The sequence below is a fragment of the Methylomagnum ishizawai genome, from assembly GCF_900155475.1.
Lineage (GTDB): Bacteria > Pseudomonadota > Gammaproteobacteria > Methylococcales > Methylococcaceae > Methylomagnum > Methylomagnum ishizawai_A.
The window spans coordinates 3,497,173-3,609,536 of record NZ_FXAM01000001.1; the positions used below are offsets into that span (position 1 = coordinate 3,497,173).

Sequence of the window (112,364 nt, forward strand, 5' to 3'; positions counted from 1 at the left end):
AATCGGTGAAGCTCAGCAGTAGCGCCGCAATCACCGGCAGGAAAAAGAACACGGCGATGAGCGCCAAAGCCGGGCCGACAAACCAGACGGCGGGCGGAATGCGGAACCGCTTCATCGGGCCGGACGCTCCCGGTCCAGCAACCAGCGGCGCTTTTCCAAAATCCGGTCCACCTCGGCATCCAAACCGGCCAAAGCCGCGTCCGGGCTTAGTTCGCCGCGCACCGCCTTTTCGGCGTAATGCGCCAGCTTGCTGGCGATGCGCTCCCATTCCGGTAGCTTGGGCGTGGCGGCGACCCGCTCCAATTGCGCCTTGAATGCCTGGGCCTTATCGGAACCGGCCAATTCCGGCGCATCCCAGGCCGAACGCCGGGTCGGCAAATCGCCGGTCAGTCGGTAGAACGCCACCTGCCGTTCCGGGGTGGAGAGGAATTCGATCAAGCGGGCGGCTTCCGCCTTGTGGGTCGAGCCGTGCGCCAGGGCCAGACTCGCCCCGCCCGCCAGCGACAGGCCGGGATAAATATCATCCGGCGCGGGCAGCGGCGCGGTAGCCCATTGGTCTTGCATCGCTTCCGGCAAGCGCCGCCGGAATTCGCCGATATTCCATGGCCCGGTGATGTACATCGCGAAATAACCCCGTGCGAATTCCTGATAAAGATTGGCGATCTGGGCCTCGGCCACGGCGGGCGCATCGCCGCGCCGGAACAGGTCCAGATAAAAATCGAAAGCCCGCCGGAACTTGGGATTCTGGAAATCGCCATAACGCCCGCCGTCGCGCAGCAAACCCGCCCCCGCTTGCAAGCCGAGAATGGCCGGGATTTGCCATTCGTTCATGGGCAGCAACAAGGCGTAATGTTCGCCGCCGGGCAAGGCTTTGATGCGGGCCATCGCCGCCGACCATTCCCGCCAAGTGCGCGGCGGTTCGGCATAACCCGCCCGGGCCAAAATATCCTTGCGATAAAACAGCAGCCGCGTATCCACATACCAAGGCAGGGCGTAGAGCCGCCCGCCGATTTCATGGGTGGCGAGCAGCCCCGCGAAATAATCCGCCCGCGCCCGGATGGCTTCCGGCACCCGCCCGGCGTCCAAGGCGTCGATGGCCCGCAGCGCCACGAATTCCGGCACCCAGGTATTCCCGAGCTGGAACACATCCGGCATGGCCTCGCCCGCGTAGGCGGTCAGGAGCTTTTCATGGGCCGCGCTCCACGGGATGGGCTGGACCTCGACCCGCAGCCCCGGATTCAACCGCTCGAATTCCGGCAGCAGTTGCCGCACGGCCTCGCCCTCGCCGCCCATGGCCCAGAATTGCAGCCGCACCGGCCCGGCATCCTCGCCGCAGCCCGCCAGCGTGAGGCAGGCCAGCAGCGCGGCGAAGCCCGGCGCGGAGCGATGGCGGCGGAAACGGTTGGCGATACCCATGATGCGACGGCCCTGCGGTGAAGTGGCCGCCGATTGTACGGGGCAAGCCCCGGAGCCCCAAGCTGGCTTTGGGCAGCAAAGCAAGCTTGGGGCTCCAGCGTGACGAATTGAGCGCCCGGCCCGCATCCTCTATGCTTGCCCGACCCGCATATCGGGCGGGCGATGCAGTTATACGAGGCGAAGGCGCGGTGAAAACAACAGTGTGGGTCGGATTGATACTGGGATTATGGGCCGCGCTGGCCGGACCCGTGGGCGCGGACGGGACGGCCCCGGCGAATCCCGAAATCCCCCCCGGCGCGGAATTGGCTCCGCAAAAACAAGCTTGGGAACAATCGGTGGGAGGCGAAATGGCCGCACGTCCCTTGCTCAAGGCCCGGCTGGCGGGCTGGCCCCGTAGCTTGCGGGCCGCACCGCCCGCGCCCGACACCGACCCCCGGACCTTCCTCTTGAAACTCGCCGCCGACACCTGGCGCGGCCTCGACGCCTTCACCGACCTGGCCCACGGCCTGCCGCTGGACCGGGTCGAATTCGAGAACGGCGGCATCGCCCCGGAAACCACCCGCATCGGCGATTACACCAGTGTCACCAATATCGGCTTCCATTTCCTGGCCGTGGCCTCGGCCAACGAACTCAAGCTCATCGACCGGGAACAAGCCCTGACCCGGCTCAAAGCCACCCTGGCTTCGCTCGAACGCATGGAAAGCCATCGCGGCTTCTTCTTCAATTACTACAACACCACCACCCTGGAACGCACCAGCGATTTCATTTCCTTCGTCGATTCGTCCTGGCTGACGGCGGGCTTGATGGTGGCGCGGCAGGCGTTCCCGGAACTGGCGGAGCGCTGCTCCCGGCTGATCGCGCAAGGCGATTACGGTTTTTTCTACGACGAAAAATACCGGTTGATGTCGCACGGCTACCACGTCCCGCTCAAAACCCGCTCGGATTACCACTATGGCGTGTTCTATGCCGAATCGCGCCTTGGCAGCCTCATCGCCATCGCCCAGGGCGCGGTGCCGGAAGCCCATTGGTTCGCCATGTCCCGCACCTTCCCGCCGGACATCCAATGGCAAACCCGTCCGCCCCTGGGCCGCGTCGAATACGACGTGAATGGCTTCCGCTGGACCGGCGGGCATTACCATTGGCGCGGCCAGGACTACGTGCCGTCCTGGGGCGGCAGCCTGTTCGAGGCGCTAATGCCGCGCTTGGTGCTGGACGAAAGCCTATACGCCCCCGCCAGCCTGGGCCGCAACGGCGACATCCACACCGCCATCCACCGCCAATATGCCACGGAAGACCTAGGCTTTCCGGTGTGGGGCATGTCGCCGAGTTCCAATCCGGGGAATGGGCGCTACCAGGAATACGGCGTGAAACCGCTGGGCATCGCGGGCTATCCCTCCGGCGTGGTGACGCCGCACGCCGCCGCCTTGGCGCTGTTGGCCGAACCCGAGACGGCGACGGCGAACCTGCGGAAACTGGCCGCGCTGTATCCCATCTATGGCGATTTCGGCTTTTACGACGCGGTCGATCCCCAGAGCGGGGCGGTGGCCTATCACTATCTGTGTTTGAATCAGGCCATGATCCTGGTGGCCCTGGCCGATACCCTGGCCGACCACGCGATACAAAAGTTATTCGCGGCGGATGCGGGGGTAAAGAAGGTGTTGCCCTTGTTGGGGATCGAGCGCTTCGCGGGGCAGTGAAAATTTGGCATCGCAAGAGGTATTGACATGAGCGAAACAGAGCTTTTGCGTATCCGGCAAATCAAGGTCGATGGCTTATTCGGCTTGTATAACCATTGCATCGACCTGAATCTGGAAGAGCGGGTGACTATCCTGCACGGACCGAACGGGGTGGGGAAGACGGTTTTATTGCGGATGGTGAACTCGCTATTTAATCGGCCATGGGGAGGCTTGGCGGGTAATGAAGAAAAAAGCGTATTGGCAGAAATTCCATTTTCTGAGCTTTATATTCTTATGGAAGATGGCAGGGCAATAACTATCACCAATAAATCCAGCACTGATCTCAAAACAAATAAGGCGTGGAAATTCCGATTTTTTCTCACATCCAAGGATAGGAAAGTAATAGCCGAAGATGAATTGTTATTTGGCACGATAAAACGAGAACCGGCATGGCTGCGTAATTTTCGCAGCATGTTTAACGCTAATTTAATAGATACCCAACGATTGTCCCGTCTCGCGTTTGACGATTTTTCCACCAAAGCCAATGCCGTAACCGGAGGAAAAGGGCAATATGGTGCCCATAACGTTTTCCAGAACGCCGGCCCGGTCACCCTGATTGTTTCCGACACCTCTCCACCACCACCCAAGGGGTATATGCTTTCGACCGTGGTCGATTGTTCTGAGGATTTGCAACTTCGTATCCGCGATGCTCTTGCGAGTTATGGGCAGCAATCCCAAATTCTGGATCATACCTTTCCACGACGAGTACTGCGTTTTTCAGGCGATCTTTTGGACGTTGCAGAATTAAAAGCCAGTATGAATGTAATAGATAATAAACGGGAAGAATTTAGGAGGATCAATTTATTAGATGATAGCGAAACATCATCTTTCGACCTTTCCACGCTAAACGAGATTGAAGATACCGAAAGACGAGTGATGACGCTTTATGTGAAGGATACGGAAGCCAAGTTCAAAGCCCTTGAAGATATAGCCAATAGGATAATTGGGCTCTTAAATATATTAAACGCCAAATTTGTTCATAAGCAGATAAAAATCAAAAGGGAAATTGGATTTGTTGTCGAAGCACCAAGCGGGTTGGAATTCAATATAGAACACTTATCCTCTGGCGAGCAGCATGAAATGGTGTTGCATTACGATCTTCTATTTAAAGCCCAAAAAAATACCTTGGTACTCATCGACGAACCCGAACTTTCCCTCCATCTCGCTTGGCAAAAACGATTCCTCCCCGACCTTCTGGAAATCGTGAAAATCGCGAAAATCGACGTGCTATTAGCCACCCATTCCCCCTATATCGTCGGCGACCGCAGCGACTTGATGGTTTCTTTAGACGCGGAGGCGGTTGATGTTTCCGTCTAAAACCGCAGGGGAAATCGAGACGGAAATCCTAATGACGCGGCAGGTCCATAAAGGCAGCTTCCTCTTGGTCGAGGGGCCGGACGATTCCAAATTCTGGAAGACACGCATCAGCGACGAGGAATGTCAAATCGTACTGGCCGAAGGCAAGAACAACCTGCTCGGAGCCATCGAAAAACTCGATGCCCGTCGATTTTCCGGCGCTTTGGGCATTATCGACGACGACTGCGATAGCCTCGAAAGCTGGCGCTGCCCCTCTTGCAATTTATTGGTCACGGATGGGCGGGATTTGGAATGTATGCTGTTTTGCTCGCCCGCCTTGGAGCGGGTTCTAGCGGAATTAGCCGATCCTGCGAAAATCCAGCGCTTCGAGCAAAAATCCGGGGTATCAATTAGGGCAAGGCTAGTGGAAAACGGACTGGCTTTTGGGCGATTACGCTGGCTAGATAAACGGCAAAACTGGGGATTGGACTTCAGCAAAAAAATCACACCGAGCCGATTTATCGACCGCAAAACCTGGGTTGTTAAACGGACAGAGTTGTTGGATGCCACTTTTCAAGCGGCGGGTTTGAAGGATGCGGAGCAATTATGCGCCTTACTGGAGGCACTGCCCGCCGCCGATCCTTGGTTGATATGCCAAGGCCATGATTTGGTGGAAATCCTACGATTGGGTTTGCACGAAGAGGTATTTGGCACGCTTAAATCAAGCTATGGCAAAGACGACATCGCCCGGAATCTACGGCTGGCTTTCCATACCGCCGAACTCGCGCTGACCAAACTCTACCGGGATATCCGTGGCTGGGAACTCAACAATACCCCTTACCAAATTCTACCGGCGGTGGCATAGATTCCCATGGCCTCCGTCTCTTTTGAACACCTCGAAAAAACCTACCCCAACGGCTACCACGCCCTCCGCGATTTCACCCTGGATATCCCGGATGGCGAATTGATGGTGCTGGTCGGTCCTTCCGGCTGCGGCAAATCCACCTTGTTGCGCCTCCTGGCCGGGTTGGAAGACCTCAGTTCCGGCACGCTCAGAATCGGCGGGCGCATCGCCAACACCCTTTCCCCGCAGGAGCGCAACATCGCCATGGTGTTCCAGGATTACGCGCTCTATCCCACCATGACGGTGCGCGGCAACCTGGAATTCCCGCTCAAGATGCGCAAGCTGGGCCGGGAGGATATCCGCCGCCGGGTGGCCTGGGCGGTGGAATTGCTGGACCTGGGGGAAGTGCTGGAGCGCCTGCCCAAGCAACTTTCCGGCGGACAGCGGCAGCGGGTGGCGATGGGACGGGCCTTGGTGCGGGAGCCTTCGGTGTTCCTGCTGGACGAGCCTTTGTCGAACCTCGACGCCCAACTGCGCGGCCAAGTGCGCACCGAAATCGGCGAACTACAGCGGCGGATGGGCGCGACCATGCTCTATGTCACCCACGACCAAGTCGAGGCCATGACCTTGGGTCGCCGCATCGCCGTCCTGCACCAAGGCCGGATACAACAAGTCGCCGATCCCAAGACCTTGTACGAGCGGCCCGGAAATCCCTTCGTGGCGGGCTTCATCGGCAGTCCGCCCATGAACCTGTTCGCGGCGGTGCTGGAAGCGGAGGGATCGGGCCGGGCACGGTTGCGGGTGGCGGGCGGGGTGGTGGCGGTGGGCGTGGACATGGGCACGCACCCGGATGGGGCGGCGGTGCTGGCCGGGATACGCCCGGAAGCCATGCGCTTGGCCGAGCCGGAAGATATGGGATTCGCGGCGGTGGTGATGGGAACCGAATATCTGGGCCATGAAACCTTGCTGTATTTCCAACCCGGCCCGGAAACCCAGGTCTGGACGGCGCGGCTGCCGGGGATGTACGGGTTCGGGCCGGGCGACCGGGTGCGCTTGGTAATGGACGGATCGGCGGTGCGCTTGTTCTCACGGGAGGATTGAACGCGGCGGGGCGCGGTCCTGGCGGTATCCTATGCCGCAGGAACAACACTAAACTTGCCTCGTCCGACATCCCCAAAACTCCCTTCTGAAGAGGAACAGCGCATGACCCAAAACAAACTCCCCAAAATCGCGGTCGTCGGCGGCGGCGCGGGTGGCCTGGAACTGGCCACCCGGCTCGGCGGCGACCTGGGCCGCCGGGGCCAGGCCGAAATCACCCTGATCGACGCCACTCGCACCCATATCTGGAAACCCCTGCTGCACGAAGTCGCGGCCGGCACCCTCGATTCCCACGACGACGAACTCGACTACCTGGCCCAGGCCAACGCCAAGCATTTCCGCTTCGTGCTGGGCCGCATGGACGGCCTGGACCGCACCCGCAAGGAAATCCACCTCGCCCCCATGCACAACGCCGAGGGCCGGGAAATCATGCCGGCCCGGACCTACCCCTACGATTTCCTGGTCATCGCCGTGGGCAGCGTCTGCAACGATTTCGGCATCCCCGGCGTGGCCCGGCATTGCCTGTTCCTCGACACCACCGAGCAGGCCGAGCAATTCCAAATCCGGCTGATGGAAGCCTATCTCCACGCCCACGCCACCGGCGGCAGCCGGGGCGAGGGCGAACTGGACATCGCCATCGTCGGCGGCGGGGCTACGGGGATCGAGCTATCGGCCCAATTGCACCAGGCCACCCGCTTGCTCAACGCCTACGGACTCGACAACGTCCATCCCTCCGACATCAAAATCCATCTGATCGAAGCCTCGCCCAGCCTGCTCCCAGGACTGCCCGAACGCCTGTCGCGGGCCACCTTGCACCAGCTCGAAAGCCTGGGCGTGGAAGTGCTATTGGGCGAAAAAGTGGTGGAAGTGACGGAAGCGGGCGTCGCCACCCATTCGGGCCGGTTCATCCCGGCAGCGCTCAAGGTGTGGGCGGCGGGCATCAAGGCACCGGATTTCCTGCAAGGGCTGGACGGCCTGGAAACCAACCGCATCAACCAGATCAAGGTGCGGCCTACGCTCCAGACCACGGTGGACGATGCCGTGTACGCCATCGGCGATTGCGCCTCCTGCCCCTGGCCCGCCAAGAGCGATACCGCCACCGTGCCGCCCCGCGCCCAATCGGCCCACCAGATGGCGAGCCTGGTGCTGAAAAACCTGCGCCGCGCCCTGCGCGGCCAATCCCAGGCCGATTACCACTATCACGATTACGGCTCGCTGGTTTCCCTGGGCAAATACAGCACGGTGGGGAACCTGATGGGCAATCTGATGGGCACGGTGATGATCGAAGGCTTGATCGCCCGCTTGGTCTATCTGTCCTTGTACAAGATGCACCAGTGGGCGCTGTTCGGGACGCTGCGGGTGGGCCTGCTGATGGTGGCGAACTTCTTCCGGCGGCGCTTGCGGCCTAGGATCAAGCTGCACTGAGGGGGGTTCCGGGTTGGGATAGCAGGTTGCGGAGGCGTTCGGCCCTTGCGGTTTGGCCTAGCGCCTCGGCGGCTTCGAGGGCGGTTTTTAGGATGGCGATGCCTTTTTCCGGGTCGCCGCGTTGGCGGAGTAATTGGCCGTAGTGTTCGCCGACAGTAGCCAAGCCGTCGGGAACTTGGAGCCTCGTGAAGATTTCATATGCTTTCCCCAAATGCTCAAAGGCTTGACTAAACTGCTTCTGTTCCAACTCAATACCGGCGATTTTGAATAAAGTCACCGCCGTCGAACTTACATCGCCCAGGAGCTTGTAAATTGGAAGCTCTTCTTCCTCGCGGATACGCAACGCCTCATCCAACTGTCCCCGCGCTTGCAAAATATCCGCGACTCTTCCTTGAGTTACTGCCTGTGAACGAATATCACCTACAATAGCGAAAGTTGGAATTAAGTCATCATGGTATATATGTAACGCTCTTTCCATTTCACCTCGCATTAGCAAAATATCGGCAATTTTACCTTGTACCATTGCTTTTGAACGAACATCACCTAACCGCTCATAAACTGGAAGCTGTTCTTGCTGACGAATGCTTAACGCCTCGTTTAATTGTCCTTTTTCCTGAAGAATATCGGCTATTCGCCCCTGTACCACCGCCTTCTCACGCACGTCGCCCAGCCGCTCGTAGACCGGCAACTCCTCCTCACGAAGAATACGCAGCGCCTCGTCCAACTGCCCCCGTGCCTTCAGGATGTCAGCAATCCGTCCCTGCGTTATCGCCATCTCACGTGCATCTCCCCATTCTCGAAAACCCTCAAATACTAAATTCAGTTGACCTAGCGCTTCATCTAAATCACCAAATAATCCAAGTATTTCAGCACTTTCCGCTAATGCTTTAAAAACGCCTTTCTGGTCATCCGCATTTTGAAAAGCATTCGCCGCATAGCCAAAGACATTTAAAGCTTGAATCCACTCCCCAAGACTTCGATACAAATAGCCTAAGTTATTCCCCAAAATCCCGCGCTCAGAGCCGGAAAGCTCTTCGCCCTTGTACGCCAAGAAATCCCGGATTTCCCCAATCCGCTGCAATCGCTCATCCCGCGTGGCGCTCCCCAAATCCAGCGGCTCGGGCCAAGCCATACTTTCCAACTCGACCGGCCAGGAAAAATCCACCACCCCCGACCGCCATTCCCAAGCATCCGGCGCGGCTTGGGCGAACTCCCGGATTTGATGTTCCAACAGCCACAACACCAAAGGCCGCCGACACAACCGGGCAATCCAATCACGATGCACATTGAAGCCATACAACCGGGAATCGTCCTTCCCCTGCCCCAGCCACAAATCCAAGCCCACCAAATGCAGCGCCCCCGGCGCTTGGCCATGGTGCTCCAACCAGCGCTCGAACGCCGCGAAATCGGCGAAACCATTGGCGTCCAGCCGCTCATGGGCCGCTTCCCCCGCATCCTGCCGTAACCTCTCGATCAACTGGTCGCGATAAACGGGCCGGTTATAGCCAGCCAGCACCAGGGCGAAACGCCCAGCGGCACCTTCCAGCAGCCGCTTGAGCCGGGTCCATTCCCCCGCGTGTTCCGGCGGTGGCGTCACAGGTCCGAACAGGTCGGCGGCATTCATGGCGCGGCATAGGCGGGCAAGGTCCGCACCACTGGATGCGAACGCCGCCAAAAGCTGTTGTATTCCAACAATGCCCCGTAATACAGCAATTTGCCGACCCGCTCCCGGTCGTCCTCTGACAACCGCGAATCATCTTCCAAGCCATCCACCCGCCGCAGCAAGGCGAAGTCCTCGGCGGCGAGTTGATAACGGTAATCGGTGGCGTAGCGCTTGACGGCCCGCTCGGCGGCGGCACGGTCGAACAACTCGCCTTCCGCCTCGATGTAGGCGTAATTCAAAAGACGCAGCAAATGGCGCGGATTACCGCCGGAATAGCGGATGAAATAATCCAGCGTGGCGGGTACGTCGAACAATTCCGGCGCGGCCCGCTTCAACACCATCTCGCGCATGGCGGCATAGCCTTCCGGGTCGGGCCGGGCCTCGTCCAAGTCCACCTTCTCGCTCAGCTTGATCATGGGCAGATGGAACAGGTCAGTGTAGATGTTGAGCAGAAAGGTCCGGTGGTTGAACACCAGCGCAATCGGGGCGCAATAGATGAAATCGGCCTGGATTTGCTGCAACTGGTGGATGTTGTCGATGAAGAAGGCTTTGCTGTCCTCCCTCGATAGACGGTCGGTGCCATCGACCAGGAATAAGAGGCGGTCGCCCAGCCCGCGCCGCCCCAAAGCGCCCCGCGCCGCGACCAGCAAATCATTGAACGCCTTGGAGAAATCCGCATAACTGTTCTTGACCACGGTACGGAGTTCTTCCTTGTAGGTCGAATTGACCTTGAAAGAACTGGTCAGGCCGGAAAACAACTTGCTCAGGAAAGGAATACTGGCCTGGACTTCGGCACCAGACTTGATTTCAGCGGCTAATTCGCGAGTACGTTCATTCTTCTCGATCTTTTCGCTGAACCAGCCGGTCAGATTCCGCAAAAACACCAGATCGATCACGACGCCCTCATCCTCGATTCGGGCCAACAACTCCGCCGCCAAGGCCAGCAGGACATCTGGGTAACCCAGATTATGGGTATCCAACCGCTCCAGCGTGTCTAGCATGACCACGTAAAACTGGCCCGGCTCATGCAATTCGACCGCCAGCCGCCTGAGTTCGGTGCTTTTGCCGCAGCCGATGGGACCGCTATAAAGGAAGTAATTACCGCCGTTGGGATTGCCTCCCATCAAGGCGCGGATGATCTTGGTATGGTTGAAATTGCCCCGCGCCTTGGCGGTATCCACATAGCGCGGGTCGTCGTAGGCCAAGGGCTGGTCGAAGCGCAACTCCCGGTTGGCTGCGAGCAAGGTCCGGGGGGGTTGGTAAAGAGTGGGTGGGTTTGTCATTAAAACACCTTCCAAGGTGGGATTTTGGGCATAGTTTATCTTCACCCGCCCCTGTATCCGGCGAAAATCATGAATGACCGCCCCGCGCCCACGTATCCACGCTTACACCCCGCGCCAACCCCGCCCAAGGCTCCCGCCTTGATGGGTGTGCTATGCTATCGCCCCTTTTTCGGCAGGGCTCCGACCATGCGACTCCCCGACTTCCGTTCCTCCCGTGTGCTGGTGGCCGGCGACCTGATGCTGGACCGCTATTGGCACGGGGCCACCTCGCGCATTTCGCCGGAAGCCCCGGTGCCGGTGGTGCGGGTGGAAGGGATCGAGGAGCGGATCGGCGGCGCGGGCAACGTGGCCCTCAACATCGCCGCCCTGGGCGCGGGGGCCGAAGTCCTGGGCTATTGCGGCGCGGACGAGGCGGGTGCCCGCCTGACCGGCTTATTGGAACAAGCCGGGATCGACTGCCGGATCGAACGGGTGGCGGGCCTGCCCACCATCACCAAACTGCGCGTCCTCAGCCGCCACCAGCAATTGATCCGGCTGGACTTCGAGCAAGGTTTCCACGGCATCGATCCGGCGGCCTTGGCGGCACGCTTCGCCGCCCGCCTGCCGGAAGTCCAGGCCGTGGTGCTGTCCGACTACGGCAAAGGCACCCTGCACCACATCCGCCCCTTGATCGCAGCCGCCCGCGCCGCCGGGAAGCCCATCCTGATCGATCCCAAGGGCGGCGATTTCGACAAATACCGGGGCGCGACCCTCATCACCCCCAACCGCGCCGAATTCGAGGCCGTGGCCGGTCCCTGCCACGACGACGCCGAACTGGCCGCGAAAGCCCGGCATATGGCCGAGCGGCTCGACCTCGACGCGCTCTTGATTACCCGCGGCGAACAGGGCATGACCCTAGTCCAGCGCGACGCCCCCGACCTGCACCTGTCCGCCCACGCCAAGGAGGTCTACGACGTGACCGGCGCGGGCGATACCGTGATCGCCGTGCTGGCGGCGGGCCTCGCCGCCGGGATGACCCTGGCCGCAGCCACCCCGCTGGCCAACCTCGCGGCGGGCCTGGTGGTGGGCAAGCTCGGCACCGCCAGCGTCGGCCTGGAGGAATTGGCCCAAGCCCTGCCGGGCGGTCCCGCCCAGCGGCGCGGAGCCATCGCCCTGGCCGATCTCTTGCCGGTCCTCGACGCCGCCCGCCGCCAGGGCGAGAAGATCGTCGCCACCAACGGCTGTTTCGATATCCTCCATCCCGGCCATATCCGTTATCTACGGGAAGCCCGCGCCCTGGGCGACCGTTTGGTGGTATTGGTCAACAGCGATGCCTCGGTGCGCCGCCTCAAAGGCCCGGAACGCCCCATCCATCCCCTGGCCCACCGGATGGAAATGCTGGCCGCGCTGGCGGCGGTCGATTGGGTCGTGCCCTTCGAGGACGACACCCCCCGCGCCGCCATCGGCCACATCCTGCCCGACGTGCTGGTCAAGGGCGGCGACTACGCCGATATCAGCGCCATCGCCGGCCACGAACTGGTCTTGGCCCACGGCGGCGAGGTCAAACTGTTAAGCTTCATCGATGGCTATTCCACCACCCGCCTCATCGAAACCCTGCGCCAAGCCTGAACCCTGACCATGGCAGAACGTATCCGACGCAATCCGAATGCCTCCAGGGACGAGCAAGTCGAAGCCCTGAAACTCCCGCCCTTTTCCGTCAACGCCGAGCAAGGCGTCCTCGGCTCCCTGCTGCTGGACCGGCTGGCCTGGGACAAGGTGGCCGATATGCTGGTCGAGGACGATTTCTACCGCCACGACCATAAGCTGATTTTCCGGGCCATGAAGATGCTGGCGGAAAAGCAAGGCCCGACCGATGTCATCACCTTGGCGGAAACCCTGGAAAGCCTGGGCTGGCTGGACGAAAGCGGCGGCTTGAGCTATCTGGCCTCGCTGGCCAAGGAAACCCCCAGCGCCGCCAATATCTCGGCCTATGCCGAGATCGTCCGGGAAAAATCCATCCTCCGGCAATTGATCGCCTCGGGCGCGGAACTGGCCGACCTCGCCTATTTCCCGCAGGGCCGCACCACCCCGGAATTGATCGAGACGGCGGAGCGCACGGTGTTCCGCATCGCCGACCAATACCGGCGGCAAGGCACCGGCTTCAAGCCGATCCGGCCCCTGGTCACCGCCGCCGTGAACCGGGTGGAAGTGCTGTTCCACAGCCAAGGCCATATGACCGGGGTACCCAGCGGCTATACCGACCTCGATGACAAGACCTCCGGGTTCCAGCCGTCCGACCTCGTCATCGTGGCGGGCAGGCCATCGATGGGTAAGACCAGCTTCTGCATGAACATCGCCGAACACGTGGCGCTCAAGGAAAAACTGCCGGTGGCGGTGTTCAGCATGGAAATGCCCGCCGAGCAATTGGTGCTGCGCATGCTGTCCTCGCTGGCCCGCATCGACCAGAGCAAGGTCCGCACCGGCAAGATGGAACAGGACGATTGGCCGCGGCTGGGTTCCGCCATCAACATCCTGGCCGATGCCAAGTTGTTCATCGACGACACCCCGGCCATGACCCCGACCGAGGTCCGCGCCCGCTGCCGCCGCCTCGCCCGCGAGAACGGCGGCCAACTGGGCGTGGTGATCCTCGACTACCTGCAACTCATGCAATCGCCAGGCAGCGAAAGCCGGGTCAACGAGATTTCCGATATTTCCCGCTCGCTGAAAGGCATGGCGAAGGAACTCAATGTGCCGGTGATCGCGTTGTCGCAGCTCAACCGCAGCCTGGAGCAGCGGCCCAACAAGCGGCCCGTCATGTCAGATTTACGCGAATCGGGCGCAATTGAACAGGATGCGGATATCATCCTGTTCATATATAGGGACGAAGTGTATAACAACGACTCCCCGGACAAAGGCTCCGCCGAAATCATCATCGCCAAGCAGCGCAACGGTCCCATCGGCACCGTGAAGCTGACCTTCCTCGGCCAATACACCCGCTTCGAGAACCACGCCCCGACCGTGTATATCGGTGGGAACCCATCCGGCGGCGGCGGGGGCTATCCGCCCAACGGCGGGGGGGAATTCTGACCGTGAGCGGCTCCGCCCACGCCACCTTGAACCTCGCGGCGGTGGCCCGCAATCTGGCGCGGGTGCGCGGTTTCGCACCCGCCGCCAAGGTCATGGCGGTCATCAAGGCCGATGCCTATGGGCATGGGCTGGTCCGCATCGCCCGCAGCCTGCCCGACGCCGACGCCTTCGCCGTGGCCCGGTTGGACGAAGGCCTGGCGCTGCGGCAAGCCGGTATCGCGCAGCGCATCGCCGTGCTGCAAGGCTTCGCCAACGCACGGGAATTGGTGGCACACGCCCAGCACGGCCTGGAACCCATCATCCACGCGCCGCGCCAAATCGATCTACTGGAACAAACCCCATTGCCCGCGCCGCTGGCGGTCTGGGCCAAGCTCGATAGCGGGATGCACCGGCTGGGGCTGTTGCCGGAAGAATTCGACGCTTGCATGGCGCGGCTCCACGCCTGCCCCGCAGTGTCGAAACCCATCCCGGTCATGACCCACCTCGCCAACGCCGACATGTTGCAAGACCCCCTGACCGAACGGCAACTCGCCGTGTTCGGGCAAGCGTTGGACGGCTTGCGGCCCGAACGCGGCATCGGCAATTCGGCGGGGCTGATGGCCTGGACGGGCACACGGGTGGAATGGGTGCGGCCCGGCATCATGCTGTACGGGGTTTCGCCCTTCCCCTACCGTACCGGCCCGGACGACGGGCTCGAACCCGTCATGACCTTCCGCACCCGGTTGATCGCCATCAAACAACTCCGGGCGGGCGACGCCGTGGGTTATGGCGGCGATTGGATCTGCCCGCACCCGACCCGGCTCGGGGTCGCCGCCGTGGGCTATGGCGATGGCTATCCGCGCCATGCCCAGCCGGGCACGCCGGTCCTGGTACGGGGCCAACGGGTGCCGCTGATCGGCCGGGTGTCGATGGACATGATTACCCTGGACCTGACCGATTGCCCGGCGGCCCAGGTCGAGGACGAAGTGATCCTCTGGGGCGAAGACCTGCCGGTGGAGGAAGTCGCCCGCCACGCCGCCACCATCCCCTATGACCTGCTGTGCGGCATCACCCCGCGGGTGCAACGGATTGAAATCGGGCCGCGATCCCGCGATCCAAACCCCACGACATGAACCATAAGCGAGGAAACGAGGAATCCCGTATGAGCGTAGAACTGAACGAAACCCTGATCGAACACTTCCGCCGCCAGCTACAAGCGCGTTTCGACCAATTGCGGCAAGGCGTGCAGGAAGAAGTCTTGCGCAGCGACAGCGAGCATTTCACCGACGTGGCCGGGGAAGTCCACGACGAAGAAGAAGCTTCGGTGGCTTCGCTGGTGGTGGATTTGGAACTCGCCAACATCGACCGCCATGTGCATGAACTCCGGCAGGTCGAAGCCGCCTTGCTGCGGATAGGCCGGGGCGAATACGGCGCCTGCATCGATTGCGACCAGCCCATCCCGCCGGCCCGGTTGGCAGCCAACCCCACCGCCGAGCGCTGCATCGCCTGCCAGACCGATTTCGAGCGGGCAGAGTCCCTGCGGCAACAGCCCGCCGCTTCGAGGACTTTGTAGGCCGACAACCCCCGCTTCCCGCCGAAGCCGTGGCCTATCCGCCGCCGCGGCTTCAGCCCTCGAATCAATCCCCATCCGCCTGGGCTATCCCATCCAAAGCCACTACCGATCCAACTCGTTCAGGATTTCGGACAGCAGCCTATACGCGATGACGGGAACGACGTTGGCAGGCGGGGGTTTCCGGGGGTTGCGGTGGGCGATCCAATCCCGGTATTTCTTGACCTGCTTGGCCTGCCCAATCAAATCGGAACTCACCACCGTTTTGAAAATATCGAGTACCTCGTCGATCCGCCAGAATTCGATATCATCCTCGATCTTGGTGCGCATCCTGGCATTGACCGGGGAGGGTCTCGCGGAAAACGCCGCCCCGCTCTCGCGGCGCAGATAATCGAAAAGTTTCCGCTCGAAAACCGCCCACATCGACAGGATGACATAATTGTCGGCGTTGGCGCGGCTTGCGTCGATCAAAGCCCTTGCTTCCTGGGCCGTCGAACCCAGGAAGTTGGTATTTTTCAAGAAGGCGATATGGCTTTGATCGATGGAGCGCTTGGCTATTTTCAAGCAATCCAAATCCACTTGGTAAGATTGCCAAATCCGGTCCAGCGCCTCACTGCCGCTCATAATCGGCAACCTCGGACAATAGATCGAAAAACAGTTCCTGATCGAATCTATATCCCTTGCTCAATCTGCCATCGATCCAATACCAACCGGCCTCGTCTATGCCCTTGTAGAAATATACCGTCCTTGTGCTTTCGTGCTGACCATCACTTTTGGTTATAACGGCTTTCGGACCCCCCTGCCCCAGATAAACGATGCTCGCGCTGTCATAGGCACCCTTAATATCCACCCTGCCCTCAGCCCCCAAAACCCAGGCACCAACCGGCACGATTTCGGCGATAACCCCGCCTTGCGGAGTCCGCAAAACGATTTTTTCGGCTGGATAGGTACCGCAAGCCTCTTCCGTGATGGCAATCCCGCTTCTCACCGGATCGATCTGGGCGGCACGGCTCCAAACCTCGATGTCCATGAACAATTGCCCAACCTTGTGCAAAAACCCATCCCGCGTTTCGGCAATCCCGTTTTCCATAGTTTTCCCCTATTCCGGATTATAAATACCGCGCAATCAACCCATGCCGCGCATCCCGCGCCGAAAGGGGAATCCTGACTTCCCAGCCACCGCCCGGCGCTTCGGCCAAGGGTGCGCCGTTTTTATCCTCCATCGCTTCCAACACCACGTCGCGGTTGCCTTCCGGCAGGATCAATTCCAGCCGGTCGCCGACCGCGAATTTGTTTTTCACCAGCACATCGGCCTTGCCGGATTCAGCGTCGTAGCCAGTGATTTCGCCGACGAAGCGCTGTTGGTGGCTTTCGGAATAGCCGCGCAGATAGTTCTGGTGATCCTGGGTAGGGTGGCGCTGGTAGAAGCCATCGGTATAACCGCGCTGGGCCAGATTCTCCAACACGCCAAGCAAACTGGGATCGAACGGACGCCCGGCCAAGGCGTCGTCGATGGCCCGGCGGTAGACCTGGGCGGTGCGGGCCACATAGTAATGCGATTTGGTGCGGCCTTCGATCTTGAGGCTATCGACGCCTATCGCCGCCAGCCGGTGGACATGCTCGACCGCCCGCAAATCCTTGGAATTGAGGATATAGGTGCCGTGTTCATCCTCCATCACCGGCATCAATTCGCCGGGCCGGTTTTCCTCCTCCAGGAAATACACCTCGTCGGCCAGCGGATGGCGTTCCTGTTCGCCGCAATCGGCCAAGCCGCTGTTAAGGTCGGCCAGCGATAGGCGCAAGGAGCCGGGCACGTAATCGCCCTCGGGGTTTTGCTGGGCCGGGCTGAGGTCGTATTTCCAGCGGCAGGAATTGGTACAGGTGCCCTGGTTGGGATCGCGATGATTGAAATAACCGGACAGCAAACAGCGCCCGGAATAGGCGATGCACAAAGCCCCGTGGACGAAGACTTCCAGTTCCATCTCCGGGCAGTGCTGGCGGATGTCGGCGATTTCGTCCAGCGACAATTCCCGCGACAGGATGATGCGGCTGACACCCACCGACTGCCAGAACTTCACCGCCGCGTAATTCACCGTGTTGGCCTGCACCGACAGATGGACCGGCATGTCCGGCCACGCCTCCCGCGCCAGCATGATGAGGCCGGGGTCGGCCATGATGAGGGCGTCTGGACCCATTGCGACAATCGGTGTCAGGTCTCGGACAAAGGTTTTGACCTTGCTATTGTGCGGCAGGACGTTGGTGGCGAGATAAAAAGCCTTGCCTTGTTGATGGGCCTCGGCGATGCCCAACCCCAGGTTTTTTTCCAGGAAATCGTTGTTGCGGACCCGGAGGCTATAGCGCGGCAACCCGGCGTAGACGGCGTCCGCGCCGTAGGCGTAGGCATAGCGCATATGCTTGAGGGTGCCCGCCGGGGACAGCAGTTCGACTTTTTGCATGGCACGAAAGATGAAATGGTAAGATTCGCGTCATTTTACCCCTTTGGTTGAGCAAAACGCTCAGGAATTCTCCGGCCATGAACCCACAAGCCCTCCCCGATTTCCCGACCATCGAAGCCTTCGTCGGCCACACGCCCCTGGTCCGTTTGCAACGCCTGCCGGGCGACACCTCCAATACGATCCTCGCCAAGCTGGAAGGCAACAATCCGGCAGGTTCGGTCAAGGACCGCCCGGCCCTGAGCATGATCCAGCGGGCCGAAGACCGCGGCGACATCAAACCCGGCGACCGTTTGATCGAAGCCACCAGCGGCAACACCGGCATCGCCCTCGCCATGGCGGCGGCGATCAAGGGCTATAAGATGACCCTCATCATGCCCGACAACATGAGCGCCGAACGCCGCGCCTCGATGAAAGCCTACGGGGCCGAAATCATCCTCACCCCGGCCAAGGGCAGCATGGAAGCCGCCATCGACCTCGCCCGCGCCATGGAAGCCAAGGGCGAAGGCAAAATCCTCGACCAGTTCGCCAACCCCGATAATCCGCTGGCCCATTACACCGGCACCGGCCCAGAAATCTGGCGCGACACCCAAGGCCGTGTCACCCATTTCGTGAGTTCGATGGGCACCACCGGCACGATCATGGGCACTTCGCAATTCCTGAAGGAGATGAACCCCGCCATCCAGATCGTCGGCGTGCAGCCCGAGGGCGATTCCAAGATTCCCGGCATCCGCCGCTGGCCCCAGGAATACCTCCCCAAAATCTGCGATTTCGGCAAGATCGACCGCATCATGGACGTGGACCAAGCGAACGCCGAGGACACCACCCGCCAACTGGCGGCGCGGGAAGGCATTTTCGCCGGGGTGTCTTCGGGCGGGGCGATTTATGCGGCTTTGCAATTGGCGCGGGAAGTCGAGAATGCGGTGATCGTGGTGATTGTCTGCGACCGGGGGGATCGGTATTTGTCCACGGGCGTGTTTCCGGAGTAAGCCAAACCATGGGATATAGAGGACGCAGACCCAAACCCGTACCCAAAGGCCATTTCCCCGCCCACATCGACGCCTACACCCACGATGGCCGCGGCGTCGCCCGCATCGAGGGCAAAGCCGTGTTCATCGCGGGCGCTCTGCCCGGCGAGGACGTGGAGTTTTCCTACACCGAAATCCACCGCGACTACGCCGAGGGCAAGGTCGAAACCGTGCAGGTGGCCGCGCCCAACCGGGTCGAACCCGGCTGCCCGCATTACCATCTGTGCGGCGGATGCAGCCTGCAACACCTGGCGGAAGAATCCCAGATCGAGGAAAAGGAAAAGCTCCTGGTCGAGCAACTGCGCCGCATCGGCAAGCTGGACGAAGTGCCCTTATGGGAACCCTTGCGCGGTCCCTTGTGGGGCTACCGACGCAAGGCCCGGCTCAGCGTGAAGAATGTACCCGCCAAGGGCCGGGTGTTGGTGGGTTTCCGCGAGCGCGGCGGCAATTACATCGCCAATATCGACGCCTGCCCGATCCTGCCCCCGGCCATCGGCGAACGGCTGCACGACATGTCGGAAGTCATCGGCAAACTCACGCTCAAGGCCCGCCTGCCGCAGATTGAAATTTCCATGGGCGACGACCGCGCCGCCCTGGTGTTCCGGGTGCTGGAAGACCCGACGGCGGAGGATTTGGAACACCTGAAAGCCTTCGGCCAGCGCAGCGGCTTCGATATCTGGCTGCAACGCCACGGCCCCGATTCCATGGCCCCGCTCTATCCCGAACAGCCCGCCCCGCTCCGCTACGCCCTGCCGGATTGGAACCTCGAATTCCAGTTCATGCCCACCGAATTCACCCAGGTCAACGGCGAGATCAACCGCCAAATGGTGAACCGCGCCCTCGCGGCCCTGGACCCGCAGCCGGACGACAGCGTGCTGGACCTGTTCTGCGGCCTGGGCAATTTCACCTTGGCGCTGGCGCGGAAGGCCGGGCGCGTGGTCGGGGTCGAAGGTGGCTGGAGCTTGGTCGAACGCGCCCGCCACAACGCCGCCCACAACGCCATCACCAACGCCGAATTCCACATCGCCGACCTCGGCCAAAACCTCGACGCCGAACCCTGGATCAAACAACGCTACGACAAGGTGTTGCTCGATCCTTCACGCGGCGGGGCCGAGGAGGTTTTGGCCTACGCGCCGCATTGGCAAGCCTCGCGCATCGTCTATGTGTCCTGCAATCCCTCGACCCTGGCCCGCGACGCCGGGATTCTGGTCCATCAGCATGGTTATCGGCTGGTCCAAGCCGGGGTGATGGACATGTTCCCGCAGACGGCGCATGTGGAATCCATCGCGTGGTTCGAACATGACTGAAGCACCCCAGGTTTACCTCCGCGTCAGCCTCCCCCGCCAGGCAATGGACTGGATCGAGGCGGGCCGCGTGGTCCACACCTGGCCCGTCTCCACCGCCAAGAACGGCCCTGGCGAACTGCGGGGCAGCGAATGCACCCCACGCGGCTGGCACCGCATCCGCGCCAAGATCGGCGCGGGGCAACCGCTGGGCGCGGTGTTCAAGGCCCGCCGCCCCACCGGCGAAATCTACGGCGACGAACTGGAAACCCGGTTTCCGGGCCGCGATTGGATCCTGACCCGCATCCTGTGGCTGGGCGGACTCGAACCCGGCTTCAACCGTTATGGCGCGGTGGACACCACTTGGCGTTATATCTACATCCACGGCAGTCCCGACCAGGGCGTCAGCGGCAGCCCGGCTTCCCATGGCTGCGTGCGAATGAAAAGCGCCGATATCGTGGACTTGTTCGGGCGGGTACCGGTGGGGATGCGGGTGTTGATCGAAGCCATATAATCCTGGCATCCAAAGCGAGCTTTGGACTCCAAACCATCGCGCTCCATCCAACCTACGCCGCTATCATCGCCCTTTTCCACCCTCGGAGTCCCCAAACCTTGCCGCTGACCGAAGAACAAGCCGCCGTGATCGCGGCGGACGCCCCCATCCTCAAGGTCAACGCCGTGGCCGGCAGCGGCAAGACCACCACCCTCCTCGAATTCGCCGCCGAACGGCCCCATGCCCGCATCCTCTATCTGGCCTATAACCGCGCCGTCGCCGACGAAGTCCGGTCCAAGGCCCACGGGCGCGGGCTTTCCCATATGACGGTCAAGACCCTCCACGGCCTCGCCTACCAGTACGTCCAAGGCTATAGCTACCAACTGGAAAGCGAACTCAACGAATGGCGCTTGCTGGAACAATACGTGCCGCCCGCCGAGCGCCAAGGCGAGGACGCCCTGATCTACGCCTGGCTCATCAAGGACTTGACCAACTATTACCTCAATGCCGCCTGGGTGAAACTCGACGACGGCCTGCTCGACGCCTACCGCGAGGCCACCGCGCCCACCGCCCCGGTGCGGGTCTTGCTGGCGATGTGCGGGAGCGAACTCCTGGCCGTGGTGCGGAACCTCCTGTCCGATATGCGGCAGCGGCGGATTCCGGCCCTGCACGATTTCTATTTGAAGCTGTTCCAGTTCGCCAAGGTCAAGCTGCCCTTCGATATCATCCTGGTGGACGAGGCCCAGGACACTTCCGGCGTGATGCTCAGCATCATCCAGCGCCAGGACCACGCCCAGCGGGTGTTCGTCGGCGATGGCTTCCAGCAAATCTACGCCTTCCGCCACGCGGTGAATTCCCTGGAACGGATCGACGGTCAGAGCTATCCGCTAAGCCAGACCTTCCGCTTCGGCGACAAACTGGCCCAACATCTGGCCGAACAGATCAACGCCGCCTACCGCATCCTGGGCGAACCCCACCGCCTGCACATGCGCGGCACCGCCGCCGAAACCCACTTCAAGCCGCGTCCCGACCTGGCGCGCAAACGGTCGGTGGCGGTGATTTGCCGCAGCAACCTGGCGCTGTTCGAGGCGGCGCTGGAACGCTTGGAAAAAGGCGCGAAATCGATGTATTTCGAGGGCGGCTACGGCGGCTACAACTTCATGAACAGCCGGGTGGTGTCCTTGCTCAACCTGAAGCTGGGCAAGCGCCAGAAGATCGAAGACCCCTTGATCCGCAAGTTCGCCAGCTTCGAGGATGTGCGGCGCTTCGCCAAGGACACCCAGAACGCGGCGCTCGCCACCCTGATCGATCTGGTGGGGCGCTATGGCACCAAGCTGTACGAGTTCGACCGCGATATCAAGGCCCGGCTGGTGGACAAGCCCCAGGCGGCGGCGCTGTTCGCCACCACCCACAAGGCCAAGGGCCAGGAATACGATTGGGTGGCGATGGGCGAGGACGGTTTCGCCACCCGCAAGGAATTGGAGAAATTGATGGACATGGCGGAGGAGTTCAATCCGGCCAAGCTCCGGGAGGAGATCAATGTCTATTACGTGGCGGCGACGCGGGCGCGGAAGGGTATCCGGCTGGCTCCGTTCTGACCGTTTCCAGGAGTGCAAACTTCAGTTTGCATAGACCGCCCCGCGCAAGCTGAAACTCACACTCCAGTTATCAGGGAATCCGGGCTATGCCGCCGGTGGTTCTTCCAACACCCGGCGGTAGACCTCGCCCAAATCCAGCACGCAGCCGATGGCATCCAGGGCCACCTGGGCCTCCAAGCCTTCCGCCACCGTCAGCAACCAGCCTTCGTCGCGCCGGGCATAGCGCTCGATGCGCGGCTCCTCCTGGGCGACCAGCAAATATTCCCGTAGCGATTCGATGCGCTGGTATTCGGCGAACTTGCGACCGCGGTCGTTGCTTTCGGTGGACGGCGACAGGATTTCGACGATCACGGTGGGATTCAGCAGGGTGTCGCCTTGGCCGTCCTCGAATTGAGCCGGGCCGCACACCACAGCGATATCGGGATAACGGTAGCTGCGGGCCTGGGCCGGTTTGACCCGCATATCGGCGATATGGACTTCGCAGGGGCGGTCCACCAACTGGTTGCCCAAGCTCCGGCTGATATTCGAGTTAATCAGGCTATGCGCCCGGCTCACGCCGGTCATGGCGTAGATATACCCAGCGGCGTACTCACTTTTGTATTCGGCGGTGCGTTCGAGGGCGAGATATTCTTCGGGGGAATAAAGCTTTTCGGCGAGGACGGCGGACATGGCGGTTCTCCTGCGGCGTGGATGCTGGAATGATTGTAAGCCCGAGGCATATCCCGGCGCATGGCGGAAATCCACACGCCCACGCCGAAACCCCAATCCCCCGCCCCCGTTACCGGACCCGAGGAGAACCCGCCCGATGAAAACCCCGATCCTGTTTTTCCTGTCCACCCTGAGTTTGTGCGCCCAGGCCGAAGACATCCGCCCGGGCCTCTGGAAAATCACCCTGGAATCCCGCGTCGCCGCCACGCCCGATTGGCAACCGCAGCCCTTCGAGCTGACCCAATGTCTGAGCCAGGACGACGCCGACCACCCGGAACGCCTGCTCACCGGCAGCGGCGGACCTGGCGTCTCGGGTTGCGATTTCGGGGATCGGAAGTATTCGGCGGGGCATCTCTCGTTCGACGTGGCTTGCGCCGGGGACTTGGGCCTCAAAGGCCATGGCGAGTTGGATTTCAGCGCGACCCGGATCGACGGAGCGCTGGACGTGAATTTCGGCGAGCAGGAAAAAACCGACATGGGCAACCAATTCCACGCGGTCTATCTGGGGGAATGCGCGGGCGGCAACGCCCCGGCTACGGTTCCGCTTCCGGCGGTGCCACCCGCAAACTGAATGTCACCGGCCCGTCGTTGACCAATTCCACTTGCATATTGGCCCCGAACCGCCCGGTTTCGACCGACCCATGCTTAGCCCGCACCCGCGCCACCAAATCATCGAACAAACGGCGGCCGGTTTCGGGGTCGGCGGCGGGCGTGAAACTGGGGCGCATTCCCTTGCGGGTATCGGCGGCCAGGGTGAATTGCGACACCAGCAGCACCCCGCCGCCGGTTTCCATGACGCTGAGGTTCATCTTGTCCCCAGCGTCGGCGAACATGCGGTAACCCAGCAGCCGCCCGGCCAGACGCTCGGCCTGGGCCTCGGTGTCGCCGCGCTCCACCGCGACCAGGGCCAACAGGCCCGGCCCGATCCTGCCGACGCTCTCCCCAGCGACCCTGACCTCGGCCCGCGCCACCCGCTGGATCACCGCCAGCATTCTCAATACCTCGGCATGGCCGGATCGACCAACACGGCCCAGGCTTCCACGCCGCCGGACAGATTAAACACCTTCTGGAAATCGCGGCTGCCCAGGAAACCCGCGATGCTGGCGCTACGCATCCCGTGGTGGCAAATCACCACGGTTTCGCGGTCGGGGTCGAGTTCGCCGATGCGGGCGGGGACGGTGTTCATCGGGAGGTTGAGGCTACCTTCGATATGGCAAAAGGCGTATTCGTGGGGTTCGCGCACATCGAGCAGGAGCGGGGCCGGTTGATTGGCGTCGTTCAGGCGGTCGCGGAGGGCGGGGGCGGTGATTTGCTGCATGGGATGATCGCGTAGGAAAAAGGTGGATGGAAAGGATCGGGACTCCAGCGGTTCAGGCTTTGGGCAGGGTCACGCCGGTCTGACCTTGATATTTGCCGCCACGGTCCTTGTACGAGGTTTCGCAGACTTCGTCGGCCCCGAGGAATAGCATCTGGGCCACGCCTTCGTGGGCGTAGATTTTGGCGGGCAGCGGCGTGGTGTTGGAGAATTCCAGAGTCACATGCCCGTCCCATTCTGGCTCCAGGGGCGTGACGTTGACGATGATCCCACAGCGGGCATAGGTCGATTTGCCGAGGCAGACCACCAGCACATCCCGCGGTATCCTGAAATATTCCACCGTCCGCGCCAAGGCGAAGGAATTGGGCGGAATGATGCACACGTCCTGCTGGACATCGACGAAGCTGTTTTCGTCGAAATCCTTGGGATCGACGATCACCGAATTGATATTGGTGAAAATCTTGAATTCGTGTGAGCAGCGCACATCGTAGCCATAGCTCGAAGTGCCGTAGGAAATCACCCGCTTGCCGTCGATTTTCCGCACTTGCCCCGGCTCGAACGGTGCGATCATGCCGTGTTCTTCCGCCATACGGCGGATCCAGCGGTCGGATTTGATGCCCATCAGTCGTTCACCACCTGGATGGTGGGGAAACGAGCGCTGTAATCCTTGGCCTTGAGCGCCAACCGCGCCGCCAGCTTGCGGGCGATGGCCTTGTAGATTTGGGCGGGCTGGCCTTCGGGGTCGGCCACCACGGTGGGCTGGCCGCTGTCGGCGGCGAGCCGGATCGCCATATCCAAGGGCAAGGCGCCCAGGAGTTCGGTGCCGTATTTCTCCGCCATCCTGGCCCCGCCGCCCTCGCCGAAGATGGGTTCGGCATGGCCGCAGTGGGAGCAGATATGGATGCTCATATTCTCCACCAAGCCCAGCACCGGCACCCCGACCTGCTCGAACATCCTGAGGCCGCGCTGGGCGTCCAGCAAGGCGATATCCTGCGGCGTGGTGACGATGACCGCGCCCGACACCGGAATCTGCTGGGCCAGGGTCAATTGGATATCGCCGGTGCCGGGCGGCAGGTCGATCAAGAGATAATCCAGGTCGTCCCACTTGGTGTCCTTCAGCATTTGCTGCAAGGCACCCGTCACCATCGGGCCGCGCCAGATCATGGGCTGGTCCTCGCCGACCAGATAGCCGATGGAAATCGACTGCACCCCATAGGCCATCTTGGGAATCATGCGTTTCCCCTCTTCCACCTCCGGCATCCCCGACAGGCCCAGCATCAAGGGCTGGCTCGGCCCGTAAATATCGGCGTCGAGGATACCGACCCGCGCCCCTTCGGCGGCAAGGGCCAGCGCCAAATTCGCGGTGGTGGTCGATTTGCCGACGCCACCCTTGCCCGAGGCCACGGCGATGATGTTCTTGACGCCGGGCATGGGTTTCAAATTCTTCTGCACGGCATGGGACACGATCTCGGTGGCGACCTCGACCTCGACCGCCACCGCCCCGGTATCGGCCTGGACCTTGGCCACCAATGCGGCCTGGAGCGCTTCGTGGAAACTAGCGGCGGGATAGCCCAAAGCCAGCCGGATGCGGACCTTGTCGCCCTCCACCTCGATTTTTTTCGCCATCCTGGCGCCGACCAGGTCTTTCCCGAGGTGGGGATCGATCCAGGTTTTCAGACTGCTTTCGACATCGGCTTGGGTGAAGGACATGGGACTCTCCGGGCAATGCAAATAACCAAGCGCCATTCTACACAATTGGGGCGGCGGCTTGCGCCGGGGGGGAATCCAAGGGGGCGGGAATGGGCGTGGCGGGGGAAACAGGGCGTCCCCGCAGCGGAAAGGGCGGGGACGGTAGACGGCTTCGGACTCAGGCGTCGATCACCAGCATCACGTTGTTGGTGACCACCCAACCGTAAAAGGTCACGGCGGAAGCCAGGGTGGCGGTCATCCAGCGGCTCTTGATCCTGCGCCTCCCGGCGAACACGAAGGCAATGAAGCCCAAGGCCACCAGTTTCAGCGCGGTGATGGAACAGGCCAGGCCGAAATAACCAGCGCAATAATTGAGTACCGGGTTCACTTCCTCCAATCCGAACCAACTCAGGCCAAAATAAGTCACGATGCCATCGGCGACGTGCAACAATGCGAACAGGATTAACAGTAAAGCGTCCACGGTAGAACTCCAGCCCCCATCTCGGGATGATTCCCCAGGCTCAAGGCCCGGAATGGCCCAATGGGCGGCGTTGATTGCGGTCAGGGAACCCTTACGAAGTCCACGCGCTCGACCGCGCCGCTTGGCTTCGCAGGGCTGGGAGCTTCGCCGGATCGGCCCGGCGAGGCATGACAGGCACGGTTCGGGCGAGTTCCGCGCTAACGGGAGAGCGCCGGGGAGGGTTCGTCGGAATTACGGGATGTCATCGACAAACATAGCAGCAGTTTCCGGGCCAAGCGCCGGGTCCGGTTGGCCCGAATCCCGCCCGTAAGGCGCAACATCTTGATCCACCTTGATTTAATCCCCGATCGGGCGACCTATGGTACAAACCCTAGAGCGGATTTTCCCCATAATGGGGCACGGCTTGTAGGAAAACCGACACCGTTCTTCCCGCCCGGTTCAGCCGGGGATTTTCTGGAGGTCTTGCCAGGTGTTGTCCCAGGTGCAGCCCTGCCCCATCCACAACGGGGCCACCAACAGATCGACCACCGGCAGGAAGGGCGTCGCGACCAGCCAGGTCGTAGTGCCCAAGCCGACATAGGCCGGATACATCCAATCGGGATCGACCTGGGCCTGCAACAAGCCCGGATAGGCGTCGCGCCACATATGTTGGGTAATCGGGAAAACCCGGCAGGTGGCCGGATTCACCCCGACATCGCGGGTGTATTGGCTGGGCGCGGTGACACAGGCGGCGAGCGGCAACAAGCCCACCAATAGCGCGGCGGGTTTCAGTTTCATTCCCATGATCCAACCCGTCAAAACGGAATATCGTCGTCGAACTCGACCGCCACGCCGGGTTCGCGGCCCGGCGGCGGCTCGGCGGGCGCGGCCCGGCCAGGGGCTTCCTTGGGTTCGCGCCGCTTGCGGGTTTCGCGGGTTTCGTGGATCGACAGGAGGCCGGAGGCGGTCACGCTGAGGCCGTGGCGGAGTTCACCGTCTTTTTCCCAGGACGACAGCTTGGCCGAACCCGCAAGGCTGACCGCGTCGCCGGCCTTGAGGCGGCCCAGGCGTTCGCCGACCTCGCCGAAGGCGATGGTGGACACCCAGAGGGTTTCATCGCCTTCGACCGGCACCCTGATTTGCGCGGTGGTGAACGGCCTGCCGGAAGGTCCGACGCGGACCAGGGGATCGCGGGATAGTTTTCCCGACAACAATACGTCGAGCATGGGGGTTCTCCTTCCAAGTGAATTGGGGAAGCTTATACACGCAGAGGCCGCCCCTAGCCAAGCCGGAACCGCGTCCGCGATTATGGGATAATCGCCGCCATTTTCATGCAGCGAACCTTGATGAAGCCGATGAACCAGCCACGCCAAATCCTCGTCACCAGCGCCCTGCCCTATGCCAATGGTCCCATCCATTTGGGGCATTTGGTGGAATACATCCAAACCGACATCTGGGTGCGCTTCCAGAAGATGCGTTATCCCGCGAGCGAGGGCCACCGAATATCCTACATCTGCGCCGACGACACCCACGGCACGCCGATCATGCTGCGGGCGGAGAAGGAAGGCATCAGCCCGGAGGCACTCATCGACCGCGTCCACGGCCAGCATAAGCGGGATTTCGACGGCTTCCTGGTCGAATTCGACAACTATTACTCGACCCATTCCGAGGAAACCCGGCGTTTCGCCGAAACGATCTATGCAACGTTGAAACGCAACGGCCTGATCGAATCCCGCGCCATCGAGCAGTATTACGACCCGGTGAAAGAGATGTTCCTGCCGGATCGTTTCATCAAGGGCGAATGTCCGCGCTGCCATGCCAAAGACCAATATGGCGATTCCTGCGAAGTCTGCGGCGCGACCTATGCTCCCACCGATTTGCTGAATCCCTATTCCGCCGTGTCCGGGGCCGCGCCGGTGCGGAAGGAATCGGTGCATTATTTCTTCAAGTTGGGGAAGTGTGGGGAATTCCTGCAAAACTGGACCCGCGCCGGGCACTTGCAGGACGAGGCCGCCAATAAGATGGCGGAATGGTTCGAGGCCGGACTGAACGACTGGGATATTTCCCGCGACGCGCCTTATTTCGGTTTCGAGATTCCCGACGCGCCGGGCAAGTTCTTCTATGTTTGGCTGGACGCGCCAATTGGCTATATGGGCAGTTTCCAGAACCTATGCGACCGGCTGGGGCTGAACTTCGCAGATTATTGGAGCAAAGATTCCAGCGCCGAGCTTTACCATTTTATCGGCAAGGATATCTTATATTTCCATGCTTTATTCTGGCCGGCCATGCTGGAATATTCGGATTTCCGCACGCCGACCAAGATTTTCGCCCATGGCTTCCTGACCGTGAATGGCGAGAAGATGTCGAAATCCCGCGGTACTTTCATCACAGCTTCCAGCTATCTTGAGCAAGGCTTGAACCCGGAATGGCTCAGGTACTATTACGCCTGCAAGCTGAATGGGAGCATGGAGGATATTGACCTGAATCTGGAAGATTTCGCGGCACGGGTGAATTCGGATTTGGTCGGGAAATATGTGAATATTGCCAGTAGGGCAGCTAACTTTATAACCAAGCGATTTCATGGTGCAGTAAAAATCACTGACCGATATAGCGACCCCATATTGCAGACTGTAGAAAACGAATCAGATAAAATAGCATCTTTCTATGAAAATCGGGAATATGGTAAAGCCATTCGACTCATCATGGAGCTAGCCGATTCCATCAATGCATACGTTGATGCCAACAAGCCGTGGGAACTGGCTAAAAATGCGGAGCAATCAGAGGAGCTACTCAAAGTTTGCAGCATTATTCTCGAAGCGTTTCGAATACTAACCCTATACTTAAAACCCGTTTTACCCAATATTGCAAAAAAAGTAGAAACTTTTCTAAACCTTTCGACACCACTCATGTGGGATGATGTGTTTAATGGAATTTCTCCTAAGCGACCACTCCAAACTTACGAACACTTAATCACCCGCATCGACCCCAAACAAATCGAGGCGCTCGTGGAAGCCAACAAACCCAGCCTGCAAGCCACCACCGAACCGGCCCCGCATTCCGAACAACGCCACGCCCAGCACCAGCAACACGTGATCCAGCCCATCGCCGACACCATTTCGATTGAGGATTTCGCCAAGATCGACCTGCGTATCGCCCGAATCGCCAAGGCCGAGCATGTCGAGAAGGCCGAGAAGTTGTTGAAGCTGACCCTGGACATCGGCGAGGAACAGCCGCGCACCGTGTTCGCCGGCATCAAAGCGGCCTACGACCCGGCGCAGTTGGAAGGCAAGCTGACGGTGATGGTCGCCAACCTGGCCCCGCGCAAGATGAAATTCGGCCTATCGGAAGGGATGGTCTTGGCCGCCAGCGACGAGCGCGGCGGGCCGTTCGTGCTGTTCCCGGATGAAGGGGCGCAGCCGGGCATGCGGATTAAATAAAGGGTATTACTTAGGGTGGGTTAGCGCACCCGCGTAACCCACCCTACGATTTTATGAAACTATCCCGCCGTGGCCGGATCGATCACCGCCGTAACCTCCGAAATCCGGTTGGCCGGAAATCCCCCCTCCTCCGCGTGCTGCCGGATCAATGCCTCGTTCGGCGCGATATATACGCAATACACTTTATCCCCGGTCACATAGCTCTGTATCCACTGGATACCCGGCCCCAGCCGGTTCAGCACGCTGCACGACTGCTGCGAGATACCCCGCAATTCCTCCGCCGTCAATTTTCCGGCACCGGGGATTTCCCGTTCGATCAGATACTTGGGCATATCAACCACTCCTTTTTGTGTTGCAGTTTCACTCCGCCGCGACGATATATTCATAGCTCAAAGCCCCCGAAGGACAGCATTCGACCACTTCGGCGATGGCCTCGGGCGTCGCGGCATCCACATCGATCCACGGTTCTTTCGAGGGATCGAACACCTGGGGCAGGCCGCGCACGCATTCCCCGGCATGGGAACAGGCATACGGGTTGAAGCGGACGATCACCTGCCGGTTCTTATACTCTTGCATGGCATTCCTCGGGGTTGGAAAAAGGTTGTTTGGCTTATCGGCCCCCGCCCGGAGGCAAGGGCCGGATCGGGTTGTGGACCTCAGCGCTTGGCGGCTTCGGCCACGGTGGGAGCGGGTTGCGCCTCCGCCACGCTCTTGTACAGCGAATACGCCCCGAACCGCATCTGATGGGCGCGGCCCAGTTTCTCTTTGGTGAAATCGACCGCGAATTGCTCCTTCAATTCCTTGCCGTCCCAGGCATAACCCTTGAGGAATTGCTCATCGTCCTTGCCCTTCTTATCCCAGTTGGCGAGCAGCGAGGAGGTGAAATACACCCGTTTGCCGTCCCAACTCGACGAGGCCATGTTGAGCTGCGCCCCGATGACCTTCTCGTAAACCTGTTTGGGATGCTTGGGATCGGAAATATCGAAGGCGCGGGCCTTGCCGTCCATGAAGGTATCGACCCACAGCAGTTTGTCGTCGCTGGAAATCGAAATATCCACCGGCAGCGGCACCTTGCTCGGATCGCCGATATCGGCCACTTCGGTCGCCTGCCATTCGCCCTTATCGTCCGGGGCGACCAGCCAGATTTTCGAGGTCAGGGCGGTGGTGGTGAAGCAATAGTCGTGGGTATCGTCCCAGGCGCAACGGACTTCCAAGGGCGCGCCCGGCACGTCGAACACCTTTTTGGGCTGGCGGCTGATCAAATCCCACACCACCACGGTATTGCCGAAATGCTTCATGGCTTCGGGGTCCTGGAGCATCTTGCCGAAATCCATCATGTAGTTGTTCCAGCCGGTGAACGAGGTCGAAACCAGGGCGTTCTTGCGCGGCAGGGCGCGGACATCGTAACCATAACCATCGGCGTATTTGCCGGTCTTGACCGCGCCGCCGAGGTTGTCGTCGGTGGGCATCCAATGGGTGGCGACATAATCGCCCGCGTTGGTGTATTCCACCATCGCGGTGCGCCCACCGTGGTCCTTGTTGTTGGACAGCCCAGTGATGAGTATCCGCCCCGGCAAGGCGTAGAACGAATGCGGCCCGACCACGCCGCCGCTCTTGGCCACGAAGTCGGTCAAGGTCTTGACCAGCTTGGGTTTGCCGGGGTCGCTATGCACATCGAAGATGAAAATCTTGTTGGTATCGAGCCCGCCCGTCCACAGGAATTGGCGGTCGTCGGTGAAGTCGGAATGGTGGGCCTCGTTGCGCCCGCCCACCGACACGCTGCCGACCACCTTGCCGTAATCGGGAGACTTCGGGTTCACAGCGACCGTAACCAGTTTGTCCTGTTCGTCGCCCAGCCCCTCAACACCCAGGGTCCAGACGTAGACGAAATCTTCCTGGCCCTTGATCTTGGGCATATAGGGCGAGAGGCAGGTTTCATCTGCCCCGGCGGAAAGGATGCCGAGACCGGACAGAGCCAATCCGCACAACACGGCGCGGACGGCACGGGGGAGCATGGTTGGTTTTGACATTCGCGTAGCCCTCACTTGGTTTATAGCGCCGGTGCCGTCGCCATGGCGCGGCCCGGTGGTTATGGCGTTCCCTCGTCGCTTGATCTTCCACTGAAGCCTGTCCGACCGGCCTTTTCCGAGTAGACCAGTCGTTTTATATCCGGCCAAAAAATAATGCGCCCGTGCCCGTGGCGCAATCCGTTCCACACGCTTACGTCCGATTCATGACGCCTTGAAATAACCGTCCAGCAAACCGCCGATGCAAGCTTCGAGGGGCCGGGTCGATTGCTCCACCTTCATCCGTAACAAGGCACCCTGCCAAGCGTCGGCCAGCAGATCGGCCATCACCCCGGCGTCCAGGTCGGCGCGGACCGTACCTTCGCGCTGCGCCCGCGCCAAGCCCCGTTCCAGCGTGTCCCGGTAGCGGTGGACCGCGCCGCGCAGGGCCGCGCGGCAAACCGGGTTGGTATCGCCGATCTCACCGATGAGGTTGCCGAGCAAACAGCCCCCCTGGTAGCCGCGCCGCTCCAGTTCCTCGATCAACTCCCGGAAATAGCCCTTCAAGGCCGCGAGCGCGTCGAGTCCGGGCCGGGCCAGATAGCCTTCCAACAACTGGATGAACGGTTCGATGTAATGGCCGATGGCCTCGGCGCAGAATTCTTCCTTGCTGGCAAAATAGTTGTAGAACGAACCCTTGGGCACGCCGACCCCGGCCAAAAGCTCCTGTAGGCCGGTGCCGTGATAGCCGCGCTCCATGATCAAGGCCACGCCCTGGTCCAGGAGTTTTTCGCGGGTGAAGTGTTTGGTGGATGTCCGGGTCATGGGGTTGAAATATACGACCAGTCGTCTTGAAAAGCAAGCCCCGCAAGCACCGGATGCGCGAAGGGCTTATACAGCGTAGAACCGCCGGGAATGCACCCCACCCCGGCGCTTGACGCCATCGCGGCCATAGGTGGCTTCGGCTTGGACGGGACCATGCAGGATATCGAGGGCGTTTTCGACATGGCGGCGCAGTAGGCCAATATACGCGCCATTTTCCTCGTTCTGATGCTTGCAGACGGCGAGGAGACGCAGGATTTCACGCCAATCGGCCCTGAGCGCCCCGGCCATCCCGGCTTCGGGCTTGGCGCTGGCGAGATAGGCTTCGATACCGCCGGCTTGCTCCGGCCCTGCGGCGAAAAAGCGTCTTTGCTCCGCCGCCAAGCGGTCGAGAATCGGCACCAGTTCCTGTTTGGTCAGGGCGATGCGCTCCAGGGCGGCGGCATCGCGTCCGCCCAGGGCCACCGATTCCTGTTGCAACAGGCCGTGCATCTCGCGGAGGCCGTCCAAGGTGGCGCGGAACAGTTCGCACAGGGTTTGGGGCGTCGTGGACATGGCGGCTTACCGGAAGGACAGTTCCATGCGGATCATGTTATCCGCCGCCCGTTGGGCATCGATCCGGTGGGTGCCGGACTGGATTTGGCTGGACACCTGTTCCACCCGGTCCCGATCCACGGCGGGTTCGGCGAGCAAACCCTGGGTCAGTTCGGCGACACGCAGGTTGGGCTGGGCGGAGGTTTCCCCTTCGGATGGCTTGGCGGCGACGGGGGCCGCCGGGGCCGCGCCCGCGTCGGCGGACTGGGTCTTCTTGGCCGAAGGCGTGGGAATACCGCCCGCGATGCTTGGCAATTTAAGGTCCATGGGGTTGATTCCTCTTGGGAGGGCTGCTGACAAGATTAACGGCGGCGCGGCCATAAACTTTACGGTAGAAATCCCAGGTGGAATTGTCGGGTTATCCGCCCGCCTATTGCACCAGCACCAAGCCCGGCCCGGCCACGGTGCCCTGCACCACCCGCCCGGATTGTTCGTTGCGGACCCGGACGCGCTGGCCCTTCTGCCCATCGGCCAGGGCTTCGCCGCCCGAATTGATTTGATAACCCCCGCTCTCGGCGCGGATGACCACCCGCTCGCCGCGCTGGACCAGCTTGGGGACCGTCAATTGCTCGGCGCTCAGCAGCGTCCCGCCCGCCAAACCGCGCCGCGCCACCTGGCCGACAGCCTGGGCGGGATCGGTCAGATAATCGCCGCCGAGTCCGGCCAAATCCTTTTTCATCATGGCGATATCGGCGGGGCCGATCAAGCCGCCCGGCCGCACCGCGCTGCGCAACACCACCACCTCGACGCTGCCCCGGACATTGACCCGGCCATAGATCGTCCAAGGCCGTTCGCCCCGGCAACGCACCCCGACCGACCACGCCCCCGCCTCGCGCCGGCCCTGCGGGAGGAAGGTTTCCAAGGGCTGGCCGCATTCCGGCAGGCGCAGCCGGGGGTCGAGCGGCAACACCTCGGCTTGGTAATCCTGGCCACGCTGTCGGAATTCCGACTCGACCCGTTGATGGATAGACTCAACGATGGCGGTATGGGATTGGTAGCCCGGTTCGGCGCGGGCCACGGCCAGCGCGAGGCCGAGCGGGAGGACGGCGATCATACGGGTGAAACTAGACATGGCGTGACTCCGAAATCTCCCCCCACGATGCAGGAACGATGCCGGACCCCCTCAAGCAGCCCGGCCGGCAGCCGCTACACTCATAGTTGATCGCTATTCGCCCATCGCTAACCTCGCGGCTTCCGGCACGGGACCGGCACCGCGCCCAACGCCCCGCAACCCCCTCGGAGAAGCATCGATGCCCAGCATACTCGATGGCGTGGACCAAAGAACCAAACTGGCCGGCCATAACCGGCTGGAACTGCTGCTGTTCAAGCTCGGCGGCGAGCAGCGTTTCGGCATCAACGTGTTCAAGGTGCAGGAAGTCATCCAATGCCCGAACCTGACCCAAATCCCCAAATCCCACCCGGCCATCCGTGGCGTCGCCCATCTGCGCGGCAAGACCATCCCGGTGCTGGACCTGTCGATGGCGATAGGCGCGGGCTGCTTTTCCCAGAACTGCCAGGGCTATGTCATCGTCACCGAGTACAACCGCTCGACCCAGGGCTTCCTGGTCAGCGCGGTAGACCGCATCATCAACATGGGCTGGGAGCAAATCCAACCGCCACCGCGCGGGGCGGGCCGCAATAGCTACCTGACCGCCGTCACCCAGGTGGACCGCGAGTTGATCGAGGTCATCGACGTGGAAAAAGTGATGAAGGAAGTGATCGGCGGCAGCGACGAGGTGTCCGCGGGGATCATCGATCCCGCCATCGACACCTTCTCCCAGCACGTCCTGGTGGTGGACGACTCCTCCGTGGCCCGCAACCAGATCAAGAAGGTGCTGGAACAATTGTCCGTGCCCTACACCCTGGCCAAGGACGGACAGGAAGCCTATGAAATCCTGGAGGCCTGGCAGGCCGAAGGCAAGGACTTGCCCCGGTTCCTGGCGCTGATCATTTCCGATGTCGAGATGCCGCGCATGGACGGCTATACCTTGACCGCGACCATGCGTAAAACCCACGGCATGAAAGAAGTCTATGTACTGCTGCACACCTCGCTCAGCGGCGTGTTCAACCAAGCCATGGTGGAGAAGGTCGGCGCGAACCGCTTCCTCGCCAAATATGTCCCGGACGACCTGGCCCGTTTGGTCCAGCAGCAATTACGGGAGCACCTGGAACTCTACGGCCCGCCGACCCAGTCCTGATGAACGCCTTCTTCCCATGCCGGTCCGCCCTCCAGCCCATGGACACCCCGCCGCCGCCCGACCGTGATTTGACCCCGGAGGAATTCGCGGTCTTCCGCCGCTTCCTGCTGGATTCGTCCGGCATCCTGCTCGGGGAGCATAAGCAATACCTGGTCAAGAACCGCTTGTCCGGGGTATTGCGCGGCAGCCGCTATGCCGGCCTTGGCGATTTCATCGCGGCCCTGGGCGCGGGGACGGTGGCCCCGGCGCTCAAGGCCCGCGTCATCGACGCCATGACCACCAACGAGACCTTCTGGTTCCGGGAAACCCCGCATTTCAACGAACTGCGGGACGTGCTGCTGCCCGCATGGATGGCGGCGTTTGGCGGGACGGTGCGGATTTGGTCGGCGGCTTGCTCCACCGGGCAGGAGCCTTATTCGATCAGCCTATGCGTGGAAGAATTCTTGCGCGGCAGGCCCGCCCTGGGAGCGAGGCCGGTGCGGATATTAGGCACCGATATTTCCGAGTTGGCCTTGGCCGAGGCCAACCGCGCCGACTATGGCGACCTGGCCTTGTCGCGGGGACTGGACCCGAAACTGCGGGAGCGTTATTTCGTGGCCGTGGGCGAAAAATGGCGGCCCAGGCCGGATATCACCGCCAGGGTCGGGTTCCAGCCCTACAACCTGCTAGCCTCCTATGCGCCCTTGGGCAAATTCGACCTGATTTTCTGCCGCAACGTGTTGATTTATTTCCCGGACGACATCAAGCGCGATATTTTGACCCGGCTGGCGGGAGCGCTGACTCCTGGGGGCTATTTGTTCCTCAGCAGCACCGAAAGCCTGCCGCCGGGGGTCGACGGCTACAAAACGGTGCGCGGCAAATATTGCCGCTACTACCGGATCGGCCCTTGAGGTCAATTGGCTCCGAATGGCCGGTTCGACCACTTTCCACCCCACCCGGCCTCACCCAAGCGTATTAAAATAAAGGTAGCAGTATACATTCCTTAATCATTCAACCCCCGAGGGTGATCGCTATGAAACCCATCCACCACCTAGGCGTCGGCCTGATCGTACTGGCCGCTTCCACGCTGGGGACTCCCGCACAGGCCTTGCCCGTGTTGTTCGTCAGCACCGGCCATACCGGAGCGCAGACGCAAACCGATATCAACCATACCCAGCACTGGACCTTTTCAGTGTCCCAGAACGTCACCGTAGGCGGCGGCTTGTTCGACATGAAACGGGGTCCGTCCAGCACCGCCGATGTCAGCTTCGCGATTTTCGAGGGGACATATTCACCCCCCGCGAGCCTGGATAACGCCCTGCTGCAAAAGGATTTGACGAACACGGCCTTCGCCCAGCGATTCAAAGCCGTCCTGTTCCAAAACACCGTAACCACCCTGTTGGCCGGCCACACCTATACCGGCGTCCTGTTCTCCGACGCCCTCGACGCGCAGAACAAGGGCTATTTCGTCAAAGGCGGCTCGGCCAGCCCGCTGCTGTTCGTCAATGCCAAGGGCAAGGCCGTGGCCGGTATCGAAATACTCCCGTCCATCGCGCTTCCCGAAGCGCCGCCGTCCAGGTTCGCGTCCCCGGCCTCCACCGATGCCACCTTGATTCCCGAACCCACCCTACCCGCGCTCATGGCGCTGGGCCTCGCGGGCTTGGCCTGGGCGACCCGCCGCAGCCAACCCGCAGCGCACAAAACCTGATCCGGCCCGGCGGTTGTTTTGGACGCCAGCCGCCTTATTGAAAAGTCAAGGCTTGAATCGGCCCAAGCCATCCATCATAATGCGCGTCCTCATCGACGGCCCCGGTCCCCACGGCCCGGAGCCAACGCCAGAGTTCAATGGCAAGTCGTGTCGGTCCCCTCGCAACGATACGCTGCGAACCCCGCCAGGCCCGGAAGGGAGCAACGGTAGCACCGGATTCGTGTGCCGGGGTGTGGCTGATACGACTGCCACCCTCCCATCCCCCATGCCTACACGGTCGATAACCGGCAGCGAGCCCCGATGGCCTATCAGGCTTTAGCCCGCAAGTGGCGACCCCGTAATTTCAGCGAAATCGTCGGCCAGGAGCATGTCGTCAGGGCGTTGACCCACGCGCTCGAAACCGCCCGCCTGCACCACGCCTATCTCTTCACCGGCACCCGCGGCGTGGGCAAGACCACCTTGGCCCGCATCCTCGCCAAGGCCATCAATTGCGAATCCCCCAACGGCTCCGACCCTTGCGGCCAGTGCCTGGTTTGCCGGGAAGTGGACGAAGGCCGCTTCGTCGATCTGATCGAGGTGGACGCCGCCTCCCGCACCAAGGTCGAAGACACCCGCGACCTGCTCGACAATGTGCTGTACGCGCCCAGCCAAGGCCGCTACAAAGTCTACCTGATCGATGAAGTCCACATGCTCTCGGGGCATAGCTTCAACGCCCTGCTGAAGACCCTGGAAGAACCGCCGCCCCATATCAAATTCCTGCTGGCGACCACCGACCCCCAGAAAATCCCGGTCACAGTGCTATCGCGCTGTTTGCAGTTCAATCTCAAGCGCCTGACCCCGAGCCAAATCGGCACCCAGATGGAATCCATCCTGCGCCAGGAGGAAATCCAATTCGAGGCGAATGCCCTGAAAGCCCTGGCCCGCGCCGCCGATGGCTCGATGCGCGACGGGCTGAGCCTGTTGGACCAAGCCATCGTCCACGGCGGCGGACGCCTGGGCGAGGCCGAAGTCAGCGCCATGCTGGGCACGGTGTCGCGGCGGCCCGTGTTCGATCTGCTGGACGCCCTGGCCCGGAGCGATGCGGCGGCGCTGTTGACCCTGATCGAAGCCCTATCAGAACACGCCCCGAATTACGGCGATGTGCTGCAACAATTGCTGATCGCCCTGCATCACGCCGCCCTGGCCCAATGGGTGCCCGATGCGGTCCGCCGCGACGAGGACGCCGACCGTATCTTGGCCCTGGCCCAGCGCCTGAGCGCCGAGGATTTGCAATTGTTTTACCAGATCGGCCTGGTCGGCCAACGCGACCTGCCCCTCGCGCCCGATCCCCGAGGCGGCTTCGAGATGGTCTTGCTGCGGATGCTGGCCTTCCGTCCGGCGGAAGCCACGACCTACCCGTCCCAGCCCGGAACCGCCCCGGCGCATCACGACGGGCAGCACGCCAAATCCGCGCCGCGCCCGGAACCGCCCCGGCTGATCCATCCGCCCCAGGCCCGGCCCGAACCGCCACCGACCCCGGCTTCTACCCAGGCACCAACACCACCGGCCCAAACCACGCCAGCGCCGGCACCCAACCCGGACGGTGGCGCTCCCGCGCAGGTCAATTGGCGCGAACTGATCCGCGCCACCGGCGTCGCCGCCCTGGCCCGCGAACTGGCCAACAACTGCGTGCTGGAACACCTGGACGAAACCTCTTGCGTCCTGCTCCTGCATCCCAAGCAAGCCCTGCTCCGCGCCGCCCATACCGAGGCTAACCTGGAAAAAGCCCTGCAAGACTATTTCCGCCGCCCGCTCAAGCTCACCATTAAGCTCGGCGAACCCGCGGGAGAAACCCCCGCCTTGCAAAACCAGCGGCAAAAGGAAGAACGCCAACGGGCGGCGGAGATCGAAATAGAACAAGACGAAAACGTTATCGCCTTGAAGGAACGGTTCGATGCCCGCATCGTGCCCGGTTCCGTCAAACCCTTGGATTGAACCCGCCCCGGAGCCACCGCCATGAAGAATCCCCTCGCCCATCTGATGCAGCAAGCGCAGCAAATGCAGGAAAACCTGAAGAAGGCCCAGGAGGAATTGGCCGAACTCCAGGTCCGGGGCGAATCCGGCGGCGGGCTGGTCAAGATCGCCATGACCGGCAAGCGCCAGGTGCTCAAGGTGGAAATCGACGACAGCCTGGTGAAGGAAGACCGCGATATGCTGGAGGATTTGGTCGCCGCCGCCGTCAACGACGCCGTCAACAAGGTCGCCGCCCTCAAGCAGGAAAAACTGGCGGGCTTGACCGGCGGTATGGAATTGCCGGCCGGCTTCAAGCTGCCGTTCTAAGCTCCCGCCCCGCGCCATGTCCTCGACCGGAGCCCTCGGCCAATTGATGCAAGCCCTGCGCTGCCTGCCAGGGGTGGGACCGAAATCGGCCCAGCGCATGGCCTTCCACCTGTTGCAGCGCAACCGCCCCGGCGCCCGCCAATTGGCCGAGGCGTTGCTGGACGCCCTCGACCGCATCGGCCATTGCGCCGAGTGCCGCACCCTGACCGAAGGCACCCTCTGCCCCGTCTGTGCCAATCCCCAGCGCGACCGCTCCCTGCTGTGCGTGGTGGAAACCCCCGCCGAGGTCCACGCCATCGACCAGGCCGCGACCGGCTTCCAGGGCGTGTTCTTCGTGCTGCACGGGCGCTTGTCGCCGCTCGATGGCATCGGCCCGGACGAACTGCGGCTCGACCTCCTGGAACGGCGCTTCCAATCGGGCGAGGTCAAAGAAGCCATCCTCGCTACCAACACCACGGTGGAAGGCGAGGCCACCGCCCATTACATCCACGCCATGGCCCGGCGCGATGGCATCCGCACCAGCCGGATCGCCTATGGAATGCCCTTCGGCGGCGAACTCGAATACGTGGACGGCACCACCCTGGCCCATGCCTTCAAGGGCCGCCGGGAGTTCTGACCCCCCGCTCACCGTGGCGTGGCCCGGACGCAGCGCCGCAGAATCCGGGACAACCCATTCCTAAACCCAAAGGGGAATCCACCATGACCGACTGCCTGTTTTGCAAGATGGTGTCCGGCGAGATCAAGCCCGCCGTGGTCTACGAGAACGAACACGCGCTGGCGTTCCGGGATATCCGGCCCCGCGCCCCGGTACACGTGTTGGTCATCCCCAAGCGGCATTGCGCCACCCTGGACGACCTGCCGACCGACGATCCGGCCCTGGCCGCGGCCCTGCTCGGGGCGGTGCAGAAAGTGGCGGAATTGGAAGGCTTGGCGAACGGCTATCGCACCGTGATTAATTGCCGGGGTGATGGCGGGCAGGAGGTCTACCACCTGCACCTGCATGTGCTGGGGGGCCGGGCCATGGCTTGGCCACCGGGCTGAAGGGGAACCGGGGCAGCAAAAAACCCTGGGGCGGGCCGGCCCGCCCCAGGGTTGGATGCAGGGCCGGAAACACCGCCCCGCACGATCTCCGCCTAATTGGAAGGTTCGTTGAAATCCACGCCCAGGATGGACCAGCTATTGGGATCGGCCTCGTTGTCGGCGATCATGCGGACCTTGCAGGCGAACAGCCGATCCACCTGGCCTTTTTCCTGATCGACGATCCTGACGGTGGAACGGATGATGTAATGGCGGTTGCCCAAGGCCCAGGCTTCGGATTTCTCGTCGAGGAACTGGGCGGCGTCCGACAGATCGCCCTCGTATTTCACCGCGTCCTTGCAATGGCTCAAGGCATAGCCGATGCGCGGGGTCTTGTTCTCGATCTTGCCCAATTGCTCCTCTTCGGCCTCCTTCTCGAAAAAGGCATCCGATTTCACAATACTCATCACCAGGGGCATCACCCCGTTGTTCAACACCGTGTAGAGCAGGGCCACGAAAAGGATCAGGAATAAGATCGAAAATTTGCCGCGTGTGAATTTAGCGATGAAATCTTTCATGTTGGGTTGCCTTTGTCGTTTTCTCTTTATGTAACCGGTCAAGATGGGCAGGGTAGTCCGCTTGCAAGGGAGCGAATTTTGCGGGAGTGTGCCGCAAATGTACACAGGCAACCCGTCACGTCCGTTCCTTTGCCGCGGGCGGAGCCACGGCTGCCCCGCCACCACCCCACCCGGACCGGAACGCGATGAAACAGGATAAAAAACTCGTGGTCGCCATCTCGTCCCGCGCCTTGTTCGACCTGGACGAGTCGCATCGAATCTTCGAGGCCGAGGGCAAGGACGCCTTCTGCCGCTACCAAATCGAACACGAGGATGAGACCCTGGAACCCGGCGTGGCGTTCACCCTGGTGCGAAAACTTTTGGCCCTGAACCCGGCGCTGCCGGAACCCCTGGTCGAGGTCATCCTGCTCTCCCGCAACAGCGCCGACACCGGGCTGCGGGTGTTCAATTCGATCCGCCGCCATGGGCTGGATATCGCCCGCGCCGCCTTCACCAGCGGCCAGTCGCCGTTCGGTTATATCGGCGCGTTCGGGGCCGACCTGTTCCTGTCGGCCAACGCCGAGGACGTGGCCCTGGCCCTGGACAGGGGCCACGCCGCCGCCACCATCCTCGATTCCAACCCGGCCCATAACGCCGACTCCCAACTCCGCATCGCCTTCGATGGCGACGCCGTGCTGTTCTCGGACGAGGCCGAGCGCATCTACCAAGCCGATGGCCTCGGCGCGTTCACCGAGAACGAGGTCGAGAAGGCCAAGACGCCGCTGTCCGGCGGTCCCTTCAAAGCCTTCCTCGCCAGCCTGCACCATATCCAAAGCCTGTTCCCGCCCGATCTGGCCCCGATCCGCACCGCCTTGGTCACGGCTCGCGGCGCGCCCGCCCACGAACGGGTGGTCAGGACGCTCAGGGCGTGGAATATCCGCATCGACGAGGCTTTGTTCCTGGGCGGGATGGACAAGGGACCCTTCTTACGGGCGTTCGGGGCGGATATTTTCTTCGACGACCAGCAGAAGCATTGCGCCTCGGCCTCGGGGCATGTGGCGACCGGGCATGTGCCGCATGGCATCGCCAATCCGCAGGTTTTGCCGGGACCGGCCCGCCCCGACGGCAAGGCGTAGACGGACCCGGCGCGTCCGTCCTAGGGCGGCCTGGCCGCGGGCTTGAACAAGCGCCGGAATCGTTTCCGCCGCCCCGCCGCCACGAACCGGGCGAAACAGGCCGGAAACGCCTCCCGCAACCGCCGCTCATGGCTATAACGCCGGTCCAGCAAGGCGCCCAGGGCCAACAACGTCCCGGTCGGCGCATCCGTCGCCCGCAAGGCCTCGGCGAATTCCCGTAACCGCCCGATCTGGGCCTGGGCGTCCTGGTAGGCACCCAGATGTTCCTGCAAGCCTTTGAGCGCCCCGATGAGCGGGTCGATCCGCTCCGGCGGATAGAGTTCGCGGAAGAATTCCAGCAGATAGCGCAACTTCTTGGCAGTCTTGCGCAATTCATGGAGCCGGTCGGCGGGACTCGCGGGTTCTATCGCCAAGCCTGCCGCGACCACCCGCCGATAGAGCTTCCAGATGCGGCGGTCGGCCAGCCCCCGGATCGGCAGGGCGGCTTGCGGCGCGGTGGGATGGGTGGGCGGTCCGCGGCGTAGGAAGCGCTCCCAACTCCGCACCATGCCGCGGTAGCCGGGGGATGTTAGATGTTCGTTCAGCCGGGCGTGGGCGATGGCGGCGCGTTCGAGCAACAAGGCCCGCAACGGTTCGAGTCCGTCGCGCAAGGCTTCCGGCAATTCCTCCCGGTGCCGCTCGAAATCCAGCAGGTACACATCCAAATCGCGGGCTTCGCCGGTGACGCGCCCGAGTTCGGCGAAAGCCTGGGCATAGCGCCGGGTAGTCTTTGCCGGAAATACGGCTTTGATCTGGCCCAGGGCCGCACGGGTCCGCCGCACCGCGACCCTGAAATCGTGCAGGAATTCGGTGTCGACCGAGTCCAGGACACCGGCCTCGTTGCGCCGGATCGCTTCCCACTGGGTCCACAGGATGCGCCGGGCCGCCGCATCGGCCCGCTCCGCCGGATCGAGCCGGAATCGGGCCGCGCCGGATAACTCCAACGCCTCCGCCCGCCCGCCGGCCGGGGCGGATTCCAAACCGAAGCGTCCGCGCACGGCCTCTACGGTATGGCGGAACCGCTTGGGTCCGCATCGGACCGCGACCAAGCGCAACCGGGCCGGGAGCGGCGGCGCTTCCAGCTCCGGAATATCCAACTCCGCCCGCATCAGCGCGGCGCCCGCCGCGTCCTCCCACACGAAAATCTCGCGCAGCAGGGTGATTCCGGGCCGGGGCAGCAAGGCCCGGCAATCCAGCAGCGCCGCCACCGGCCCACGCCAAGGGGCCGGTGGCAGGTCTTGGGCGAAGCGCGGCGGGGTGGCGACGGCGACCGGCTCGTGCCACACGCCGCCGGGTCCGGCCACCCATACGGCGAGCGCGTCCCCATCCGGCTCGATGGCGCAGCCAAACCCGGCCCGCCGCAAGCGCCCGTCGAAGCTATCGTAATACACCCGCTTCACACGGCGGCGGCCCTGGGACAGGAAGCCGAAGGCTTGCTCCAAGGTATCAACCAGTTCGGTGGGATTGGCATGGGGAGGCAGGGTGAATTCGCTGCGGAGTGGATCGCTCATGGCGGGACGGCGGCTGACAAGCGGGCCGGGATTCTCCCATGGCACCCCGCCCCTTGTCTCCCCGCGCGCCGATACAGCCGGACCGGAGCGATAGTGGAACCCGTAGCTAGCGGAATCCGGGCTACGCCGAAGCTGGCGATTTAAAGCGGTTGGGGCACGAGGCCGGAACGCAGTGGAATCCAGGACTCCGGTGGCACCGAGAGTCCCGAATTCCGCTCCGCTCCATCCGGGCTACAACACCATCCGGTATAAAGATTGCCGCAGCGTCGGCGTCTTGGGCGCGTAGGCCGCGGTGGTCTTGCCGCGGGCGGGTTCCTGGCTGACGGGCCTGAGGTCGTATTCCGGCACCAACAACACCAACCCGGAAGCGAAGACGATATAGACTTCGTGGGTATCGGAATGCGGATGGCGGACGATGACGGCCTCTTTGCCGACATATTGGGCACGCCGCGGGTTATTGTGCAGCGGCGCGTAGATCATGGTGGTTCCAATGGTGAATTTTCCGTCCATAAGCATCATCATCCAGCAGTGGTTTCGATTGCTATGGGCCATCGCTTCGGCCCTCCGCCTGGAAACAGGCTTTGGCATTGCAGCAAAGCCCCCCCGCCCCGGCAATACGGGAATCCCTGCATTGCCCAGGGGAAGCGGGACGGCTAGCCTCCGCCATGAGCGGACCGGATTCCGTAGCCCGGACCGTCCATTCCCCGCCGGCCCGGCTCGCCCCGAATTCCACGCCGGGATATACTGCCCCGAGCCGAATCCGCCGCGCCCGCGCCCGGCCCGACTTGGCTAGCCCGGCCTTCGCGCCCCCCTCAACGCCCCTACCCCAGTGTTGCCCCGGATGCCACCCAGTGCCGCTTTCCCCTGGATAGACCCCATCCCCCACCCCGTGCTGCTGGTCGCCCTGGACGGTGGCCGCGCCGCCTTCGCCAACCGCCGGGCACGGGAAAAACTCGGAACCACCGCCCAGCCCGGCCCGGCGGCGGCGATCTTCTCCGAACCCGACGACCTCGCCCGCCTGCTCGAAACCGCCCGGACCGGCCCGGCCCGCCTCGACCGCGTGGCCTTGAAAAGCGCGGAAGGCACCCACGTCTGGTGCCGGGTCGAGGCCGAGCGCACGGTGATCGAGGGCCGCGAATACGCCCTGCTGACCCTGGCCGACGCGCAGGACGCCCCGGCCGACCCCCGGTCGGCCCTGTGGCGGGCGGTGTTCGACCAGGCCGGGATCGGCATCGTGTTATTGGACGCGGCGGGCCGGTTCCTGGACGCCAATCCGCGTTGGCTGGAACTGTTCGGCTATACCTGGGACGACGCGCGGGCATTGCGCCCCTCCGCTTCCCTGGACCAAGGCCGGATCGGCGCCCTGCTGCGCGGCGAAACCGCCCAATACCGCGTCGAGCAAGCCTATGTCCGCCAGGACGGCACGCCGTTCTGGGGGGATTTGTCGGTCGGTGCCTTGCGCGACGCCGAAGGTGCCGCCCGCTATGTGATGGGATTCCTGCTCGATATTACCGCCCACAAACGCGCGGAGGACCAACTGCACGAAGCCAACGAGCGCCTGGAAATGCAATTGCTGGAAAACCAGCGACTACAGGAGCAACTGGCCGGGCTCGCCATACGCGACGGGCTGACCGGCCTGTTCAACCGCCGCTATATGGAAGCCACCCTGCACCGGGAACTCAGCCGCGTGGGCCGGGACAACCAGCCCCTCAGCATCGTGGCCATGCAGATCGACCAACGGACGGGCGACCCGCTCCTCAAAACCGTGGCCGGACTCCTGCACAGCCAGATGCGCGGCGCAGACCTGGCCTGCCGCTACGACGATGCGGTCTTCGTGGCGGTGCTGCCTGGCGCGCCCCTGCTGAACGCCGCCCGGCGGGCCGAATCCTGGCGCACCGCCGTGGAGGCGCTCGCCATCGACCACGCGGGCGAGACCCTTTGCTGCACCGTGTCTATCGGGATCGCGGAATACCCCCGCCATGGGCTTTCCGGCGACCAACTGCTCGCCCAGGCCGACAGCGCCCTCCGCCTCGCCCAAGAAGCCGGCCGCAACCGGGTCGTGACCTGGGGTTGAACCCCGGCGCGGAACCCCTAGAATCAGCGGAACGGTCCCGCGCCGGGACCGATACGGATTTCCCATGAAGCATTCCCATTACCACGCCGATATTTCCTCCCGCCCCAACGACGAACTGCTGGCCCGGCTGTCGGCGGGCTACAAGGACGAAGAGCGCGGCAAGATCGCCGAAGCCCTCGAACTCGCCGTCAAGGCGCGGGACAACGACACCCTGGTCCGCCCCCGCGGCATCGATGTCGCCCACACCCTGCACAACCTCAAGGTCGATGCCCCGACCCTCCAGATCGCCCTGCTCAGCGACCCCTACCTGCGCGATACCCTGGACGAGCACGAGATCGAACACCGTTTCGGCCCGGCCATCGCCGAACTGGTGCGCAAGGTGAACTGGCTCAACACCTTCGACGAATACCGCCCCGACGAACCCAAACAGCCCGACCAGGCCGAATTACTGCGGCGCATGTTGCTGGCGGTGGTCAACGACGTGCGCGGCGTGGTGGTGAAACTGGCCTACCGCCTGCAACGCCTGCGCCTGCTCAAGGACCAGGACCAGGACGAGCACCAGCGCCGCAAAATCGCCCTGGAAACCCTGGATATCTTCGCCCCGCTGGCCAACCGGCTCGGCGTCGGCCAGCTCAAATGGGAACTGGAAGACCTGTCGTTCCGTTACCTGGAACCCGAGGAATACAAGCGCCTCGCCAAATCCCTGGCCGCCAACCGCGCCGAGCGCGAAGGTTTCATCCACCGCTTCATGGCCGATCTGCGTGAGGAGTTCGAGGCCCAGGGCATCAAGGTCCGGGTGTTCGGCCGCCCCAAACATATCTACAGCATCCACCGCAAAATGACCCGCAAGGATGTGCCGCTGGACGAGCTCTACGACCTGCACGCGGTCAGGGCCATCGTTGAGGACGTGCCGTCCTGCTACGCCGTGCTGGGTTTGGTGCATAGCCGTTGGCTGCACATCCCCAGGGAATTCGACGATTACATCGCCAACCCCAAGGACAACGGCTACCAATCCCTGCACACCGTGGTGGTGGGACCGGAAGGCAGGCCGGTCGAAATCCAAATCCGCACCGAGGAGATGCACGCCTTCGCCGAATACGGGGTGGCCGCGCATTGGCGCTACAAGGAAGGTGGCCGGCAAGACGCCGCCCTCGACCGCAGCATCAACGCCCTGCGCCGCCTCCTGGAAAACAAGGAGGACGAGACCATCCTGGAAAGCTTCCGGGCGGAATTGTTCGAGGACCAAATCTTCGTGCTGACGCCCAAGGGCCAGGTAATCCGGCTACGCAAGGGCGCGACGCCGGTGGATTTCGCCTATGCCATCCACACCGAGGTCGGCCACCATTGCCGGGGCGCGAAGGTGAACGGGCGCATGGTGCAACTCACCCACGCCTTGAAATCCGGCGACAAGGTCGAGGTGCTGACCACCAAGGCCGGCGGGCCGAGCCTGGGTTGGCTCGACGGCCACCTGGGCTATGTCAAGACCGCCCATGCCCGCGGCAAGATCAGGGCGTGGTTCCGCCAACAGGACCACGAAAAACACCTCAAGGCTGGTAAAACTATCCTCGACCGCGAGCGCCAGAAAATGGGCGTGAAGGAGGTGGATTTGGAAGAACTGGCGCGGCATTTCCATCTGCCGCACGGCAACGATGTGTTGTTGGCGGTGGGCCGGGCCGATATTTCGGCGGCGCAGTTGGCGGGCGTGCTGAAACCCGCCGATTGGCAGCCGCCGCGTTCCAAGGTGCCGGTGGTGAAGAAGCCGGTGCCGCAGGGCCACGCCAAGGAAGAAGTGACGATCCAGGGGATTCGCAACCTGTTGACGCACATGGCCCGCTGCTGCGCCCCGGTGCCGGGCGATCCCATCGTGGGCTATATCACCATCGGGCGGGGCATCGCCATCCACCGGCGGGATTGCGTGAACGTGTTGCAATTGCGCGAGGAAAAGCACAGCCGCCTGATCGAAGTGGCCTGGGGCGAGGAGCAGGAAACCTTCCCGGTGGAATTGGAAGTGCGGGCGCTGGACCGGAAGGGCTTATTGAAGGATATCGCCCATGTGCTATCCGCCGAGCATATCAACATCCTCCGCAGCAACACGCTGACCGATCCCGACAAGGGGGATGTGGTGATGCTGATCACGGCGGAAGTCGCCGACCTGGCCCAATTGAGCCAGGCGCTGGACCGGATCGGGGAGATACATAATGTTTTGGGGGCGCGGCGGAAGGAGCATGGGTGAGGGGCGGGCCACACCGATACCCACGCATCGAACCGCCGCGCCACAATGCCCACCTGCCTTTTTGACACCGGAAGGAATACTCCATGAAAACCGCGAACATCACCGAATCCCCCGTCGATTTTTCCGCCTTGCTGGCGGAAGCCGAGGCCGGCGAACCCGTGCTGATCCTGCGCCAAGGGCAACCCGTGGCGCGGCTGGTCGCGGAACCGGCCCGCTCCGCCCCTTTCGATCTCGGGGCTTTGCGCGACTTCGTCCAGGCCGGACCCTGCCACGCCAGCCCGACCGTGGCGGAGATGCGCGAGAACAACCTGCTGTGATCTATCTCGACACCTCGGCGCTCGGGGCGCTCTTTTTCCGGGAGCCGACCGCGCCCGCCATTTTGAACCGCTTGCAATCGACCCAACCCGGCGAGCTGGGCATATCGGCCTGGGCGCTCACGGAAATGGCCAGCGTAGGCGCGATCAAGGAACGAACGGGGCACATCGGCCCGGCGGAACGGGCGGCGGCCCTGGCCGCCTTCCAGCGCTTCGCCTCGGATTCGCTGGTATTGGCCGAAGTGGAACCCTCGGATTTCCGCCAAGCCGCCCGGTTGCTCGACCTGCCCGTCTTGGCCTTGCGTGCCGGGGACGCGCTCCATCTGGCGGTCGCCCGCCGACTCGATGCCAGCCTTGGCACCTTGGACATACGCCAAGCCAGCGCAGCCCGTCATTACGGAATCCCACTGTTCCCCTTGGTTTGATGATGCTGATCACGGCGGAAGTCGCCGACCTGGCCCAATTGAGCCAGGCGCTGGACCGGATCGGGGAGATACATAATGTTTTGGGGGCGCGGCGGAAGGAGCATGGTTAATTTGGCCTGTGGATGGGTAAAAGCATTGCTCAATACCTACCCCCCAACGCACCAACAAAAAACCCATGGAAAAATACTTCACAGAACCCACCCAAGAATCGGGAGCCGCCCTATTTAGGCGGAATATTTCAGGCACAGTGATGATGCTGAACCTGATCCGCCTCAAAGAAATCGCGGATTACGCCAACAGCCCGGAACTGGCTCCCAAAACCCAAATATCCGGCAGGGAGGCATTCCAGAAATACATAGACCACGCCATGCCCTTCCTCAAAGCAAGTGGCGGTGAACTGTTATTGCTTGGGGACGGGGGAAAATTCCTTATCGGCCCCAGCGAAGAGCAATGGGATATCGTCATGCTGGTTAGGCAAAGCTCCGTGGAAAGCTTCTTCGCTTTCGCCTCCAATCCTGGATATATGGCTGGAATAGGCCATAGAACCGCCGCGGTCCTCGATTCCAGGTTATTGCCGGTGGTGGAGCGCCACATTCCATAGCCGTGGTGAACAGAGGCCGGGCGGAATAGCGCACCCGCGTATCCCACCGGATGTGGAATCCCGGTCGGGCGGCGGAACCCGCTCTATCTCAAGTTCGCGGGATGGGTTTGGCGCATATGGGCGTTTCTCCACCGCCCACATGTGTTTAGCCAAACGCTTCTATATTCTTCAACCAATCGCGCAACCTTCAGAAAAAGAACGATGAAAGTCGAACCTTTTACTCCCGGAACCTCACCATTCCCTCCACTCTCTCCCGAGCGCATCGCGGCGGCGAAGGCACGGCATGGCGAAGCCGTTGACCGCTATCTGGAATGCCTGCATATCGGCGACCCGCTGGCCGATGCCTTGACCCTTTGCTTCGATACGCTCCCGCCCGGCGGCGGCATGAAAATGCTGAACCTGGCGCTTGAAGAAGGTATCGGGGCGGTCAAGGACGCGCCCGACGAACTGCGGGCGTTGTTCGCGGAACTGGACCGTGTGCCGTTATGGGTGGACTGGGACCGCATGCGCCATGCCAGCGCCAAGATTTGCCGCAACGGCTTCTTGGTCGCGCTGTCGTTCGCGGCCTATGCCTTGCCGCATTCCTATCTGGCCAACGGCAACAAACCCTTGGCGTTCACCGCCGAATTGCTCAATGCGACCCCATTGCGTTTCGCCCGCACGGCGCGTTTCGTGGTCGAAACGTTCTATCCCCAAGGCTTGCGGCGCGATGCGGACGGCTTTAAATGGGCGGTGTTGATGCGGATGATGCATGCCCGCGCCCGGCGGCAGTTGCTGCAATCCGGGCAGTGGGATTGCGCGGTCTATGGCTTGCCGATCAATCAGGCGCATATGGCGATGAATACCGTGTTCTTTTCGTTCTACGTGCTGAAGGGGATGCAGCGGATGGGGGTCCGCTTCACCGCGCAAGAAGTCGAGAGCATCTTATTGACTTGGCGCTATGTCGGCTATTTGTTCGGTATCCACCCCGAGATGGTCTACACCTCGGAGTATGAGGCGCAACGCCTGCTCGATATCGGCTTTTCCCTGGAATTCGATCCCGACGAGGACTCCAGGCGGCTGTGCCAATCGATGATGGAGGCGGGACCGGCCTTCCTGAAAATCGATGATCCGCGCTTGGCCCAATGGGAGATCAATCTGGTCTATGCCATGTCCCGCCATCTGCTCGGCGACGGTTTGGCCGACCAACTGGGCTTTCCCCCGGCCCGGCACCGGTGGCTGGGCCATGCCTTCATGGCCTGCGTACACGGGTCGGAGTGGTTGCCCTTTTTGGTGCCCGCCGCCGTCCGCAACTTCATGGGGATGGAGTTTTGGCTGGATATGAGCGATTACGACAGCGTGCCCTTGGCGGAACACACCCCTTCCGGCCCGCCGGCCTGAGCGGCTAGGGCGCGACCGCCGCCCGCGCCCGCACGCTCATCTGGAATCTCCGCGGAAATTGATAGACCACCAGGGAATCCGCCACGGGAGGCTGGCTGGACACCGCGCTCAGCCGCCAGCGCGGGACGATGGCCGCCAGCATGAACACGGCTTCCATCCTGGCGAAGGCTTCGCCCACGCATTTATGGACGCCCAGCCCGAAGGCCGACAAGGCCAGCCTGGGATGGTCGTTCCCCTCCAACCAACGCTCCGGCTTGAAACCACCGGCCTCCGCAAAGAAGCGTTCATCGCGGAGGGGGGCCATCAAACACGGCTGGAGCGCCGTTCCCTTGGGAATCCGGTAATCGCCGAGGGTGCAGTCCTCGACGGCTTGGCGTCCGACGTAGTAGACCGGTGGGAATAGGCGCACCGTTTCATCGAATACCGCGCGCGCATACACCAGCCGGTCGTAATCGGCCAAGTTCGGACGCCGCCCACCCAGCACCTCGTCGATTTCGCGCTCCAAGCGCTCGCGTACCGCCGGGTGCTGGTCGAGGCAGTAGAACATCCAGGCCATGGCATTGGCGGTGGTTTCGTGGCCCGCCATCAAAATGATATAGGCCTCGTCGCGCACCTCGGCGCGGTTCAAGGAGCGATCCACGCCGCCTTCGTCCTTGGCCCGGACCAAATGGGAAATCAGGTCGCTACGCTCCTGGCTCCCGTCCAAGGCTTGGTCGATGATGGCATCGATCTCGCGGTCCAGCGCATGGAGGGCGGCTTGGGCCTGCCGGTTCTGCGGCAAAGGCAAGCGGGCCAGGTAACGGTTGAACGGCAATTGGCTGAGCTTGAAATCCCAAAAAATACCTTTGAGCGCTTCCGCGACCAAGCCGGGATCGATCCCGGAATCCGCGCCGAAGAAGGTGCGGGCCGCGATATTCAGGGCGGTCGCGGTGGTGGTTTGGGCGAGGTCGATGGTCTGGCCGTCGCGCCAGCCCCGTTGCAGTCGGCCCGTCTCCTCGATCATGGCCTCGGCATAAGCTTGGAGCGCCTGCTTGTGGAAAGACGGCTGGACCAGCTTGCGCCGCCGCTTATGCTCGTCGCCATCCGCGGTCAGCACGGTGGGGCCGCCCAGGAACGTGGCCCGCTTATACCCCGGCCCTTGTTCGAACGAGGCGCGTTTTTCGACCAAGGCTTCCCGGATGAGGTCGTGGTCGAAGATCACGCAGAGCTTCCGAAAGGGCATGCTGAGATAAACGATGCCGCCATATTCGGCCTGGAGGCGGGCGAAGAAATCGGCGTTATTGTGTAGCCGCTCCCAGAAATGGCGGATGGCGCGGCCTTTGGGACCGGGAGGGAGTGGGAGGGTCATGCTGCTGTCACCTGGGATCGCTGGGGTTGAAGGCCGTAGCCCAAAAGTCGTTGTCCCGGCGCACAGGCATCGGCCAGCCGGGCTTGCTCGTCCAGGGCCAGCCCTTGCCAAGCGGGCGGCCGGGAGCGCGGCAGGGCGCACGCCGCCTCCAACCAAGCCGGGTTTTCGTATTCCGGCCCCACGAACCGGATGAACCGGGTCAATTCCTCGCGCGGGTCGGCCACCAGGGTTTCATAACCCATGGACAACACCCGGTCCTGCGGCAAGGCGTGCAAATACCCGAGGCCGCGCCCGATCATGCCGCTCCAGAACCACCCGAACGCCGCGAGCGGTATCTCGGTCCGCCGGTATTTTTCGGCATCGAAGCGCCAGAACAGCAGCCGCTCGAACAGGGGCATCCAAGGGCTGGTGCCGGGCACATTGAACGGGTGGAAAGGATCGATCCCGAACGCCTTCAAGCGCAGCGCGGCTTGCACCCGCAGGCGGAAAAAGTGATGGCGGTACATGGACAGGGCGGTATCCCGGCCATCCCGGTAAATATGGATGAACCGCGCCTCGGGAAACATCCGGGCCAGGACGGGCACGAACAACAAGGACGCCCCGGAGCGCTCCAGCCATGCCTTTTTCCCGAAGCGGCGGGCCAGCCCATCGAACACGAAGCGGTAATGCCCGGCCAGCGTGTCCACGCCCCGCGCCCGCAATGCCGGGGCGAGTTCGTCCCAGAGCACGTCGTGGTCCCCGGTCAGATGCGGCAGCGTGGCGCAGAGGATGGGCGGCAGGTTTTCGGGTAGGTAACGGCCTCCTTGCGGCGGATACAGGAATTCATCGACGGTCAGGCCGTTCTTCAACAAGGCCCGCCCGCCGGGCGGCAGGGTATTCAGGCGCTGGAACACCGCCTCGCCCGTCAACCGCCCGCCGGGAAAGGCGTTGCTGGACAGGGAGGTGAAAAATTCCGAAATGCTCAACAGATCGGGATGCAGCCTGACCATATTCGACAACAGGGTCGAACCGCAGCGTCCGGTGCTGACGATGAATAAGGGTTTAAACGAGTCCGTCGGCGAGTAATTGTTCGACATGGTCTTGGATAGTTTGGGCAAAAGGGAGATAGCGGAGACCCAGCCGGGTTTGGCTTTTGGTATTGTCGAACGCCACCGGCAGGCCGATGTTCCTGGCGATGAAACGCCAACTCAGGCCGAAGCCGGGACCGGCCACATAGGCCAAGGCTTTGGGGAGGGTCCGTCGCGGCAATTTGTAGCGTCCCGGAAACCGCTGTTCTATGGCCTGGGCGATCCCGAGCAACGAACCACCCTCGCTCACCACGATATGCCTGCCCTCGGCATCGGCGCGGAACGCCGCGGCCAAATGCGCCGCCGCGACATCGCGCACATCGACCGCGCCGAACGCCAGCGCGGGCACGCCCCAGGCGAACCGGCCGCGCAGGAAATCGCGCAAGGTGGCGATGCTGGTGGAATCGACCCTCGGGCTGAGGGAAGGCCCCATGACAAACCCAGGATTGATCGTCACCAAGCGCCAGCGGTCTTGGCCCTGGGCCACCGTCCAGGCGGCGCGTTCGGCGAGCGTCTTGGAATAGGGGTAGGGCTGGTGACGGGCCGAACTACTTTCGTTCCAATCCGCCTCGGTGAATATACCCTGCGGTATCCGCTGGAGGTCGGCGTTATCGCCGCAGATGGCCGCGATGCTGGAGGTCAGGACCACCTTCTTCACCGAACCGGCTTTTTGCACGGCGTCGAGGACGTTGAGGGTGCCTGCGAGCGCCGGTTCGATGAGTTGGCGCTGCGGGTCTTCCACCCCGACGCCCAGGAATGGCGAGGCGGTATGGATGACCACTTCGCAGCCTTGGGCCGCCGCGTCGAAAGCGCCTTTCACCAACAGATCGGCGGCCACCGGCTGGAACGAACCAGGCCCGGCGGCGGCGGCGCGTTCCAGGTGTCGATAGCGGTCCTTGGCCTCCAGGCTCCTGACCGTTCCCCTGACGGTATATCCTTGATCCAGAAGTTGCTTCACGATCCAGGAGGCCACATAGCCGCTCGCGCCCGTGACCAGCACAGGCTTGGTTTTATCGATGGTGAACATTGCCTAGGCCGCTCTACGTTATAAAGCTACGCGGATCACCCGGACCGCCGTGGAGGGGCGGGCGTGATCCGCTAGTCGCGGATAAGCGTAGCGCATCCCCCACAAACAGCCGGTTAAGTGGACCGCGACATGATGGGCCGCACCGTTCCCATCTGACAAGCCGTCCTTGGCGCTGGTCCGGTGTTTCGCATACGAACACCCGTGCCGAAAGCCATCCGCATCCCCACCGAGACCGATGCCACCGCATCCTAAACCATCTTGCAAACCCGCCATGAAAAAAGGCTGACGCCCACCGGGCACCGGCCTTTTGCTGGCTCCGGCCATCGGAATTCACGGCCAGCCGGTCGCCCTTATTCTGCCGGGCAAATGGGGGGTATGGCCTTGAGGTATTGATAAATCGCCAGCAGGTCGCAATCGGCCATCTTGCTATAGACCGGCCAGGGCATCACTTGCAGCTTCGGGCCGGTGGGATCGTGCATATCCGTACCGTTCCGCATGATGTCCTTGAATTGCTCGAAGGTCCATTCCGGGTGGCCATTCTTACCGCAAGGGGTCAGATTCCGCGACACGAAGGGACCGAAGGCGGTCCCCCCGGCCAAATAGCCCGTGGTATTGATCTGTTCGGGTTGGCCCTGGAAGGGATCGCCGCCGCTGGCGTAGGGCGGATTCGTATGGCAATCGTTGCAACCGCTCACGGCGTTGACCAAATAGCTACCGTAACCGACCCGTCTGGGGTTGATGCCTTTCATACCTAGATTCAGCGTCACCGGGGCCATGGCCAGACCCGCTTCCGAGCGATCCAACGGCACCGGACAACCGGCGGTGGCGGCGGCTTGGTCGATGGCGAGGACGCCCAATAAACCCAGAGCGAGCGGTAGGACTTTTTTCATTTTCGTTCTCCTAGGCAGTGATGGTTTTTGGAACCCCGGTTCCGCAAGCGCGGGCGGTTCATGTTCATCCGTGAAGCCGCCTCTCGTTGAGTATCCTTGGCTTCCCTCAAAGCCACACCGCCCGCACGCGGTACCTCCGGGCGCATCCATGGTACCCGCTTTTTGGGAAGAAAAAACCCCGGCGTGACTATGGAATGGCACGGTGTATCCCCACACTAAGGATATGGCCGCGAATAACTTCCCGGTTTTCCAAAGTCGGCCATCGAAGCCTCCTCACGCCAAGGCGCAAGGGACGCAAAGGAAAAAACAAGCAAAAAAACCTTCGTGCCTTTGCGCCTTTGCGTGAAAAAAGGGAAGTTAATTTCAGCCAAATCCTAAGGGGATACGCAATCATAGGCGACGATGATTTGTTCATCGACGACCTGCACCCGCGACGAGCCGACCTGGACCGGCAAGGTCGATGTTTGTCCGCATTGATAGGAAAACCCGATATAACGGGCTATTTTGGGTTGTTTTCTGCGGTGGCAATAATCTGCCGCGGCGCTCTCGGATTTGGAGGCTTCCCGGGCGGCATCACCTTGGAACCAGAAATCTATGGATCCCTCGTTATATTGAAGTACGCGGACCGCCGGCCCGGCGCTGGTCGTCACGAAACTGAAGTATGGGGTTAAGGCTTCCGCCGATAGGTTGGCGTCCGGTCGTCCGCTGGTGTTTCTTAATGGATCGATGATAGAACCCAAAGCCGATGTCAAGACCGAGTCGATACCTCCCCCTATATTGGCGTTGCATAGGGAAAGACCCGCTGGTAAGTGTTGTGGATTCAAGGGTCCGAAACTGGAGCGGGTGAGGTTGATCCCTTCGGGTTGGGCCATGGGTAAAGTACCGCAGCCCGATAGGACCGTACCCAACAGGGCGATAATCGCGAAGGATATATATTTCGTATATGGGGTGAGGGTCGTCATGTTTTGGTTCCGGGTCGATGTGCGGTTCATTCTATGATTTTTGGCATGGGATGGCGCAGCTTATTCCGTCCCGCCCATCATGGTTTCGATCTCCATCGGGTTGACCGGAATCTTACCAACCATGCCACCCAATAATTCCCTGTAGAAAGCCAGCCATTCCCTGTCATATCGCGCAAACTCCGGGATGCTCGATTTTCCAGAGTATGACAAACTTATCGTTTGTCCTTTGACTCGCACTGCTATTTCAGTTTTCTCATCATGAAATCCTTCGGAGTTTCCTATTCCGATATTATCACCCCTTCCAGCAACCCAACGCTGAATTTCGGGGAGACTTAATATAAGCTTCGCATGAAGATAATGTTTTATTATCTCTTCGTTTTCGAAAAAACTAGGTGTCTCCACCTTCATTTCAACCGTTGGTTCTCCATTAAAAATAAACGCTCCTCGACTGGGAAGGTAAAAAATTTTTACGTAATCTTGAGAACTCACATCATCATCTTCTTCGGCAAAAACCGGCTGCGATAACAACAGGATGATCGATAAAATTGCAAGCTTTAAAGGTTTCATACGGTTCCTCAAGTGAGGATTTTAAAAACTTTATACCCTATAACCATTTCCGAATAACGCCTGAGACACTACGCTAATCCGTCTCACTCATCAAGCGCATCGCTCATTCCAGAATCACCCACAGCAGTACCCTTCACCCAACCGCGACATTCCTCCCGCTATCCTCCCGTCCCCCCACATGCTATGGTGCGTCCCCCCTTTTTTCCATAGCCCATCGCCACACCCGACCCCATGAACCCAACCCACCGCTTCTTCGCCACCGCCCCCCTGGGACTGGAACTGCTCCTGGCCCAGGAACTCCGCGATCTAGGCATCGCCGATGTCACCGAAGCCAAGGCCGGTGTCGCCTTCGGCGGCGACCTCGAAACCGCCTACCGCGTCTGCCTGTGGACCCGCCTCGCCAACCGGGTCTTGCTGCCCATCGCCCAATTCCCGGCGGACAGCCCCGACGCCCTCTACGCCGGGGCCGCCCGCATCGAATGGGCCGACCACATGGACGCCGAAGCCAGCTTCGCCGTCGATTTCGCTGCCAACCGCTCGCAGATTACCCACACCCTGTTCGGGGCGCAGCGGGTCAAGGACGCCATCGTCGATTATTTCCGCGCCCGCTCGGGCACCCGGCCCTCGGTGGACCTCGCCGAACCCGAAATCCGCATCAACCTCTACCTCGAACGCGACCTCGCCACCGCCAGCATCGACCTGTCCGGCGACAGCCTGCACAAACGCGGCTACCGGCTCGACGGCGGCAAAGCCCCGCTCAAGGAAAACCTCGCGGCGGCGATCCTGCTCCGCGCCGGTTGGCCCCGGATCGCCGCCGCGGGCGGGCAGTTCATCGACCCCATGTGCGGTTCCGGCACCCTGCCCATCGAGGCCGCGTTGATGGCGGCGAAAGTCGCGCCCGGTTTGCGCCGGTCCTGGTTCGGCTTCCTAGGCTGGCGCGGACACCGGGCCGGCCTCTGGCAAACCCTGCGCGACGAAGCCCAGGCCCAAGCCCAGGCCGGCCTCAAAAACCTGCCCGCCATCGTCGGCTACGACATCGACCGCGAAGCCGTACACACCGCCCTCGCCAATGTCGAACGCGCCGGTTTGCGCGGCCTGGTCCATATCGAGCGCAAAGCCCTGGCCGAAGCCCGCCCGCGCCTGGCCCACGGACTGGTGGTGGCCAATCCGCCCTATGGCGAGCGCCTGGGCGAAGAAGAAACCTTGGTCCCGCTCTACACCGGACTGGGCGCGACCCTGCGCGAACATTTCCAGGGCTGGCAGGCCGCCGTGTTCACCGGCAACCCGGAACTGGCGTTCAAAGTCGGCATCCGCGCCCGCCGGTTCTACGCCCTCTATAACGGGGCCATCGAATGCAAGCTGTTCAACTTCGAGATCGCGCCGGAACGCTTCTTCACCCCGCGCGAAGGCGGTGCCCCGAGCGAGGCCCAACGCCAGCACAGCGCCTTGTTCCGCCAAGCCCGCGCCATCGACGCCAACAGCGGCGGCGCGGCCATGGTCGCCAACCGCCTGCGCAAGAATTTGAAAAACCTGGGGCGCTGGGCCAAGCAGGAGGGCATCACCTGTTACCGGCTGTACGACGCCGATTTGCCGGAATACGCGGTGGCGGTCGATCTCTACCAAGGCGACAAGTCCGCCGGGAGCGGACTTGGACGTGCGGAGCGCGGCCCGGAGGGTGAGCCCCAGGGAAGGGGCGAACAACAACTGTGGGCCCAGGTCCAGGAATACGAAGCCCCCGCCACCATCGATCCCGCCAAGGCCGAAACCCGCTTCCTCGAAGCCCTGGCCGCGATCCAAGCGGTGCTGGAGCTACCGCCCGCCCAAATCTTCCTCAAAACCCGCCGCCGCCAAAAAGGCACGGCCCAATATGAGAAACAAGCCGAATCGGGCCGGTTCTTCGTGGTGGAGGAAGGCGGCTGTAAGTTCTGGGTGAATTTCGAGGATTACCTGGATACCGGGCTGTTCCTCGACCACCGCCCGGTGCGACTCATGATCCAGCGGGAAGCCCAGGGGAAAAGCTTCCTCAACCTGTTCGCCTACACCGGCACGGCCACGGTCCACGCCATCCGCGGCGGGGCCAGCGCCACCACCACGGTCGACCTGTCGCGCACCTATCTGGATTGGGCCGGACGCAACCTGGAACTCAATGGGATGCGCGGCCATCGACACGAGTTGATCCAGGCCGATTGCCTGGAATGGCTGGCCGAGGCGGTGCGCGGCAACTGGCGCTACGACCTGATTTTCCTGGACCCGCCGACCTTTTCCAGTTCCAAGCGGATGCGCGACACCCTCGACGTGCAGCGCGACCATGTCGGCTTGATCCGCCAATGCGTGGCGCTGTTGGCAGCGGGCGGCAAGCTGCTGTTCTCCACCAACCACCGCAGGTTCAAGCTGGAGACGGAGGCGCTGGCCGATCTGCGGATCGAGGACATCAGCCGCAAAACCCTCCCCAAGGATTTCGAGCGGGATGCGCGGATCCATCGCTGTTGGGCGATCACCCGCTGACCCGGCTACCGGATGCAACGTTTTGTGGTGTAATCTCGTACAGCCTGTAGCGATACACCCAGCAGGCACGGCCCAAAACCATGGGCGTTCATTATCGGAAACTTGAAAACCAATTACAGGGCCGGGATCGATGCGACAGCGCGTGCATGTATGGGTAAGTGGCCGGGTGCAGGGCGTGTATTTCCGGGGAACGGCGAAAACCCAGGCGATGGAATTGGGGTTGGCGGGCTGGGCGCGTAACCTCGCCAGTGGCGGGGTCGAACTCCTGGTCGAGGGTCCGCCCGAACGCATCGCCCAATTCCTGGCCTGGTGCCGGTCCGGCCCGCCCCTGGCGCGGGTGGACGAATGCCGGGTGGTCGAGGAAAAGCCGCTGGGCGATTGCGTGGGTTTCGAGGTGCGGCGCAGCCATTGAGCCGTCCGCCGCCCATCCGATATAGGTACCGATGCGGATATATCCGCAAGGACCGGCATGGTTAACTTGCCACCCAGAGGCGTTATCCAAGGGATGGGGACCATAACGGCGGAGGAAAAGGATTCCGGGCGGCCCAAGGAGGGGCGGCAGGGATGAAGACTGGTTCAGGACATGAACCGATGGAATCCCGACAATCCGGTTTCCCCCGCCGTGGCGAAAGGAATCGCCCGCCTCGTAACCGTCGGTCGTTCGAAGTCGTTGATCGCTTGGCCGGGGTGTCGCCCGGTCTCTGAAGCCCATGCCGCCCAAGCCGGTCGTTCCGGCTTGGGCGGATTTTGTTGGTTCTACCCCCGGCGGTCGGGATTGCCGGTTCGCCCATCCCCCCTGGAGTGGCGGTACAATTCAGCCCGCCCGCGGCCGCGCCGCTTCTTCCAGGACAGCGCCATGTTCGACAAACCCGCCCTGACCCAAACCCCCATCGCCGATCCCCTGGCCCGCCGCTGGAGTGGCCGGGCCTACGATCCCACCCGTCCGGTCGAGCCGGAAAAACTCGCCGCCTTGTTAGAAGCCGCCCGTTGGTCGCCCTCCTGTTTCGGGGACCAGCCCTGGCGCTATCTGATCTGGGACCGGCTGGGCGATCCCGAGCGCTGGCGGCGGGCCTTCGACTGTTTGGTGGAAGGCAACCGCGGCTGGGCCGCCCATGCGCCTTTGCTGATGCTGGCCTGCGCCGACCGCCAGTTCACCGATGGCCGTCCCAGCCGCTGGGGCCAGTACGACACCGGGGCCGCCAGCATGAGCCTGTCGGTCGAGGCCACCGCGCTGGGCCTGATGGTGCATCAGATGGGCGGCTACGATCCCGCCAAAATCCGCGCCGAATTCGCCATCCCCGAACGTTACGACTGCATGGCGATGTTGACCGTCGGCTACCAATTGCCCGAAAGCCAAATCCCCGAAGACCTCAAAGCCCGCGAATACGCCGCCCGCAGCCGCCGTCCCCTGGGCGAAAGCTTCTTCGTCGGCGATTGGGACCGGCCCTACGCCTGAAGCCCCGGTTCCACGGCACTTCCCCGCAGCCAGCGCAGCCGTGGGGGCGGATCGATCCGCCCTCCGGTCCCGTGTTGGCGCATGAATCCGCACATCCGCTCCCCGACATGTACAAAACCATTTTGAATCTCGTCGCCCAAGGGCTGCAAAAACCCGTGCCCGCCACCGGACTCGGGGTTTTCCGCATCGCCTTCAGCTTGGTGATCTTGCAGGAAATCCTGTTCCTCTATTACTTCCGTCATTTGATTTTCGACCCGGTGCCCTATCTCGACCGGGCTTCGCCAATGCTGCATTTCTTCCTGCTGGTTTGGCTGGCAGTCGCCGGGTGTTTGGTGCTGGGCTACCATACCCGTAAAGCCGCCGTGTTCAATTATCTATTCTGGGTCTTGTTCGTCTGTTTCACGCCGATGTGGCAGGATTTCGACGGCGGTTTCGACCAATTGATGACCAGCACCAGTTTCCTGCTGATCTTCCTGCCATCCGAGCGGGCCTTATCGCTGGATAATCTGCGCCATAAACTGCGCTATTCCGTCCCAGGCTCGCCTTATCAGCCCCCCACCCAGGTCACGGTCTTGGCCTATTATCTGCCGTTGGGGATTTCCTTGGGCCTTTTATATTTCGATTCCGGGCTACATAAGCTCTCCTCGGAATTTTGGCGTAATGGCATGGGCGCGTGGTTGCCGCCCACCATGCCTTATTACATGTCCGCCATCGACATGAGTCAGCTGCTGAATCTCAAGGGTTTCGAGCAGCTTATCGGCTATGCCATCATCTTGTTTCAATTCCTGTTCCTACCGCTGTTTTGGCAGCGGCGGTTCCGGGTACCCTTGATGCTGGCAGGGGCGACCTTCCATGCCGGGATCATCCTGTCGCTGAATATCTATCCCTTCGGTTTCGCCATGCTGGTGCATTATCTATTGATGGTGCCGTTCCGTTGGTGGCGGGAGATACACGATAAACTCCGCTTGGCGCAGCCGATCCTGACCGTGTTCTACGATCAGGATTGCCCCTTGTGCAATCGCACGGTGATCGTGGTGCGACATTTCGATGTGCGCGGGGCTATCGACTTCAAAGGCTTACAAAGCCATGCCCGGCAATATACAGCCTTGGATGCCATTCCCGATGATAAGCTGTTGACCGACCTTTATGCCCTGGATGGCCAAGGGCGCTTGTTCGCCGGATTGGATACTTATATCAATATCCTCCAGGCCATGGGTTATACCCTGCCCTTGGCTTGGCTCATGGGTTTGCCGGGCTGTTACGGTTTGGCCGGACAGCTCTATCGCAAGATCGCCGATAACCGCGAGCGCTGGGTTTGCGACGGGGCTTGCACGGTGATTACCGCGCCTCCGTTCGAGGACGAGCGGCCTTTTTCCCGTGGGTATGCCCGTTATGCCGCGACCGAGCGCCAAACGGCCCAGCGCATCGCCAAATTCCTGGTTTTGGTCCTGGTGCTGCAATTGAATAGCACTATCCATTACGGCCTGTTATATCGCTGGGCGCAGCGGCCCGCCGATCCGGCCCTCGCGATATTGGATCATCTGAGCGATTCCATCATCAATTATTCCCACGCCTTTTTGGGCATTACCCCGCACGCCTTATATATGCACGACCATTTCGCGGGCTATAACCATATCCTGGCGCTGAGTTACCGGGATGCATCGGGCCGGGAAACCTGGTTGCCCTTCGTCAACCAGGAAGGCCGCTTGCTGGCGCCGCATTGGGGCCGGGTGCAATCGATGTGGGCGAATGTGGCGGTCACTTCGCATATGGGCCGCGACCGCCTGGAGAAATTCCTGCGCAAAATCACGGCTTATTGGGCCATGGAATTGGGCATCGATCTCAAGGACGCCGATTTCGTCATCAAGCTGAAGGAAGTCCAGGTACCCATGGCTTGGGAGGACGATTTACGCCACAAGAATATGGCCGCGCCCTGGCGGGATATCGGCGTGGTGCAATGGCGGGGCAAGACGATGCGGGTGGATATTCCCGGCTTGGATATCGAAGCCCTGTGATGAAGACGGCCTCCCCACCCGTGACTTGAATCACGGGCGGGTAGCCCAAGCTCCTGTTAGTATTAGCGGCTTTGTTTGACGGGGAGAGGACCGTGTTCGAGATCATCACTTCGGGCGGCTGGATGATGTGGCCCATCATCGCCTGTTCCGTGCTGGCCCTGGCCATCGTCGTGGAACGTTTGTGGACCTTACGCCCCCAGCGGATCGTTCCGCCGCACCTGGTGAACCATGTCTGGGGGCTTTACCGCAAGCACCAGTTCGACACCATGCAACTCCGCGCCCTGCGCATGGGTTCGCCCTTGGGCGCGGTGCTGGCGGCGGCGCTGGCCAGCCACGGCCAGGGCCGCGCCGCGATGATGGAAAGCGCCGAGCAGACCGGGCGGCAGGTGGTCCACGAACTGGAACGCTATCTCAACGCCCTCGGCACCATCGCCTCGGTCTCGCCCTATCTGGGCCTCTTGGGCAGCGTGTTGGGGATGATCAAGGTGTTTTCCACCTTCTCGGTGGCGGGCGGCATCGGCAATCCGGCCCGTTTGGCCGGGGGGATTTCGGAAATCCTGGTCGCCACGGCGGCAGGACTGGCGGTGGCGATCCCCAGTTTGATCTTCCACCGTTTTTTCCAGGGCCGGGTGACCGATTACGCCGTGCGCATGGAAGAAGAAACCCAGCGCTTGATCGACGCCATCCACGCCGCCCGCGAAGACGACCACTGAGGCATCCCCATGAATTTCCGGCCACGGCGACGGGAAACCCCGGAGTTGAACCTCATCCCCATGATCGACGTGCTGATCGTGCTGCTGATTTTCCTGGTGCTGACCACCACCTTCAGCCGGGAAGCCGAACTCAAAATCCACCTGCCGGAAGCCACCGGCACCGACCCTTCGGAAGACCCCGGCATCGAGGTGGTGGTCGATGCCGAGGGCCGCTATGTCATCGAACATCGCCAGACCGTGAACAACCAGCCCGAGACCGTGAAGAAAGCCCTGCGCCTCGCGGTCGGCGAACGCAAAGACCCGCTCATCATCATCGACGCCGACAAGGACGCCACCCACCAAGCGGTGATGACCGTGCTGGATGTCGCCAGCCAACTGGGCTACCGCCATGTCACCTTCAACGCCATGCACGAACCTGGCGGGACCGCGGGCGGTAAGCCATGAGTCCCGCCGCCGACCTGGGCCGTTGGCTGCAAACCCAGTGGTACGGAGCGTCCGGGCCGCATCCGCTGCTGTTGCCCTTGGAAGCGCTGTTCCGGCAAGCGGTGGCCTTGCGCCGCCGGGCCTATCGCGAAGGACACAAGCCTTCCGAGCGCCTGCCGGTCCCGGTGATCGTGGTCGGCAACCTCACCGTGGGCGGCACCGGCAAGACGCCCTTGACGATCTGGCTGGCCGGTTTCCTGAAAGAACAAGGCTTCCGGCCCGGCATCGTCAGCCGGGGTTATGGCGGCAAGGCGCAAACGCAACCCTTGGCCGTGGACGCCGCCACCGATCCGGCCTTGGCGGGCGACGAGCCGGTTTTAATCGCCCAGCGCACCGGCTGTCCGGTCTATGTCTTCCCCCAACGGGCGGAAGCGGGCCGGGCGCTGCTGGCGCGGCATGATTGCGATATCCTCATCGCCGACGATGGCTTGCAGCATTACGCCCTGGTCCGCGATGTGGAAATCGCCGTGGTCGATCACGCCCGGCGCTTCGGCAACGGGCATTGCCTCCCGGCGGGACCGCTGAGGGAACCGCCCGAGCGCTTGGCCGAGGCCGATCTGGTGGTGTATTCCGGCGCGGAACAAACGCCCACGGGCTATGCCATGGCCTTGGTCGGCGCGGAAGCCGTGAACCTCCGGGATGCTACCCTGCGCCGCCCCCTGGCCGATTTCGCCGGGCAACCGCTGTACGCGCTGGCGGGTATCGGCCACCCGGAACGGTTTTTCGCCCACTTACGCGCCGCCGGATTAAGCTTCGAGTCCCGTGCCTTCCCCGATCATCACGCCTACCGCCCGGAAGATTGGGGGTTCGCGGCGGGTGCCGACCTCCTGATGACCGAGAAGGACGCGGTGAAATGCCGCCCACACGCCGAGGCCCGGCATTGGTCGGTGCCGGTCGCAGCCTGTTTGCCGACGGCGTTCGGCCAAGATTTATTAACCCTGTTGAAGGCTAAAACCCGATGAATCAGAAACTGCTTGAAATCCTGGTCTGCCCGGTCTGCAAAGGCCCGCTGGTCTACAAAAAGGAAGAGAAGGAATTGATCTGCAAAGCCGACCGGCTGGCCTATCCGATCCGTGACGATATCCCGGTGATGCTGGAAGTCGAAGCCCGCCGCATCAGCCTGGAGGAATACGACGCCCTCGCGCCCCAGCGTCCGGCCCCGGTGGCGGCGGAATAATGATCGGCTGCAAGATCGTCATCCCGGCCCGCTATGGCTCGACCCGTTTGCCCGGTAAGCCCTTGTTGCCGGTGGCGGGCAAGCCGATGATCGCCCATGTGTGCGAACGGGCGCTGGAAGCCGGGGACGAGGTGTTCCTCGCCACCGACGACGAGCGCATCCGCGAGGCCGTGGCGGATTTGCCGGTCCAGGCGCTCCTGACCCGCCCGGACCACGCCAGCGGTACCGAACGCATCGCCGAGGTGGCCGATATCCTGGGCTGGCCGGACGACACCATTGTGGTCAACCTGCAAGGCGACGAGCCTTTGATGCGGCCCGCGTTGATCCGCGAGCTGGCGGCGGCCCTGGCCGGGCAGACGGCAGCGCGGGTCGCCACCCTGGCCGCGCCCATCGGTGATGTGGCCGAGGTGTTCGATCCCAATGCGGTGAAGGTGGTGACGGACGCCCAGGGTTATGCGCTGTATTTCAGCCGGGCGCCGATTCCCTGGTACCGGGCGTCGTTCGGGCAGGCCGCGCCCGGCTTGCCGGAGGATTTCCCCTGGCTCCGGCATATCGGCATCTATGCCTATTCGGCGGGTTTCCTGCGGGACTATGTGAACTGGCCCGCCTCCCGTTTGGAAACGGTGGAAGCCTTGGAGCAATTGCGGATACTGTGGCGGGGCGAGCGCATCCGGGTGTTGCCGGTGGACGAAGCCCCGGAGGCGGGGATAGACACCGAAGCCGATTGGCGACGGGTCGAGGCGGTGTTGACGGGGCGGAACCCGGCGGGTTAGGGAGCTTGGGAACCCGCAAAACAGCGCGGATATAAACCGGCACCGCTATTGACGCCACCCAACTCCACCCCTACCCTCTGCCCGATGAATCCATCCATCGCCCCCCATCCCGCCCCGAAATCCTCCCCCGACTGCCTGCTGCTCTACTGCCGGGGTGGCTTCGAGAAAGAATGCGCGGCGGAAATCATCGACCGCGCCCTGGCCTTGGGCGTCAGCGGCTATGTCAAGGCCAAGCCCGATAGCGGCTATGTGGTGTTCGTGCCCAACGACCCCAAGACGATGGCGGCGGCGCGGCGGTTGCGCTGGGCCGATTTGATCTTCGCCCGCCAGTTGATCTTCGCCAGCGGCCCCTTGACCGAGCTTCCGCCCGAGGACCGGGTGACACCCCTGCTGGAACAGGTCCGCGGCCTGGCCCAGCGCTTTTCCGATTGCTGGCTGGAAACCGCCGACACCAATGAAGCCAAGGAACTCTCGGTGTTCGTGCGCAAATTCGCCGTACCGTTCCGCAAAGCCCTGGAACGGGAAGCCCTGCTCGGCGGCAGCAAAACCCTGCGCCTGCACGTTTTCTTCCTGGACTCGGCCACGGCCTATGTCGGCGTGGCCGATCCCCACCACGCCGCGCCCTGGCCCATGGGCATCCCGCGCCTGAAAGCGCCGCGCTCCGCCCCCAGCCGCTCCACCCTCAAGCTGGAAGAGGCGTTCCTGGTGTTCGTGGCCGATCCCGAGCAAGACCTGAAACCCGCCATGACCGCCGTCGACCTGGGCGCGGCCCCCGGCGGCTGGACCTGGCAACTGGTCCGGCGGCATATCCGCACCACCGCCATCGACAACGGCCCGCTCGATCCGGCCCTGTTCGACACCGGCATCGTCGAACATCTCAGGGTCGATGGTTTCCGCTACCGTCCGCCCAAGCCGGTGGATTGGCTGGTCTGCGACATGGTGGAACAACCCGCCCGCATCGCCGCCCTCATCGCCGAATGGTTGGCGCAGGGCCATTGCCGCCACGCCATCTTCAACCTGAAACTACCCATGAAAAAACGCTACGAAGAAGTCGGGCGCTGCCGGGAAATCATCGCGGCCCGGCTGGACAAAGCGGGTATCGATTACCGGCTGGCGTTCAAACAGCTTTACCATGACCGGGCGGAAATCACCGGGTATCTCACCCTGGACCGCCGTTGAAACCCGGCACCGTCCCCCAAAACCCCGAACTTTCAACCGTCATGCCGAGTTGATAGAATGCGAACCGCCTTATTCGTCGAAAATCCAGCCAATAATCGTGCCGAACCCATCATGACCAGCCTATTCGACAGCGAAAATCTCCACCACCATATTTCCAAGCAATACGACCAGGAGTTGTTGGATATCCGCAACCGGGTTTTGACCTTGGGTGGCTTGGTGGAAGCGCAGGTGGAATCGGCCATCACCGCCTTGATCGAATGCGATGTGGAATTGGCGGAACGGGTCATCGCCGACGATTACAGGGTCAATTCGATGGAGGTCGCCATCGACGAGGATTGCACCCATATCCTGGCCCTGCGCCAACCCGCCGCCCGCGACCTCAGGTTGGTGGTGGCGGTCATCAAGACCATCACCGACCTCGAACGCATCGGCGACGAGGCCAAGCGCATGGCCCGCGTCGCCATCGATCTCGCCGCCCATTATCCCAAGAAGAATCAATTCACCGACCTGCAACAACTGGCCCAGCATGTGCGCGGCCTGTTGCGCGAAGCCCTGGACGCCTTTGCCCGCATCGACGTGGACGAAGCCCTGCGCGTGGTGCAGGAAGACCGGCAGGTGGATTGCGAATACGAAAGCATCATGCGCCAACAGATCACCTATATGATGGAAGACCCGCGCTCCATCCCCCTGGCCTTGAACATCATGTGGTCGGCGCGGTCCCTGGAGCGAATCGGCGACCGCTCCTGCAATATCTGCGAATACGTGATTTACTACGCCAAGGGCAAGAACATCCGGCATATCAGCATCGAGCAGGTGCAAGCGGACCTCCGGCGCAATTGACGCCCGCCCGCGGGGCGCCAGACCGGAAAGCCGCCCGCCACCGCCCCCGTCCCAGGCCGTCCCCAATCCCTGACTACCCCCATTCATGAAGCGCTTCCTCAAAACCCACTTGGCGGGGCTGATGCTCCTTACCACGGTTTCGACCCAAGGCATGGATTCGTTCATCATCGAAGACATCCGCGTCGAAGGCTTGCAACGGGTTGCGCCGGGCACGGTGTTCAACTACCTGCCGGTCAAGGTCGGCGATTCCTTCGATCAGCGCTTGGCGGCGGAATCGATCAAGGCGCTGTTCAAGACCGGCTTCTTCAAGGACGTGAAGCTCGAACAGGACGGCGACACCCTGCTGATCCTGGTCGAGGAACGCGCCTCGATCTCCAGCGTCAAGCTGGAAGGCAACAAGGACATCGGCACCGACGACCTCAAGAAGGCGCTCAAGGGCGTGGGGCTATCGGAAGGCAAGGTGTTCGACCGGGCCATCCTCGACAAGGTGGAACAGGAACTCCGGCGGCAATACTACAGCCGTGGCAAATACGGCCTCAAAATCACCTCCACCGTAGAGGAACTGCCGCGCAACCGGGTCGAGGTCGTCATCAAGATTTCCGAGGGCAAGGTCGCCAAGATCAAGCAGATCAACATCGTCGGCAACTCGGTGTTCAGCGACGAGGAATTACTCGACGCCTTCGAACTCAGCACCGGCAACCTGCTGTCGTTCTATACCAAGAACGACCAATACTCCAAGCAGAAGCTGGGCGCGGACCTGGAGCGCCTGCGCTCCTATTACCTCGACCGCGGCCATATCAATTTCCAGATCGAATCCACCCAGGTCGCCATCACCCCGGACAAGAAGGAAATCTACATCACGGTCAACGTGAAGGAAGGCGAGGTCTACAAGGTCAGCGACGTGAAGCTGACCGGCAAGCTGATCGTGCCGCCGCAGGAACTCACCCCCCTGGTGCAGATCGGCCCGGCCGACACCTTCTCCCGCAAGCTCGCCACCGAAACCTCCAAAGCCATCTCCGACCGGCTCGGCGACGAGGGCTATATCTTCGCCAACGTCAACATGGTGCCCGAAGTCGACGAGGCCACCAAAACCGTGGCCATCACCTTCTTCGTCGATCCGGGGAAACAGGTCTACGTCCGCCGCATCAACTTCCGCGGCAACACCAAGACCCGCGACGAGGTGCTACGCCGGGAAATGCGCCAGATGGAAGCCGCCTGGGCCTCCAGCACCAAGATCGAGCGTTCCAAGACCCGCTTGGAACGCCTGGGCTATTTCCAGGAAACCAACGTGGAAAGCCCCGCCGTCCCCGGCACCACCGACCAGATCGACGTGAATTACAACGTGACCGAAAAGCCCTCCGGCAACATCATGGCGGGCGTCGGCTATTCCCAGGTGCAAGGCATCATCCTCAACGCCAGCATCACCCAGGACAACGTGTTCGGTACCGGCAAACGCATCAACTTCACCTTCAACAACAGCCAGATCAACACCATCTACCGGATCGGCTATTTCAATCCCTATACCAACCTGGACGGCGTCAGCAGCGGTTTCGACCTGTCCTACCGCCAGACCAACGCCCAACAGATGAACCTCGCCAACTACAACACCGACGTAGCGACGGCGGGCGGCAACCTCGGCGTGCCCTTGGGCGAGTTCGACTCCCTGCGCTTCAACCTGGATTACAACCACACCAAGCTCAAGACCTCGTCCAACACCTCGGAGCAGGTCTACAACTTCATCCAGGACAATGGCGACACCTTCGATTACGTCACCCTGGCGGCGGGCTGGGTCCACGACACCTTGAACCGGGCCATCTTCCCCACCGACGGCGGGGCGCAGCGCCTGTCGATCCTCAGCACCGTCCCGGCGGGCAGTTTGCAGTTCTACAAAGCCAGCTACAAAATCCAGCATTATTTCCCCATCGCCAAAGACCTCACCTTCATGGTCCAGGCCGAAGCGGCCTACGGCGACGGTTACAACGGCACCGACGGCCTGCCGTTCTTCGAAAACTACTTCGCGGGCGGTCCGCAATCGGTGCGCGGCTTCATGGCCAACACCCTAGGCCCGCGCACCACGCCCAACCCCACCACCGGCTTCGGCGGCAACCTGCCCCTGGGCGGTTCCAGCAAACTGGTGGGCACAGCGGAACTCCTGTTCCCGGTGCCATTCATGCACGACAACAAGAGCATCCGGCTCGGCGCCTTCATGGACGCCGGCAACGTGTACTGCGGCGCGTTCAAGACCCCGAATCCCGACGATATCAATTGTTACGCCCAGTCCAGCGGCAATTTCATGCGCTTCTCGACCGGGTTGTCGGCGCGTTGGCTGTCGCCCTTCGGCAACCTGTCGTTCAGCATCGCCGAGCCGCTCAATTCCCAACCAGGGGATAGGACGCAGTTGTTCCAGTTTTCGTTCGGCTCGGGTTTCTAAGGCGCGACAGTCGGCCCCGGCCCCGGCATGGAATGGCGCGGCTACCGGCAAAGCCTGTTAGAATTTTCCCCTTCATGCGCCGGGCCATTCCCCGACGGGTCGGCGCATCCCGGATTGTTTTCACTATTAGCCTTGGAGCGAGATTCGAATGGGTAAGAAAATCGGTGTAGCGTTGCTGGTCCTGTTGGCGAGCGCGGGCGTTTCCGCGGCTGACCTCAAGATCGGATTCGTGAACGTGGCGAAACTGCTGGAAAAAGCCCCCCAGGCGGAAAAAGCCAAGAAAGACCTGGAACGCGAGTTCGCCCCCCGCGATAAAAAGCTGGTGGCCGAGCAAAAGGAACTCAAGCAGATGGAAGAAAAGCTCAACAAGGACGCCGCCGTCATGAGCGACTCGGAAAAACAACGCCTGGACAAGGAAATCATCAGCCGCAAACGCGAAGCCAAACGCCTGCAAGACGAATTCCGCGACGACTTCAATCTGAGCCGCAACGAAAAGCTGAGCCAGCTACAAAAGGAAATCTTCGAGGCCATCCAATCCCTGGCGAAAGAAGACAGCTACGACCTGCTCCTGACCGACGGCGTGGTCTACGCCAGCGACGCCATCGACGTGACCGGCAAGGTCGAAAAGAAGCTCGAACAAAGCTTCAAGCGCTGATATCCCCCGACCCCGCACGGCCCACTCCTGACATCATAGGCAACCGCATTGGATATCCAACAAATAAAGGAATACCTGCCCCACCGCTATCCCTTCCTGCTGATCGACCGCGTGGTGGAGGTGGAACCCGGCAAACGGCTCCTGGGCTATAAGAACGTCACCTGCAACGAGCCTTTCTTCGCCGGGCATTTCCCGCAAGAACCCATTATGCCCGGCGTCCTCATCATCGAAGCCCTGGCCCAGGCCACGGGCCTCCTGGCCGGCAACTCCATGGCCGGCATCATGGGCAAGAACAAAATCTATTATCTGGTCGGGCTCGACAAGGTCCGCTTCAAGCGCCCGGTGACGCCCGGCGACCGGCTGATGCTGGAAGCCACCTACCTGCGCCACAAGCGCAACATCTGGGCTTTTGCCTGCCGCGCCGAGGTCGATGGCGAATTCGTCGCCAGCGCGGAAATCATGTGTGCCGCAACGGAGCGGGAGTCTTGATTCATCCCACGGCTATCATCGACCCGTCCGCCGAGCTGGCGGAAGACGTGGAGGTCGGTCCCTACAGCCTGATCGGCGCGGATGTCCACGTCGGCGCGGGCACCCGGATCGGTCCCCATGTGGTGATCCGGGGCCCCTGCGTGATCGGGCGCGACAACCGGATTTTCCAGTTCGCCTCCATCGGCGAAGACCCGCAGGACAAGAAATACCACGGCGAAACCACCCGGCTGGAGATCGGCGACCGCAACGTCATCCGCGAATTCACCACCGTCCACCGCGGCACGGCCCAGGACCAGGCCGCGACCCGTATCGGCCACGACAACCTGCTGATGGCCTACACCCATGTCGCCCACGACTGCGTGGTCGGCAACGGCGTCATCATGGCCAACGCGGCCTCGCTGGCCGGGCATGTCCATGTCGATGATTACGCGATCCTGGGCGGATTCTCGCTGGTGCATCAGTTCTGCCAGATCGGGCAATACAGTTTCTCGGCCATGGGCAGCGTCATCACCCGCGATATTCCGCCCTATGTCATGGTCGGCGGCAGCCCCACCAAACCGCACGGCATCAACAGCGTAGGACTGGAACGCCGGGGCTTCAGCCCCGAGGCCATCCGCCAAATCCGCAAAGCCTACAAAGCCATCTACAAATCCGGTCTGAAGCTGGAAGAAGCCCTGCAAAGCCTGATCGAAATGTCCGCCGCGACGCCGGAAATCCAATGCATGGCGGATTTCATCCAACAAACCGGGCGCAGCATCCTGCGCTGAGGCACGGGAACCCCATGGACGCCAGCGGACCCCGGCTCATCGCCGGCCTCGACGAAGTCGGACGCGGTTGCATCGCCGGTCCCGTCATCGCGGCGGTGGTGGTATTCCCGGAAGGCGCAGCCCCGTTCCCCGGCCTCGCCGATTCCAAAAAGCTCACGCCCAAGCGCCGCGCCGAGCTGGCCCGGCGCATCGAAGCGGAAGCCTTGGCCTACGCCATAGGCCGGGCCGAAGCCCCCGAGATCGACCGGATCAACATCCTGCAAGCCACTTTCCTGGCGATGCGTCGCGCCTATGCCGTCCTGGGCCTCGAACCCGACGCAATCCGGGTCGATGGCGACCGCTGCCCGGAACTACCGCAGCCTTGCCACGCCATCGTCGGCGGCGACGCCACCGAACCCACGATTTCCGCCGCTTCCATCCTGGCCAAGGTGTTCCGCGACCGCGAGATGGAAATCCTGGACGGCTTCCATCCGGGCTATGGTTTCGCCGTCCACAAGGGCTATCCGACCCCGGCCCACCAAGCGGCGCTGCGGGATTTGGGCATCAGTCCGGTCCACCGCCGCTCCTATGCGCCGGTCGCCCGTGTGGCCAGCTTGTTTTAAGCCCAACGGCATCCTATGCATCGAGCGCCCGTCGGCGCTCATTCCCAAGCTTCGCTTGGAAACCAGCAGACTATCGATCACACCCGGAGAGGTCATCCTATGGAACTGCTCGCCATCAGCCTTGCGCAAGCCCGGCTCGTCGAATACCCACGGGGCCGGGTGTCCACCGGCATTTTCAAAGAACCGGTCGCGGGACCGGTGCGGGTCGGTCCCGAAGGCTTGGAAGGCGATGTGCAGGTGGACCGCGACAACCACGGCGGGCCGGACAAGGCCGTCTACGCCTACAGTTTGGAAAACTACCGCCATTGGGAACAGGAACTGGCCCGCGCGGAACCTTTCCCTTACGGCCAATTCGGCGAGAACCTGACCGTCACGGGACTGCCGGACGAAGCCGTGCATATCGGCGATATCTTCCAGATCGGCGGCATCCGGGTCCAAGTCACCCAGCCGCGGGTGCCCTGCTTCAAGCTCGGCATCAAGATGGGCGATCCCCGCTTCGTGGCGGTGTTCCGGCATTCGGGGCGGGTGGGCTTCTATCTCAGGGTGCTGGAAGGCGGCGAGATCGAGGCGGGCGACACCATCGTCCGCATCGAGGAAGACCCGGCCCGGATCAACATCCGGGACGCCATGCTGGCCGTCAACAAGGGGCCGCGCCAGCGCGAATTCATCGACAAGGTGCTGGCGGTCCCGGCGCTGTCGTTCGCCTGGCGGGAAGAATTGACCCAGCGCCGGGCTGGCTGAACGCCACGCCCGAGCGGATAGAGATCATTTCTGCTTTTGCGTAGGTGCCTGTTGATCGGGCTTCTTTTTGTCTTTCCCATCCTTTTCAGCGGAACTCAAGGCATACGCCACTAGCTCAGGAAACGACACATGATTTTCGCGGGCGATATCTTCCAGCTTGATGAAAGAATCCCTCACGTCCTGCGGGACAATCATTCCGCGATTGCGCTCTAGCCAGATCGCTTGGTCTTCGATGCCTTTATAGTGCCGCTTGTCAGATAGTTCTCTGATATACACATCGAAAGGGACCGTCAGTTCAGAACCCCCTTTTTTGCGTATCTGAATAGTAAGGCGCTTCATATTTAACTTGCGGGACCGCAGTTCCGCAGCCTTATCGGCGTCCTTGGGGCCACCGCTGCCATTATCCAACATCTCGGAATAGGGTTTATAGCATTGGAAAAACTCATATTCCGTACAGCGGGCTAGAGTTGCCCGTGCCTGAATCATATCCCCGACTGCTCGCTGAGCTTGGGCTAAATTGTTCAACAAACCAGAAAAGCTATCCCTTAGGTAAAGGTCGAAGTCGTATTGGTTCGCCCAAGGTTCACAGAAAGTGATGGCTTTCGTTAAAACTGGCAGTGCTTCGGTAGCGCGATCCAATTTCAACAAAGCCTTTGAATAAGCAACTTCCGTTGAGCAGTATCGATATAACGGTTCCGTAGATTCCCGGTCGGTATTCGGCACCGAAGGAGGTTGCCGCTGGTCCCGTTCAAGCATGGCCTGGGCTGCGGTGGGGAGCAGCGGTATACGTGGAGGAAGCGTTTGAACCAAAGTATCGGGGTCTCCCTTCAAACGGTCTTTAGCGTTTTCCGTCGCGTTTTCTATGATGCCTTGGCAGTTGGATCGCACGCCAAGTTTGGCGGCACATTCTAGGAAGGGGACGCTTAGTGCGAGTAGTTCTTGAACGTGTTTCTTCTGTAAGGATTCGCGCTCCGCTTCCGGGGTCTTCGATTCCAGCTTTGCCATCGCAGCTGTTAAATTTGCCATAGCCTCGCTGGATGCATCGAAGTTCGGCAATTCTGCGACTTGGCCCGAATAGATTTTGCCATAGGCCGCGAGAGCATCACGGGCAAGCGGGGCAGCGGCTTCCGCATCATCCTTCACATATATGGCAAACTCGGATTGCTTCACCAAAAATTGGGCCGCTGCCGCCTCGAAGGTATTGGCTTGACTGCCAGTGAATCGGGAGATGATGTCATTGATTTCGGAGGACCATCGATTATAGGCGTCTGCATCCTTGGCCCAATAGGCGGCATCTAATTGATCGAATAGATCGAATAGGCGGTGCAAAGCAAGTGTTTTGGAGCGAGGATGCTTCAGGAGTTTTTCAACCAAAGCGGTAACCTTGGCAGCATGGGTTTTGCGTGCTTCCTCTAAACGATTTAAAGTTTTCTGGGTTGATTCGATTTCGCTCCACAACACATTTTCGCTTTCAATCGCCCAAATGTTCGGCTTTTCCGCCGCTGCTGCGCGTAAATCGTCTAATGAACGATTTAAATATATTAAAGCTTGCTCTGCTTGCTGCTGACTCCGCAGATATTGTGCAATTCGCTGGGCAAATACCTCACGCCAAAAGCTCCCTTGCACATATGTCCGGCTGGTCTCAAACAATGCGATTCCTTTTTCTATCCATTGTTTCTGGTCGTATTCCCCTGGCTTAAACAGCCAATTCATTCCGTCTAGCCGATAAAGACACTGGAATTGATAATCCCGGAGTTCCGGAGTAATTCTATTGGTAGGTAATGCTGCGATAAGGTCATAAGCCGACCGATAGAGCGGCGCGGCTTCCTGTTGGTGCCCATCAAACTGCAAACGCCCTGCTTGGCGCACCGCTAGCTTCACCTTGCGCAGCACACCCTCTGGCGAATCATCCGTGCCCTGGATTTTCTCCAAATCCCGCTCAAGCGGCACCAACTTGTCCAGCAAGCGGTTCCCGATGCGGAAGAAGCCATGTATCTCGTCCGTTTCCGGGCTTTCCAGGGTGGTCAGCACTTCGTCAACAGTGGTTTGGGCAATGTTCAAGGTCTTGGAAACACGCCGCTCGGCCCGCCAAGCCAAACCACCCGCCACAATAGCGCTCAAAGCCAGCAAGCCCATCGCCACCGCAGCCCACTGCCAACGCCGCCGCTCCTTTTGGAGACGGATATTCCGCGTCTCAATCTCGGCCCGCTCGGCCTCGGCGGCTTGCAACCGCCGCCGGGCGCGGCGCTCGTTGCGCGAGCGCACCACCAACGGGGTCAACAGGTCATGGGTGAGTTCGATGCGGCGGGCACCGGCCATGCGCTCCTGGGTCAGCAAGCGCGAATTGACCAACCGGGCCAGCGCGGCCTCGGCCTCGGGACGCGGCAAGCCCTCATCCATCAATGAAAGCAAAACATCATCCTCGGCGCAGGCGTTGCGATGGCCGCTCTCGCTGACCACCAAAGGACTCTCGACCACATCCCGCACCACCTCGGATAGCCCATCGAAACAGCGGGAATAGAAGTTTTGCAGGATATTGGACTTCTGCGCCTCAAGCTGATCTGGCGTGATTCGTTCCGCCCCGGCATCCAGACGGGCCTCGTTAAGCTCGAAACACAGCAAGCTCAACAAAGGCGGCACCGCCTCGATCTCCTCCAACGGGGTATCTTCGCCGCGCTGGGCCACAAAGCGCACGATACCCGCAGCCGTGGCCTCGTCCACCAACGGCACCGGACCCAAGCGACCGGGACGCAGCACCGCTTCCAGCGCCTGCGGGCCGTTGAGGGGCAACAGCGCCATGCGGTTCCGCATGAGCGCGGGCAACACGCCCTTCCAGCCTTCCAACTGGGCCAGATAATCCTCGCGCAGGGTGATGACGAGGCGCACGGGACTCGGTTGCTCATCGAATTGCTCGGCGAAGTTTTCATCTTCGGCCAAGCGTTCGCGCAAAGCGTGAGGCACGCGGTTTTCCACCAAGCAGGCCATCTCACGGAACAGAGCTTCCAGTTCGGCGGTACGGGTCTGGCCGAGGGTGAACACTTCCTCGAACTGGTCGAGGACCAGCACCGGCGGAGCGGCCAACAGGGCAGAACGATCCACCCGACGATAGCCGCGTTCCCATAAGCTCGCGCCGCTGGGGTCGAAGCCTACGGCTTGGTCCCAAGCTTGGCGCAGTTGCTCAATAAAAGGCTCGCCATCCTGGCGCAAGCGCAATAGCACCGGACGGGCACCCGCCCCGCGCAACCTTGGGAGCAAACCCGCGCCGAGCAACGAGGTCTTACCGCGCCCGGAAAGGCCGAACAGGACGGTCAGCGCATGGCTCCGGATACGGCCCTGCAACTCGTCGATTTCACGCTCGCGGCCAAAGAAATAGCTTTGGGTCGCCTCGGTGTAGGCGGAAAGGCCCAGCCACGGACGCTCGGGGCTGGCACCGTCGTTGATTTGGCTCATGCCCGTCTCCGCTGATCGTGCAGCGTGCGTACCCGCCGGGCGAATTCACCCAGGTTGTCGGGTTTAAGGACGTGGAAGTGTCGTTTAGAAGCTGTCTGGCAAAAGCTCAGACACATTTTGCAAGGGTGGTCCTCAGCATGGCGATGCGGATAACGTTCTCGGCGGTGGCGGTAAGGGTTTCGAAATCCTTGCTCAACCGGCGGAACGAGCCGAACCAGGCGAACGTCCGCTCGACGATCCAGCGTTTCGGCAGGACGGCGAAGCCGTCCACGATCCTTTGCGAGATGTGCAGGACCAAGCCCAGCTTTTCCTCCACGTATTCGACCGCCGTGCCGCGATAGCCCGCGTCGCCGGAGAATGCCTCGATGCCGGGATGCTTCTCCGCCGCCCGGCGCATGACTTCGCAGCCGCGTACGGTGTCGCTCAGGTTGGCGGCGTGGACCTCGACATGCAGCAGGTGGCCCAGGACGTCCACGACGATGTGCCGCTTGTGCCCCTTCACGCGCTTGCCGCCGTCGATCCCCCGCTCCTCGCTGGCGTACTGGGTCTTGACGCTCTGCGAGTCGATGATGGCGTAGCTCGGGGAACCGGCCCGATGCTTTTTTTTCGATGCCGCGCGTTGATCTCGTCCAGGGCCGTTTCCCAGACCCCGGCCTTGTTCCAACGGCTGAAATGGTCGTACACGGTCTGCCAGGGCGGGAAGTCCTTCGGCAGCATCCGCCATTTGATGCCGCCCTCCACCACGTACAGGATGGCGTCCACCACCCGCTTGCGCGGGTGCTTGCTGGCATTGCCACGCCGGTCCTTCGGGCGGAAGTGGTGTTCGATCAACGACCATTCTTCGTCGCTCAGGTCGCTCGGATAGCTCATGTCGGGGAACCTTGGAAAATCAACGGGGGCTTGACTCTACATGAATTCCTTTTTGCCAGACAGTTTCTTACGCACGTTCTCGGGTTCCACGCGAACAGCCTCGGGCGAAGGCAAGCCATGCAACACCGGCAAGTAGAACTCGTCGCTCAGATCGCCTTGGCGCATGGCGGCCCAGCGGCGTTCGTTCTGCACATAGCGGGTGGGGCTGGATTCGCTGGCTGGGGAAACCAGGGCGATGAACAAGCTGCTACGCAGCTTGACCGCGGCCTCAAGCTTTTCATCGTAGCGCTGGCCCGCCTGCAAATGGCGACGGTCGATCCAGATCGGCACCCCTTCGGAATGGAGGGCGCGGGCGATATCAAGGGCGGTCGGCAAGTCTTCGTTGGCATAGGAGATAAAAACCGCGCCACTGGGCATCTCGGCGGGCAGGCTGTCGAGAAAACGCCGGTCGTCGGTCTCCACCCCGTAGGACTGTTGCCAGCGTGAAAAAAGCTCATAGGTGAATTCGGCGGGATTGCCGCCGATCAAGCGTGTAGTTTGCACTGCCTGATCAAAGTAAAGCATTGTGGATTGGCTCAGGGTGGCGCTATCGTCGGCGATGTATTCGCTGATCTGGTCACGCCTCCGGTTGCTCAACCGCTCGCCGCGCACCACCCGCAGCAGGAAACGCACAGTCCAATCGTCCGCCGGAGCGCCAAGGAAAAGCAAACTGCGCTCCCGCAACACGGTAAACAGATTCTTGAGTTGGTCCGAATGTTCGAGCAACCCACAGATGAACTCCATCAGGTCTTCTTCCCATACCGCAAAATCCCGGCAGTGATGGGCGTCCTGATCGCCGAGCAACTGGTAAAGATAGGCTTCGGGGCCACGAAGCCGGGTCGTGGGCAAATCGCGCTCCTCGGGAGATTCGTTCGGGTGAAAAACGATGAGATGACGTGATAGATCGAAGCCCGGACGATGGGCACCCAAAGCGTGCGCCATATGGTGGTCCGGCGTGGTGCCTATAAACAGGGAAAAACTGCGGATGCGTGCCAATAGTTGGAGGGTGGGTGCTATGGCTTCAAGCGAAGATACACCGATGTTGGAATCGACGGTACGTAAGAGGGCGCGTAATTCGCGATAAACCCGGCTGCATCCGCGGCCAGAGAGGACGTGGGTGGCGGCGACCTGCGCTGTAGTGGTAAAGCGTTCGGGTTGCGGGAGTTCGAGTTCCGCAGCTAATTTCGGAGCGAGCATCGAATAGAGGGATTCATGTTCGCCCTTATTGGGATCATGCAATGTGATCAAGGCTGGGCCAATGACCGGAATCACCGTTCCCGCGTCTACGTCAACCAAGAGATCACGCCATTCCTTTTCACTGAGCAAGCTAGGCATCGGTTCAGGCTTAGATGACTATAATTAAATTGAAACAATATACTAAAAAAGTAGCATATCAATCAATGACAGCCCTGCTCAGTAAGCTATCGACGGCGTGACTGCTACGTGTACACGCCCACTGCCTCCGTGCCCGAACCCGCGACCAGCAGCGCGGTCTTGCTCGGGCTGGGCCTGCTCGGCGCGGCGCGGCGTAGGACCGGCCACGCCCTCCGCCCCCGATAATCGCAAACGGCGGACGCCACCGGGGAAACCTGGCGGTGGTCCACCGGCACCGACGCTATAGCGCCGCGCCCACCATCCTGCGCGGCCTGCCGCCCTTGGGCGGACTTTAGCCGCCCAAGGGGATTTTTGCTTATCATGGCGCTCCCTACCCTATCGAACCCATACCATTCCGCCATGAACAAACTCATTCTGATTCCGCCGCCCGTGTTCGCCCTGGCACTGTTCGCCATCGGCTACGGGCTGGACCTGTTGTTCCCCGCCCTGCCCAGGCCGCATTTGCCGCTGTTGGGCTTCATCCTGATGGCTTCCGGCCTCGCGCTGGGCTTGATGGCCCTGGCGCACTTCCGGCTGCGGCGCACCACGCCCATCCCGCATGGGGAACCCAGCGCCCTGGTGCTGTCCGGACCTTACCTGTGGACCCGCAATCCGATGTACTTGGGGCTATTCACCGCGCTGCTGGGCTTGGCCTGCTACTTAGGCGGCCTGCCCTTGCTGCTGGCGGCGCCGGGCTTTTGCGCCGTGGTCAACCGCATCCATATCCCCCATGAAGAAGCCAAGCTGGCCGGATTGTTCGGCGCGGACTACGCCGCGTTCCGGGACCGCATTCCCCGCTGGCTGTAACTCCAAGCCCATAAAAAAACGGCGGCTTCCCGCACGGGGGAAGCCGCCGTTTTGCGTGGTATCCGGCGGAATCAGTCCACGGCCTTGATCGGGATGGCCGGGCGGGCCTTGGGCGCGGCGGGAACCTCGTATTCCGGCACCGGCTCTTCCGCCATCGGCCCCGTGGTGCGCGGCCCGAACAAGGATACCCAGGCGGCTTTCAGCGGATTTTTCAAAGAATCCTCCACGGCGCTAGCCTCGTAGCCGCAATGCGCCATGCAATTGGCGCATTTCGGATTCTTGTTGTTGCCGTATTTATCCCAAGGGGTTTCTTCCATCAGCGCCTTGAAGCTGGGGGCGTAGCCCTCGTCCACCAGCAGATAGCAGGGCTTTTGCCAGCCGAACACGTTGCGGGTCGGATTGCCCCAGGGCGTGCAGTTATAGCTTTGGTTCCCGGCCAGGAAATCCAGGTACAGGCTGGAATGGTTCAGCTTCCATTTGCGGCCCCGTCCCAGCTTGAACACATCGCGGAACAACTGCTTGCTCTCGCGCATCTTGATGAAGATGTCCTGTTGGGGCGCGTGTTCATAGCTGAAGCCGGGGGCGATGGTGGTGCCCTCCACGCCCAGCTTGTTGCAATGATCGAGGAACCCGGCGATTTCCTCGGCCCCTTCGCCCTGGAACAAAGTGCAATTCACCGTGACCCGGAAACCCCGGCTGATCGCCATCTCGATGGCTTCGACCGCGCGGTCGAACACGCCCTTCTGGCAGACGGAGGCATCGTGGCGCTCGCGGTTGCCGTCGAGGTGGATGGAGAAGGTCAGGTAGGGGGAAGGCTGGTAATCGTCGATGCGCTTCTTGAGCAACAAGGCGTTGGTGCAGAGATAGACATATTTGCCCCGCGCGATGATGCCCTCGACGATCTGGGGTAGTTCCTTGTGCAGCAAGGGTTCGCCACCCGCGATGGACACGATGGGCGCACCGCATTCGTCCACCGACTGCAAAGCTTCCTCGACGCTTAAGCGGCGATTAAGAATCTCGTCTGGATAATCGATCTTGCCGCAACCGGCGCAGGCCAGGTTACAGCGGAACAGGGGTTCGAGCATCAGCACCAGGGGATAGCGCTGATTCCCCTTGAATTTCTGCTGTAGAAGATATTTCGCCACGGTGAACTGTTGCCGTAGTGGAACGCCCATGCGTCGTCTCCATTGGATAAGGTCGGTTGAAACTATCGGGGATGGCGTCCTGTTGCGTAATAGAAACACGACCGGCCATCGGAAATCTTGGTCGGGCCTTGGAATTCCCTGGCTCCAGCGTCGTGGAAACCGGGAAACTCCAACTATTCCCAAACTTTGAACAACATGCTAGCGTTTAGTTGTATTTTCCTCAACTTTTTTTCGTTAAAATACAACATCGCTTGACGGAAAGACCGATAGCCCAAGCCCCGGCCCCGCTGCCGGGACCGCCCAAGACCCGAAACGGTTGGAAAAACACCACACGGAGCCGCGTTGCCCGCATGAGCGCTCACCGCCCCATGGACCTATCCCAGGGGACCGCATCCCTGTCCGACGACGCCCTGCAAGATCATCTTTTGCAAGGCGTCTCGCGCACTTTCGCCCTGACCATCCCGCAATTGCCCCCGGCCTTGGCCAAGCCGGTCTCCAATGCTTATTTACTGTGCCGGATCGTCGATACCATCGAGGACGAGGTCGCGCTGGATTCCATCCAGAAGCGCCGGTTCTGCCAACAATTCGCCCAGGTGGTACGGGGCCGGGAGCCGCCCGAATCCCTGCGCGACGCACTGGCCCCGCTGCTGTCGGACCAAACCCTCCCCGCCGAGCGCGAATTGATCGGCCTGATCCCCAGGGTCGTCGCCATCACCCACGGCTTCGCGGAAGAACAGCAGGACGCCCTCGCCTGTTGCGTCGAGATCATGGCGCGGGGCATGGCCGAATTCCAGGACCGCGACCTCCGCCACGGGCTCGCCACGATGGCGGAAATGGACGCCTATTGCTATTACGTGGCCGGTGTGGTCGGGGAAATGCTGACCCGCTTGTTCTGCCATTATTCGCCCGAACTCGCCGCCCACCGCGCGGCCATGATGCAACTCGCCGTCTCCTTCGGCCAGGGCTTGCAGATGACCAATATCCTCAAAGACCTGTGGGACGACCATGGCCGGGGCGTGTGCTGGTTGCCGCGGAGCATCTTCGACGCCCACGGCTACGACTTGCGCGGCCTCAAGCCCAGCCATGACAGCCCGGCCTTCCGCGCCGGTTTCCAGGATTTGATCGGCATCGCCCGCGGCCATTTGCACAACGCCTTACGCTACACCCTGTTCATCCCGCCGCAAGAAACCGGACTCCGGGAATTCTGCCTATGGGCCTTGGGGATGGCGGTACTGACCTTGCGCAAGATCAACCGCCATTTGGATTTCGCCGTCTCCTCCGAAGTCAAGATCACCCGCCGCGCGGTCAAGGTCACCATCCTGACCAGCCGCTTGTTCCGTGCCTACAACCCGCTGCTGAAGGCCAGTTTCGCCCTCGCCACCGCCGGGTTGCCGCCGGAGCCCCACCGGCCCTTGCTCCCGGCGCAGCCTCCAGAATCCTAAGCAGCCAACCACAATAAGGGAATCTCTTAGCTATGTTTACAGAACCGGCAGCCCGCAACACCGCTATCGATTCGGCCTTCCTCAAGCCTTACGAAACCCCGCTGGACCAAGCCATCCGCCGCGTCAAGGACCACCTCTTGGCGCTACAGCACGAGGAAGGCTATTGGGTCTTCGAGTTGGAGGCCGATTGCACCATTCCGTCGGAATACATCCTGATGATGCACTTCATGGATGAACTCGACGCGGATTTACAAGCCAAGATCGCCGTTTACCTCCGCGCCCATCAGCAAGCGGATGGCAGTTATCCGCTGTTTACCGGCGGTCCCGGCGATATGAGCTGCACGGTGAAGGTCTATTACGCGCTGAAGCTGGCGGGCGACGACATCGACGCCCCGCACATGAAGAAGGCGCGGGAATGGGTACTGAGCCAGGGCGGCGCGGCGCATTCCAATGTGTTCACCCGCATCATGCTGGCGATGTTCGAGCAGGTGCCGTGGCGGGCCGTGCCGTTCATCCCGGTGGAAATCATGCTGCTGCCCAAGTGGTTCCCGTTCCATTTGGATAAGGTGTCCTATTGGTCGCGCACGGTGATGGTGCCCTTGTTCATCCTGTGCAGCCACAAGGTGAAGGCCCGCAATCCTTTGAAAATCGGCGTGCGCGAATTGTTCACCGTGGACCCGGAACTGGAGCGCGATTATTTCTCCCATGTCAAAACCCCGCTGGGCAAGGCCATCCTGGCTTTGGAACGGGTGGGTTTCAGGATGGAGCCGTTGATTCCCAAAGCCCTGCGCCGGAAAGCCACCCAAAAGGCTTTGGAGTGGTTCGTCGAGCGCCTCAACGGCGTCGATGGCCTGGGCGCGATCTTCCCGGCCATGGTCAACGCCTACGAAGCCCTGGATTTACTGGGCTATCCGCCCGAGCATGAACACCGCCGCATCGCCAAGGAGTCCATCGACCGGCTGTTGGTGTTCAAGGAAGACCATGCCTATTGCCAACCCTGCGTTTCGCCGATCTGGGATACTGGCTTGTCCAGCCTCGCGCTGCAAGCGGCCAATCAATACGACCGCGATACCCACACCGAAGCCGCGGTGCAAGCCGGGCTGCGCTGGCTGGCGAGCAAACAACTCACCGACCATCCCGGCGACTGGCGCATCCGCAAACCCGATGTCGAAGGCGGCGGTTGGGCCTTCCAATTCGACAACACCTATTACCCGGACGTGGACGATTCCGCCGTGGTGGCCCAGGCCATCCTGCAAGGCAACGACGGGGAATACACCGAAGTCCTGCGCCGGGCCGGCAACTGGATCGCGGGCATGGCTTCGGAAAACGGCGGTTGGGGCGCGTTCGACGCCGACAACACCTATTACTATCTGAACAACATCCCGTTCGCCGACCACGGCGCTTTGCTCGACCCGCCCACCGCCGACGTGAGCGGACGCTGCGTGATGTTCCTGGCGAGCGATAAGCAACGCCGGGCCGAATTCCAACCGGTGATCGATGCCGGGATCGCCTACCTGCGCCAAGAGCAGGAGGCCGATGGTTCCTGGTTCGGGCGCTGGGGCACCAACTACATCTATGGCACTTGGTCGGTGCTGGTGGGTTTCGAGGCGGCGGGCGTGCCCAAGGACGATCCGGCCATGCGCCGCGCCGCCGCTTGGCTCAAAAGCGTGCAGCGGCCCGACGGCAGTTGGGGCGAGGATAATTTCACCTACCATGATCCCAGTGCCGACAAGCGGGGCCGCTTCGAGTACAGCATGGCGTTCCATACCGCCCTGGCCTTGCTAGCCCTGATGGCGGCGGGCGAGGCCAACGCGCCCGAAGTGGCGGCGGGCGTGGATTATTTATTGCGGACCCAGGGCGAGGATGGCTTCTGGCACGATCCCTATTTCAACGCCCCCGGTTTCCCCAAGGTGTTCTATCTGAAATACCACGGCTACGATAAATTCTTCCCACTGTGGGCCTTGGCGCGGTATCGCAACGAGCGGGGCTAAGCCACCGCGGGGCGGGCCGCGACCCGCCCCGCGATCCCTGTTCCCTCCAAACGCGCCGGGCCGGGTTTCCAAGCATCCGTTGGGGAATCCGGCCCGGAATGTTTCGGCCCATGGCATAGCCCAAACCGGGAAGATTCCAGAGGCGCTGCCCGCACCATGAAAACCCCTTCCGTCCGACGCAAACCCCCGCCAACCCCCATCGGCATCCTGGCCGCCCTACCCGACGAGGCCCAGAGCCTCCGCCGTCTCAAACCCGGCTGTGGCCGCTTGGTGCAAACCAGCGACGGCCATCCCTTGATCGCCTCCGGGGCCGGTCCCGACCCCGCCCGCCGCGCCGCCCTCCGCCTGGTGCAACAAGGCGTTTCCGGGCTGATGAGCTGGGGCTGCGCCGGAGCGCTGGTGGCGGGGCTGCAACCGGGGCAGTTGGTGATTCCCCAAACCCTGCTGGGGGCGGATGGCGAAACCTTCGCGCCCGATTCCGCTTGGCACGAGCGCTTCGCCTGGGCCATGGACAAAAAGCTCGGCATCCACACCGACCTCCTGGCCGAAAGCGCCGACGTGGTCGCCACCGCCGAAGCCAAGCAAGCGCTACGCGCCGCCACCCAGGCCGTGGCGGTGGACATGGAAAGCGTGGCGGTGGCGCGGGTGGCGCGGGAACACGGCCTGCCGTTCCTGGCGGTGCGCGCCATCGCCGACCACTCGGCCCTGGATATGCCCAAGGCCGTGACCTTCGCCCTGAACCGGCGCGGCGAGGTCCGTTTGTTGTGGCTGCTGGCCTACGCCCTGGCCCATCCCGGCCAAGTCCCGCAACTGGTGGCCTTAGGCCGGGCCTTCGAATCCGCCTTGCAGGCGCTCCGCACCGCCAAGGCCCATTCCGGTATGAATTTTTGTTTTCCGACCCAGAACCCGGATTTTTAAATGACCAAAATCGCTTCCCGTTGCCTGCTCCGCTTGATCCACGGCTGGGAAACCCATGTCATGAGCCACCCCTGGCTGGTGATTTTGTTCTTCGTGGCCGCTTGCGGGTTGAGCCTGTGGTACACCGCGCGGAACCTCTCGGTCAACACCGATACCGCCGACATGATCGCCACCGACGTGCCGTTCCAGAGGAACCGCATCCGTTTGGAAACCGCCTTCCCGCAGGATGTGAATACCATCCTCCTGCTGGTTGAGGGCCAGACGCCGGAGGACACCCAGTCCGCCGTGGCACGGATCGGCGGCGCGTTGCGGGCCGACACCGCCGATTTCTCGGCGGTCTACGTGCCAGACGACGGCGAGTTCTTCGCCCGCAACGGCCTTTTGTACCTGAGTCCCCAAGAGCTTGAGACCCTCGCCGCCCAACTCGCCCAGGCCCAGCCCTTCATCGGGCGTATCGCCGAGGACAACACCTTGCGGGGCTTGTTCGGCATCGTCGGCCAAGCCCTGACCGAGGGCGGCCAGCACGACCTCGACCTGGATATCAAGCCGCTATTGGACAAAATCCGCGCGGCGGTGGCGGCGGGCCAACCCTACCGGGTGTCCTGGCAGCAATTGATGAGCAGCCGCAACTCGGGATTGGGCATCACCAAGCGCTTCATCATCGCCACGCCGGTCCTGAATTTCTCGGAGATACAGCCCGCCGAGAAGGCCATCGCCGCCGTCGATCACATCATCGCCAACACCACGCGGGGCGAACTCGCCAGCGTGGTGGTGCATAAAACCGGCGAGGTGGTGCTGGAACACGAGGAAATGCAGACCATCGGCCTCGGCATGGGCGGCGCGGGCTTGGCGTCCTTGGTGCTGGTCAGCCTGACGCTGTGGTTCGCCTACCGCTCGTTCAAGCTGATGTTCGCCACCACGCTGACCCTGACCATGGGCCTGATTTTCTCGCTGGGTTTCGCCACCGCCGCCATCGGCCAATTGAACCTCATCTCCATCGGTTTCGCCGTACTGTTCATCGGCATGGGCGACGCCTATTCCTCGCATTTCTGCCTGCGCTACCGGGAATTGATCCTGCGCGGCCAGTCCGACCGCGAAGCCCTGCACGGCACCCTGACCTCGACCGGCTCGTCCCTGGTGTTGAGCGCCATCACCGCGGCGCTGGGCTTGTTCGCCTTCATCCCAACCAAGTATTCCGGGGTGGCGGAACTCGGGGTCATCGCCGGGACCAGCATGTTCATCGCGCTGGCGACCACCTTCACCGTGTTGCCGGCCTTGATGCGGGTCATGCCCATCCACCCCAAGCCCAAGCCCAAGCCCAAGCCCGAAACCGCCCCGGCCCGCAAGAAAACCCCGGCCTTTTCCTCGAACTGGCCTTTGCGCTATGCCAAGCAAGTACGGATCGTGACGATTGCCCTGGGACTCGGGGCGTTGTGGCTGGTATTCCAAGTCCAGGTGGATTTCAATCCTTTGAACCTCCGGGACCAAAACACCGAATCGGTCAAGACCTTCAAATACCTACTGCAATCGCAGGACACCACGCCGATGACGCTGGCGTCCTTGGCCCCGGACGCCGAGGCAGCCCTGGCCCGCAAAGCCCGCTTCGAGCGCCTGCCCACGGTGGACCGGGTGATGAGCCTGTTCGATCTAGTGCCGGAGGATCAGGAAGAGAAGTTGGCGATCCTGTCCGACCTCGTCCTGGTCATGGGGCCACAGTTGGCAAACTTCACCGGACCCAAACCGGGCGGGGCCACGCTGGCGGCGGTGGAACAATTCCAACGCGCCGTGCGGGAACGGCTGGCCACGAGCGGGGACGATGGCGTACTCGGTCCCTTGGATCGGGCGCTCGACACCTTCCGCGCCAAGCTAGAAGCCGCGCCCACGCCCGCAGAACGCCAAGCCTTGCTGGACCGGCTGCAAAGCAGTCTCCTCGACCCGCTGCCGCCGGTCATCGCCAGCCTGCGCAAGAGCCTGGACGCCCAAGCCATCACCCTGGACACCCTACCCCAGGATTTGGTGGAACGCTGGATCAGCGCCGACGGACTCTACCGCTTGCAAATCTTCCCCAAAAAGGACTTGAACGATCTCGACAACCTGCGTGAATTCATCCTGGACGCGCAAAAGGTCGATCCCGATGTCACCGACCTACCCGTGACCTATCTGGAATCGATGAACGAGGTCATCGTCGCCTTCCAGCAGGCGTTCGCCATCGCCTTCATCCTGACCACGGTCATCCTCCTGATCGTGCTGCGGAACCTCAAAGACACCTTGCTGGTGTTGCTGCCCTTGCTATTGGCCTCGCTGTTCACCGCCGCCATGACGGTGCTGGTGGGCGTGCCGTTCAATTTCGCCAATATCATCGCCCTCCCTTTGCTGTTCGGGCTGGGCGTGGACAGCGGCATCCACATGGCCCACCGCCTGCACTATCTCCGCTCCAGCGAGGACAACCTGTTGAGCAGTAGCGAGGCGCGGGGCGTCTTGTATGGCTCGCTGACCACGGTGTTCAGTTTTTCCAGCCTCGCCTTCACCCACCACGCGGGCACCGCCAGCATGGGTTTGTTGCTGGCCATCGGCTTGTTACTGACCCTGGTGTGCGCCCTGGTGGTCTTGCCCGCGTTCAGCACGCTGCGCCAGCCGCGCGCCCATTGATCGTGTAAAATCCCAATTATTTCAATATCTTCTCGACTTCGGCCATGTCCAGCTACATCAAGGATTTACTGCAAACCCATCCCGGCAAGAACTTCGACTTGCACGACGCCCACCTCAACACCCAGATGGTGCGGGTGCTGAAGACCATCGGCTACGACCGGGTCTACACCCGTGCCAGCGGTCCCTATCTCTACGACAGCCAGGAGAATGAATACCTGGACCTTTTGAGCGGTTTCGGCGTGTTTGCCCTAGGCCGCAACCACCCGGAAGTGGTGCAGGCGCTCCGGGACGTGCTGGACGCCGAATTGCCGGACCTGGTGCAAATGGACGTGTCGCTGCTGAGCGGCCTGTTGGCCGAAGCCCTGCTGAAACACTGCCCGCCCAAGCTGAGCAAGATGTTCTTCTGCAACTCCGGCGCGGAAGCCAACGAAGCGGCGATCAAATTCGCCCGCTACACCACCCGGCGCGAGAAGATCGTCTATTGCGAGCATGGTTTCCACGGCCTGACCCTCGGTGCCTTGTCCTTGAACGGCGAAGAGGTGTTCCGCGAAGGCTTCGGACCCTTGCTGCCGGGCTGTGTGGCGGTACCGTTCGACAACCTGCCCGCGCTGGAAAACGCCCTGAAAAACCAGGACGTGGCGGCCTTCATCTTCGAGCCGATCCAGGGCAAGGGCGTGAACATCCCCTCCGACAACTACCTGCCCGAAGCCGCCAAGCTCTGCCAGAAATACGGCACCCTGTTCGTGGCCGACGAAGTGCAGACCGGCATGGGCCGCACCGGGAAATTCTGGGCGGTCGAGCATTGGGGCGTGGAACCCGACATGATCCTGATGGCGAAGGCGCTGTCGGGCGGTTTCGTGCCGGTGGGCGCGGTGGCGATGACGGCGCGGATCATGGACGCGGTGTTCAACCGCATGGACCGCGCCGTGGTGCATGGCTCGACCTTCTCCAAGAACAATATGGCGATGGCGGCGGGCCTCGCCACGCTCAAGGTGATCGAAGAGGAAAAGCTGGTGGAGAACGCCGCCAAGATCGGCGGCGAGATCGTGGACGGCATCCGCGCCATGATCCCGAAATACGATTTCCTGAAACAGGTGCGCGGCAAGGGGCTGATGATCGCGGTGGAATTCGGCTCGCCCGACGGCCTGCTCCGCAAAGCCGCCTTCGCCGGGCTGGAAGCCGCCAACAAGGGGCTGTTCAGCCAGACCATCACCATCCCGCTATTCAAGAATCACCGGATACTCAGCCAGGTGGCGGGCCATGGGATGAACGTGGTCAAGTTCCTGCCGCCCTTGGTCGTGACTGAAAAAGATCGGGATTGGATACTCCGGGCCATGGACCAAGTCATCGGCGATACCCAGGAAGTGGGCGGGGCGATCAAGGATTTGGGCAAGAATCTGATTAGCCATGCGTTGAAGCAGAAGGCGGGGGCTTGATAACGCGGTTTATCGCGGGATAACCCAGCGATGACCGAAGCGGAAACCAAACTCGAAGCCGGGTCGATACTCCTGAAAGCGCTGCTCGAACCGGCTTGGCCCGAACTTCAAATCAAGCGCGGAGCGCGGCTTTCCCGTGAAACCCTGGACGCTTTACACGCGCATCGGCATATCGCCGAAGTCCAGGGTTTCCTGGAACGGCTCGAAGTTTCGGGTTATCGGATCAACAGCCGGTTATGGCATTACTTCAGATATAAGTACCTATTCGGCGATTCCTTGCTGTCGCCTGCCGAGTTGGATAGCCGTTTCGAGCGTGTATTGCGCGACGGCGCTGCGGAAATCCATCGCCGGGGTGGGCAACGTTATGTCGTGATTTCCCACATGGAAAAGCGGCTGGCTATCGTCGATGCAACCGGACTACGCATCTCGGTTTACCACTATACCGAGCAAGATTTAACCCTGTATGGAGAACCCTCATGGCAACTCCGCGAACTGATTACCTGATCACTTATTTCAACGAAGTCAAATTCGGCTTGATGAATGGCGAAGGACCGGCCTTACGGGAAGCACGGGAGGCTTTGTCGAGCTTGGCCTTATCGGATGTCGAAACCGCCATGCTGTTGGACTTGGACGCCGATGTGGTGGATAGTCTGGTGCAATTCGACGAAATCGCCGATTACCTTTTGGAAGACCATTCCGAACAGGGTTTGGAAAAATGGTGGTGGCATTTGGGTGGCATCCACAGGGGGGAATATCCGGCGGAACTTTTGCCGGAGGCTTTGCGGAGGCTGTATCGGCCACATTCGAGGGCAGCGTAAACCTATCCAAAGGAAATAAACCATGCGTACTCCATCACGTCTCATGCCATTACCTCCACCGCCTCAAACCAAGCCTAGGTTTTCCACATGGCTTATATTCACATTCACGCTTTTTTATATTTTTCTATGCGCTTCTTTAGTGCTGTGGTTTTTTCTGATCCACCCCACTATCACAACCATAATCGCCGCTTCCGTAGCCATTCTAGCTTACATTGAAGCCCACCAAGAAAGACGGCGAATTAACGCCTTGGTGCAATCCCGGCCAACCGATTCTATTTGCAGCTTTGCACGTTCGTTCAACACCCGGAAAAAAGATACCTGGGTTATCCGGGCTGTTTATGAAGAAATCGGAACTTACCTGAATTCCCGCAGAACACCTTTTCCATTGCGTGCCACTGATAGACTCTGGAAAGACCTCAGGATCGATCCAGACGATCTGGAAGATATCGTTATTCGAGATATCGCCTATCGCGCTAGGCGCTCGCTAGATAACACCAAAAATAACCCCTATTACGATAAAGTTGAAACCGTAGCAGATATCGTCAATTTTCTCATGGCGCAACCGTCAGCTTATAACCAACCATCCAGATAAAGCGCAATTCCCATATATACTCCACCCAACCCATATCCACCCCATGCCACACCACCACAAAACCCTCCCCACCCTAGCCCTGGCCGCCCTCCTCGGTTTATCCAGCGCCCATACCGCCCACGCCCACGCCGTGGTCACCGAATCCTCGCTAACCCAGGAACCCATCAAGCCGCATCATGCCGCCACCGTGGCCCTGTTCTTCAATTCCAACGTGGAACTGAAACTGTCGCGGGTGTTCCTGGTCAGCGCGGGCGATGTCTACCACCCGGTGGAAATCTCCAAGGGCAAGAAGCCCGGCGAACTCCATATCAAGCTCCCCGCGCTCGACCCCGGCGACTACGCCATCAAGTACAAGGTGTTCGCCGCCGACGGCCATCTCACGGAAAACGCCATCCGCTTCCACGTCGCGGAATAAGGGGGCCATTCCATGTACATGCAAGGTTTGGCCAATTTCATCGACGACTTCCTGGGCGGGCTCATCCTCATCGGCTACGCGCTGGTGGTCGGTAGCCTCCTCTGGAGCATCGTCATCCTCAAGGTCTGGTCGCCCCAGCCCGCCGCCGGCCCGGCCATCGTCCGCCGCGCTGCCTGGGTACTGCGCTTCGGGGCCATCGCCCTCGCCGCCATGCAAGGCAGCAAACTGCTCATCAAGGGCATGGTGCTATGGGGCGTGCTGGGGGAGTTGCCGGTCGATGCCTACGTGGGCACGGTGCAATTCCAGGCGGGACTGATGCGCTTCCTGCTCGCGCTGGGCATCGCCTATCTAGCCGGGCAATTGCTGTTGAGGCCGACCGAGCGGCGGCTGTGGGATTACCTCGCGCTCTGCACCGCGCCCCTGGTCATCGCCGGGGCTTGGCTGGTCCACGCGGTCGGGCGGTTCGAGATGCGCGAACCCCTGATGCTGATGACCCTCTTGCACCAGTTCGCCGCCGCCATCTGGTTCGGCGGGGTGGCGCAGTTGTTGGCGCTGTGGCATCTGGGCCGGCACGAATCCGAAGCCAAAGCCCTGTGGCCCAGTGCCATCGTGCGTTTCGGGGGCTTGGGCGTGGCGGCGGTGGTGTTGCTGGTGGCGACCGGATTACCCTTGGCCCTGGCCTTCGTGGCGTCCTGGCAAGGCTTGTTCGGGACGGGCTATGGCAGTTTGGTGTTGACCAAGATTTTCCTGCTGGGCGTGGCGCTGTGCTTCGCCTTCATCAACCACCGGGCGGGCCAACGCTGGAAAGAACAAGGCGACAGCGACACCGTCAACCGCAAAGTGCCGTACTACATCGAGGCCGAAGCCTTCGTGCTGGTCGGCGTGCTGTTCATCGCCGCCACCCTATCCTCGCAACCGCCGTCGGAGGATATCGCGGGCAATCCCGAACTCACCGCCAAAATCTCGGAAGTGGCGCAGATGTTCACCCCGCGGCTCCCCAAAATCCACTCGCCCAGCCACGAGGCGCTATTGGCCGGAGAAGCGGGCCGGGTCGCCGTGGTCAACAAAGTGCCCTCGGTCGCCGCCACCGAATGGTCGGACTACAACCACAACGTGGCCGGACTGTTCCTCACCACCATGGGCCTGATGGCGATGCTGTCCTACATCCGGGGGCCGGTTTTCCAATGGGCGAATTACTGGCCCATCGGCTTCGTGGGGCTGAGCATCTTCCTGTTCTTCCGCAGCGACGCCGAGACCTGGCCGCTCGGCCCCATCGGTTTCTGGGAAAGCACCTTCAGCAATGGCGAGGTGTTCCAGCACCGCATCGCCACCTTGTTGGCCTTCGTGCTGGGCGTGTTGGAACTGCGCGCCCGCACCCAGCACGGCGATCCCAGGATGCGTTACATGTTCCCGGTCCTGTGCGCGTTCGGCGGCATCCTGCTCCTGACCCACGCCCATGCCGAATTCGAGTTGAAGAGCGAATTCCTGATCCAGTCCACCCACACCACCATGGGCCTATTGGCCGTATTGATGGCGAGCGGGCGCTGGCTGGAACTGCGCCTCGCCCCGACGCAAGGCGAGACCTACACCGAAGGTAGCATCGCCGGTTTCATCGGCATCGTGGCGATGTTTCTGATCGGCAATATCATGATGTTCTACCGGGAGCCGCTGTTCTAAACGGAAACGTTCCGGCCAAACCCAAGGGCACCCCAGGGTGCCCTTTTGCATCGGGGAATATGCTGTTCTACCGGGAACCACCGTTTGGGCGGGCTGCGCGGTCCAATCCCAAAGATACCCATTCCGCGCCCACGATTCCGAACCATCCCACCCAAGGAGGAATCCGCCATGCCGAACCGCCGCAAACCCTATCTGGCGCTCTTGTTGTGCCTGAGCCTCGATGCCTACGCCGACCCGAAACCGCAAGTCCCGGAGGTCCGGGAAACCATCGCCATCGATACCCGGCAGATTTCCCACGAGTTCCTGGGTTTCGGCACCCAAATCTGGACCACCGAATTCACCCCCAAAGGCCAGCAGGCTTTGACCGATCTCGCTATCGATTATGTCAGACTCTCCGCCTCGCCGGGCTTGAATACCCCGGACGATCCCGTCCCGGTGGATAGCAGCCCGGAAGAAATGGATCGATATATCTCCCGGCAATTCGCCAAGAATCCCACCCTATTGCCCAAAACCAAGGCCACCTTCGATTTCCTCGATAACCGACAGATACAAACCGTGATGCTGATCTGGACGGCCCCCAAGGTTTGGCAGCCCAAGGACAACCAATTGCTCCCGCAATATCTGGATGACTATGCCAGGGTCTGGGGTTCGACCTTGAATTATCTCGACAGCCACGGTATCCGGCCCGCCTTGATCGAACTCATCAATGAACCGGAAGGCCATTGGGGCACCTATATCCCTCCCGACGAATATAACACCCTGGTCAAACTGGTGAGGAAGGAAATCGACCGGCGCGGCTTCACTCAAATCGGCATTGTCGGCCCCGGTGTCGGGGGACAGGCGGGCAAACAATGGTTATCCCCCTTGGACAACGAGGCCAGGCACGCCATCCAGACGTGGTCGACCCATATCTACGAAAGCAAACAAAGTACCGCCGCGCAAACCCTGTCGCCTTTTATCGCCGCCACCCATAATATGCAGCCGCCAAAGCCGGTCTATGTCACCGAATATTCGACCAAGAATACCGTGTTCGATGATTTCGCCACCCGTGCGAACAATGATCCGGCGGTGGCCGGGCTGGTCAAGGCGTCCTATTCCGACCCCTATGCCGTGGAGGTTTTTCAAAATACCTTGGCCTTGATCAATGGCGGTGCCAACGCCCTGTTTTATTGGGAATTGGGAGACCATAGCTGGGGCATCAACAAAGACTGGGGGATGATAGACCGCCAGGGCAATCCAAAGCCGGTATATTTCGCCCTTAAAACCCTATATCCCCGGATACCGGACCATGCCTCGGTCATCCAACCACAATGGCAAACCCATGCCATTACGCTCAGTGCGTTGAAGGCCCAAGGCAAGCTGATTGTCGCGGTCGCCAACAATACCCGCGCCAAGGTGACCGCCACACTGAAGCTATCGCCCCCGCCCCCGCCTGGGAAACTCGGCTACGTTTCTTTCGAGGGCGGCGCGGCGACCCAGAAAAACACCGCCCAGTCAGGACAAAACCGGCAAATCGAGATTAAACTTAACCCCCAAAGCACGCTTACCTTGGATATTCCCTACTAACCCAGGGTTCATCGATTGCGCAAACCCATCAAGCCCAACAACCTTTCCCCGCCCACGCGGGGATCGGTGGATTCATGGGGTTCCGCCCCTGGGCCTCTTCCCGCATGGCAAGAGGCCCGAACCCGCCGGGTCGGCACCGATGGCTCCACCGGCCCGCGCCCCCACCCAACCGACCATGACGCCCCCGCCTTCCCCACGCCCGCACCGGCTCCGCACCGCCCTGTTCCTGCTTGGCCTGATCCCGGCGCTCCGCTTGGCGGTAGGCGTCCGCACCGGCGGCCTGGGGGCCGATCCGGTCGCCACCATCACCGCCACCACCGGCCTTTGGTCCCTCAACCTGCTGTTCGCCAGCCTCGCCATCACCCCGCTGCATAGGCTCACCGGCTGGCACGGCCTGGTCCGCGCGCGGCGGATGCTGGGGTTGTTCGCGTTCTTCTACGCCTGCCTGCACGGCGCGGCCTATCTGGTGTTCGAGCAATTCTTCGATTGGGCCGGGATGCTGGCCGATATCGCCAAGCGGCCCTTCCTTGCGGCGGGCGGCCTAGGCTTCGCCTTGATGCTACCGCTGGCGGCGACCTCGACCGATGGCATGGTACGGCGGTTGGGGGGACGATCTTGGCGGCGGCTGCACCGGCTGGCCTATCTTTGCGCCCTGGTGGCGGTGTTGCATTACCTATGGCTGGTGAAGCGCGATATCACCTTGCCGGGGCTTTATGCCTTGGCCTTATGCGCCTTGCTGGCGGCGCGGATGGCCCGGCCCCGGCGCAGCCACGGCCCGGCCCGGTCCCGGTCAATCCCCCGAAAACCAGCGCCCCTGCACATAGGCACCGATGAAAATACCGGCCAGGGCGATCAATAACGGCATGTTACCCACCCCCAAACCCGCGATGGCGGGACCGGGACACACCCCGCACAAGCCCCAACCCGCCCCGAACAAGGCCGCGCCGATCCAAGTCCTGGCACCGGGCCGGGAAGGATGCCGACCGAACTCCGGTTCCAACAGCGGTTTTTGCAACAGGCGCGGCGCGAGCTGATAAAACGCCAGCGCCACGGCCACCGCGCCGCCCAACACCAAGAGCAGGCCCAAATCCCGGAACAACAGGAAATCCAGCACCACCTCCGGCTTGACCATGCCCGACACCGCCAAACCCAGGCCGAACAAAGCCCCGCATCCCAACACCACGCCCAACGACACCGCCCTCATGGAACCACCCCCAAACCGTGGAACACCTGGGCCACGGCGATGGCCGTGCCCAGGAACACCAACACCGCCACCAAGGACGGCCATTGCAAAGCAGCCAGCCCGCAAATGCCATGCCCCGCCGTGCACCCATTGGCCAACCGCGCCCCGAAGCCGATCAAGCCACCGCCGACAAACAAGCGCCACGCCGCCACGCCCGTGGAAAACGGCTCGCCGGTAGCGGCCAGATAAGCCAGCGCCCCCAGGATCAAACCGGCGGCATAGACCAAGCGCCAAACCCGGCTATCCCGTAGGTGTTCGCCCTGGAAATAAGATCGGCGCGAAACATAGGACCAAGCGGCGCTGAACAGCGTGCTCATCCCGCCCACCCGGCCGGTGGCGAGATAAAGCAGCCCGATGGCACCGCCAATCGCGAGACCGCCCCACAGGTAATGCGACATCCCGCGGGGAAAAAACGGATCGATCATGGATGAATCCCGATAAGCAAAGACTGATATTTTAAAGGCTTGGCCCAGCGCCGCCATGGGTTAACATGCCCTGCCCGACAGGAAGCGGACTCCGACATGAAGCACAAAAAAACCAAACGACCCCGGACGGCGGAAGATAAAGCGTCCCCCGCCCACAGCCACTTCTCCCCCAGCGGGCGCATGTTGCGGCTGATGCCGTCCCTGCGCCCGCCCAAAGCCGAAATCCCCACCGCGCCGGTCGCGGCCATCGAGACCACTGCCGAAGCCGGGTTGCGCGTGACTTGCGTCGATTATTGCCCGGAACGCATGGAATGCCGAGATATCACCGATATTCCCGGTTTCCTGTCCCACCACCGGCCCGCCTGGGCGCGGGTGCGCTGGATCAATATCTCGGGCACGCACCGGGTGGAAAACCTACGCCCCTTCGCCGAGAAATACCAATTACACCCCCTGGCAATCGAGGATGTCACCTCGAGTGCCCAGCGCCCCAAAGTGGAGGATTATCCCGGCCATGGCGAAGCGCCGGGCCGCTTGTTCATCGTGGCCCGCGTGGTCCATATGCTGAATGGGAAACTGCACGACGAACAAATCAGCCTATTCCTGGGCCGCACCACCCTCCTGAGCTTCCAGGAAACCCCCGGCGGCGTGTTCGAGCCGATTTACCGCCGCCTCGAAGCCCAGGGCTCCAGGATACGTGACACCGAGGCCAGTTTCCTGTGCTATTCCCTGCTCGACGCCATCGTCGATAGTTATTTTCCCTTCCTGGAGTACTATTCCGACCGCATCGACGAAACTGAGGAGGAATTGCTGGACGATCCACGCCATTTCACCCTGCAAAAAACCCATGCGGTGAAGCGCGGTTTATTATTATTGCGGCGGGCGATCTGGCCGATGCGGGAAATGATCGCCCAATTGCTGCGGGAACGCCACGAATGCCTGTCGGAAACTACGCTGACCTATTTCCGGGATATTTACGATCATTGCGTGCAGATCATCGATCTCAACGAAACCTATCACGAAATCGCTACCGCCCTCACCGAAACCTATATGTCGGTCATGTCCAACCGCATGAACGAAATCATGAAAGTACTCACGGTCATCAGCACCATCTTCATGCCGTTGACCTTCATCGCCGGGGTCTATGGGATGAATATGCCCATCCCGGAAAACCACTGGTCCTGGAGCTATCCGGTGTTCTGGCTGGTCTGCCTGATTATCGGCCTTGGAATGTTGGTCTGGTTCCGCCGCCGCGATTGGATATAATCCCATGGCCCTCCCGCTTACATTCCCCAAGTGCCTGACATGAATTATACCTTCACCATTTTCATTCCCACCTATAACCGCGCCCATCTATTACCCCGCGCCCTCGCCAGTATCGAAGCCCAGACTTTCCGGGATTTCGAGACCGTCATCGTGGACGATGGCTCCACAGATAATACCGAAGCCTTGATCCGGGATTGGCAGGCGCGGGCGGATTTCGAACTGGTGTATTTCAAGCAGCCGAACCAAGGCAAATACGCCGCGCAGAATGCCGGGGTGGCGGCGGCGCGGGGCTGGTTTTTCCTACTGTTGGATTCCGACGACCGATTGTTGCCAGATACTTTAGAGCGCATCCTGCGCCACTGGGAATCGATCCCGGAATCAAAACGCCCGCGTTATGCCGGGGTGGAAGGTTTGGTGGAAAGCATGGATGGACGGCGGGTATTGACCACACCCTACCCAAGCAATCCTTGCGATATCAGCTATCTCGACCTGTATTACCGGCTAGGGATTGGTGGCGATAAAAAGCACGCCATCCGCACCGAAATATTGCGGCGATTCCCCTATCCGCTATTTCCAGGGGAATTGAATAGCCGCGACTCTATCACCTGGAACCGGATCGCCCACGAATATATCTTCCGCTGTGTGAATGAATCGGTGCAACAAGTGGAATACCAACCCGATGGGCTGACCTCCAACCGCTTCCGCATCCGCATGACCAGCCCACGTGGATTCCAGCTATTTTTCCAAGAAGAAATCACCCTGCACCGGGCTTGGCTCGCTCGCAAGCAGCTTCGGCGCAGTACCATCGAATTCATCCGTTTTTCGCTGCATATCGGCCTAGGACCGTGGGCGCAGGGGAAACAGGTGGATTACGATCCGCTCTGGCTATTGTTATTACCGATGGGGTATATACGGTGGTGGGTGGATTTATATCGATTGCGGTTCAAAGGTGGGAATATCCGCAACCGGGCGGTGATACATAATTAACGGGGCAATATATAACCATGTGGCGCATTGAGTTCTGTTCGACTGAGTTCCTGCCCGTCCTTCCCGAGCAATGCCAAGGCAATCCGGGCGCATATGGATTCGAACTGGCTTGGTGGCTAGCCCAAGCACTCGCAAGAAACGGCTTTATTACCAGTTATCCCATAGGGGAAGATTGGGGCTGGCTTATCGAATATATCAGTCCATCCGGCGTGGAATTCACCATCGGATGCGGCAGCATAGGCGAGCCGGGCGCTGGCTATCTCCAAGCTCCGCTTAAATGGTCCATCTTTATTCGACCCATCCCCCTCTCAGGCAATGGCCCAAGGGTATTTCCCACGCATCGGAGGTATCGCGCTTAGGCCAGGCTATTGTCAATATGCTCGATAGCAAAGGCATCGTAGCTGCGCAAGTCGAGATGTAAGGTAAACACCATCGCCTATTATTTGCGCGGCCCAGGATGCGGGTTTTAACTGAGCGAATGAGCCATTCCGCACAAACCCAAACCCGCGCCATGGAATCCGGCGCGAAGACCCTTCCCTGCAAGCCTTTATTCCATATCGGGTTCTGGATATGTCATATCGAAATACCAACGGATCGCGCCTCATAGCGGGATTCGCAGCCAGGCCGAAAAACTATTGCATATCCCATATTGCGACAATATGCCCCGCCCCGCCCGCGTTGACATCGGTGTGGGACGCAAGCATCCTCTGCCTCCCTAAATGGGTTATTGCGCCCATTACGACACTGCGCTTACTTCGTTTTTATTTTTACCGATATGGGATATGAACCATGGATAAACTGACTTCCCTTTCCTTGAGTATTGGCGTTTTATCGGGTATCGCGACCTATTTCGCCGTGGGGCCCGCAGCAGGTGTGTTTTTCATTTGGGCGGCGACCATCGCCTGGGCCGCCTATTTCCTATTGGGTGCCAATTTGGAGGCCGCGATCAATACCGGCGTCAACGGCATCTTCGGGGTGTTCATGGCCTGGGTGACCGCAATATTATTGCTGAAGATAGACCCTAAGGTTTCTATCGGCGTGGAAATCGCCACGGCTTTGATCGTGGGCGGAGCGGTGATTGTTTTGTGCCTATCCGCCAAGCTGCCGCAATTCGCGGTGATCCCGGTGGGCGTCCTGGGGTATTCCTCCACTTTCGCCTATTTGCTGCAAACCCCGGACAAAATGACCCAGGAAGTGCTGTTGGGTGCCAGCCTGAATAATCCGCTCTTGGTGATTTCGATTTCCTTCATTCTCGGCGCGGTATTCGGCCATCTTTCCAATCAACTCGCCAACCAGTTGAATTCCCTACCAAACCCATTCGCTTCGGATAGGGGATGATCAAGAGCAAGTAGCCCGGATGCGGCTTAACTGAATCCGGGCTACGCTAGAACATTTTCGGTTTGGGTATACGCTCAGCCGTAGCGGATCATCTAGGCGGGCACGGAATACGTGCTCACCCTACAAGGAATATGGAAATTTTCTAGTAGCGGATTCAGGAAGGATAGGGAAACCCCTTCTCCAGCAAGGTTTCCAATACCCGATCGTGTCCATAAATATCGCCGAAGAAACTCACCCGCCCTTCCCTGTCGGCCAAAACCGTGGAATAGAAGATATACACCGGGATCGGCTTATCCAGCGTGACATTCTTGGGGTTGTCGCCCTTCATCGCGGCTTCGATCCGCTCCCGCGACCATTCCGCGTTATCCGCCAGCACCCATTCCGCCAGTTTCACCGGGTCTTCCACCCGGATACAGCCATGGCTGAAATCCCGCCGCGAGCGTTGGAATAAGCCCTGGCTGGGCGTGCTGTGCAGGTAGACATTATTGTTATTGGGGAAGGTGAATTTGACCAAACCCAACGCATTTTTGGGACCGGGTCGCATTCTGAGTTTCAAAGCCCCGGAAGCCAGCATCTCGATATTACCGGAACTGGCCGCATAAGGCTGGGCATTGGGGCCGAAATTGGCGACGATCTCCATATTATGCTGAGCCAGATACCCTGGATTACGCCGGGCGATGGGCAGGTATTCCTTGACCGTGATTTGATACGGCACATTCCAATAAGGCCGGAAGGTGACATAGGTCATATCCGAATGAAATACCGGGGTATGACGTCCGTCGATAGCTTCGCCCACGATCACATTCATCTGGATATCGTGGTGGCCGAAACCTTCGCCATCCCTGGAACCATACAACTGGAACGAGGGAATATTCACGATCAGATATAGGCCTTTAATATCCTCCGGCAACCAGCGCAACCGCTCCAAGCCCCATTGGATTTGCCGGACCCGCTCAGCCAGCGGCACATTCAATTGCGCTAAAGTCCCCTTGCCAATCACGCCGTCCGCCATCAGGCCGTGGCGCTTCTGGAATGCCTTCACCGCCGCCGCCAACTCGGGATCGTAGGTTTCCGAATCCGCCAGTTCCGGCTTGATCTCCTTGATATCGCCCAAGGCCAGCAGCAAGCGCCGCAAACCCGGCACATCCTTATGTTTGGCACCAGGACCGAACTTGGCCGGAAAATTCACCGCCACCGTCGGTGCCTCCTTCGCCAAAACCTGATAGCGCACCAAAGCCTCTTTCAGCCAGCCATACACCGGCAGTTTGGGTTCGACCGCATCGACCAGGGTTTTCGGGCTGTCGCTGGCGGCGATGTTCTTGAGTAGCGCGGGCAGGTCCAGCTTTTTGGGTTCGATGCTGAGGCCGAAATCCACATGGCGCGGATTGATCCGCCCCACATATAGGTTGGACACATAGCGCATGGTGGCGAGGCTCAAGGCCAAATCGAACAGCGCCGTCTCGCGGGGATTGGCGTTCGCCAGTTCCGGCGCGGCCAGCCATTGCCTGAGCGAAGCCGCGTCGTAATCGGCGGCGTTCAAGCCCTTGGCGTCGGCCTCGGCCAGGCTGTCGATCATCGCCGCCGCTTGCGGGGTGGGCCGACCGTCCTTGATCCAGAGCGGCATCAGGCTGGTTTGCTGATAAAGCTCGTCAAGTTGGGCCTGATAATCCGGGAACGCGCTCCAGCGCGATTTGGGATGCGTTCCCTCCTTCAACAAGCTTTGGAGATGGGTGGACACCGTATCGGCCGGCGGCTCTTCCGCCCGGACGGGATGGACGAAACACAGGAGTGCGAACAGGCAGAACCAAAGGCTCCCGGTGGGAAAACGGGCGGTCATCATCGGAATAATTATCCTGGCTGGCAAGCGGGCAGAGCACGAAGTATACGCCGATTGCCCACGCCCGCCGGTAATAACCGACCGCTTTACTTGGGCTTTATACAGGACTAGAATGGTCCCCAATCAACGGAGCCTATCCATGCTGCGCATCGGCAAACTCACAGATTACGCCATCATCGTATTGGGCCACATGGCGAAACAGCCCGAGCGGACCTACACCGCTTCCGACCTCGCCAGCACGGCCAGCGTCGCCATGCCCACGGTGAGCAAGATATTGAAGGCACTCACCCGCACCGGCGTCCTCAAATCCACCCGCGGCGCCAAAGGCGGCTACCAACTCGCCCTGCCGCCCGAGCGCACCACCGTGGCCCGCATCATCTACGCGATGGAAGGCCCCATCGCCCTGACCGAATGCGGCCTGGAACACGATGTCTGCGAACAAGCCTCCTGCCATATCCGCGGCAACTGGGCCGTCATCAACCGGGCGATCCGTTCCTCGCTGGAATCGGTCACCCTGGCCGACATGGCCCGGCCCCAAGCGCCCGAGGAAATCCGTATTTCCGCACATCATATCCCTATTTACCCGAGACCGGAGTAACCCCATGGCCGCGACCGCCGAAACCCTGGAAAAGCTGATTAAAAAGGAATATATGCCCGGCTTCGTCACCGATTTGGAAGCCGATACCCTGCCCCCAGGCTTGAGCGAAGACGTGATCCGCGCCATTTCCGCCAAAAAGGACGAGCCGGAATGGATGCTGGAATGGCGTTTGGAAGCCTATCGCCATTGGCTGACCATGACGGAACCGCGCTGGGCCTATGTCGATTACGAGCCGGTGGATTATCAGGCCATCAGCTATTACTCGGCCCCGAAAATCAAAGAAGGACCGAAAAACCTGAACGAAGTCGATCCGAAACTCTTGGAAACCTACAAGAAACTGGGTATCCCGCTCTATGAGCAAGAACGCTTGGCCGGGGTGGCGGTGGACGCGGTCTTCGATAGCGTTTCGGTCGCCACCACCTTCAAGGACAAACTGGCGGCGGCGGGGGTGATTTTCTGCTCCATCTCGGAAGCCGTGCAGAAACATCCCGAGTTGGTGCGGCAATATATCGGCAGTGTGGTGCCGACCGGCGATAACTTTTTCGCGGCGCTGAATTCTGCGGTATTCACCGATGGTTCCTTCGTGTATATCCCCAAGGGTGTGCGTTGCCCGATGGAGTTATCGACCTACTTCCGTATCAATGCCTCGAAAACCGGCCAGTTCGAGCGCACCTTGATTATTGCCGATCAAGACAGCCATGTAAGTTATCTCGAAGGATGCAGTGCGCCCATGCGCGACGAAAACCAACTCCACGCCGCCGTGGTGGAATTGGTCGCCTTGGACCGGGCGCAAATCAAATATTCCACCGTGCAAAACTGGTATCCTGGCGACGAGGAAGGTCGAGGCGGGATTTATAACTTCGTGACCAAGCGCGGCGATTGCCGGGGTTTTCAATCCAAGATTTCCTGGACCCAGGTGGAAACCGGGTCGGCGATTACCTGGAAATATCCCAGTTGCCTCTTGAACGGCGATGAATCGGTGGGTGAATTCTACTCGGTCGCCGTGACCAACCATCGCCAGCAAGCCGATACCGGCACCAAGATGATTCATATCGGCAAGAACACCAGCAGCACCATTATCTCCAAGGGGATTTCCGCCGGTCGTGCCCAGAATAGCTATCGGGGCTTAGTCAAGGTCTTGAAGAGCGCCGACAATGCCCGCAATTATACCCAATGCGACTCCTTATTGATCGGCGACCGCTGCGGTGCCCATACCTTCCCTTATATCGAAGTGAAACAGCCTTCGGCCCAGATCGAGCATGAAGCCAGCACCTCGAAAATCAGCGAGGATCAATTATTTTTCTGCCAGCAAAGGGGATTATCCGCCGAGGATGCGGTGTCGATGATCGTGAATGGCTTCTGCAAGCAGGTCTTCAAGGAATTGCCGATGGAATTCGCGGTGGAGGCGCAGGCTTTGTTGGGGATCAGCTTGGAAGGGAGTGTAGGTTAATTAACCGGGAGTTCGCCAATGCAAACTGTGACCGTCTCGCAAAACCTGGAACTGCCTTTACCCATTGCGATTTGCGAAGCCTTGCATATCAAGCCGGGCCAGACAATCCAGGTGGTTCAACTCGATGACCGCATCGAATTAATTCCGCAATCCAGCCTAAAACAGGCCCGTGGTTTCCTGAAAGGCATAGACACCACCATCGAACGGGAAAATGACCGGCTATGAATGTCGTCGATTCCTCGGGTTGGTTGGAATATTTCGCCGAAGGTCCGAATGTAGAATTTTTCGCCCCGGCCATTGAGGATACCCGGAACCTGATTGTACCTTCCATCAGCCTATACGAAGTGTTCAAGCGGGTATTGATTCAAACCGACGAAGCCCGCGCCTTACGTGCGGTTGCTCTGATGCAGGAAGCCCAAGTTATCGATTTGAATTCAAGCTTGGCTGTTTATGCAGCCCAACTTTCATATCGGTATAAAACACCCATGGCGGATAGCATTATATTAGCCACGGCTTGGACACATCAGGCCATACTGTGGACCCAGGACAATGATTTCGAGGGTTTACCCAAAGTGAATTACATCCGCAAACCATAACCCTCAAAGCCAACGACACAGATCACCGAGATTCAGAGACCATGCTCACCATCGAAAACCTCCAAACCCAAGTCGAAGACAAACCCATCCTCAAAGGCATCAGCCTCACGGTAAACCCTGGTGAAATCCATGCCATCATGGGTCCGAACGGTTCCGGCAAAAGCACTTTGTCGCATGTTTTGGCTGGGCGTTCCGGCTATGAGGTCACCGGCGGCAGCGTGGATTTCAAAGGCCAGAACCTTCTGGACATGAAACCCGAGGAACGGGCGCGGGCCGGGATATTCCTGGCGTTCCAATATCCGGTGGAAATCCCCGGCGTCAGCAATATCTATTTGCTGAAAGCGGCGCTCAACGCTGTGCGGCGGCATCGGGGCGATAACGAAGTCGATGCCATGGATTTCCTGCAACTGGTGAAAGGCAAAATCAAAGCGCTGGGCCTGGATGAGCAATTCCTGTATCGCGGCGTCAACGAAGGCTTTTCCGGCGGCGAGAAGAAACGCAATGAAATCCTGCAAATGGCGATTTTGGAACCCAGTTTATGCATCCTCGACGAAACCGATTCCGGCCTCGATATCGACGCCCTGAAAATCGTCGCCGATGGGGTGAATGCGTTGCGTTCGCCGGAGCGGTCTTTCATTTTGGTGACCCATTATCAACGGCTACTTGATTACATTAAACCGGATTTCGTGCATGTCTTGGCCCATGGCCGCATCGTCAAATCGGGCGGGCCGGAATTGGCCTTGGAATTGGAAGAAAAAGGTTATGGCTGGGTCGAACAACCCGCCGCCGCTTGAGGACGCGCCATGGATTACGCCGAACATTATCAAACCACGGCCCGCGATTTACCGGGCCAGGATTTGCCTTGGCTGCAAACTTTGCGGACACAGGCCGCCGGGCGTTTCGTGATGGGGGGTTTCCCATCGCCGCGTGAGGAGGAATGGAAATACACCAATATCGTGCCTATCGAGAAAAAGCGGTTTCAAGCCAATGTGACCGGAGCGGCGGACTCGCTTGACCCGGCCCGCATCGCGGCTTGGCGTTTGCCGGAAGTTGCGGGACTGGTGTTCGTCGATGGCCGGTTCAATGCGGAATTATCGAACTTGGCAGGCTTGCCGGATGGCGTGACCGTACTGCCCTTGACAGCGGCTTTGGTGGAATGCCCCGAGCGGGTCGAGCCGGTTTTCCAGCGCAGCGCTGGGCGTGAAACCCATGGTTTCGTGGCTTTCAACACGGCTTATTTCCAGGATGGGGCGTTTATCTCGCTAGCGGCGGGCGTGGTGTTGGAACAGCCGCTGCAATTGCTGCATGTTTCGACCCGCAACGATGGGCTGGCGACCCTGCGCCATGTCATCGCGCTGGACCGGCAGGCCCAGGCCCAAATCGTCGAAACCTATGTCGGCCTCGACGGCGCGGCCTCCCTGACGGCGGCGGTCACTGAAATCGACCTGGGTGAAAACGCCATCCTCGACCATTACAAGCTCCAGGCCGAAACCGACAAGGCTTATCACTTCGGCGGCATCTACGCGGGACAGGCGCGTTCGGCCCGACTGTATCAGCACCACGCGGCGTTCGGCGGACTGCTGGCCCGCACCGAAATCCATAGCGCCCTGGGCCAGGGCGCGGAGTGCGAGTTGAACGGCTTGTTCCTCGCCACGGGCCGCCGCCACCTCGACACCCACACCTTGATCCAACACCAAGCCCCCCGCGGCACCAGCCGCGAAACCTACCGGGGCATCGCCGCCGACCGGGCGCGGGGGGTATTTGCGGGCAAGGTCGTGGTCGCCCAGGATGCCCAGAAAACCGACGCCGACATGAGCATCCGCAACCTGCTGTTGTCGGCGGATGCCGAAATCGACGCCAAGCCGCAACTGGAAATCCTGGCCGACGATGTGAAATGCGCCCATGGCGTCACGGTGGGCCAACTCGACCCGCAGTCGGTGTTTTACCTGCAATCGCGGGGGGTGGACGCAGCTTCGGCCCGCAATATGCTGACCTTCGCCTTCGCCAACGAGATGGTGGAGAAAATCCGGCTGGACGGCCTGAAACGACAGGTCCAAGACGCCCTGCTCGCCGCCCTGCCCCAGGCCGATATTCGGGGAGATTGGCTATGAACACCGCCCTGCACATCCAGAAAAGTATTAAAACCATGCCGACCGACACCGGCTACGACCTCGCCCACATCCGCGCCGATTTCCCGATCCTGGCGCAGAGCATCCACGGCAAGCCCTTGGTCTACCTGGACAACGCCGCGTCCACCCAGAAACCCCGCGCCGTCATCGACTGCATCCGCAAGGTGTACGAGGAGGACTATGCCAACGTGCATCGCGGGGTGCATACCCTGAGCCAGCGGGCGACGGATTTGTTCGAGGGGGCGCGGGAGAAGGTGCGGGCGTTCATCAACGCGGCCAGCGGGCGGGAAATCATCTTCACCCGTGGCACCACCGAGGCCATCAATCTGGTGGCGCAGAGCTATGGCCGATCCAAGCTGGGCGCGGGCGACGAAATCCTCATCACCGCCATGGAGCATCATTCCAACATCGTGCCCTGGCAGATGGTGTGCGGCCAGACCGGCGCGGTGCTGAAAGTCGCGCCCATCAATCTCGACGGCGAGTTGATCCTGGACGAATTCGCGGCGCTACTGTCGGACCGCACCCGGCTGGTGGCCGTGGCCCATATGTCGAACGCGCTCGGCACCATCAACCCGGTGGAACAAATCATCGCCCTGGCCCATGAACGCGGCGTGCCCGTGTTGCTGGACGGGGCGCAGGCGATTCCCCATCTCACGGTGGATGTGCGGGCGCTGGATTGCGATTTCTACGCCTTTTCCGGGCACAAGCTGTATGGGCCGTCCGGCATCGGCGTGTTGTACGGCAAGGAAGCCCTGCTGAAAGCCATGCCGCCCTATCAAGGCGGTGGCGATATGATCCGCCAAGTCACTTTCGACAAGACCGAGTACAACAGCCTGCCCTATAAATTCGAGGCCGGCACGCCGAATATCGTCGATACCATCGCCCTGGGCACAGCCATCGACTATGTGCGCAGCCTCGGTATCGAGGCCATCGCCGCCCATGAACACCGGCTGCTGGCCTACGCCACCGAACGTGCCGCCCAGATCGACGGGCTGAAACTCATCGGCACCGCTCGTGACAAGGGCGCGATCCTGTCCTTCACCCTGGGCCGCATCCATCCGCACGATATCGGCACCTTGCTCGACCATTTGGGCATCGCCATCCGCGCCGGGCACCATTGCGCCATGCCGGTGATGGATTTCTTCCAGGTACCGGCCACGGCGCGGGCCTCGTTCGGGCTTTACAATACCTTCGAGGAAGTCGATACCCTGATGGCGGGCCTCCGCCAGGTGATCGAGATTTTCGGCTAAAACGACGACACCAACCCCGGCCATGCGCCTGGAACCTATGGGGCTGATTCCATCCCGTTTAATCTTCAAACTCGCCGGTTCGGCATTAGCGTTGGCAGCGGCCTTTTCCGCCGCCGCGCTTTGGCGCGGCGCGGGGGAATTGGCCCAGCCCAAACGCAAAGCGATCCAAGATTACCAGCGCGATTGGCTCGAACACCCCGCCGCCCACGGTATTTCGCTCCATCACGGCGCTTGCGACGACGGACAAGCGCCCTGCCTGTTCGTAGCGCCCGACCCCGCCACCACACCCGCCCAACGCGGCACCCGATTGCGCGAACAATTGGCCGTGCTGGGAACCTCACCCAAGCCCTATGGGCAAACCAGCGGCATCCTGGTCTTGCTGCATGGCCGCAACGGGCGCAAGGAAGATTTGCTGCCAGTCGCCGAACGCTTCGCCGCCGCCGGGTTCATGAGCGTGATTCCCGACCTCCCGGCCCACGGCGAAAGCCCCATCGAATACTTGCGCTTCGCCACCGCCCCCGACGAACGCGGCATCGTGGCCCACGCACTCAAAGACGCCCGCCGCTTCTTCCAAGCACAGGATGCGCCCGCCGCCCTGTGGGGCATGTCCATGGGCGGCGCATTCGCAACACGGGCAGCGCTCGACGCGCCCCATTTATGGCGGGCGCTGGTCATCGTGGCCAGCTTCGACCGGTTGGAAAACGTGGTGGAAGACCAGCTAGCGCCCCTACCCCCGGCCTTGCTGCCGCCGGTCGAGGCCATGTTGGCGGATTGGATGCGGCTTCGTGGTGGCGCGGATTTGCGCTCGGTACGCCCCGACACCTGGGCCAACCGGGTCGCACTGCCGGTCTTCATGGCCCACGGCGATGCGGATCGCTTGATTCCACTGCGTCGGGGACGGAGCTTATTCGAGGCTTTTGCCAGCCCGGACAAAACCTGGACCTCCGTGCCGGGAGGCGACCATTACAATGTACTGGTCACCGCAATGCCGCTTTATGCCAAGATGAGCGCGTGGCTACTGGCCCATTGCGGCCAGGACAACGCGGCTCCAGAAATATCCGGGTATTCCCAAGCCATCCCGGCCACGCCCTAGACACCGAGGAACCCCAATCCATGCTTGACTCAATCCGTGACCTTTACCAAGAAGTCGTCTTCGACCACAACCGCAACCCGCGCAACTTCCGGGTAATGGACGACGCCAACCGCAAGATCGAGGGTTTTAACCCGCTGTGCGGCGACCGCATCACCTTGTACGTCAAGGTCGATGCGGGCGTGATCGAGGACGTGAGTTTCCAAGGCTCGGGCTGCGCCATCTCCACCGCCTCGGCCTCCTTGATGACCGAAATCGTGCGCGGCCAGACCGAAGCCGAAGCCGAACACCTGTTCGAGACCTTCCACCGCATCACCACCGGCCAGGACGGCGACGCGGTGAATCTGGAGGAAATCGGCAAGCTGGCGGTATTGGCGGGCGTCCGGGCCTATCCGGCGCGGGTGAAATGCGCGACCTTGGCTTGGCATTCGTTGCAGGCGGCGCTCAAGAACGAGGGCGAGACCATCAGCACGGAGTAAAACCATGACCGACTGGACCGACGTAGCCCGCGAGGGCAGCCTAGCCGAAGGCGAACATATCGTGGTGGACGTGGATGGCACCGCGGTCGCCGTGTTCAAGCTCGAAGGCGCGTATTACGCCATCCTGGACGCCTGCACCCACGACGGCGCGGAAATCGCCAGCGGGCGGCTGGAAGGCTGCGAAATCATCTGCCCGCGCCACCGCGCCCGCTTTTCGCTCAAGACCGGCCAGGTGTTGTCGCCCCCGGCCTACGAAGACCTTCCCACTTTCCCGGTGCGGGTCGAGGGCGGGCGTATCCAGGTCCGGGACGCCCGCTGGGATTGAAGGCGACTCCCGCCCACCGCCCGGATGAAACCATGGCTTGTCGGCTGGGCCTTGGTCCTGGCGCTGGATTGGGACGCGGCGGAAGCGCGGAGCCTGCGCGGCAAGCGCCTGAAATCCACCCCCGACACGGCGGCAACCGATAGCGGCGACCGCAAAAAAACCGATAGCCTCGCCATCGAAGCCGACGAATCGGTCGCCGAACAGGTCAACGACCCCGCCTCCTTCCTGCGCGAAATCAGCCTCGACACCCGTATCGAACACGGCACCGGACCCGATCCCACCACCCTTGAACTCACCCCCACCCTGGCCCTGCCCCTCGGCCAGAGGTTCCGCTTCGAAAGCGGGATTCCGGTGCTGCTGAACGGTCCCGGCGACCGCAACGATATCGAACCGGGGGATCTCTATGGCTCGCTGGCCTATATCTTCGCCTCGACCCGGAGCGCCAATTATCTGGCCGACCTACGTATCGATTTCCCCACCGGCAACCTCCCGTTCAACGCCGGACAGGACGTCGCGCTTTGGCATGTGGGGCTGGGCGCGGTGGGCTACGCCTTCCAAGAGTTTGGCTTCCTGCTGGTTTCCAAACTGGAATACCAGCGCTCGATCCCCCGCGGCCGGGGAGACGCCCGCATCGCCGACCTGCTGGGCAATCTCGCCCTGGTCTACCTCTGGTCCGATACCGCCTATTTGCGCGGCGAATTCACCCTCACCCTGAACGAACGGGCGGGTTGGCGCAATGCGGGGCTATTCGCCGTGGAAGCGGGCTGGGTGTTCTTCGATCATTATTCGGTGGCGCTGGGCTACGAGTTCGACGCCTGGGGCAGCCCGGAACTCCGCAATGCCGCCAATCTCGCGCTGGGCTATCTATTCTGAACCGCAGGGCGGGTACAATCCGCCGCTTCCCACTTTCCACCGCCACCCATGTCCCAACTTAATCCCCAACAACACGCCGCCGTGGTCACGCTGGATTGCCCGCTCCTGGTCCTGGCCGGGGCCGGCAGCGGCAAGACCAAGGTCATCACCGAGAAAATCGCCCATCTCATCCGGCAAGGCACCCCGGCCCGTAACATCGCCGCCGTCACCTTCACCAACAAGGCGGCGCGGGAAATGAAATCCCGCGTGGGCCGCATCGTGGACGAGCGCCATATCCGGGGACTGACGGTCTCGACCTTCCACGCCCTGGGCCTCGATATCGTGCGGCGCGAACACAAGGCGCTGGGTTTCAAGCAGAACATCTCGATCTTCGACGAACACGACCGCCTGGTGCTGCTCAAGGAACTCATCAAGCATTCGGTGTCGGAATGGGATATCGACAAGGCGGAAAGCTACGCCTGGCAAATCAGCCGTTGGAAAAACCTGTTCATCATCCCGGAACAGGCCCAGGCGGAACCGGAAGGGCTGCATCCCGGCGTGGCCCGGCTCTATGGCGAATATGTGCGCCATCTGCGGGCCTATAACGCGGTGGATTTCGACGATTTGATCCTGTTGCCGGTGCTGTTGTTCCAGGACCAGCCGGAAGTATTGGAGCAATGGCGGCACAAAATCCGCTATCTGCTGGTGGACGAATACCAGGATACCAACCAGACCCAATATCAACTGGTCAAGCTGCTGGCCGGGGCGCTGGGCCGCTTCACCGTGGTGGGCGACGACGACCAGTCGATCTATTCCTGGCGCGGTGCCCAGCCGGAAAACCTCGCGCATTTGCAACGCGATTATCCCCGGCTCAAGGTCATCAAGCTGGAACAGAACTACCGCTCGACCGGGCGCATCCTCAAGGTCGCCAACCAACTCATCGCCAACAATCCCCACCCGTTCGAGAAACGGCTGTGGAGTGCCTTGGGCTATGGCGACCCGCTGCGGGTGCTGAGCCACAAGGACGACCTCCAGGAAGCCCGCAACCTCGCCACCGACCTGGTCCATCACCGCTTCCGCCACGGCGGCAAATATCAGGATTATGCCATCCTCTACCGGGGCAACCATCAATCACGGCCTTTCGAGCAGGCGCTGCGCGAACACAGCATCCCCTATTTCATCAGCGGCGGCATGTCGTTCTTCGGCTATACGGAAGTGAAAGACATCCTGGCCTATCTGCGGCTACTGGTGAACCCGGACGACGACGCGGCCTTCCTCCGCATCGTCAACGTGCCGCGCCGGGAAATCGGCCCCGCCACCCTGGAAAAGCTCGGTGCCTACGCCAACCGGCGGCACATCAGCCTGTTCGCGGCCTGTGCGGAATTCGGCCTGGAACACAGCCTGCCCGAAGCGGGTTTGCGGCGGCTGCGGCATTTCTGCGGGCAGATTTCCGCCGTGGCCGAACAAGCCCGGCAAGGCGACGCCTTCGCGGTGATCGATGACTTCGTGGCCGCCCTCGGCTACGAACAATGGCTGAAGGACAGCCTCGACAATAACGACACCGCCAAGCGCAAGATGGGCCAAGTCCGCGAACTGCTGGACTGGCTGAAACGCATCGCCCACGAAGACCCCGCCAAACCGAAAAGCCTGCCCGAAGTCGTGGCCCGCATCATGCTGCTGGACGTGCTGGAACGCGGCCAGGAGGAAAAAGCCGGCGACCGGGTCAACCTGATGACCTTGCACGCCGCCAAGGGCTTGGAATTCCCGCATGTCTACCTGGTCGGCCTGGAGGAAAACATCCTGCCGCACCAAGCCAGCATCGAGGCCGACACCGTGGAAGAAGAACGGCGCTTGGCCTATGTCGGCATCACCC

114 protein-coding genes and 1 other RNA gene (2 of these 115 only partly in view) are annotated in these 112,364 nt (G+C 61.4%); 76 read left to right on the top strand and 39 right to left on the bottom strand.

Features of this window, described 5'->3' with window-relative positions:
• Both B9N93_RS15615 and B9N93_RS15620 read right to left on the bottom strand, forming a co-directional pair.
• Positions 1-115, bottom strand: partial view of a carbohydrate ABC transporter permease gene (locus B9N93_RS15615; RefSeq protein WP_085215190.1) — the 5' end (the start) only. It extends 764 nt beyond the left edge of the window; the window shows 115 of its 879 coding nt (coding positions 1-115); it begins with the start codon at positions 113-115; the stop codon falls past the left edge of the window.
• Positions 112-1,416 (bottom strand): sugar ABC transporter substrate-binding protein, encoded by a 1,305-nt coding sequence (locus B9N93_RS15620; RefSeq protein ID WP_085215191.1) that lies wholly within the window; start codon positions 1,414-1,416, stop codon positions 112-114. Before B9N93_RS15620 ends, B9N93_RS15615 begins: the two co-directional genes overlap by 4 nt.
• Before the next feature lie 188 nt (positions 1,417-1,604).
• Here B9N93_RS15620 and B9N93_RS15625 point away from each other — a divergent pair, with 188 nt between their 5' ends.
• The 5 genes from B9N93_RS15625 (at position 1,605) to B9N93_RS15645 (ending at position 7,815) form a co-directional block, all read left to right on the top strand.
• Complete coding sequence (locus B9N93_RS15625; protein WP_176225278.1) at positions 1,605-3,113, top strand: glucoamylase family protein; 1,509 nt, start codon at positions 1,605-1,607, stop codon at positions 3,111-3,113.
• A gap of 27 nt (positions 3,114-3,140) precedes the next feature.
• Entirely contained in the window at positions 3,141-4,469 is a 1,329-nt protein-coding gene (locus B9N93_RS15630) for an AAA family ATPase (RefSeq protein WP_085215193.1), read from the top strand.
• A gap of 31 nt (positions 4,470-4,500) precedes the next feature.
• A complete protein-coding gene (locus tag B9N93_RS15635; protein WP_217807311.1) occupies positions 4,501-5,313 on the top strand; it encodes a DUF4435 domain-containing protein in 813 nt (270 codons plus the stop codon).
• Between the two features lie 6 nt (positions 5,314-5,319).
• Entirely contained in the window at positions 5,320-6,393 is a 1,074-nt protein-coding gene (locus B9N93_RS15640; protein WP_085215195.1) for an ABC transporter ATP-binding protein, read from the top strand.
• A 102-nt stretch (positions 6,394-6,495) separates the two neighbouring features.
• Positions 6,496-7,815 (top strand): NAD(P)/FAD-dependent oxidoreductase, encoded by a 1,320-nt coding sequence (locus tag B9N93_RS15645; RefSeq protein WP_085215196.1) that lies wholly within the window; start codon positions 6,496-6,498, stop codon positions 7,813-7,815.
• Here B9N93_RS15645 and B9N93_RS15650 read toward each other — a convergent pair.
• Entirely contained in the window at positions 7,802-9,439 is a 1,638-nt protein-coding gene (locus B9N93_RS15650) for a tetratricopeptide repeat protein (RefSeq protein WP_125469020.1), read from the bottom strand. The genes B9N93_RS15645 and B9N93_RS15650 overlap by 14 nt on opposite strands.
• Positions 9,436-10,761 (bottom strand): hypothetical protein, encoded by a 1,326-nt coding sequence (locus B9N93_RS15655; protein ID WP_085215198.1) that lies wholly within the window; start codon positions 10,759-10,761, stop codon positions 9,436-9,438. The genes B9N93_RS15650 and B9N93_RS15655 overlap by 4 nt, the downstream gene beginning before the upstream one ends.
• A 186-nt stretch (positions 10,762-10,947) precedes the next feature.
• Between B9N93_RS15655 and hldE the strand changes: the two genes are divergently transcribed.
• From hldE to B9N93_RS15675, 4 genes are read left to right on the top strand one after another with little or no spacing between them, the layout of a single operon-like run.
• Complete coding sequence (gene hldE / locus B9N93_RS15660; RefSeq protein ID WP_085215199.1) at positions 10,948-12,369, top strand: bifunctional D-glycero-beta-D-manno-heptose-7-phosphate kinase/D-glycero-beta-D-manno-heptose 1-phosphate adenylyltransferase HldE; 1,422 nt, start codon at positions 10,948-10,950, stop codon at positions 12,367-12,369.
• Positions 12,370-12,378: 9 nt separating this feature from the next.
• Positions 12,379-13,827: a replicative DNA helicase gene (gene dnaB / locus B9N93_RS15665; RefSeq protein ID WP_085215200.1), complete on the top strand. Its 1,449-nt coding sequence runs from the start codon at positions 12,379-12,381 to the stop codon at positions 13,825-13,827.
• Between the two features lie 2 nt (positions 13,828-13,829).
• Positions 13,830-14,939, top strand: coding sequence for an alanine racemase (alr, locus tag B9N93_RS15670; RefSeq protein ID WP_085215201.1), 1,110 nt, complete (start codon positions 13,830-13,832; stop codon positions 14,937-14,939).
• Between the two features lie 29 nt (positions 14,940-14,968).
• Positions 14,969-15,379, top strand: coding sequence for a TraR/DksA family transcriptional regulator (locus B9N93_RS15675; protein ID WP_125469021.1), 411 nt, complete (start codon positions 14,969-14,971; stop codon positions 15,377-15,379).
• Between the two features lie 102 nt (positions 15,380-15,481).
• Here the strand turns inward: B9N93_RS15675 and B9N93_RS15680 are convergent, their stop codons facing one another.
• From B9N93_RS15680 to trhP, 3 genes are read right to left on the bottom strand one after another with little or no spacing between them, the layout of a single operon-like run.
• Positions 15,482-16,000: a hypothetical protein gene (locus B9N93_RS15680; RefSeq protein WP_085215203.1), complete on the bottom strand. Its 519-nt coding sequence runs from the start codon at positions 15,998-16,000 to the stop codon at positions 15,482-15,484.
• Complete coding sequence (locus B9N93_RS15685) at positions 15,987-16,466, bottom strand: hypothetical protein (protein WP_085215204.1); 480 nt, start codon at positions 16,464-16,466, stop codon at positions 15,987-15,989. Before B9N93_RS15685 ends, B9N93_RS15680 begins: the two co-directional genes overlap by 14 nt.
• A gap of 19 nt (positions 16,467-16,485) precedes the next feature.
• On the bottom strand, positions 16,486-17,832 hold the full coding sequence (gene trhP / locus B9N93_RS15690; RefSeq protein WP_085215205.1) for a prephenate-dependent tRNA uridine(34) hydroxylase TrhP: 1,347 nt from the start codon (positions 17,830-17,832) through the stop codon (positions 16,486-16,488).
• Positions 17,833-17,909: 77 nt separating this feature from the next.
• Here trhP and cysM point away from each other — a divergent pair, with 77 nt between their 5' ends.
• The 4 genes from cysM (at position 17,910) to B9N93_RS15710 (ending at position 22,231) form a co-directional block, all read left to right on the top strand.
• Positions 17,910-18,818 carry a cysteine synthase CysM gene (gene cysM / locus B9N93_RS15695; RefSeq protein ID WP_085215206.1) on the top strand — a complete coding sequence of 303 codons (909 nt, stop codon included), beginning with the start codon at positions 17,910-17,912 and terminating at the stop codon, positions 18,816-18,818.
• A gap of 8 nt (positions 18,819-18,826) precedes the next feature.
• Complete coding sequence (gene rlmD, locus B9N93_RS15700; RefSeq protein WP_085215207.1) at positions 18,827-20,164, top strand: 23S rRNA (uracil(1939)-C(5))-methyltransferase RlmD; 1,338 nt, start codon at positions 18,827-18,829, stop codon at positions 20,162-20,164.
• Positions 20,157-20,654: a L,D-transpeptidase gene (locus B9N93_RS15705; protein WP_085215208.1), complete on the top strand. Its 498-nt coding sequence runs from the start codon at positions 20,157-20,159 to the stop codon at positions 20,652-20,654. Before rlmD ends, B9N93_RS15705 begins: the two co-directional genes overlap by 8 nt.
• Positions 20,655-20,752: 98 nt before the next feature.
• Positions 20,753-22,231, top strand: a complete 1,479-nt coding sequence (locus tag B9N93_RS15710) for a UvrD-helicase domain-containing protein (protein WP_176225280.1) — start codon at positions 20,753-20,755, stop codon at positions 22,229-22,231.
• An 84-nt stretch (positions 22,232-22,315) separates the two neighbouring features.
• Here B9N93_RS15710 and B9N93_RS15715 read toward each other — a convergent pair whose 3' ends face one another.
• On the bottom strand, positions 22,316-22,900 hold the full coding sequence (locus tag B9N93_RS15715) for a Uma2 family endonuclease (protein WP_085215210.1): 585 nt from the start codon (positions 22,898-22,900) through the stop codon (positions 22,316-22,318).
• A 136-nt stretch (positions 22,901-23,036) separates the two neighbouring features.
• Here B9N93_RS15715 and B9N93_RS15720 point away from each other — a divergent pair, with 136 nt between their 5' ends.
• Positions 23,037-23,510 carry a DUF3617 domain-containing protein gene (locus tag B9N93_RS15720; protein ID WP_176225281.1) on the top strand — a complete coding sequence of 158 codons (474 nt, stop codon included), beginning with the start codon at positions 23,037-23,039 and terminating at the stop codon, positions 23,508-23,510.
• On the opposite strand, the gene dtd is transcribed toward B9N93_RS15720, so the two are convergent.
• From dtd to B9N93_RS15755, 7 genes are all read right to left on the bottom strand, one after another.
• Positions 23,473-23,931, bottom strand: coding sequence for a D-aminoacyl-tRNA deacylase (gene dtd / locus B9N93_RS15725; protein ID WP_085215212.1), 459 nt, complete (start codon positions 23,929-23,931; stop codon positions 23,473-23,475). The two genes, B9N93_RS15720 and dtd, sit on opposite strands and share 38 nt — an antisense overlap.
• 2 nt (positions 23,932-23,933) lie before the next feature.
• Positions 23,934-24,257 (bottom strand): rhodanese-like domain-containing protein, encoded by a 324-nt coding sequence (locus B9N93_RS15730; RefSeq protein ID WP_085215213.1) that lies wholly within the window; start codon positions 24,255-24,257, stop codon positions 23,934-23,936.
• A 52-nt stretch (positions 24,258-24,309) separates the two neighbouring features.
• Entirely contained in the window at positions 24,310-24,876 is a 567-nt protein-coding gene (gene dcd, locus B9N93_RS15735) for a dCTP deaminase (protein WP_085215214.1), read from the bottom strand.
• The gene (gene apbC / locus B9N93_RS15740) at positions 24,876-25,964 is read right to left on the bottom strand and encodes an iron-sulfur cluster carrier protein ApbC (RefSeq protein WP_085215215.1); all 1,089 of its coding nucleotides are present in this window, start codon (positions 25,962-25,964) and stop codon (positions 24,876-24,878) included. The genes dcd and apbC overlap by 1 nt, the downstream gene beginning before the upstream one ends.
• A 157-nt stretch (positions 25,965-26,121) precedes the next feature.
• Positions 26,122-26,424 carry a DUF5658 family protein gene (locus B9N93_RS15745; protein WP_085215216.1) on the bottom strand — a complete coding sequence of 101 codons (303 nt, stop codon included), beginning with the start codon at positions 26,422-26,424 and terminating at the stop codon, positions 26,122-26,124.
• A gap of 438 nt (positions 26,425-26,862) precedes the next feature.
• Positions 26,863-27,201 (bottom strand): hypothetical protein, encoded by a 339-nt coding sequence (locus tag B9N93_RS15750; RefSeq protein ID WP_085215217.1) that lies wholly within the window; start codon positions 27,199-27,201, stop codon positions 26,863-26,865.
• 17 nt (positions 27,202-27,218) lie between these two features.
• Entirely contained in the window at positions 27,219-27,629 is a 411-nt protein-coding gene (locus B9N93_RS15755) for a single-stranded DNA-binding protein (protein WP_176225282.1), read from the bottom strand.
• Positions 27,630-27,758: 129 nt separating this feature from the next.
• Here B9N93_RS15755 and metG point away from each other — a divergent pair, with 129 nt between their 5' ends.
• On the top strand, positions 27,759-29,840 hold the full coding sequence (metG, locus tag B9N93_RS15760; protein WP_085216298.1) for a methionine--tRNA ligase: 2,082 nt from the start codon (positions 27,759-27,761) through the stop codon (positions 29,838-29,840).
• Between the two features lie 59 nt (positions 29,841-29,899).
• On the opposite strand, the gene B9N93_RS15765 is transcribed toward metG, so the two are convergent.
• From B9N93_RS15765 to flgA, 7 genes are all read right to left on the bottom strand, one after another.
• A complete protein-coding gene (locus B9N93_RS15765; protein WP_085215218.1) occupies positions 29,900-30,172 on the bottom strand; it encodes a DUF4242 domain-containing protein in 273 nt (90 codons plus the stop codon).
• Positions 30,173-30,200: 28 nt separating this feature from the next.
• Positions 30,201-30,416 carry a (4Fe-4S)-binding protein gene (locus B9N93_RS15770; protein WP_085215219.1) on the bottom strand — a complete coding sequence of 72 codons (216 nt, stop codon included), beginning with the start codon at positions 30,414-30,416 and terminating at the stop codon, positions 30,201-30,203.
• An 80-nt stretch (positions 30,417-30,496) separates the two neighbouring features.
• Positions 30,497-31,855, bottom strand: a complete 1,359-nt coding sequence (locus B9N93_RS15775; RefSeq protein WP_085215220.1) for a methanethiol oxidase — start codon at positions 31,853-31,855, stop codon at positions 30,497-30,499.
• Between the two features lie 216 nt (positions 31,856-32,071).
• On the bottom strand, positions 32,072-32,671 hold the full coding sequence (locus B9N93_RS15780) for a TetR/AcrR family transcriptional regulator (protein WP_085215221.1): 600 nt from the start codon (positions 32,669-32,671) through the stop codon (positions 32,072-32,074).
• A gap of 66 nt (positions 32,672-32,737) precedes the next feature.
• The gene (locus B9N93_RS15785) at positions 32,738-33,223 is read right to left on the bottom strand and encodes a flagella synthesis protein FlgN (RefSeq protein WP_085215222.1); all 486 of its coding nucleotides are present in this window, start codon (positions 33,221-33,223) and stop codon (positions 32,738-32,740) included.
• 6 nt (positions 33,224-33,229) lie between these two features.
• On the bottom strand, positions 33,230-33,529 hold the full coding sequence (flgM, locus tag B9N93_RS25595) for a flagellar biosynthesis anti-sigma factor FlgM (RefSeq protein WP_176225283.1): 300 nt from the start codon (positions 33,527-33,529) through the stop codon (positions 33,230-33,232).
• Positions 33,530-33,632: 103 nt separating this feature from the next.
• Positions 33,633-34,334: a flagellar basal body P-ring formation chaperone FlgA gene (flgA, locus tag B9N93_RS15795; RefSeq protein ID WP_085215224.1), complete on the bottom strand. Its 702-nt coding sequence runs from the start codon at positions 34,332-34,334 to the stop codon at positions 33,633-33,635.
• A gap of 178 nt (positions 34,335-34,512) precedes the next feature.
• Here flgA and B9N93_RS15800 point away from each other — a divergent pair, with 178 nt between their 5' ends.
• The 8 genes from B9N93_RS15800 (at position 34,513) to B9N93_RS15835 (ending at position 40,507) form a co-directional block, all read left to right on the top strand.
• A complete protein-coding gene (locus tag B9N93_RS15800) occupies positions 34,513-35,460 on the top strand; it encodes a chemotaxis protein CheV (RefSeq protein ID WP_085215225.1) in 948 nt (315 codons plus the stop codon).
• A complete protein-coding gene (locus tag B9N93_RS15805; RefSeq protein ID WP_254899406.1) occupies positions 35,460-36,350 on the top strand; it encodes a CheR family methyltransferase in 891 nt (296 codons plus the stop codon). The genes B9N93_RS15800 and B9N93_RS15805 overlap by 1 nt, the downstream gene beginning before the upstream one ends.
• 122 nt (positions 36,351-36,472) lie before the next feature.
• Entirely contained in the window at positions 36,473-37,147 is a 675-nt protein-coding gene (locus B9N93_RS15810; protein ID WP_085215226.1) for a hypothetical protein, read from the top strand.
• A 148-nt stretch (positions 37,148-37,295) separates the two neighbouring features.
• Positions 37,296-37,392, top strand: an RNA gene (gene ffs, locus B9N93_RS15815) — signal recognition particle sRNA small type.
• A gap of 55 nt (positions 37,393-37,447) precedes the next feature.
• Positions 37,448-39,121 carry a DNA polymerase III subunit gamma/tau gene (gene dnaX, locus B9N93_RS15820; protein ID WP_085215227.1) on the top strand — a complete coding sequence of 558 codons (1,674 nt, stop codon included), beginning with the start codon at positions 37,448-37,450 and terminating at the stop codon, positions 39,119-39,121.
• Positions 39,122-39,142: 21 nt separating this feature from the next.
• Positions 39,143-39,466: a YbaB/EbfC family nucleoid-associated protein gene (locus B9N93_RS15825; RefSeq protein WP_085215228.1), complete on the top strand. Its 324-nt coding sequence runs from the start codon at positions 39,143-39,145 to the stop codon at positions 39,464-39,466.
• Positions 39,467-39,482: 16 nt separating this feature from the next.
• Positions 39,483-40,082 carry a recombination mediator RecR gene (recR, locus tag B9N93_RS15830; RefSeq protein ID WP_085215229.1) on the top strand — a complete coding sequence of 200 codons (600 nt, stop codon included), beginning with the start codon at positions 39,483-39,485 and terminating at the stop codon, positions 40,080-40,082.
• A gap of 83 nt (positions 40,083-40,165) precedes the next feature.
• Positions 40,166-40,507, top strand: a complete 342-nt coding sequence (locus B9N93_RS15835) for a histidine triad nucleotide-binding protein (RefSeq protein WP_085215230.1) — start codon at positions 40,166-40,168, stop codon at positions 40,505-40,507.
• A 92-nt stretch (positions 40,508-40,599) separates the two neighbouring features.
• Here the strand turns inward: B9N93_RS15835 and B9N93_RS15840 are convergent, their stop codons facing one another.
• A complete protein-coding gene (locus B9N93_RS15840; RefSeq protein WP_085215231.1) occupies positions 40,600-41,061 on the bottom strand; it encodes a hypothetical protein in 462 nt (153 codons plus the stop codon).
• Positions 41,062-41,246: 185 nt separating this feature from the next.
• Here B9N93_RS15840 and B9N93_RS15845 point away from each other — a divergent pair, with 185 nt between their 5' ends.
• Positions 41,247-42,176, top strand: coding sequence for a 5'-nucleotidase (locus tag B9N93_RS15845; protein ID WP_085215232.1), 930 nt, complete (start codon positions 41,247-41,249; stop codon positions 42,174-42,176).
• A 20-nt stretch (positions 42,177-42,196) separates the two neighbouring features.
• On the opposite strand, the gene B9N93_RS15850 is transcribed toward B9N93_RS15845, so the two are convergent.
• Both B9N93_RS15850 and B9N93_RS15855 read right to left on the bottom strand, forming a co-directional pair.
• Positions 42,197-43,726 (bottom strand): CYTH and CHAD domain-containing protein, encoded by a 1,530-nt coding sequence (locus tag B9N93_RS15850; RefSeq protein ID WP_085215233.1) that lies wholly within the window; start codon positions 43,724-43,726, stop codon positions 42,197-42,199.
• Between the two features lie 231 nt (positions 43,727-43,957).
• The gene (locus B9N93_RS15855; protein WP_125469023.1) at positions 43,958-44,206 is read right to left on the bottom strand and encodes a hypothetical protein; all 249 of its coding nucleotides are present in this window, start codon (positions 44,204-44,206) and stop codon (positions 43,958-43,960) included.
• 361 nt (positions 44,207-44,567) lie between these two features.
• On the opposite strand from B9N93_RS15855, the gene B9N93_RS15860 reads away from it, so the two are divergent.
• From B9N93_RS15860 to B9N93_RS15885, 6 genes are all read left to right on the top strand, one after another.
• Positions 44,568-45,800: a GGDEF domain-containing protein gene (locus B9N93_RS15860; RefSeq protein ID WP_085215235.1), complete on the top strand. Its 1,233-nt coding sequence runs from the start codon at positions 44,568-44,570 to the stop codon at positions 45,798-45,800.
• A 64-nt stretch (positions 45,801-45,864) separates the two neighbouring features.
• Entirely contained in the window at positions 45,865-48,033 is a 2,169-nt protein-coding gene (locus B9N93_RS15865) for a RelA/SpoT family protein (protein WP_085215236.1), read from the top strand.
• A gap of 83 nt (positions 48,034-48,116) precedes the next feature.
• Positions 48,117-48,350 (top strand): type II toxin-antitoxin system Phd/YefM family antitoxin, encoded by a 234-nt coding sequence (locus B9N93_RS15870; protein ID WP_085215237.1) that lies wholly within the window; start codon positions 48,117-48,119, stop codon positions 48,348-48,350.
• On the top strand, positions 48,347-48,772 hold the full coding sequence (locus B9N93_RS15875) for a type II toxin-antitoxin system VapC family toxin (RefSeq protein WP_085215238.1): 426 nt from the start codon (positions 48,347-48,349) through the stop codon (positions 48,770-48,772). The genes B9N93_RS15870 and B9N93_RS15875 overlap by 4 nt, the downstream gene beginning before the upstream one ends.
• A gap of 175 nt (positions 48,773-48,947) precedes the next feature.
• Complete coding sequence (locus B9N93_RS15880; RefSeq protein ID WP_085215239.1) at positions 48,948-49,373, top strand: DUF1330 domain-containing protein; 426 nt, start codon at positions 48,948-48,950, stop codon at positions 49,371-49,373.
• A 201-nt stretch (positions 49,374-49,574) separates the two neighbouring features.
• Entirely contained in the window at positions 49,575-50,753 is a 1,179-nt protein-coding gene (locus B9N93_RS15885; protein WP_085215240.1) for an oxygenase MpaB family protein, read from the top strand.
• A gap of 4 nt (positions 50,754-50,757) precedes the next feature.
• Here B9N93_RS15885 and B9N93_RS15890 read toward each other — a convergent pair whose 3' ends face one another.
• The 6 genes from B9N93_RS15890 to B9N93_RS15915 form a co-directional block, all read right to left on the bottom strand.
• Positions 50,758-52,101, bottom strand: coding sequence for a cytochrome P450 (locus tag B9N93_RS15890; protein WP_085215241.1), 1,344 nt, complete (start codon positions 52,099-52,101; stop codon positions 50,758-50,760).
• A complete protein-coding gene (locus B9N93_RS15895) occupies positions 52,098-53,177 on the bottom strand; it encodes a sulfotransferase family protein (RefSeq protein WP_085215242.1) in 1,080 nt (359 codons plus the stop codon). The genes B9N93_RS15890 and B9N93_RS15895 overlap by 4 nt, the downstream gene beginning before the upstream one ends.
• Positions 53,143-54,195, bottom strand: coding sequence for an NAD-dependent epimerase/dehydratase family protein (locus B9N93_RS15900; protein WP_085215243.1), 1,053 nt, complete (start codon positions 54,193-54,195; stop codon positions 53,143-53,145). Before B9N93_RS15900 ends, B9N93_RS15895 begins: the two co-directional genes overlap by 35 nt.
• Before the next feature lie 350 nt (positions 54,196-54,545).
• The gene (locus B9N93_RS15905) at positions 54,546-55,085 is read right to left on the bottom strand and encodes a hypothetical protein (RefSeq protein WP_085215244.1); all 540 of its coding nucleotides are present in this window, start codon (positions 55,083-55,085) and stop codon (positions 54,546-54,548) included.
• Positions 55,086-55,459: 374 nt separating this feature from the next.
• Positions 55,460-56,047 carry a hypothetical protein gene (locus B9N93_RS15910; protein WP_125469024.1) on the bottom strand — a complete coding sequence of 196 codons (588 nt, stop codon included), beginning with the start codon at positions 56,045-56,047 and terminating at the stop codon, positions 55,460-55,462.
• 60 nt (positions 56,048-56,107) lie between these two features.
• Positions 56,108-56,614: a hypothetical protein gene (locus B9N93_RS15915; protein WP_085215246.1), complete on the bottom strand. Its 507-nt coding sequence runs from the start codon at positions 56,612-56,614 to the stop codon at positions 56,108-56,110.
• Positions 56,615-56,845: 231 nt separating this feature from the next.
• On the opposite strand from B9N93_RS15915, the gene rlmKL reads away from it, so the two are divergent.
• The 17 genes from rlmKL (at position 56,846) to B9N93_RS16000 (ending at position 73,440) form a co-directional block, all read left to right on the top strand.
• A complete protein-coding gene (gene rlmKL, locus B9N93_RS15920) occupies positions 56,846-59,119 on the top strand; it encodes a bifunctional 23S rRNA (guanine(2069)-N(7))-methyltransferase RlmK/23S rRNA (guanine(2445)-N(2))-methyltransferase RlmL (RefSeq protein WP_085215247.1) in 2,274 nt (757 codons plus the stop codon).
• 130 nt (positions 59,120-59,249) lie between these two features.
• Entirely contained in the window at positions 59,250-59,531 is a 282-nt protein-coding gene (locus tag B9N93_RS15925) for an acylphosphatase (RefSeq protein ID WP_085215248.1), read from the top strand.
• Between the two features lie 444 nt (positions 59,532-59,975).
• Positions 59,976-60,575 (top strand): nitroreductase family protein, encoded by a 600-nt coding sequence (locus B9N93_RS15930; RefSeq protein ID WP_085215249.1) that lies wholly within the window; start codon positions 59,976-59,978, stop codon positions 60,573-60,575.
• Positions 60,576-60,682: 107 nt separating this feature from the next.
• A complete protein-coding gene (locus B9N93_RS15935; RefSeq protein ID WP_085216300.1) occupies positions 60,683-62,590 on the top strand; it encodes a DCC1-like thiol-disulfide oxidoreductase family protein in 1,908 nt (635 codons plus the stop codon).
• A 92-nt stretch (positions 62,591-62,682) separates the two neighbouring features.
• Positions 62,683-63,303 (top strand): MotA/TolQ/ExbB proton channel family protein, encoded by a 621-nt coding sequence (locus tag B9N93_RS15940; protein WP_085215250.1) that lies wholly within the window; start codon positions 62,683-62,685, stop codon positions 63,301-63,303.
• A gap of 9 nt (positions 63,304-63,312) precedes the next feature.
• Entirely contained in the window at positions 63,313-63,747 is a 435-nt protein-coding gene (locus B9N93_RS15945) for an ExbD/TolR family protein (RefSeq protein ID WP_085215251.1), read from the top strand.
• Positions 63,744-64,748 carry a tetraacyldisaccharide 4'-kinase gene (gene lpxK, locus B9N93_RS15950; RefSeq protein ID WP_085215252.1) on the top strand — a complete coding sequence of 335 codons (1,005 nt, stop codon included), beginning with the start codon at positions 63,744-63,746 and terminating at the stop codon, positions 64,746-64,748. The genes B9N93_RS15945 and lpxK overlap by 4 nt, the downstream gene beginning before the upstream one ends.
• Positions 64,745-64,963 (top strand): Trm112 family protein, encoded by a 219-nt coding sequence (locus tag B9N93_RS15955; protein ID WP_085215253.1) that lies wholly within the window; start codon positions 64,745-64,747, stop codon positions 64,961-64,963. The genes lpxK and B9N93_RS15955 overlap by 4 nt, the downstream gene beginning before the upstream one ends.
• On the top strand, positions 64,963-65,736 hold the full coding sequence (gene kdsB / locus B9N93_RS15960) for a 3-deoxy-manno-octulosonate cytidylyltransferase (protein WP_085215254.1): 774 nt from the start codon (positions 64,963-64,965) through the stop codon (positions 65,734-65,736). Before B9N93_RS15955 ends, kdsB begins: the two co-directional genes overlap by 1 nt.
• Before the next feature lie 84 nt (positions 65,737-65,820).
• Positions 65,821-66,915 (top strand): 23S rRNA (cytidine(2498)-2'-O)-methyltransferase RlmM, encoded by a 1,095-nt coding sequence (rlmM, locus tag B9N93_RS15965; protein ID WP_085215255.1) that lies wholly within the window; start codon positions 65,821-65,823, stop codon positions 66,913-66,915.
• 57 nt (positions 66,916-66,972) lie between these two features.
• Positions 66,973-67,755, top strand: coding sequence for a phosphate signaling complex protein PhoU (gene phoU / locus B9N93_RS15970; protein ID WP_368655816.1), 783 nt, complete (start codon positions 66,973-66,975; stop codon positions 67,753-67,755).
• 85 nt (positions 67,756-67,840) lie between these two features.
• Positions 67,841-70,186, top strand: a complete 2,346-nt coding sequence (bamA, locus tag B9N93_RS15975) for an outer membrane protein assembly factor BamA (protein ID WP_085215256.1) — start codon at positions 67,841-67,843, stop codon at positions 70,184-70,186.
• Positions 70,187-70,334: 148 nt separating this feature from the next.
• On the top strand, positions 70,335-70,841 hold the full coding sequence (locus B9N93_RS15980) for an OmpH/Skp family outer membrane protein (protein ID WP_085215257.1): 507 nt from the start codon (positions 70,335-70,337) through the stop codon (positions 70,839-70,841).
• Between the two features lie 48 nt (positions 70,842-70,889).
• Positions 70,890-71,330, top strand: coding sequence for a 3-hydroxyacyl-ACP dehydratase FabZ (fabZ, locus tag B9N93_RS15985; RefSeq protein WP_085215258.1), 441 nt, complete (start codon positions 70,890-70,892; stop codon positions 71,328-71,330).
• The gene (lpxA, locus tag B9N93_RS15990; protein WP_085215259.1) at positions 71,327-72,097 is read left to right on the top strand and encodes an acyl-ACP--UDP-N-acetylglucosamine O-acyltransferase; all 771 of its coding nucleotides are present in this window, start codon (positions 71,327-71,329) and stop codon (positions 72,095-72,097) included. The genes fabZ and lpxA overlap by 4 nt, the downstream gene beginning before the upstream one ends.
• A gap of 14 nt (positions 72,098-72,111) precedes the next feature.
• A complete protein-coding gene (locus B9N93_RS15995) occupies positions 72,112-72,699 on the top strand; it encodes a ribonuclease HII (RefSeq protein ID WP_085215260.1) in 588 nt (195 codons plus the stop codon).
• A gap of 99 nt (positions 72,700-72,798) precedes the next feature.
• Positions 72,799-73,440: an MOSC domain-containing protein gene (locus B9N93_RS16000; RefSeq protein WP_085215261.1), complete on the top strand. Its 642-nt coding sequence runs from the start codon at positions 72,799-72,801 to the stop codon at positions 73,438-73,440.
• Positions 73,441-73,464: 24 nt separating this feature from the next.
• Here the strand turns inward: B9N93_RS16000 and B9N93_RS16005 are convergent, their stop codons facing one another.
• From B9N93_RS16005 to B9N93_RS16020, 4 genes are all read right to left on the bottom strand, one after another.
• On the bottom strand, positions 73,465-76,890 hold the full coding sequence (locus B9N93_RS16005; RefSeq protein ID WP_085215262.1) for a DUF2610 domain-containing protein: 3,426 nt from the start codon (positions 76,888-76,890) through the stop codon (positions 73,465-73,467).
• 106 nt (positions 76,891-76,996) lie between these two features.
• Positions 76,997-77,461 carry a transposase gene (locus B9N93_RS26405; RefSeq protein WP_085216151.1) on the bottom strand — a complete coding sequence of 155 codons (465 nt, stop codon included), beginning with the start codon at positions 77,459-77,461 and terminating at the stop codon, positions 76,997-76,999.
• Entirely contained in the window at positions 77,389-77,760 is a 372-nt protein-coding gene (locus B9N93_RS26410; RefSeq protein ID WP_085210740.1) for a transposase, read from the bottom strand. The genes B9N93_RS26405 and B9N93_RS26410 overlap by 73 nt, the downstream gene beginning before the upstream one ends.
• 36 nt (positions 77,761-77,796) lie before the next feature.
• Entirely contained in the window at positions 77,797-79,134 is a 1,338-nt protein-coding gene (locus B9N93_RS16020; RefSeq protein WP_085215263.1) for a toll/interleukin-1 receptor domain-containing protein, read from the bottom strand.
• A gap of 108 nt (positions 79,135-79,242) precedes the next feature.
• On the opposite strand from B9N93_RS16020, the gene B9N93_RS16025 reads away from it, so the two are divergent.
• Both B9N93_RS16025 and B9N93_RS16030 read left to right on the top strand, forming a co-directional pair.
• Positions 79,243-79,359: a PEP-CTERM sorting domain-containing protein gene (locus tag B9N93_RS16025; RefSeq protein ID WP_085215264.1), complete on the top strand. Its 117-nt coding sequence runs from the start codon at positions 79,243-79,245 to the stop codon at positions 79,357-79,359.
• A 174-nt stretch (positions 79,360-79,533) separates the two neighbouring features.
• Positions 79,534-79,980: a methyltransferase family protein gene (locus B9N93_RS16030; RefSeq protein WP_176225285.1), complete on the top strand. Its 447-nt coding sequence runs from the start codon at positions 79,534-79,536 to the stop codon at positions 79,978-79,980.
• A 71-nt stretch (positions 79,981-80,051) separates the two neighbouring features.
• On the opposite strand, the gene hpnH is transcribed toward B9N93_RS16030, so the two are convergent.
• Positions 80,052-81,155 carry an adenosyl-hopene transferase HpnH gene (gene hpnH, locus B9N93_RS16035; RefSeq protein WP_085215266.1) on the bottom strand — a complete coding sequence of 368 codons (1,104 nt, stop codon included), beginning with the start codon at positions 81,153-81,155 and terminating at the stop codon, positions 80,052-80,054.
• 320 nt (positions 81,156-81,475) lie between these two features.
• On the opposite strand from hpnH, the gene B9N93_RS16040 reads away from it, so the two are divergent.
• The 12 genes from B9N93_RS16040 (at position 81,476) to B9N93_RS16090 (ending at position 95,488) form a co-directional block, all read left to right on the top strand.
• Positions 81,476-82,567 carry a phytoene/squalene synthase family protein gene (locus B9N93_RS16040; protein ID WP_085215267.1) on the top strand — a complete coding sequence of 364 codons (1,092 nt, stop codon included), beginning with the start codon at positions 81,476-81,478 and terminating at the stop codon, positions 82,565-82,567.
• 32 nt (positions 82,568-82,599) lie between these two features.
• Positions 82,600-84,558 (top strand): squalene--hopene cyclase, encoded by a 1,959-nt coding sequence (shc, locus tag B9N93_RS16045; protein ID WP_085215268.1) that lies wholly within the window; start codon positions 82,600-82,602, stop codon positions 84,556-84,558.
• 156 nt (positions 84,559-84,714) lie between these two features.
• Positions 84,715-85,476, top strand: coding sequence for a phosphorylase family protein (locus tag B9N93_RS16050; RefSeq protein ID WP_085215269.1), 762 nt, complete (start codon positions 84,715-84,717; stop codon positions 85,474-85,476).
• A complete protein-coding gene (locus tag B9N93_RS16055) occupies positions 85,477-88,125 on the top strand; it encodes an MMPL family transporter (RefSeq protein WP_085215270.1) in 2,649 nt (882 codons plus the stop codon). It abuts the gene before it with no gap.
• A gap of 44 nt (positions 88,126-88,169) precedes the next feature.
• Positions 88,170-89,561, top strand: a complete 1,392-nt coding sequence (locus tag B9N93_RS16060) for an aspartate aminotransferase family protein (protein WP_085215271.1) — start codon at positions 88,170-88,172, stop codon at positions 89,559-89,561.
• A 30-nt stretch (positions 89,562-89,591) separates the two neighbouring features.
• Positions 89,592-90,065: a hypothetical protein gene (locus tag B9N93_RS16065; RefSeq protein WP_085215272.1), complete on the top strand. Its 474-nt coding sequence runs from the start codon at positions 89,592-89,594 to the stop codon at positions 90,063-90,065.
• Positions 90,038-90,379 (top strand): hypothetical protein, encoded by a 342-nt coding sequence (locus B9N93_RS16070; protein ID WP_085215273.1) that lies wholly within the window; start codon positions 90,038-90,040, stop codon positions 90,377-90,379. Before B9N93_RS16065 ends, B9N93_RS16070 begins: the two co-directional genes overlap by 28 nt.
• Positions 90,380-90,401: 22 nt before the next feature.
• Positions 90,402-90,971, top strand: coding sequence for a hypothetical protein (locus B9N93_RS24860; protein WP_125469025.1), 570 nt, complete (start codon positions 90,402-90,404; stop codon positions 90,969-90,971).
• 43 nt (positions 90,972-91,014) lie between these two features.
• Positions 91,015-91,386 carry a copper resistance CopC family protein gene (locus tag B9N93_RS16075; RefSeq protein WP_085215274.1) on the top strand — a complete coding sequence of 124 codons (372 nt, stop codon included), beginning with the start codon at positions 91,015-91,017 and terminating at the stop codon, positions 91,384-91,386.
• A 12-nt stretch (positions 91,387-91,398) separates the two neighbouring features.
• Complete coding sequence (locus B9N93_RS16080) at positions 91,399-93,063, top strand: copper resistance D family protein (protein WP_085215275.1); 1,665 nt, start codon at positions 91,399-91,401, stop codon at positions 93,061-93,063.
• Between the two features lie 168 nt (positions 93,064-93,231).
• On the top strand, positions 93,232-94,629 hold the full coding sequence (locus B9N93_RS16085) for a glycosyl hydrolase (RefSeq protein WP_085215276.1): 1,398 nt from the start codon (positions 93,232-93,234) through the stop codon (positions 94,627-94,629).
• A 139-nt stretch (positions 94,630-94,768) separates the two neighbouring features.
• Positions 94,769-95,488, top strand: coding sequence for a protein-methionine-sulfoxide reductase heme-binding subunit MsrQ (locus B9N93_RS16090; protein ID WP_254899408.1), 720 nt, complete (start codon positions 94,769-94,771; stop codon positions 95,486-95,488).
• On the opposite strand, the gene B9N93_RS16095 is transcribed toward B9N93_RS16090, so the two are convergent.
• Both B9N93_RS16095 and B9N93_RS16100 read right to left on the bottom strand, forming a co-directional pair.
• Positions 95,420-95,833: a DUF6691 family protein gene (locus B9N93_RS16095; protein WP_085215277.1), complete on the bottom strand. Its 414-nt coding sequence runs from the start codon at positions 95,831-95,833 to the stop codon at positions 95,420-95,422. The genes B9N93_RS16090 and B9N93_RS16095 overlap by 69 nt on opposite strands.
• Positions 95,830-96,297: a YeeE/YedE family protein gene (locus B9N93_RS16100; RefSeq protein WP_217807312.1), complete on the bottom strand. Its 468-nt coding sequence runs from the start codon at positions 96,295-96,297 to the stop codon at positions 95,830-95,832. Before B9N93_RS16100 ends, B9N93_RS16095 begins: the two co-directional genes overlap by 4 nt.
• A 96-nt stretch (positions 96,298-96,393) precedes the next feature.
• Between B9N93_RS16100 and corA the strand changes: the two genes are divergently transcribed.
• The 3 genes from corA (at position 96,394) to B9N93_RS16115 (ending at position 99,885) form a co-directional block, all read left to right on the top strand.
• The gene (gene corA / locus B9N93_RS16105; protein ID WP_085215279.1) at positions 96,394-97,560 is read left to right on the top strand and encodes a magnesium/cobalt transporter CorA; all 1,167 of its coding nucleotides are present in this window, start codon (positions 96,394-96,396) and stop codon (positions 97,558-97,560) included.
• 39 nt (positions 97,561-97,599) lie between these two features.
• Positions 97,600-98,547, top strand: coding sequence for a glycosyltransferase family A protein (locus B9N93_RS16110; RefSeq protein WP_085215280.1), 948 nt, complete (start codon positions 97,600-97,602; stop codon positions 98,545-98,547).
• A gap of 789 nt (positions 98,548-99,336) precedes the next feature.
• On the top strand, positions 99,337-99,885 hold the full coding sequence (locus B9N93_RS16115; RefSeq protein WP_085215281.1) for a DUF1097 domain-containing protein: 549 nt from the start codon (positions 99,337-99,339) through the stop codon (positions 99,883-99,885).
• Positions 99,886-100,039: 154 nt separating this feature from the next.
• On the opposite strand, the gene B9N93_RS16120 is transcribed toward B9N93_RS16115, so the two are convergent.
• Complete coding sequence (locus B9N93_RS16120) at positions 100,040-101,725, bottom strand: L,D-transpeptidase family protein (RefSeq protein ID WP_085215282.1); 1,686 nt, start codon at positions 101,723-101,725, stop codon at positions 100,040-100,042.
• Between the two features lie 136 nt (positions 101,726-101,861).
• Here B9N93_RS16120 and B9N93_RS16125 point away from each other — a divergent pair, with 136 nt between their 5' ends.
• The 12 genes in view from B9N93_RS16125 to B9N93_RS16180 are tightly spaced (at most 48 nt apart) and all read left to right on the top strand, a layout consistent with a single transcriptional unit that may run on beyond the window.
• Positions 101,862-102,320, top strand: coding sequence for an SUF system Fe-S cluster assembly regulator (locus B9N93_RS16125; RefSeq protein WP_085215283.1), 459 nt, complete (start codon positions 101,862-101,864; stop codon positions 102,318-102,320).
• A gap of 4 nt (positions 102,321-102,324) precedes the next feature.
• Positions 102,325-103,770 (top strand): Fe-S cluster assembly protein SufB, encoded by a 1,446-nt coding sequence (sufB, locus tag B9N93_RS16130; protein WP_085215284.1) that lies wholly within the window; start codon positions 102,325-102,327, stop codon positions 103,768-103,770.
• Positions 103,771-103,788: 18 nt separating this feature from the next.
• The gene (locus tag B9N93_RS16135; protein WP_085215285.1) at positions 103,789-103,995 is read left to right on the top strand and encodes an AbrB/MazE/SpoVT family DNA-binding domain-containing protein; all 207 of its coding nucleotides are present in this window, start codon (positions 103,789-103,791) and stop codon (positions 103,993-103,995) included.
• A complete protein-coding gene (locus tag B9N93_RS16140; RefSeq protein WP_085215286.1) occupies positions 103,992-104,366 on the top strand; it encodes a type II toxin-antitoxin system VapC family toxin in 375 nt (124 codons plus the stop codon). Before B9N93_RS16135 ends, B9N93_RS16140 begins: the two co-directional genes overlap by 4 nt.
• Before the next feature lie 41 nt (positions 104,367-104,407).
• Positions 104,408-105,160: a Fe-S cluster assembly ATPase SufC gene (gene sufC / locus B9N93_RS16145; protein ID WP_085215287.1), complete on the top strand. Its 753-nt coding sequence runs from the start codon at positions 104,408-104,410 to the stop codon at positions 105,158-105,160.
• Positions 105,161-105,169: 9 nt separating this feature from the next.
• Positions 105,170-106,477 (top strand): Fe-S cluster assembly protein SufD, encoded by a 1,308-nt coding sequence (sufD, locus tag B9N93_RS16150; RefSeq protein WP_085215288.1) that lies wholly within the window; start codon positions 105,170-105,172, stop codon positions 106,475-106,477.
• The gene (locus B9N93_RS16155) at positions 106,474-107,745 is read left to right on the top strand and encodes a cysteine desulfurase (protein ID WP_085215289.1); all 1,272 of its coding nucleotides are present in this window, start codon (positions 106,474-106,476) and stop codon (positions 107,743-107,745) included. Before sufD ends, B9N93_RS16155 begins: the two co-directional genes overlap by 4 nt.
• Positions 107,746-107,767: 22 nt before the next feature.
• Positions 107,768-108,838 carry an alpha/beta hydrolase gene (locus B9N93_RS16160; RefSeq protein ID WP_085215290.1) on the top strand — a complete coding sequence of 357 codons (1,071 nt, stop codon included), beginning with the start codon at positions 107,768-107,770 and terminating at the stop codon, positions 108,836-108,838.
• Between the two features lie 20 nt (positions 108,839-108,858).
• Complete coding sequence (gene sufU / locus B9N93_RS16165) at positions 108,859-109,314, top strand: Fe-S cluster assembly sulfur transfer protein SufU (RefSeq protein WP_085215291.1); 456 nt, start codon at positions 108,859-108,861, stop codon at positions 109,312-109,314.
• A gap of 4 nt (positions 109,315-109,318) precedes the next feature.
• Positions 109,319-109,639 carry a non-heme iron oxygenase ferredoxin subunit gene (locus tag B9N93_RS16170; RefSeq protein WP_085215292.1) on the top strand — a complete coding sequence of 107 codons (321 nt, stop codon included), beginning with the start codon at positions 109,319-109,321 and terminating at the stop codon, positions 109,637-109,639.
• Positions 109,640-109,663: 24 nt separating this feature from the next.
• Positions 109,664-110,512 carry a hypothetical protein gene (locus B9N93_RS16175; protein ID WP_085215293.1) on the top strand — a complete coding sequence of 283 codons (849 nt, stop codon included), beginning with the start codon at positions 109,664-109,666 and terminating at the stop codon, positions 110,510-110,512.
• Between the two features lie 48 nt (positions 110,513-110,560).
• Positions 110,561-112,364, top strand: partial view of a UvrD-helicase domain-containing protein gene (locus B9N93_RS16180; protein ID WP_085215294.1) — the 5' portion only. It continues 206 nt past the right edge of the window; only the first 1,804 of its 2,010 coding nucleotides appear in the window; its start codon is at positions 110,561-110,563; its stop codon lies off the right edge, out of view.

Excerpts from the sequence above, each read along its gene's own strand:
- B9N93_RS15800 (WP_085215225.1), top strand. The coding sequence starts at position 34,513 with ATGCCCAGCATACTCGATGGCGTGGACCAAAGAACCAAACTGGCCGGC.
- trhP (WP_085215205.1), bottom strand. The coding sequence starts at position 17,832 with ATGCAAAAAGTCGAACTGCTGTCCCCGGCGGGCACCCTCAAGCATATG.
- B9N93_RS16060 (WP_085215271.1), top strand. The coding sequence starts at position 88,170 with ATGTCCAGCTACATCAAGGATTTACTGCAAACCCATCCCGGCAAGAAC.
- rlmKL (WP_085215247.1), top strand. The coding sequence starts at position 56,846 with ATGAACCCAACCCACCGCTTCTTCGCCACCGCCCCCCTGGGACTGGAA.
- lpxK (WP_085215252.1), top strand. The coding sequence starts at position 63,744 with ATGAGTCCCGCCGCCGACCTGGGCCGTTGGCTGCAAACCCAGTGGTAC.
- B9N93_RS15930 (WP_085215249.1), top strand. The coding sequence starts at position 59,976 with ATGTTCGACAAACCCGCCCTGACCCAAACCCCCATCGCCGATCCCCTG.
- recR (WP_085215229.1), top strand. The coding sequence starts at position 39,483 with ATGTCCTCGACCGGAGCCCTCGGCCAATTGATGCAAGCCCTGCGCTGC.
- B9N93_RS15640 (WP_085215195.1), top strand. The coding sequence starts at position 5,320 with ATGGCCTCCGTCTCTTTTGAACACCTCGAAAAAACCTACCCCAACGGC.
- B9N93_RS15835 (WP_085215230.1), top strand. The coding sequence starts at position 40,166 with ATGACCGACTGCCTGTTTTGCAAGATGGTGTCCGGCGAGATCAAGCCC.
- B9N93_RS15720 (WP_176225281.1), top strand. The coding sequence starts at position 23,037 with ATGAAAACCCCGATCCTGTTTTTCCTGTCCACCCTGAGTTTGTGCGCC.
- B9N93_RS16115 (WP_085215281.1), top strand. The coding sequence starts at position 99,337 with ATGGATAAACTGACTTCCCTTTCCTTGAGTATTGGCGTTTTATCGGGT.
- B9N93_RS15880 (WP_085215239.1), top strand. The coding sequence starts at position 48,948 with ATGGAAAAATACTTCACAGAACCCACCCAAGAATCGGGAGCCGCCCTA.
- B9N93_RS15865 (WP_085215236.1), top strand. The coding sequence starts at position 45,865 with ATGAAGCATTCCCATTACCACGCCGATATTTCCTCCCGCCCCAACGAC.
- apbC (WP_085215215.1), bottom strand. The coding sequence starts at position 25,964 with ATGTCCTTCACCCAAGCCGATGTCGAAAGCAGTCTGAAAACCTGGATC.
- B9N93_RS15905 (WP_085215244.1), bottom strand. The coding sequence starts at position 55,085 with ATGAAAAAAGTCCTACCGCTCGCTCTGGGTTTATTGGGCGTCCTCGCC.
- B9N93_RS15645 (WP_085215196.1), top strand. The coding sequence starts at position 6,496 with ATGACCCAAAACAAACTCCCCAAAATCGCGGTCGTCGGCGGCGGCGCG.
- metG (WP_085216298.1), top strand. The coding sequence starts at position 27,759 with ATGAACCAGCCACGCCAAATCCTCGTCACCAGCGCCCTGCCCTATGCC.
- B9N93_RS16055 (WP_085215270.1), top strand. The coding sequence starts at position 85,477 with ATGACCAAAATCGCTTCCCGTTGCCTGCTCCGCTTGATCCACGGCTGG.
- flgA (WP_085215224.1), bottom strand. The coding sequence starts at position 34,334 with ATGTCTAGTTTCACCCGTATGATCGCCGTCCTCCCGCTCGGCCTCGCG.
- flgM (WP_176225283.1), bottom strand. The coding sequence starts at position 33,529 with ATGGACCTTAAATTGCCAAGCATCGCGGGCGGTATTCCCACGCCTTCG.
- cysM (WP_085215206.1), top strand. The coding sequence starts at position 17,910 with ATGAACCCACAAGCCCTCCCCGATTTCCCGACCATCGAAGCCTTCGTC.
- B9N93_RS15925 (WP_085215248.1), top strand. The coding sequence starts at position 59,250 with ATGCGACAGCGCGTGCATGTATGGGTAAGTGGCCGGGTGCAGGGCGTG.
- kdsB (WP_085215254.1), top strand. The coding sequence starts at position 64,963 with ATGATCGGCTGCAAGATCGTCATCCCGGCCCGCTATGGCTCGACCCGT.
- B9N93_RS16140 (WP_085215286.1), top strand. The coding sequence starts at position 103,992 with ATGAATGTCGTCGATTCCTCGGGTTGGTTGGAATATTTCGCCGAAGGT.
- B9N93_RS15810 (WP_085215226.1), top strand. The coding sequence starts at position 36,473 with ATGAAACCCATCCACCACCTAGGCGTCGGCCTGATCGTACTGGCCGCT.
- B9N93_RS15855 (WP_125469023.1), bottom strand. The coding sequence starts at position 44,206 with ATGATCTACGCGCCGCTGCACAATAACCCGCGGCGTGCCCAATATGTC.
- B9N93_RS15755 (WP_176225282.1), bottom strand. The coding sequence starts at position 27,629 with ATGCTCGACGTATTGTTGTCGGGAAAACTATCCCGCGATCCCCTGGTC.
- B9N93_RS15885 (WP_085215240.1), top strand. The coding sequence starts at position 49,575 with ATGAAAGTCGAACCTTTTACTCCCGGAACCTCACCATTCCCTCCACTC.
- B9N93_RS16090 (WP_254899408.1), top strand. The coding sequence starts at position 94,769 with ATGGCTCCACCGGCCCGCGCCCCCACCCAACCGACCATGACGCCCCCG.
- hpnH (WP_085215266.1), bottom strand. The coding sequence starts at position 81,155 with ATGGGCGTTCCACTACGGCAACAGTTCACCGTGGCGAAATATCTTCTA.
- B9N93_RS15935 (WP_085216300.1), top strand. The coding sequence starts at position 60,683 with ATGTACAAAACCATTTTGAATCTCGTCGCCCAAGGGCTGCAAAAACCC.
- phoU (WP_368655816.1), top strand. The coding sequence starts at position 66,973 with ATGCGAACCGCCTTATTCGTCGAAAATCCAGCCAATAATCGTGCCGAA.
- B9N93_RS16050 (WP_085215269.1), top strand. The coding sequence starts at position 84,715 with ATGAAAACCCCTTCCGTCCGACGCAAACCCCCGCCAACCCCCATCGGC.
- B9N93_RS15850 (WP_085215233.1), bottom strand. The coding sequence starts at position 43,726 with ATGAGCGATCCACTCCGCAGCGAATTCACCCTGCCTCCCCATGCCAAT.
- B9N93_RS16135 (WP_085215285.1), top strand. The coding sequence starts at position 103,789 with ATGCAAACTGTGACCGTCTCGCAAAACCTGGAACTGCCTTTACCCATT.
- B9N93_RS15655 (WP_085215198.1), bottom strand. The coding sequence starts at position 10,761 with ATGACAAACCCACCCACTCTTTACCAACCCCCCCGGACCTTGCTCGCA.
- dnaB (WP_085215200.1), top strand. The coding sequence starts at position 12,379 with ATGGCAGAACGTATCCGACGCAATCCGAATGCCTCCAGGGACGAGCAA.
- hldE (WP_085215199.1), top strand. The coding sequence starts at position 10,948 with ATGCGACTCCCCGACTTCCGTTCCTCCCGTGTGCTGGTGGCCGGCGAC.
- B9N93_RS16120 (WP_085215282.1), bottom strand. The coding sequence starts at position 101,725 with ATGATGACCGCCCGTTTTCCCACCGGGAGCCTTTGGTTCTGCCTGTTC.
- B9N93_RS16095 (WP_085215277.1), bottom strand. The coding sequence starts at position 95,833 with ATGAGGGCGGTGTCGTTGGGCGTGGTGTTGGGATGCGGGGCTTTGTTC.
- B9N93_RS15860 (WP_085215235.1), top strand. The coding sequence starts at position 44,568 with ATGCCACCCAGTGCCGCTTTCCCCTGGATAGACCCCATCCCCCACCCC.
- B9N93_RS16005 (WP_085215262.1), bottom strand. The coding sequence starts at position 76,890 with ATGAGCCAAATCAACGACGGTGCCAGCCCCGAGCGTCCGTGGCTGGGC.
- B9N93_RS15750 (WP_085215217.1), bottom strand. The coding sequence starts at position 27,201 with ATGAAACTGAAACCCGCCGCGCTATTGGTGGGCTTGTTGCCGCTCGCC.
- B9N93_RS16030 (WP_176225285.1), top strand. The coding sequence starts at position 79,534 with ATGAACAAACTCATTCTGATTCCGCCGCCCGTGTTCGCCCTGGCACTG.
- B9N93_RS15845 (WP_085215232.1), top strand. The coding sequence starts at position 41,247 with ATGAAACAGGATAAAAAACTCGTGGTCGCCATCTCGTCCCGCGCCTTG.
- B9N93_RS15995 (WP_085215260.1), top strand. The coding sequence starts at position 72,112 with ATGGACGCCAGCGGACCCCGGCTCATCGCCGGCCTCGACGAAGTCGGA.
- B9N93_RS16080 (WP_085215275.1), top strand. The coding sequence starts at position 91,399 with ATGTACATGCAAGGTTTGGCCAATTTCATCGACGACTTCCTGGGCGGG.
- B9N93_RS15765 (WP_085215218.1), bottom strand. The coding sequence starts at position 30,172 with ATGCCCAAGTATCTGATCGAACGGGAAATCCCCGGTGCCGGAAAATTG.
- bamA (WP_085215256.1), top strand. The coding sequence starts at position 67,841 with ATGAAGCGCTTCCTCAAAACCCACTTGGCGGGGCTGATGCTCCTTACC.
- sufB (WP_085215284.1), top strand. The coding sequence starts at position 102,325 with ATGGCCGCGACCGCCGAAACCCTGGAAAAGCTGATTAAAAAGGAATAT.
- B9N93_RS15840 (WP_085215231.1), bottom strand. The coding sequence starts at position 41,061 with ATGAAAGATTTCATCGCTAAATTCACACGCGGCAAATTTTCGATCTTA.
- sufC (WP_085215287.1), top strand. The coding sequence starts at position 104,408 with ATGCTCACCATCGAAAACCTCCAAACCCAAGTCGAAGACAAACCCATC.
- B9N93_RS16000 (WP_085215261.1), top strand. The coding sequence starts at position 72,799 with ATGGAACTGCTCGCCATCAGCCTTGCGCAAGCCCGGCTCGTCGAATAC.
- B9N93_RS15915 (WP_085215246.1), bottom strand. The coding sequence starts at position 56,614 with ATGAAACCTTTAAAGCTTGCAATTTTATCGATCATCCTGTTGTTATCG.
- B9N93_RS15775 (WP_085215220.1), bottom strand. The coding sequence starts at position 31,855 with ATGCTCCCCCGTGCCGTCCGCGCCGTGTTGTGCGGATTGGCTCTGTCC.
- B9N93_RS16020 (WP_085215263.1), bottom strand. The coding sequence starts at position 79,134 with ATGCCTAGCTTGCTCAGTGAAAAGGAATGGCGTGATCTCTTGGTTGAC.
- B9N93_RS16125 (WP_085215283.1), top strand. The coding sequence starts at position 101,862 with ATGCTGCGCATCGGCAAACTCACAGATTACGCCATCATCGTATTGGGC.
- B9N93_RS15900 (WP_085215243.1), bottom strand. The coding sequence starts at position 54,195 with ATGTTCACCATCGATAAAACCAAGCCTGTGCTGGTCACGGGCGCGAGC.
- rlmD (WP_085215207.1), top strand. The coding sequence starts at position 18,827 with ATGGGATATAGAGGACGCAGACCCAAACCCGTACCCAAAGGCCATTTC.
- B9N93_RS15945 (WP_085215251.1), top strand. The coding sequence starts at position 63,313 with ATGAATTTCCGGCCACGGCGACGGGAAACCCCGGAGTTGAACCTCATC.
- corA (WP_085215279.1), top strand. The coding sequence starts at position 96,394 with ATGAAGCACAAAAAAACCAAACGACCCCGGACGGCGGAAGATAAAGCG.
- B9N93_RS15650 (WP_125469020.1), bottom strand. The coding sequence starts at position 9,439 with ATGAATGCCGCCGACCTGTTCGGACCTGTGACGCCACCGCCGGAACAC.
- dcd (WP_085215214.1), bottom strand. The coding sequence starts at position 24,876 with ATGGGCATCAAATCCGACCGCTGGATCCGCCGTATGGCGGAAGAACAC.
- B9N93_RS15870 (WP_085215237.1), top strand. The coding sequence starts at position 48,117 with ATGAAAACCGCGAACATCACCGAATCCCCCGTCGATTTTTCCGCCTTG.
- B9N93_RS16175 (WP_085215293.1), top strand. The coding sequence starts at position 109,664 with ATGAAACCATGGCTTGTCGGCTGGGCCTTGGTCCTGGCGCTGGATTGG.
- B9N93_RS16110 (WP_085215280.1), top strand. The coding sequence starts at position 97,600 with ATGAATTATACCTTCACCATTTTCATTCCCACCTATAACCGCGCCCAT.
- B9N93_RS16155 (WP_085215289.1), top strand. The coding sequence starts at position 106,474 with ATGAACACCGCCCTGCACATCCAGAAAAGTATTAAAACCATGCCGACC.
- shc (WP_085215268.1), top strand. The coding sequence starts at position 82,600 with ATGTTTACAGAACCGGCAGCCCGCAACACCGCTATCGATTCGGCCTTC.
- B9N93_RS15715 (WP_085215210.1), bottom strand. The coding sequence starts at position 22,900 with ATGTCCGCCGTCCTCGCCGAAAAGCTTTATTCCCCCGAAGAATATCTC.
- B9N93_RS16170 (WP_085215292.1), top strand. The coding sequence starts at position 109,319 with ATGACCGACTGGACCGACGTAGCCCGCGAGGGCAGCCTAGCCGAAGGC.
- B9N93_RS15680 (WP_085215203.1), bottom strand. The coding sequence starts at position 16,000 with ATGAGCGGCAGTGAGGCGCTGGACCGGATTTGGCAATCTTACCAAGTG.
- B9N93_RS16070 (WP_085215273.1), top strand. The coding sequence starts at position 90,038 with ATGGCAACTCCGCGAACTGATTACCTGATCACTTATTTCAACGAAGTC.
- B9N93_RS26410 (WP_085210740.1), bottom strand. The coding sequence starts at position 77,760 with ATGAGCTATCCGAGCGACCTGAGCGACGAAGAATGGTCGTTGATCGAA.
- B9N93_RS15805 (WP_254899406.1), top strand. The coding sequence starts at position 35,460 with ATGAACGCCTTCTTCCCATGCCGGTCCGCCCTCCAGCCCATGGACACC.
- B9N93_RS15630 (WP_085215193.1), top strand. The coding sequence starts at position 3,141 with ATGAGCGAAACAGAGCTTTTGCGTATCCGGCAAATCAAGGTCGATGGC.
- B9N93_RS16085 (WP_085215276.1), top strand. The coding sequence starts at position 93,232 with ATGCCGAACCGCCGCAAACCCTATCTGGCGCTCTTGTTGTGCCTGAGC.
- sufU (WP_085215291.1), top strand. The coding sequence starts at position 108,859 with ATGCTTGACTCAATCCGTGACCTTTACCAAGAAGTCGTCTTCGACCAC.
- B9N93_RS15730 (WP_085215213.1), bottom strand. The coding sequence starts at position 24,257 with ATGCAGCAAATCACCGCCCCCGCCCTCCGCGACCGCCTGAACGACGCC.
- B9N93_RS15635 (WP_217807311.1), top strand. The coding sequence starts at position 4,501 with ATGACGCGGCAGGTCCATAAAGGCAGCTTCCTCTTGGTCGAGGGGCCG.
- sufD (WP_085215288.1), top strand. The coding sequence starts at position 105,170 with ATGGATTACGCCGAACATTATCAAACCACGGCCCGCGATTTACCGGGC.
- B9N93_RS16040 (WP_085215267.1), top strand. The coding sequence starts at position 81,476 with ATGAGCGCTCACCGCCCCATGGACCTATCCCAGGGGACCGCATCCCTG.
- B9N93_RS15770 (WP_085215219.1), bottom strand. The coding sequence starts at position 30,416 with ATGCAAGAGTATAAGAACCGGCAGGTGATCGTCCGCTTCAACCCGTAT.
- B9N93_RS24860 (WP_125469025.1), top strand. The coding sequence starts at position 90,402 with ATGCGTACTCCATCACGTCTCATGCCATTACCTCCACCGCCTCAAACC.
- B9N93_RS15620 (WP_085215191.1), bottom strand. The coding sequence starts at position 1,416 with ATGGGTATCGCCAACCGTTTCCGCCGCCATCGCTCCGCGCCGGGCTTC.
- B9N93_RS16100 (WP_217807312.1), bottom strand. The coding sequence starts at position 96,297 with ATGATCGATCCGTTTTTTCCCCGCGGGATGTCGCATTACCTGTGGGGC.
- B9N93_RS16065 (WP_085215272.1), top strand. The coding sequence starts at position 89,592 with ATGACCGAAGCGGAAACCAAACTCGAAGCCGGGTCGATACTCCTGAAA.
- B9N93_RS15895 (WP_085215242.1), bottom strand. The coding sequence starts at position 53,177 with ATGTCGAACAATTACTCGCCGACGGACTCGTTTAAACCCTTATTCATC.
- B9N93_RS15825 (WP_085215228.1), top strand. The coding sequence starts at position 39,143 with ATGAAGAATCCCCTCGCCCATCTGATGCAGCAAGCGCAGCAAATGCAG.
- B9N93_RS15890 (WP_085215241.1), bottom strand. The coding sequence starts at position 52,101 with ATGACCCTCCCACTCCCTCCCGGTCCCAAAGGCCGCGCCATCCGCCAT.
- B9N93_RS16075 (WP_085215274.1), top strand. The coding sequence starts at position 91,015 with ATGCCACACCACCACAAAACCCTCCCCACCCTAGCCCTGGCCGCCCTC.
- B9N93_RS15785 (WP_085215222.1), bottom strand. The coding sequence starts at position 33,223 with ATGTCCACGACGCCCCAAACCCTGTGCGAACTGTTCCGCGCCACCTTG.
- B9N93_RS16160 (WP_085215290.1), top strand. The coding sequence starts at position 107,768 with ATGCGCCTGGAACCTATGGGGCTGATTCCATCCCGTTTAATCTTCAAA.
- B9N93_RS15780 (WP_085215221.1), bottom strand. The coding sequence starts at position 32,671 with ATGACCCGGACATCCACCAAACACTTCACCCGCGAAAAACTCCTGGAC.
- B9N93_RS15955 (WP_085215253.1), top strand. The coding sequence starts at position 64,745 with ATGAATCAGAAACTGCTTGAAATCCTGGTCTGCCCGGTCTGCAAAGGC.
- B9N93_RS15910 (WP_125469024.1), bottom strand. The coding sequence starts at position 56,047 with ATGACGACCCTCACCCCATATACGAAATATATATCCTTCGCGATTATC.
- dnaX (WP_085215227.1), top strand. The coding sequence starts at position 37,448 with ATGGCCTATCAGGCTTTAGCCCGCAAGTGGCGACCCCGTAATTTCAGC.
- B9N93_RS15980 (WP_085215257.1), top strand. The coding sequence starts at position 70,335 with ATGGGTAAGAAAATCGGTGTAGCGTTGCTGGTCCTGTTGGCGAGCGCG.
- B9N93_RS15675 (WP_125469021.1), top strand. The coding sequence starts at position 14,969 with ATGAGCGTAGAACTGAACGAAACCCTGATCGAACACTTCCGCCGCCAG.
- B9N93_RS15685 (WP_085215204.1), bottom strand. The coding sequence starts at position 16,466 with ATGGAAAACGGGATTGCCGAAACGCGGGATGGGTTTTTGCACAAGGTT.
- B9N93_RS15705 (WP_085215208.1), top strand. The coding sequence starts at position 20,157 with ATGACTGAAGCACCCCAGGTTTACCTCCGCGTCAGCCTCCCCCGCCAG.
- rlmM (WP_085215255.1), top strand. The coding sequence starts at position 65,821 with ATGAATCCATCCATCGCCCCCCATCCCGCCCCGAAATCCTCCCCCGAC.
- dtd (WP_085215212.1), bottom strand. The coding sequence starts at position 23,931 with ATGCTGGCGGTGATCCAGCGGGTGGCGCGGGCCGAGGTCAGGGTCGCT.